The organism is Bradyrhizobium nivariense (assembly GCF_029846695.2).
Lineage (GTDB): Bacteria > Pseudomonadota > Alphaproteobacteria > Rhizobiales > Xanthobacteraceae > Bradyrhizobium.
Genome location: NZ_JARWCR020000004.1, coordinates 1 through 115,343, shown reverse-complemented (window position 1 = coordinate 115,343; position 115,343 = coordinate 1). Strand labels below are relative to the sequence as shown.

At 60.1% G+C, this 115,343-nt stretch carries 79 protein-coding genes and 28 pseudogenes (1 of these 107 running past the window's edge); 35 read left to right on the top strand and 72 right to left on the bottom strand.

Features of this window, described 5'->3' with window-relative positions:
* From QCM77_RS05375 to QCM77_RS05365, 3 genes are all read right to left on the bottom strand, one after another.
* Window positions 1–546, bottom strand: the 5' portion of a protein-coding gene (locus tag QCM77_RS05375) for a carbohydrate ABC transporter permease (protein WP_279682210.1). The gene continues 312 nt to the left of window position 1, outside the view; the window shows 546 of its 858 coding nt (coding positions 1–546); the start codon lies at window positions 544–546; its stop codon lies off the left edge, out of view.
* Between the two features lie 83 nt (window positions 547–629).
* On the bottom strand, window positions 630–1,808 hold the full coding sequence (locus QCM77_RS05370) for an ABC transporter ATP-binding protein (RefSeq protein ID WP_279682209.1): 1,179 nt from the start codon (window positions 1,806–1,808) through the stop codon (window positions 630–632).
* 456 nt (window positions 1,809–2,264) lie between these two features.
* Window positions 2,265–3,536 carry an extracellular solute-binding protein gene (locus tag QCM77_RS05365; RefSeq protein WP_279682207.1) on the bottom strand — a complete coding sequence of 424 codons (1,272 nt, stop codon included), beginning with the start codon at window positions 3,534–3,536 and terminating at the stop codon, window positions 2,265–2,267.
* Between the two features lie 354 nt (window positions 3,537–3,890).
* Between QCM77_RS05365 and QCM77_RS05360 the strand changes: the two genes are divergently transcribed.
* The 8 genes and pseudogenes from QCM77_RS05360 to QCM77_RS05325 all read left to right on the top strand — a co-directional run bounded on the left by QCM77_RS05360 (window position 3,891) and on the right by QCM77_RS05325 (window position 10,434).
* Complete coding sequence (locus tag QCM77_RS05360) at window positions 3,891–5,060, top strand: alpha-D-ribose 1-methylphosphonate 5-triphosphate diphosphatase (protein WP_279682205.1); 1,170 nt, start codon at window positions 3,891–3,893, stop codon at window positions 5,058–5,060.
* A gap of 15 nt (window positions 5,061–5,075) precedes the next feature.
* Window positions 5,076–5,549: a phosphonate C-P lyase system protein PhnG gene (gene phnG, locus QCM77_RS05355; protein WP_279682204.1), complete on the top strand. Its 474-nt coding sequence runs from the start codon at window positions 5,076–5,078 to the stop codon at window positions 5,547–5,549.
* Complete coding sequence (gene phnH / locus QCM77_RS05350) at window positions 5,539–6,135, top strand: phosphonate C-P lyase system protein PhnH (protein WP_279682202.1); 597 nt, start codon at window positions 5,539–5,541, stop codon at window positions 6,133–6,135. The genes phnG and phnH overlap by 11 nt, the downstream gene beginning before the upstream one ends.
* Window positions 6,132–7,325 carry a carbon-phosphorus lyase complex subunit gene (locus QCM77_RS05345; protein WP_279682201.1) on the top strand — a complete coding sequence of 398 codons (1,194 nt, stop codon included), beginning with the start codon at window positions 6,132–6,134 and terminating at the stop codon, window positions 7,323–7,325. The genes phnH and QCM77_RS05345 overlap by 4 nt, the downstream gene beginning before the upstream one ends.
* 49 nt (window positions 7,326–7,374) lie before the next feature.
* Window positions 7,375–8,181 (top strand): alpha-D-ribose 1-methylphosphonate 5-phosphate C-P-lyase PhnJ, encoded by an 807-nt coding sequence (locus QCM77_RS05340; RefSeq protein ID WP_462804297.1) that lies wholly within the window; start codon window positions 7,375–7,377, stop codon window positions 8,179–8,181.
* Window positions 8,178–8,957 (top strand): phosphonate C-P lyase system protein PhnK, encoded by a 780-nt coding sequence (gene phnK, locus QCM77_RS05335; RefSeq protein WP_279682199.1) that lies wholly within the window; start codon window positions 8,178–8,180, stop codon window positions 8,955–8,957. Before QCM77_RS05340 ends, phnK begins: the two co-directional genes overlap by 4 nt.
* A 13-nt stretch (window positions 8,958–8,970) precedes the next feature.
* Window positions 8,971–9,705 carry a phosphonate C-P lyase system protein PhnL gene (gene phnL, locus QCM77_RS05330; protein WP_279682198.1) on the top strand — a complete coding sequence of 245 codons (735 nt, stop codon included), beginning with the start codon at window positions 8,971–8,973 and terminating at the stop codon, window positions 9,703–9,705.
* Between the two features lie 79 nt (window positions 9,706–9,784).
* Window positions 9,785–10,434, top strand: a pseudogene (locus QCM77_RS05325) (DUF1045 domain-containing protein).
* Window positions 10,435–10,570: 136 nt separating this feature from the next.
* On the opposite strand, the pseudogene QCM77_RS05320 reads toward QCM77_RS05325, so the two are convergent.
* Window positions 10,571–11,025 (bottom strand): annotated as a pseudogene (locus QCM77_RS05320) (type IV secretion system protein); the annotation flags it as partial.
* Window positions 11,026–11,074: 49 nt separating this feature from the next.
* A pseudogene (gene trbK-alt, locus QCM77_RS05315) lies at window positions 11,075–11,311 on the bottom strand (putative entry exclusion protein TrbK-alt); the annotation flags it as partial.
* On the opposite strand from trbK-alt, the pseudogene QCM77_RS05310 reads away from it, so the two are divergent.
* Window positions 11,274–11,460, top strand: a pseudogene (locus QCM77_RS05310) (transposase); the annotation flags it as partial. The pseudogenes trbK-alt and QCM77_RS05310 sit on opposite strands and share 38 nt — an antisense overlap.
* Before the next feature lie 301 nt (window positions 11,461–11,761).
* Here the strand turns inward: QCM77_RS05310 and QCM77_RS05305 are convergent.
* The 15 genes and pseudogenes from QCM77_RS05305 to QCM77_RS05235 all read right to left on the bottom strand — a co-directional run bounded on the left by QCM77_RS05305 (window position 11,762) and on the right by QCM77_RS05235 (window position 22,902).
* Complete coding sequence (locus tag QCM77_RS05305; RefSeq protein ID WP_279682194.1) at window positions 11,762–12,136, bottom strand: DUF4189 domain-containing protein; 375 nt, start codon at window positions 12,134–12,136, stop codon at window positions 11,762–11,764.
* Window positions 12,137–12,684: 548 nt separating this feature from the next.
* Window positions 12,685–13,880 (bottom strand): annotated as a pseudogene (locus QCM77_RS05300) (IS701 family transposase); the annotation flags it as partial.
* Between the two features lie 58 nt (window positions 13,881–13,938).
* Window positions 13,939–14,716 (bottom strand): annotated as a pseudogene (locus QCM77_RS05295) (IS5 family transposase).
* A 263-nt stretch (window positions 14,717–14,979) separates the two neighbouring features.
* A pseudogene (locus QCM77_RS05290) lies at window positions 14,980–15,660 on the bottom strand (IS256 family transposase); the annotation flags it as partial.
* A gap of 683 nt (window positions 15,661–16,343) precedes the next feature.
* Entirely contained in the window at window positions 16,344–16,613 is a 270-nt protein-coding gene (locus tag QCM77_RS05285) for a DUF6129 family protein (RefSeq protein WP_347882351.1), read from the bottom strand.
* Window positions 16,614–16,624: 11 nt separating this feature from the next.
* Window positions 16,625–16,984, bottom strand: a complete 360-nt coding sequence (locus QCM77_RS05280; protein ID WP_279682192.1) for a DUF3024 domain-containing protein — start codon at window positions 16,982–16,984, stop codon at window positions 16,625–16,627.
* Window positions 16,981–17,235: a nitrogen fixation protein NifZ gene (locus QCM77_RS05275; protein ID WP_279682191.1), complete on the bottom strand. Its 255-nt coding sequence runs from the start codon at window positions 17,233–17,235 to the stop codon at window positions 16,981–16,983. Before QCM77_RS05275 ends, QCM77_RS05280 begins: the two co-directional genes overlap by 4 nt.
* The gene (locus QCM77_RS05270; protein ID WP_279682190.1) at window positions 17,232–17,552 is read right to left on the bottom strand and encodes a nitrogen fixation protein NifZ; all 321 of its coding nucleotides are present in this window, start codon (window positions 17,550–17,552) and stop codon (window positions 17,232–17,234) included. The genes QCM77_RS05275 and QCM77_RS05270 overlap by 4 nt, the downstream gene beginning before the upstream one ends.
* A gap of 597 nt (window positions 17,553–18,149) precedes the next feature.
* Window positions 18,150–18,335: a hypothetical protein gene (locus tag QCM77_RS05265; protein ID WP_279682188.1), complete on the bottom strand. Its 186-nt coding sequence runs from the start codon at window positions 18,333–18,335 to the stop codon at window positions 18,150–18,152.
* Between the two features lie 324 nt (window positions 18,336–18,659).
* Window positions 18,660–18,884: a 4Fe-4S dicluster domain-containing protein gene (locus QCM77_RS05260; protein ID WP_279682187.1), complete on the bottom strand. Its 225-nt coding sequence runs from the start codon at window positions 18,882–18,884 to the stop codon at window positions 18,660–18,662.
* A 16-nt stretch (window positions 18,885–18,900) separates the two neighbouring features.
* The gene (gene nifB, locus QCM77_RS05255; protein WP_279682373.1) at window positions 18,901–20,454 is read right to left on the bottom strand and encodes a nitrogenase cofactor biosynthesis protein NifB; all 1,554 of its coding nucleotides are present in this window, start codon (window positions 20,452–20,454) and stop codon (window positions 18,901–18,903) included.
* Window positions 20,455–20,844: 390 nt separating this feature from the next.
* Entirely contained in the window at window positions 20,845–21,066 is a 222-nt protein-coding gene (gene nifT, locus QCM77_RS05250; protein ID WP_279682185.1) for a putative nitrogen fixation protein NifT, read from the bottom strand.
* Window positions 21,063–22,256: a cysteine desulfurase NifS gene (gene nifS / locus QCM77_RS05245; protein ID WP_279682183.1), complete on the bottom strand. Its 1,194-nt coding sequence runs from the start codon at window positions 22,254–22,256 to the stop codon at window positions 21,063–21,065. The genes nifT and nifS overlap by 4 nt, the downstream gene beginning before the upstream one ends.
* Before the next feature lie 18 nt (window positions 22,257–22,274).
* Window positions 22,275–22,469, bottom strand: a complete 195-nt coding sequence (locus QCM77_RS05240; RefSeq protein WP_462804292.1) for a hypothetical protein — start codon at window positions 22,467–22,469, stop codon at window positions 22,275–22,277.
* A gap of 115 nt (window positions 22,470–22,584) precedes the next feature.
* Window positions 22,585–22,902, bottom strand: coding sequence for an iron-sulfur cluster assembly accessory protein (locus QCM77_RS05235; RefSeq protein WP_279682179.1), 318 nt, complete (start codon window positions 22,900–22,902; stop codon window positions 22,585–22,587).
* Window positions 22,903–23,219: 317 nt separating this feature from the next.
* On the opposite strand from QCM77_RS05235, the gene QCM77_RS05230 reads away from it, so the two are divergent.
* Window positions 23,220–23,810, top strand: a complete 591-nt coding sequence (locus tag QCM77_RS05230) for a hypothetical protein (protein WP_279682177.1) — start codon at window positions 23,220–23,222, stop codon at window positions 23,808–23,810.
* Between the two features lie 360 nt (window positions 23,811–24,170).
* Window positions 24,171–24,470: pseudogene (locus tag QCM77_RS05225) on the top strand (hypothetical protein).
* A gap of 124 nt (window positions 24,471–24,594) precedes the next feature.
* Here the strand turns inward: QCM77_RS05225 and QCM77_RS05220 are convergent.
* From QCM77_RS05220 to QCM77_RS05145, 16 genes and pseudogenes are all read right to left on the bottom strand, one after another.
* Window positions 24,595–24,756, bottom strand: a complete 162-nt coding sequence (locus QCM77_RS05220) for a hypothetical protein (RefSeq protein ID WP_279682175.1) — start codon at window positions 24,754–24,756, stop codon at window positions 24,595–24,597.
* 275 nt (window positions 24,757–25,031) lie between these two features.
* Window positions 25,032–26,353 (bottom strand): annotated as a pseudogene (locus QCM77_RS05215) (IS1182 family transposase).
* 750 nt (window positions 26,354–27,103) lie between these two features.
* The gene (gene gltB / locus QCM77_RS05210) at window positions 27,104–31,828 is read right to left on the bottom strand and encodes a glutamate synthase large subunit (protein ID WP_279682173.1); all 4,725 of its coding nucleotides are present in this window, start codon (window positions 31,826–31,828) and stop codon (window positions 27,104–27,106) included.
* Window positions 31,829–31,960: 132 nt separating this feature from the next.
* Window positions 31,961–33,079 (bottom strand): TlpA disulfide reductase family protein, encoded by a 1,119-nt coding sequence (locus QCM77_RS05205; RefSeq protein ID WP_279682171.1) that lies wholly within the window; start codon window positions 33,077–33,079, stop codon window positions 31,961–31,963.
* Between the two features lie 693 nt (window positions 33,080–33,772).
* A complete protein-coding gene (locus QCM77_RS05200) occupies window positions 33,773–35,875 on the bottom strand; it encodes a prolyl oligopeptidase family serine peptidase (RefSeq protein WP_279682170.1) in 2,103 nt (700 codons plus the stop codon).
* A 145-nt stretch (window positions 35,876–36,020) separates the two neighbouring features.
* Window positions 36,021–36,305 (bottom strand): ferredoxin III, nif-specific, encoded by a 285-nt coding sequence (gene fdxB, locus QCM77_RS05195; protein ID WP_279682169.1) that lies wholly within the window; start codon window positions 36,303–36,305, stop codon window positions 36,021–36,023.
* Between the two features lie 13 nt (window positions 36,306–36,318).
* On the bottom strand, window positions 36,319–36,519 hold the full coding sequence (locus QCM77_RS05190; RefSeq protein WP_279682167.1) for a CCE_0567 family metalloprotein: 201 nt from the start codon (window positions 36,517–36,519) through the stop codon (window positions 36,319–36,321).
* A gap of 7 nt (window positions 36,520–36,526) precedes the next feature.
* Window positions 36,527–36,997 carry a NifX-associated nitrogen fixation protein gene (locus QCM77_RS05185; RefSeq protein ID WP_279682165.1) on the bottom strand — a complete coding sequence of 157 codons (471 nt, stop codon included), beginning with the start codon at window positions 36,995–36,997 and terminating at the stop codon, window positions 36,527–36,529.
* A 10-nt stretch (window positions 36,998–37,007) separates the two neighbouring features.
* Window positions 37,008–37,403, bottom strand: coding sequence for a nitrogen fixation protein NifX (gene nifX / locus QCM77_RS05180; protein ID WP_279682163.1), 396 nt, complete (start codon window positions 37,401–37,403; stop codon window positions 37,008–37,010).
* Window positions 37,400–38,806: a nitrogenase iron-molybdenum cofactor biosynthesis protein NifN gene (gene nifN / locus QCM77_RS05175; protein WP_279682161.1), complete on the bottom strand. Its 1,407-nt coding sequence runs from the start codon at window positions 38,804–38,806 to the stop codon at window positions 37,400–37,402. The genes nifX and nifN overlap by 4 nt, the downstream gene beginning before the upstream one ends.
* A gap of 9 nt (window positions 38,807–38,815) precedes the next feature.
* Complete coding sequence (gene nifE / locus QCM77_RS05170; protein WP_279682159.1) at window positions 38,816–40,459, bottom strand: nitrogenase iron-molybdenum cofactor biosynthesis protein NifE; 1,644 nt, start codon at window positions 40,457–40,459, stop codon at window positions 38,816–38,818.
* A gap of 116 nt (window positions 40,460–40,575) precedes the next feature.
* Window positions 40,576–42,135: a nitrogenase molybdenum-iron protein subunit beta gene (gene nifK, locus QCM77_RS05165; protein WP_279682372.1), complete on the bottom strand. Its 1,560-nt coding sequence runs from the start codon at window positions 42,133–42,135 to the stop codon at window positions 40,576–40,578.
* An 80-nt stretch (window positions 42,136–42,215) separates the two neighbouring features.
* Window positions 42,216–43,718, bottom strand: a complete 1,503-nt coding sequence (gene nifD, locus QCM77_RS05160) for a nitrogenase molybdenum-iron protein alpha chain (protein ID WP_279682157.1) — start codon at window positions 43,716–43,718, stop codon at window positions 42,216–42,218.
* Between the two features lie 588 nt (window positions 43,719–44,306).
* A complete protein-coding gene (locus QCM77_RS05155; protein WP_279682155.1) occupies window positions 44,307–44,618 on the bottom strand; it encodes a hypothetical protein in 312 nt (103 codons plus the stop codon).
* A 378-nt stretch (window positions 44,619–44,996) separates the two neighbouring features.
* On the bottom strand, window positions 44,997–45,440 hold the full coding sequence (locus QCM77_RS05150; RefSeq protein WP_279682153.1) for a helix-turn-helix domain-containing protein: 444 nt from the start codon (window positions 45,438–45,440) through the stop codon (window positions 44,997–44,999).
* Window positions 45,441–45,749: 309 nt separating this feature from the next.
* Window positions 45,750–46,043: a hypothetical protein gene (locus tag QCM77_RS05145; RefSeq protein ID WP_279682151.1), complete on the bottom strand. Its 294-nt coding sequence runs from the start codon at window positions 46,041–46,043 to the stop codon at window positions 45,750–45,752.
* Between the two features lie 2,019 nt (window positions 46,044–48,062).
* Between QCM77_RS05145 and QCM77_RS05140 the strand changes: the two are divergent.
* Window positions 48,063–49,131 (top strand): annotated as a pseudogene (locus QCM77_RS05140) (cytochrome-c peroxidase).
* Window positions 49,132–49,936: 805 nt separating this feature from the next.
* Here QCM77_RS05140 and QCM77_RS05135 read toward each other — a convergent pair.
* From QCM77_RS05135 to QCM77_RS05125, 3 genes and pseudogenes are all read right to left on the bottom strand, one after another.
* Window positions 49,937–50,079: pseudogene (locus tag QCM77_RS05135) on the bottom strand (hypothetical protein); the annotation flags it as partial.
* Between the two features lie 870 nt (window positions 50,080–50,949).
* Entirely contained in the window at window positions 50,950–51,153 is a 204-nt protein-coding gene (locus tag QCM77_RS05130) for a 4Fe-4S dicluster domain-containing protein (protein WP_279682149.1), read from the bottom strand.
* Between the two features lie 617 nt (window positions 51,154–51,770).
* Window positions 51,771–52,985, bottom strand: a complete 1,215-nt coding sequence (locus QCM77_RS05125) for an EAL domain-containing response regulator (RefSeq protein ID WP_279682147.1) — start codon at window positions 52,983–52,985, stop codon at window positions 51,771–51,773.
* A 1,653-nt stretch (window positions 52,986–54,638) separates the two neighbouring features.
* Between QCM77_RS05125 and QCM77_RS05120 the strand changes: the two genes are divergently transcribed.
* Together QCM77_RS05120 and QCM77_RS05115 are read left to right on the top strand one after the other, a co-directional pair.
* The gene (locus tag QCM77_RS05120; RefSeq protein ID WP_279682145.1) at window positions 54,639–54,827 is read left to right on the top strand and encodes a hypothetical protein; all 189 of its coding nucleotides are present in this window, start codon (window positions 54,639–54,641) and stop codon (window positions 54,825–54,827) included.
* The gene (locus QCM77_RS05115; protein WP_279682143.1) at window positions 54,824–55,282 is read left to right on the top strand and encodes a hypothetical protein; all 459 of its coding nucleotides are present in this window, start codon (window positions 54,824–54,826) and stop codon (window positions 55,280–55,282) included. The genes QCM77_RS05120 and QCM77_RS05115 overlap by 4 nt, the downstream gene beginning before the upstream one ends.
* 117 nt (window positions 55,283–55,399) lie before the next feature.
* On the opposite strand, the gene QCM77_RS05110 is transcribed toward QCM77_RS05115, so the two are convergent.
* Complete coding sequence (locus tag QCM77_RS05110; protein ID WP_462804291.1) at window positions 55,400–55,588, bottom strand: transposase; 189 nt, start codon at window positions 55,586–55,588, stop codon at window positions 55,400–55,402.
* Complete coding sequence (locus tag QCM77_RS05105) at window positions 55,585–56,184, bottom strand: hypothetical protein (protein WP_279682141.1); 600 nt, start codon at window positions 56,182–56,184, stop codon at window positions 55,585–55,587. Before QCM77_RS05105 ends, QCM77_RS05110 begins: the two co-directional genes overlap by 4 nt.
* A gap of 59 nt (window positions 56,185–56,243) precedes the next feature.
* Between QCM77_RS05105 and QCM77_RS05100 the strand changes: the two are divergent.
* Window positions 56,244–56,418 (top strand): annotated as a pseudogene (locus QCM77_RS05100) (6-pyruvoyl trahydropterin synthase family protein); the annotation flags it as partial.
* Between the two features lie 715 nt (window positions 56,419–57,133).
* On the opposite strand, the gene QCM77_RS05095 reads toward QCM77_RS05100, so the two are convergent.
* Entirely contained in the window at window positions 57,134–57,559 is a 426-nt protein-coding gene (locus QCM77_RS05095) for a CBS domain-containing protein (protein WP_279682139.1), read from the bottom strand.
* Between the two features lie 37 nt (window positions 57,560–57,596).
* A pseudogene (locus tag QCM77_RS05090) lies at window positions 57,597–58,426 on the bottom strand (universal stress protein).
* A 203-nt stretch (window positions 58,427–58,629) separates the two neighbouring features.
* Here QCM77_RS05090 and QCM77_RS05085 point away from each other — a divergent pair.
* Both QCM77_RS05085 and QCM77_RS05080 read left to right on the top strand, forming a co-directional pair.
* A pseudogene (locus QCM77_RS05085) lies at window positions 58,630–59,474 on the top strand (PAS domain-containing protein); the annotation flags it as partial.
* A gap of 500 nt (window positions 59,475–59,974) precedes the next feature.
* A complete protein-coding gene (locus QCM77_RS05080) occupies window positions 59,975–60,943 on the top strand; it encodes an IS110 family RNA-guided transposase (protein WP_279682137.1) in 969 nt (322 codons plus the stop codon).
* Between the two features lie 319 nt (window positions 60,944–61,262).
* Here the strand turns inward: QCM77_RS05080 and QCM77_RS05075 are convergent, their stop codons facing one another.
* The 5 genes and pseudogenes from QCM77_RS05075 to QCM77_RS05055 form a co-directional block, all read right to left on the bottom strand.
* Window positions 61,263–63,449, bottom strand: coding sequence for a di-heme-cytochrome C peroxidase (locus QCM77_RS05075; protein WP_279682135.1), 2,187 nt, complete (start codon window positions 63,447–63,449; stop codon window positions 61,263–61,265).
* Window positions 63,450–63,591: 142 nt separating this feature from the next.
* Window positions 63,592–64,965 (bottom strand): hypothetical protein, encoded by a 1,374-nt coding sequence (locus QCM77_RS05070; RefSeq protein WP_279682134.1) that lies wholly within the window; start codon window positions 64,963–64,965, stop codon window positions 63,592–63,594.
* Between the two features lie 99 nt (window positions 64,966–65,064).
* A complete protein-coding gene (locus QCM77_RS05065; RefSeq protein WP_279682132.1) occupies window positions 65,065–68,265 on the bottom strand; it encodes a hypothetical protein in 3,201 nt (1,066 codons plus the stop codon).
* Between the two features lie 664 nt (window positions 68,266–68,929).
* A pseudogene (locus tag QCM77_RS05060) lies at window positions 68,930–69,213 on the bottom strand (EAL domain-containing protein); the annotation flags it as partial.
* A 358-nt stretch (window positions 69,214–69,571) separates the two neighbouring features.
* A pseudogene (locus QCM77_RS05055) lies at window positions 69,572–69,655 on the bottom strand (hypothetical protein); the annotation flags it as partial.
* A gap of 853 nt (window positions 69,656–70,508) precedes the next feature.
* On the opposite strand from QCM77_RS05055, the gene QCM77_RS05050 reads away from it, so the two are divergent.
* Both QCM77_RS05050 and QCM77_RS05045 read left to right on the top strand, forming a co-directional pair.
* On the top strand, window positions 70,509–70,895 hold the full coding sequence (locus QCM77_RS05050; RefSeq protein ID WP_279682130.1) for a MarR family transcriptional regulator: 387 nt from the start codon (window positions 70,509–70,511) through the stop codon (window positions 70,893–70,895).
* A 31-nt stretch (window positions 70,896–70,926) separates the two neighbouring features.
* Window positions 70,927–71,642: pseudogene (locus QCM77_RS05045) on the top strand (IS5 family transposase); the annotation flags it as partial.
* Window positions 71,643–71,908: 266 nt separating this feature from the next.
* Here QCM77_RS05045 and QCM77_RS05040 read toward each other — a convergent pair.
* The 5 genes and pseudogenes from QCM77_RS05040 to QCM77_RS05020 form a co-directional block, all read right to left on the bottom strand.
* Window positions 71,909–72,334 (bottom strand): annotated as a pseudogene (locus QCM77_RS05040) (IS110 family transposase); the annotation flags it as partial.
* A gap of 388 nt (window positions 72,335–72,722) precedes the next feature.
* Window positions 72,723–73,529, bottom strand: a complete 807-nt coding sequence (locus QCM77_RS05035) for a polysaccharide deacetylase family protein (protein ID WP_462804296.1) — start codon at window positions 73,527–73,529, stop codon at window positions 72,723–72,725.
* Window positions 73,530–74,604: 1,075 nt separating this feature from the next.
* Entirely contained in the window at window positions 74,605–75,339 is a 735-nt protein-coding gene (locus tag QCM77_RS05030) for a DUF6088 family protein (RefSeq protein ID WP_279682126.1), read from the bottom strand.
* 336 nt (window positions 75,340–75,675) lie between these two features.
* A complete protein-coding gene (locus QCM77_RS05025) occupies window positions 75,676–76,014 on the bottom strand; it encodes a hypothetical protein (RefSeq protein ID WP_279682124.1) in 339 nt (112 codons plus the stop codon).
* A complete protein-coding gene (locus tag QCM77_RS05020; protein ID WP_279682123.1) occupies window positions 75,999–76,250 on the bottom strand; it encodes a C40 family peptidase in 252 nt (83 codons plus the stop codon). The genes QCM77_RS05025 and QCM77_RS05020 overlap by 16 nt, the downstream gene beginning before the upstream one ends.
* 190 nt (window positions 76,251–76,440) lie before the next feature.
* Between QCM77_RS05020 and QCM77_RS05015 the strand changes: the two genes are divergently transcribed.
* The 8 genes and pseudogenes from QCM77_RS05015 to QCM77_RS04980 all read left to right on the top strand — a co-directional run bounded on the left by QCM77_RS05015 (window position 76,441) and on the right by QCM77_RS04980 (window position 88,188).
* The gene (locus QCM77_RS05015) at window positions 76,441–77,499 is read left to right on the top strand and encodes a radical SAM protein (RefSeq protein ID WP_279682121.1); all 1,059 of its coding nucleotides are present in this window, start codon (window positions 76,441–76,443) and stop codon (window positions 77,497–77,499) included.
* A complete protein-coding gene (locus QCM77_RS05010) occupies window positions 77,490–78,080 on the top strand; it encodes a 3'-5' exonuclease (protein ID WP_279682119.1) in 591 nt (196 codons plus the stop codon). Before QCM77_RS05015 ends, QCM77_RS05010 begins: the two co-directional genes overlap by 10 nt.
* A gap of 11 nt (window positions 78,081–78,091) precedes the next feature.
* Window positions 78,092–78,673 (top strand): AAA family ATPase, encoded by a 582-nt coding sequence (locus tag QCM77_RS05005; RefSeq protein WP_279682117.1) that lies wholly within the window; start codon window positions 78,092–78,094, stop codon window positions 78,671–78,673.
* The gene (locus QCM77_RS05000) at window positions 78,670–79,584 is read left to right on the top strand and encodes an aldo/keto reductase (RefSeq protein WP_279682116.1); all 915 of its coding nucleotides are present in this window, start codon (window positions 78,670–78,672) and stop codon (window positions 79,582–79,584) included. The genes QCM77_RS05005 and QCM77_RS05000 overlap by 4 nt, the downstream gene beginning before the upstream one ends.
* Before the next feature lie 337 nt (window positions 79,585–79,921).
* On the top strand, window positions 79,922–81,442 hold the full coding sequence (locus QCM77_RS04995; RefSeq protein ID WP_279682114.1) for a TIGR02677 family protein: 1,521 nt from the start codon (window positions 79,922–79,924) through the stop codon (window positions 81,440–81,442).
* A pseudogene (locus QCM77_RS04990) lies at window positions 81,439–82,730 on the top strand (TIGR02678 family protein). Before QCM77_RS04995 ends, QCM77_RS04990 begins: the two are co-directional and overlap by 4 nt.
* Window positions 82,727–86,905 (top strand): TIGR02680 family protein, encoded by a 4,179-nt coding sequence (locus QCM77_RS04985; RefSeq protein WP_279682110.1) that lies wholly within the window; start codon window positions 82,727–82,729, stop codon window positions 86,903–86,905. The pseudogene QCM77_RS04990 and the gene QCM77_RS04985 overlap by 4 nt, the downstream one beginning before the upstream one ends.
* Window positions 86,902–88,188 (top strand): TIGR02679 family protein, encoded by a 1,287-nt coding sequence (locus tag QCM77_RS04980; protein ID WP_279682109.1) that lies wholly within the window; start codon window positions 86,902–86,904, stop codon window positions 88,186–88,188. The genes QCM77_RS04985 and QCM77_RS04980 overlap by 4 nt, the downstream gene beginning before the upstream one ends.
* Before the next feature lie 300 nt (window positions 88,189–88,488).
* On the opposite strand, the gene QCM77_RS04975 is transcribed toward QCM77_RS04980, so the two are convergent.
* The 6 genes and pseudogenes from QCM77_RS04975 to QCM77_RS04950 all read right to left on the bottom strand — a co-directional run.
* Window positions 88,489–88,713, bottom strand: coding sequence for a hypothetical protein (locus tag QCM77_RS04975; RefSeq protein WP_462804290.1), 225 nt, complete (start codon window positions 88,711–88,713; stop codon window positions 88,489–88,491).
* Between the two features lie 565 nt (window positions 88,714–89,278).
* Window positions 89,279–90,349: an NtaA/DmoA family FMN-dependent monooxygenase gene (locus QCM77_RS04970; RefSeq protein WP_279682106.1), complete on the bottom strand. Its 1,071-nt coding sequence runs from the start codon at window positions 90,347–90,349 to the stop codon at window positions 89,279–89,281.
* Between the two features lie 23 nt (window positions 90,350–90,372).
* Window positions 90,373–90,495 (bottom strand): hypothetical protein, encoded by a 123-nt coding sequence (locus QCM77_RS04965; RefSeq protein ID WP_279682104.1) that lies wholly within the window; start codon window positions 90,493–90,495, stop codon window positions 90,373–90,375.
* Window positions 90,496–90,659: 164 nt separating this feature from the next.
* Window positions 90,660–90,899, bottom strand: a pseudogene (locus QCM77_RS04960) (OsmC family protein); the annotation flags it as partial.
* Window positions 90,900–91,041: 142 nt separating this feature from the next.
* Window positions 91,042–91,263: a hypothetical protein gene (locus QCM77_RS04955; protein ID WP_279682103.1), complete on the bottom strand. Its 222-nt coding sequence runs from the start codon at window positions 91,261–91,263 to the stop codon at window positions 91,042–91,044.
* A 372-nt stretch (window positions 91,264–91,635) separates the two neighbouring features.
* Window positions 91,636–91,974: pseudogene (locus QCM77_RS04950) on the bottom strand (transposase); the annotation flags it as partial.
* Window positions 91,975–92,086: 112 nt separating this feature from the next.
* Between QCM77_RS04950 and QCM77_RS04945 the strand changes: the two are divergent.
* Window positions 92,087–93,421 carry an IS5 family transposase gene (locus QCM77_RS04945; RefSeq protein ID WP_279682101.1) on the top strand — a complete coding sequence of 445 codons (1,335 nt, stop codon included), beginning with the start codon at window positions 92,087–92,089 and terminating at the stop codon, window positions 93,419–93,421.
* A gap of 21 nt (window positions 93,422–93,442) precedes the next feature.
* Here the strand turns inward: QCM77_RS04945 and QCM77_RS04940 are convergent, their stop codons facing one another.
* A complete protein-coding gene (locus QCM77_RS04940; protein WP_279682100.1) occupies window positions 93,443–94,204 on the bottom strand; it encodes an IS630 family transposase in 762 nt (253 codons plus the stop codon).
* 657 nt (window positions 94,205–94,861) lie between these two features.
* Here QCM77_RS04940 and QCM77_RS04935 point away from each other — a divergent pair.
* The gene (locus QCM77_RS04935) at window positions 94,862–95,551 is read left to right on the top strand and encodes a methyltransferase (protein WP_279682098.1); all 690 of its coding nucleotides are present in this window, start codon (window positions 94,862–94,864) and stop codon (window positions 95,549–95,551) included.
* Window positions 95,552–95,589: 38 nt separating this feature from the next.
* Here QCM77_RS04935 and QCM77_RS04930 read toward each other — a convergent pair.
* Window positions 95,590–95,867, bottom strand: a pseudogene (locus tag QCM77_RS04930) (HU family DNA-binding protein).
* 88 nt (window positions 95,868–95,955) lie between these two features.
* Window positions 95,956–96,225 (bottom strand): hypothetical protein, encoded by a 270-nt coding sequence (locus QCM77_RS04925; RefSeq protein WP_279682097.1) that lies wholly within the window; start codon window positions 96,223–96,225, stop codon window positions 95,956–95,958.
* A 915-nt stretch (window positions 96,226–97,140) separates the two neighbouring features.
* Here QCM77_RS04925 and QCM77_RS04920 point away from each other — a divergent pair.
* Window positions 97,141–97,614, top strand: a complete 474-nt coding sequence (locus tag QCM77_RS04920; RefSeq protein WP_347882349.1) for a recombinase family protein — start codon at window positions 97,141–97,143, stop codon at window positions 97,612–97,614.
* Between the two features lie 364 nt (window positions 97,615–97,978).
* Here the strand turns inward: QCM77_RS04920 and QCM77_RS04915 are convergent, their stop codons facing one another.
* The 3 genes from QCM77_RS04915 to QCM77_RS04905 all read right to left on the bottom strand — a co-directional run bounded on the left by QCM77_RS04915 (window position 97,979) and on the right by QCM77_RS04905 (window position 100,509).
* Window positions 97,979–99,142, bottom strand: coding sequence for a peptidogalycan biosysnthesis protein (locus tag QCM77_RS04915; RefSeq protein ID WP_279682095.1), 1,164 nt, complete (start codon window positions 99,140–99,142; stop codon window positions 97,979–97,981).
* A complete protein-coding gene (locus QCM77_RS04910; RefSeq protein ID WP_279682093.1) occupies window positions 99,139–99,912 on the bottom strand; it encodes a class I SAM-dependent methyltransferase in 774 nt (257 codons plus the stop codon). Before QCM77_RS04910 ends, QCM77_RS04915 begins: the two co-directional genes overlap by 4 nt.
* A 273-nt stretch (window positions 99,913–100,185) precedes the next feature.
* Window positions 100,186–100,509 carry a RedY/HapK family protein gene (locus QCM77_RS04905; protein ID WP_279682091.1) on the bottom strand — a complete coding sequence of 108 codons (324 nt, stop codon included), beginning with the start codon at window positions 100,507–100,509 and terminating at the stop codon, window positions 100,186–100,188.
* A gap of 1,369 nt (window positions 100,510–101,878) precedes the next feature.
* Here QCM77_RS04905 and glmS point away from each other — a divergent pair.
* Together glmS and QCM77_RS04895 are read left to right on the top strand one after the other, a co-directional pair.
* Window positions 101,879–103,627 (top strand): annotated as a pseudogene (glmS, locus tag QCM77_RS04900) (glutamine--fructose-6-phosphate transaminase (isomerizing)).
* A gap of 359 nt (window positions 103,628–103,986) precedes the next feature.
* Entirely contained in the window at window positions 103,987–104,199 is a 213-nt protein-coding gene (locus QCM77_RS04895; protein WP_347882348.1) for a hypothetical protein, read from the top strand.
* Window positions 104,200–104,212: 13 nt separating this feature from the next.
* Here QCM77_RS04895 and QCM77_RS04890 read toward each other — a convergent pair.
* Window positions 104,213–104,642 (bottom strand): annotated as a pseudogene (locus tag QCM77_RS04890) (YbgC/FadM family acyl-CoA thioesterase).
* 579 nt (window positions 104,643–105,221) lie between these two features.
* On the opposite strand from QCM77_RS04890, the gene QCM77_RS04885 reads away from it, so the two are divergent.
* The gene (locus QCM77_RS04885; protein WP_279682089.1) at window positions 105,222–105,866 is read left to right on the top strand and encodes a hypothetical protein; all 645 of its coding nucleotides are present in this window, start codon (window positions 105,222–105,224) and stop codon (window positions 105,864–105,866) included.
* 149 nt (window positions 105,867–106,015) lie between these two features.
* Here QCM77_RS04885 and QCM77_RS04880 read toward each other — a convergent pair whose 3' ends face one another.
* Entirely contained in the window at window positions 106,016–107,548 is a 1,533-nt protein-coding gene (locus tag QCM77_RS04880) for a hypothetical protein (protein WP_279682086.1), read from the bottom strand.
* Window positions 107,549–108,724: 1,176 nt separating this feature from the next.
* On the opposite strand from QCM77_RS04880, the pseudogene QCM77_RS04875 reads away from it, so the two are divergent.
* Window positions 108,725–109,378: pseudogene (locus tag QCM77_RS04875) on the top strand (IS5 family transposase); the annotation flags it as partial.
* Between the two features lie 104 nt (window positions 109,379–109,482).
* Here QCM77_RS04875 and QCM77_RS04870 read toward each other — a convergent pair.
* The 4 genes and pseudogenes from QCM77_RS04870 to trbB all read right to left on the bottom strand — a co-directional run.
* A pseudogene (locus tag QCM77_RS04870) lies at window positions 109,483–110,230 on the bottom strand (conjugal transfer protein TrbE); the annotation flags it as partial.
* Window positions 110,231–110,237: 7 nt separating this feature from the next.
* Entirely contained in the window at window positions 110,238–110,513 is a 276-nt protein-coding gene (locus QCM77_RS04865) for a VirB3 family type IV secretion system protein (RefSeq protein WP_279682085.1), read from the bottom strand.
* Window positions 110,513–110,854 carry a TrbC/VirB2 family type IV secretion system protein gene (locus QCM77_RS04860; RefSeq protein ID WP_279682083.1) on the bottom strand — a complete coding sequence of 114 codons (342 nt, stop codon included), beginning with the start codon at window positions 110,852–110,854 and terminating at the stop codon, window positions 110,513–110,515. The genes QCM77_RS04865 and QCM77_RS04860 overlap by 1 nt, the downstream gene beginning before the upstream one ends.
* Window positions 110,851–111,803 (bottom strand): annotated as a pseudogene (gene trbB, locus QCM77_RS04855) (P-type conjugative transfer ATPase TrbB). The gene QCM77_RS04860 and the pseudogene trbB overlap by 4 nt, the downstream one beginning before the upstream one ends.
* Before the next feature lie 535 nt (window positions 111,804–112,338).
* Between trbB and QCM77_RS04850 the strand changes: the two are divergent.
* Window positions 112,339–112,443, top strand: a pseudogene (locus QCM77_RS04850) (transposase); the annotation flags it as partial.
* 191 nt (window positions 112,444–112,634) lie between these two features.
* Here QCM77_RS04850 and QCM77_RS04845 read toward each other — a convergent pair.
* Window positions 112,635–114,428, bottom strand: coding sequence for an NEL-type E3 ubiquitin ligase domain-containing protein (locus tag QCM77_RS04845; protein ID WP_279682082.1), 1,794 nt, complete (start codon window positions 114,426–114,428; stop codon window positions 112,635–112,637).
* Between the last annotated feature and the right edge of the window lie 915 nt (window positions 114,429–115,343).

The window sequence follows — 115,343 nt, the reverse complement described above, 5'->3', positions numbered from 1 at the left end:
GGCGGCATCGTAGAGGTCGTGGGGGATCGCTTTGAGGCCGGCGAGAAAGAGAACCATAGCAAAGCCGAGGTTCTGCCAGATGCCGATGATTGCAAGCACCGGCAAGGCGGTCACCTCGTCGCGCAACCAGTTGGCTGTGGGCAGCCCCAGCGCAGAGAAAGTCTGGTTGACGAGGCCGATGGTAGGATGGAGCAGCGCCTCCCATGCGATCGCCATCGCAGCCAGCGTCGCCATGAATGGCAGAAAGTGAATGGCGCGGTAAAGAGCGCGCAGCGACCGTCCGCTCTCGATCAGCATTGCGATGGCAAGGCCGAGAATCACGGTGCCGGGCACCACAATCAGGACATAGATGACGGTGTTGAGGAGCGAGGCTCGAAATCCGTCGTCGGCGAATACCTCGCGAAAGTTCGCGATTCCAACGAAGGCGAAGGTGTGCGCGCCAAACTGCCAGTCGGTTAGTGCGATAACGAAGACCGCGATCACAGGTACGAAGAAGAGCAGGACAAGCAGCAGGACCGCCGGCCCCGCGAGGGTGTAGGCAGCCACCCCCTCGGCAAGGCGCTGCCGACGCAAAGGCACCTGAGCGGCGCGCTCTGGCGCGTCCGCGGACTGAGTGCGACCGAGCGCATTCACAGGGCGAACTGCCGGATCGGGATGAGCTTCGGTGTCTCCCCCGACCCGCTGGACCGAAGCCTCTTGCCGTCCTGGCCAAAGACCAGGATGCGGTCGGGATTTACCGACAAATGCAGCGTTTGGCCGAGCGCGATCTGGGGCGCCCGCTCGGCGGCCAGTCGGGCGATAAGCGGATGATCGAGGCCGGCGAGGTCGAGATGGACGAATAGATCGGAACCCATGTGCTCGATGAGCCGGACCGCCCCGGTCAGGGTATTGACGCCGACGCACTCGGAAAGGTGGAAGGCTTCCGAACGGATGCCAAGGGCGAGCGCCGTACCAGGCGGCGCATCGGAGAGGATCTTGAAGCTGGTGCCGAAGGCATCGACCAGGCCCCGCTCGCGCACAATCGCGTCGAGAAGGTTGATCTTGGGGCTTCCGACGAATTCGGCCACGCGGCGGTCGTCGGGGTCGGCATAGATATCTTGGGGTGGAGCGACCTGGATCAACTCGCCATCGAGCATCACTGCGACTCGATCAGATAGCGTCATCGCCTCGGCCTGGTCGTGGGTGACGTAGACGAAGGTGACGCCCAGACGACGATGGAGGTCCTTGATCTCGGCACGCATCTGGACCCGGAGCTTGGCATCCAGATTACTGAGCGGCTCATCCATCAAAAAGACGGCAGGGTGGCGGACCATCGCGCGGCCCACGGCGACGCGCTGGCGTTGTCCGCCGGAGAGCTGGCCGGGCTTTCGGGAAAGCAGATGGCCGATGCCCAGCGCCTTTGCGGTGCGGGCAACTTCTGCGTCGATTTCGGCCGAGACTTGCCGGGCGCCCGGCATGAATCTTCCCAGGATCGGCAGCCTTTGCCAGAACTTCAATCGCCGCATGCGAAGCGGCAGGGCCATGTTGGCGGCTACGGTCATATGGGGATAAAGCGCGTAGGACTGGAACACCATGGCGACATCACGGAGCTTCGGCCGCAAGCCATCAACTAGCCCCTCTCCGATCCTCACGGAGCCGCTGTCCTGCACTTCCAGCCCCGCCAAAATCCTGAGGAGCGTCGACTTACCGCAGCCCGAAGGCCCCAACAGCGTCAGGAACTCTCCATGGTCGATCGCAAGCGAAATACCCCGAAGGACCGGCGTTGGGCCAAAGGATTTGGTGATGTGATGAAGGTGGATGTCACTCATGGGCCACTTTCTGTCCAGACCGGCCCTCATCGTGCCGGGCACCTTGCTAAGGCATTCTGGCGATCGCTACCCGGTCTTGATGAAACTGCACTGACAGAATAGGTACGACCGCGCCATTCATACCCATCCTGGGGGTCGCTTAGCACGTCCAGGCTCAGTCAACGAGCCGCCACACCATATTCAACCGCACTTGGCCATGCGATGCCAAGATGACAAATGTGCACGATTATGCACCCATCTCCGTGATAGCACCTTGCAATCGAGACAGCAGACTGGAAATTCTGCCAACCCTGAACTCAGATAACTGGTCGGCAGCTCGCGAGAATGAATTCCTCTCGTCAGCGTCGAGCGCAGGAGAATTTGCTCTGAGGAAGATTTTGGGAAGCCGCGACGAGCTTCCGAAGAATGATTGATCGCCCTCCGCACCCGTATGGCGCGCCGAAGCAAACAGAATTTTCAACGCTTCGGCAAGAGCTTTTGGACATCGCGGACCATGTCGGCGAGCGCTCCGTCCGGCGTCTGTTTCAGCGTCACGACACTTTGCAGGTGATCTCGAATCACGGCGGTGATGCGGGGCCCGTTGTCACCGGGATAGACGTTCACGCTCTTTATCCGGGCGAGCCCGGCAAGGCCAGCGAGGGCGTTCGGCTTCGATTTGTAATAGTCGCCAAGGTATTTCGGGTCCTTGACCGCAATCGTGTTGACCGGCGTCAATCCGGTCTTCGATACCATCAGCGTTTGCGCCTCCGCGCCGAGAGCGAATTTCAGGTATTCCCACGCCGCTCGCTGTTTCGCTGGATCGCGAGTCATGATCGCCAGTCCGCTGCCACCCGAGGGCACCCTGCCGTCGGCAGCCGAGTGCGGGAACGGACCGGTGCGGATGTCGCGCGTAGATCCAACGTTGGCGGTCAATTGTTCCAGGCGCGAACTGGAGGCGACATAAATGCCGATTTTGCCCGAGGCAAAGGCTTGGCGCGCCTGTTCGGTGGTCATGTCGACCATGCCAGTCTCACCGAAGCGGCGCATCAACTGCAAGGCGGCCTGGCCGGCAGCGCCGTCGAAGGCAATCTTTCCGTCGGGTGTGAACACGTCGCCACCATGGCTATATACAAGCGCGTGGAACGACCAATTGTAACTGTCGGGATAATACTCAAAGAAAATCGGAACAAGTGCAGGGATCGATGTGTGGATGTTGTCGGCGAGCGACAGGATATCGTCCCAAGAAAGATCCAAGTTTGAGAGATTCGGACGCACCTTACGAATGACGTCCATGTTGTAGTAAACGATGCTCGTCGATACGGACTCCGGAAGGGCGATCGTCTTGCCTTTCCATTGCGTCGCGGCGAGCGCCTCTGGCCTAACACCGACCGCGGCAAATAGCGGGTCAGCGGCAAGAAAGCTGTCGAGTGGTACGAGCAGCCCTCGCTCGGCGAGGACCGGCATATCCGGGTAGCAAAGCGAGGCAACGACGTCTGGCAGATCGCCGGTGACCGCCGCCCTCAGGAGTTGCTGCAATAGGGCTGGACAGTCAGCGGCGTTGGCGTCCGTGACGATTCGTATCTCGGGGTTCTGTTGCATGAACCGCTCGACAATCGGCTGGCGGAAGAGGCCGTCGCGGGCCGGAAAGGCGTAGCCCACCCGCAGTGTGACAGGATGGGCATGGGCTGCGCTCACCGCGATGAGCGCGCCAGTGATGGCCGATATTACCGAAGACATCGTTTTCATCATGACAACCTGCCTTGAAGCGGAGACGGATCATGCCGGCGCCGAATAGACGTGCCCGGAAGGGCATGTACTCGACATGCTCCGACTAAGCGCGCCAGATGAAGCTGAATTGACAGAATTGGAATCACATCGCCACTTGTACCTTCGGAAAGAACCATCCAGGCCCTTACTCCTCATTCACGTTGGCGACGAAACTGAAGCGGCCTGGTCGAACGTTTATTGGGACAGCGCCTCTCGATTGAGGACATTGTACAATTCCATCAAAGTAACACGATTTGTCATCGCGCTGTCTCTCACTGCCCTTTGACTGCTGATAGAACTCAAGCGGGTTTAAAAGCAAGAAAGAGGCGTCCTCTGATGGGTCAATCGATCGGTACGCTAAGTCAAGTTCCACAAACTATTCATCAATCCCGCGAGGTTGTCCTGACCAACGCCAAGATCGTGACCCGGTCGACCTGTTTCAAAGGAACGGTCCAGATCGTTGGCGGCGCGATAGCTGATATTTCGACAGGCAATACCACTGCGTGGGGCGCCTTCGACTTTGAAGGCGATCATCTGCTGCCCGGTTTGATTGACGTCCATACCGACCACCTCGAAAAGCAGATTCTCCCGCGCGCCGGCATGACTTGGGACCCCTTGGGTGCGGCGATTGCTCATGACGTTCAGGTCTGCGCGGCTGGGACGACCACTGTGTTCGATTCCGTGATCGTTGGAGCGGTGGGCAACCCGGAGCGACGTCGCCTGCTGCCTCTGATGCTCAAGGGGCTTGGGGAGGCGCGCCGTCACGGCCTGCTTAGGGCTGACCACGCGCTTCACCTGCGCTGCGACGCCCGCGAGCACGACCTCATTGAACTTTTCCTTGAATATGCCGACCAGCCTCAGCTTCGATTCGTGACCATCATGGATGACGGGCCGCGGCGGGACCCGAAGCGCTTCCGCCATCTAGAACGTCGCAAAAATAGGCCGGCGGCGGAGATCGAGGCAGCGATTGCCGCTGTCGCGACCACAGAGGACTGCACGGAAGAAAATCGGCGCCGCCTCGTCGCACACTGTCGCGCGCGCGGTGTACCTTTCGCTAGCCACGATGACACCACTCTTGCCCATATCACGGAAGCGGTCGGATACGGTCTCGTCATTTCCGAATTTCCAATCACTCTGGAGGCGGCGAAAGCCGCCCGCACCGCGGGCATGACGATCATCGTTGGGGGACCGAACCTCGTCGCCGGGCGGTCACATATTGGGAACGTCTCGGTGCGGGAGCTCGCGCAGGACGGCCTCATTGACATCATCTGCTCAGACTACATCCCCGCCAGCATTCTGCGCGGCATTTGGTACTTAGCGAGTCAATCCGGGGGGCTAACGCTTCCTGAGGCCGTTGCACTCGGAAGCCAGCGGCCAGCGGAAACCTTCGGCCTTCTCGATCGCGGCGAAATCGCTGTTGGCAAGCGCGCCGACCTCATCCGCGTAGCCGACCGAGCCGGTCCTGTCGTCCGAGGGGTCTGGACGGCCGGACGTCAAGCGCTGTGAGTTGATCCGAGACACATGAATATCTCAGTGACGCACCATCAATATAGCCGTCAAAACTGGATGACGTTGCTTGCCAAAGCACCGATTGCAGAACTGGACCGGCACTGGGCGGCGATCGCTCGGCCGAAATTCCAGTGGATACGGCGTCCCGAATGTGGTGCGGCGATGCTGCGGGGGGCCGTCGGACGCACCGGCACTGTGTTCAATATCGGCGAGGCGACTGTGACGCGCTGTACGCTCCAGATCGAGACTGGCGAGATTGGCATTGGCTACGTGCTCGGCCGCAACAAGCGCCACGCGGCACTCGCCGCCGTGTTCGATGGATTGATGCAGCGCGACCAAGCTACCGGGACGGGCGAGATCGGCTCGATCATTGCGGGGATTGATCGCTGCGTGCGCCAAGCAGAGCGGGCGATCCGACGCGAGGCCCAACGGAGCAAGGTCGATTTCTTCATGCTGGGCCAGGGAGACATGGCGAATGACGGCTGATCTGATCCCGCCTGCATTCCGCGATCCCGTTCACGATGCGCAGTCAGCTTTCCGCCGACTCCTGACAGCGCTGTCGCGGCCCGGCACACCGGTTTCCTTTCCCGGGCCCGCCCAGCCGCCGCAGCCGATGAGCGGGCCGCTCGCCGCTATCGCGCTGACGCTCCTCGACCCCGATTGTCCGATCTGGCTCGACCCGGCGCTCTCGACGGATTCGGTGCGGCGCTATCTCCATTTCCACACAAACGCACCGCAAGTCAGTGATCCGAGAACCTCGACCTGCGCTCTGATCGGCGATGTTGGCCGGATGCCGGGATTCGGCAGCTTCCATGCGGGGGTGGCCGCCTATCCTGACCGGTCGACGACGCTTCTGCTCCAAGTGCCTTCGCTCGCCGGCGGGCCGGTCGTCCGTCTTTCCGGGCCCGGAATCGAGACGACGACCAGCTTCGCGCCTCGTGGGCTGCCGGACTGGTTTTGGCCGTCCTGGCGCGAGAATGCCGCTCGCTATCCGCTCGGCATCGACATCTTCCTCACTGACGACCTCGCCGTTGTCGGCCTCCCGCGCTCCACCAAAGCCGAGGAACCATGATCACATCGATCAAGGGTGGCGAAGCCGCCATCGCTGCCTCACACCGTCTCCTCGCCAAGCGCCGCCGTGGCAATCCGAACATCGCCGACGTCGGCGTAGACCAGATCCGCGAACAATTATCGCTCGCCGTCGACCGAGTCATGAGCGAGGGGTCGCTCTACGACCCTGACTTGGCGGCGCTGGCGATCAAGCAGTCCGAGGGCGACCTCACCGAGGCGATCTACCTGATGCGCGCTTTCCGGACCACGCTCACCCGGTTCGGCTACGCCGAACCGGTCGACCCCGCGGCGATGGTGGTACGCCGACGCATCGCGACAACCCACAAGGACGTGCCGGGCGGCCAACTCCTCGGGCCGACTTATGACTATACCCACCGGATCCTTGATATCGCTCTTTTGGGAGCAAGCAGCGACGATCTCTCCGATCTCGCCGGCGACGGCGAAAGTAGGTATGAAAAGGAAACCGAAGATGACGCTGCAGAGCCGGGGCACGATTCAGCGGCTCACGCCTTGACAAAGGATTGCGGCGTCCTCGCGCTGGCCGACATCGTCGAGGACGTCCGGCCTGACGGGCAGTCGAAGATTGCCGACATCACCCGCGATCCACTGGTGTTTCCCTCCACACGGGACGAGCGGCTGCAGAGCTTGGCCCGCGGTGACGAGGGCTTCCTGATGGGCCTCTGCTATTCGACGATGCGCGGCTATGGGCGTAACCATCCGTTCGTTGCCGAACTACGCTCCGGTGACGTTGGGATTGTCCTGACCATTCCTGAACTCAACATACCTGTTGGCATTGGGACGATCTGCCTCACCGAATGTCAAACCGTGCATCTGACGACCAGCGACGGTGCGCTGCCGCCTCGTTACACGCGCGGTTACGGCCTCGTCTTTGGCCATAGTGAACGCAAAGCGCTCTCGATGGCCATCCTCGACAGGTCGCTGCGGTCCGCCGAACTGGGCGAGACGGCTACTTACCCGGGACAAGACGACGAATTTGTCCTGTCTCATTGCGATAGCGTGGCGGCATCCGGGTTGGTGCAGCACCTGAAGCTGCCCCACTACGTCGATTTTCAAGCCGAGATGCAGCTGCTCGGCCAGATGCGCGCGGACTATGCGGAACGACATGCAAGCCCCAGTCTAAAACCCACTCCCGGGCCAGATATGATCACGGAGGCACTCGGTGGAGACTGACTTCACATTCGACGACAGCGGCGTCTACAGTTTTGCTTATCTCGACGAGATGACGAAACGAATGATTCGGCGTGCGATCCTGAAGGCGGTGGCCGTGCCGGGCTACCAAGTGCCGTTCGGCAGCCGTGAAATGCCACTTCCTCCCGGGTGGGGCACTGGCGGACTCCAGGTTACCGCGAGCATTCTTGGCCGGGACGATGTGCTAAAGGTAATTGATCAAGGCGCGGACGACACCACCAACGCCGTCTCGATTCGCCGCTTCTTCGCCCATGTCGCCGATGTTGCTACGAGCGAGCGTACTGGGGACGCAACGGTGATTCAGACGCGTCATCGCATTCCTGAGCGGCCGCTTACTGAGGACCAGATCATCGTCTTCCAGGTGCCGCAGCCCGAAGCATTGCGGCGATTCATTCCGCATGAGGCGGTCGCGCGGAAAATCCACGCTTTCGGCCGCTACGGCATTATGTATGTTCGGCTGTATGAAGATATTTCTCGGCTTGGCCACGTTGCGATGTCGGCTGATTATCCGGTTATGGTGAATGGACGCTATCTCGCCTCGCCATCGCCGATCCCGAAATTCGACAATCCGAAGCTTCACCGCAGCCGCGCGCTGGCCCTCTTCGGCGCGGGTCGGGAGCGGCGTATCCATGCCATCCCACCTTTCACCGATGTCAAAAGTCTCGATTTCGTTGACCATCCTTTCACAGTGCAACACTTCGAGGCGTGCTGCTCACTTTGCGGCGCGCAGGACAGCTATCTCGACGAGATCCTCCTCGATGATCGCGGCACCCGGGCCTTTGTTTGCTCGGACACCGCCTATTGCGCCGAGCGGCGCGACGAAAGGACCGCATCATGAACCCGAGGGTAAGGGAAATTCTTCGGGTCAAGCATCTATCCAAAACCTTTGGGCGCGTTCAGGCTTGCAGGGCGGTATCGTTCTCGCTGCGTCAGGGCGAGGTTCTCGGCATTGTCGGAGAGAGCGGCTCGGGCAAGTCGACGCTGCTCCGCTGCCTTGCGGGCTGCATCGAGCCGGATGATGGCAAAGTGCTGATCGCCTCCGATGACCATGTCGTCGATCTTTGGGCGATGGACGAAGCCTCGCGCGAGCAATTCCTGCCGACGACGATTTCACTCATTCATCAGAACCCGCGCGACGGATTGCGCCTTGATATCAGCGCCGGCGGCAATATCGCCGAGCCTCTGATGGCCGCCGGCGGCCGCCACTACGGCTCCTTACGCGCGACGGCACTGGAATGGCTTGGGAAGGTCGATATCGAGGATCGGCGCATCGACGACCTGCCCCAAATCTTCTCCGGCGGCATGCAGCAGCGGCTGCAGATCGCCCGGGGACTCGCTACCCACCCTCGCCTCGTGCTGATGGACGAGCCGACCGGTGGCCTCGATGTCTCGGTCCAGGCAAAGCTCCTTGACCTGCTGCGCAGCCTTGTCCGCGAACTTGGTATCGCCGTCGTTGTCGTCACTCACGATATCGGCGTTGCGCGTCTGCTCGCTGATCGGTTGATGGTGATGCAGTGCGGTCGAGTGATCGAGGAGGGACTCACCGACCAAGTGCTCGATGATCCTCACCACCCATATACGCAACTGCTCGTCTCCTCCATCCTGCAGGTCTAAGGAAAGGCCGGTCATGACCATCCTCCTCAGCGTCGGCGGCCTTTGCAAGACCTTCACGCTCCATACTCAGGGCGGCGCAGAGATCGCCGTTTTCGACGACGTCTCACTCGAGGTCCGCGCAGGAGAGTGCGTCTGCCTACACGGGCCGTCCGGGGCGGGCAAGTCGACGTTGCTGCGCTCGTTGTATGCCAATTACAAGCCGGACGCCGGGCACGTCGTCGTGCAACACGGAGACGACTCCATCGACCTCGTCGACGCCGAGCCTTGGGAAGTGATCGAGGTGCGGCGCCGCACAATCGGCTATGTCAGCCAATTCCTACGCGTCATCCCCCGCGTCGCCACCATTGACATCGTCACCGAGCCAGCGATCGCCATTGGTATTCCAGCAGATGAATCACATGCCAAGGCGGAGGCGCTGCTTGCCCGCCTCAACATCACCAAGCGACTCTGGTCGCTGGCGCCCGCCACCTTCTCGGGGGGCGAACAGCAGCGCGTCAACATCGCACGAGGCTTCATGGTCAACTACCCGGTCCTGCTTCTCGATGAGCCGACAGCCTCGCTCGACGGCGCCAACCGCCAGAGTGTGGTCGAGCTGATCAACGAGGCTAAGGCCCGTGGGGCCGCCATTGTCGGCATTTTCCATGATGAGGAAGTGCGCGAGGCTGTGGCCGACCGCCTGTTCAAAGTGGGCCAGTCGTCCGTTTGTAAGTCTCGGCGCAACGTGACAGCAGTGGAACCTGTCGCATAATGCCCGAACCGTCCTCGCCCCACTAGGCGATCTACTACACACCGGCTCCGGAACACCCGCTGACGGTAACAGCGAGAACGTGGCTTGGGCGCGACGCCTTTGCGGATGCTCGCCCGTGGCGTCGGCTGGACTCGAGGCTGCTACTACGAACCAAATTCGCGGTGCTCTTACCACTGCGCTCCGCCGCTCCGGCTTCCACGCGACGCTCAAGGCGCCGTTCCAGCTGAAGGAGGGGTATTCCGTCGAGGAATTGGTGCGGTCGCTCCGCGTTCGTGACAGCTTGGCCTTCATGCCGATCGGTCCTCCGAAAATCGATCTGCTGGGTGGCGTCTTTGCGCTAATTCCTGTGAACCCGACTTCCACGTTGCAGGGCGTTGCCTCTTGCATCGTCGAAGAGTTCGACTGTTTCGAGCGCCGGCGAGTCCGGACGAGTTTCAACGATGTTTGTGCGGTACGCTTGACGACATCGAGACCACTAATCTTGTGCGATGGGGCTACCCGTACGTTTTCGATCACTTCCGCTTCCACATGACCCTGACCGATTTCGTTCTCGCCGAGAGCCAGCCTGAAGTGCGGCGGGAGTTGGATACGGTCTTCGGGACCTTGCTCTCCGAAGACTATAGCATCAATGCTCTTTCCCTCTTTGTTCAGATACATTCGGGCGCGGACTTTGTCGTCCGGTCGCAATCTACCTTGAGGAGCCGCAGCCTCCTCAAGGAGGCGGTATGAGATCATGACCTCCGCCGGGCGCCGGGGTCGAGCATGGCTGTGCGGCGAGCACGACAGAAGCGCCTGCTCGATCGTCGGCTGGCCACCGCCACAGGTGGTGGTGAACTGCGAGACAGTCCGGTGCCGATGCCGACGGCACCGCCAGAATGAAGAAGGCGATCACGACCAGGAGCCAGGACACCATCAGCACCGCAACTGCAAAGAAGCTGGCGAAGCCCATCATCTGGCTTGCGGTGTCCAGCAGTGGGTGCCGCGCGTCGAGACCGACCTGCGCGAGCCGGCCGGGCCCCAGGAAATCGGCTGTCGAGATGGAGGAGCCGCCGGCCTTCAGGCCAAGGCCGGCGAAGCTATTGAACATGACGCCCGAGAAGGTGTTGAGGGCGAAGAGTCCGATGTAGAGCGTCTTCTTCACCAGCCGCTGGAGGATGCCTTCGTCGGCGCCCCACGCCCAGAACGGCCGGCCAAGGTGATGTCGATGACGATCAGCGTCGAGGCGAGAGAAGTGATCTCGCCTTGGATCAGGCCGAAGCCTGAATCGATATAGGTCGTGAAGGTGTTGAGGAAGGTGTCGATGACGCCGACATTGTGCATCGTTATCTCCCTCCGCAGCGTTCGTCGTCGACGGTGTGGCTGGCGCGGCCTGTTGCGGCACGGGCCGCGCCGGCCTGCCTAACAAGCGCGCGCGGTTCTCGTCCCAGACCGCCTGGCAATGCGGATCTTCGGCATCCTGGGGGGCCAAGCGCGCGGCAGCGGTGCAGCTTGGCGAGAGATCGTCGGGCGTGGAGACAGCAGGAGCGTCGGATCTAGGTTGTGGCGCGGGACTGCGATGGATGGCGGACACCCACTTCCGCCTGCCGCCGGCACACCGCAAGCACATGAAGTCAACCAACATGCTGGAGCGGCTCAACGAGGAGATCAGGCGACGCACCTATGTGGTGCGTATCTTCCCCAATGGCGAGAGCGGTCTACGGCTCGTCCGTGCGTTGACCGTCGAATCGTGAGCCTTGGCTCGACGACCGTGGCTAGCTGAACATGGATCTCTTGAAGGACCACAAGAAGGAGGCCCTACGCCAGGCGGCCTGACAATGCTCGGGCCTATTAAAGGGATGGACGCCACCCCTCTCCGCCGCCGTCGCTCGCCTGCTGCGCTTCTGGGTGAGGCGAGCGACGGCGGCTCGGAGGGGATGGCTCGGCCGGATCCCATGATCGATTTTACTGAACTTGACGCAAAGAAATCTCTTCAGTCGCGGGGTTCGGCTGGATATGTCTGCTGCGAATTTGGGTACGCCTGACCTCCTTCCTTAGGCCCTTGGCTTACTGATGGGCCTTAGTGGCAAACCCTGGCCCGCAGCTTGCAGTCCTCGTCGCCGGTCTCATTGCATCTGGCCACCGCGCCTTGCTGCGATAGCTCCTCTTCAAATTCACCAAATGGGTGGGACCACCACGCACGTCCCAGCGCGCGTCCATTGCCTATGGCAACGGCGGCGCAAGCGTTGTTTTCGTAAGCTTCGATTTGGCAATCCGAGCCGCCGTTGCGGCGACAGTCGAGCAGGGCCCATCGTTTAGCGCCCCTTTGTGATCTACACCCGTGCGAGACACCGACCACGTCATCTGGTTTAGAGTACGCGATGGCCCCGGAGCCGGCGAACGCGGTAGTGTTTGAAATGAACAGCGCGAGGACGCCGATTGTTAGTTTACGCATTCACTTTCTCCATTTGGATTTGAGCATCGCACCGATTGGCGCCTATTGCCCTACGGCGAGATACAGCAAGGGCCGTGCCAGCGCTCCTCGCGCGCACTAAGCGCCTGATTGTGCTTTGAAACAGTTCGCGATACGCAAACGGCGCACGGTGTTTTGAATCTCACAGCTTTGTGCACCGCCGTCAGAAAGCGGACAAGGATCGAGGGGCTGACGCATCCGGACCTTGCCCCACGGACTTGATCCGGGTTGAAGGCAATTCCTTTTTGGCAATGCGCGCGGCACCCTGGGAGACTTGCGGTGGGCTACCGCCAACAGCTGCAAGAGGATTTCACGGTCTCGCCCCGCTTACAGCAAACTAGCATTACAGTTGCTTTTTTGATTTGAAGTGGGCGCGTTGAGCGGCAGCCTGGTGAGCTCTGCGCCAGAAGGACCATGCGATGATGTGTGCGGGTTGAATCCGCTTTCGCGCAAGTCTGATAGCAATGCGACGGATTTCCTGGATTGACCAACGGATCAGTGGTGGGGTGGTGATGCTTTGGCTTTTGCCGGGGGCGCCGTTTCGTTTTTTTGGGCGGTGGCGGATTAGCGCGATGTCGGATCGCGGCCATCATGGCGAAGGCGAGCATCACCAAGGACACATGACGGTGCCAGCCATGCCAGGATCTGCTCTCGTTGTGATCGAGCCCGAACTCGTTTTTCGCGGTTTCAAAGCTGTCCTCGATCGCCCATCGATGGCCTTCGCGACCAGCGTTTCAATGGCTGTTCCCGCTGGGCACCAGGTGGTGAAGAAGGCGAGGTCATCATCGGCGATGCGACGACGGATCAGTAGACCGCGTGTCCACAAACCGTCATTTGTACTGTTGAATGGCTCGGCCTCGAGATCGGCCAATTCGAGATAACACCAATCGTGCAGCCGCGGTCCTTTGGTTCCGGCTCCCGCCGACAGGCGCTTCCAGTCGGATGAGCGCCGCGTCCGGGCGAGGTCTGCAGCCGTACCGGCGACCGGCGGTCGCTTGCCCCAGGATCGAAACACATGAGCGCTGCTGACCCCAAGCACGTAGCCTTTGCCTGCCCGACGTAGTTGCTGCTCGATGTTGCCAACACCGTAGACGGTATCACCGGCAACCCACTTGAATGGTACAGACGCGGCTATCGCGCGCGCGATCATTCGCGTCGCAAGCTTTGGTTTGGTCGCAAAGCCGACATCGGCAGGCACATATGTGGCTTCCAGACGATCTGGATCGTCGGTCCATTCCTTCGGAAGATACAACGCGCGATCGATGAACGCATGGCCATGACGCGAAACGTAGGCAGCGAAGACGCCGATCTGGCAGTTCGTGATCTTCCCTGCCGAACCAGTGTATTGCCGCGCCACTCCGCATGACGCTTTGCCCTGTTTGAGAAAACCGGTCTCGTCGATCACCAGCACCGCATCGTCATCCGCCAAATGCTCGATGACATAGTCGTGCACGATATCGCGCAGCGCATCCGCGTCCCAGTCTCCACGACCCAGAATCGCCTGCTGCCGCCATGGGCCGGGATCGCCAGCCGCCTCCGCGCGCATCCAACCGGTCTTGCGCTGCTCATCTCCGAGCAGACCTTCCAGGAATAGACCTGCATTCGTCGCAACACGCTCTTGCGTGAACAACGGACGTATCCGTTGCTTGATCTCTCGAAGCGACGCCGCCCACAACGCAAGCGTCTCCTCAACCGACGCGGCCCGCGCCCACGACATCCGAATCATGGTTGCCCATGGATTCAGAAGCCCGCAAAAAAGGCAACTGTAATGCTAGGGTACAGACTCAATTGAGCCAATATGCGACGAGAGCGGCGAGCTGAACAGCGGCCAAGAAATTCCGGGCGAGCTTGTCGTATCATGTGGCGATGCAGCGGAAGTCCTTGAGCCGGCAAAAGCAGCGTTCGATGACATTTCGGCCTCCGTAGGCGCGTTCGTTGAAATGATGAATGACGACACGGTTGGATTTATTGGGAATGACGGGCTTGGCGCCGCGACCAGCGATTTCGGCCGAAGGTTGTCGCCGTCGTACCCTTTGTCAGCCAGCAGCGCGCTCATGGGCGGTGCGAGCGCCAGAACATCGGGCGCGGCAGCGATGTCGGCATCCTGACCTGTGGGTCAGGTGCACGACGACCGGTCGGCAGAGCGGATCGCTCAGCGCATGGATTTTTGTCGTACGGCCTCCCCGCGAGCGGCCGATTGCCTGATTGTGCTCCCCCTTTTCCGCCGGAGGCACGCCGATGAGCTTTGATCGAAGTCGAGTCGAGCGATAGCACGACGGCATCTTTGCCAGTTTTGAGCAGTGCTTGAAACATTGCGCACCATCGTTCGCGCTTGGCCCAGCGATTGAAGCGGTTGTAGATCATCGTGTAAGGACGTATTCGCGCGGACAATCACGCCATCGCGCACCCGATTGCAGCATGTGAACAATACCGCTGATGATGCGCCGATCGTCGTCCCGATCCGGCCCCGTCAGTGCCGTCGGCAGATGAGGTTCGATACGAGTCCATTGCCTATCATTCAACCAAAACAACCCCGCGCGCATTGTCTCGCGCCCGAATCAAGAACACGGAGGCAAGAGAATCACGTGGCGCTATTTAGGTTCAGAGCCTAGCAGCGAGAGACAGCTTCGCGCCGAATGACGTCTGCCGGCCGAGCTGATGATCCGCAGGCACGCTCGCGGACACCGCATTTCCGGGTGGTAGATCTATATTCACAGACGCGCCTTTATCAGTCGCTGATTAAAACCATGACAACCGATGAGGTCTGGGCCAAGCGGGCCGGTCTATCGGCAGACCAGTCAGCTCGTTCATGGCGCGAGCTGCCCCTCGGACACGACGAGCTTGACGCCGCGCACACCGCGGCGGGCGAGCTTGCGCAGGAACGCCGTCCAGAACGTCTCGGCCTCGGACGGCCCGATGTCCATGCCGAGAACCTCGCGCCGGCCGTCGCTGTTGACGCCGACCGCGACAATCACCGCGACTGAGACGATGCGGCCATTCTGGCGCACCTTCACGTACGTGGCGTCGATCCACAGATACGGCCAGTGGCCCTCGATCGGACGGGCGAGGAAGGCCTTCACCTTGTCGTCGATCTCGCCGCACAGTCGGCTCACCTTGCTCTTGGAGATGCCGGTCATGCCCATGGCCTGCACCAGATCGTCGACCGAGCGGGTCGAAACGCCCTGCACATAGGCCTCCTGCACCACGGCCGTGAGCGCCTTTTCGGCCATGCGGCGCGGCTCCAGGAAGCCTGGGAAGTAGGAGCCCTTGCGCAGCTTGGGGATGCGCAGCTCGACGGCGCCGGCACGGGTCTCCCAGATCCGGTCGCGGTAACCGTTGCGCTGGGCCAGGCGTTCGGGATTCTTCTCGCCATAGGCCGCCCCGGTCTGGCCTCCCACTTCCAGCTCCATCAGGCGCTGGGCGGCAAAGCCGATCATCTCGCGCAGCAGATCGGCGTCGGGGGTCTTCTCTACCAGCGTGCGCAGGTTCATCATGTCGTCGGTCATCGGTGGTTCCTCGGTTGCGTTGGCGTGTCGCAACCCGATCCTACCGGAGAACTGCCGGTGACCACCGCAAAGCCGCCCGCCCGCTACGGCGCTATTTGTGCGCGCGCGTCCGGGCGGCTTTGCTCTACCGAGCTACACCACCACCGGGGACACGACCAATCAAGCCATAAAGAAGGGACGCTCGATGCGTCTTCGAAAGACAACTCGAGCTTGAATGCTCCGACCTCAGCTCACCAAACATTTCGTACAAAGATACTAGGCGCCAGTATTAAGTGCGCTGGATCAGTCGGGACACTCGCACGCCTCACTTGCGCGCGCGCATCATCAACCGGCCTCCACGGCGAGTGCACGGCGTTACCGCGCGAACGTCTTGTCCTATTTTCCGAAGGAAAGCGCCTTTAAGTGAAAGTTCTCACAAGGGCAAATCTTGCGATACCAGATCCTCGTCGACTGATTGAGCACGGCTCGCCGGTCCTAATTGTTCTGCCGCAGTATTCCTGACCTAATTAGCCACGTTGAGATAGCCGGGCAATTCCGCTGCGGGGAACGATCGCCTGCCCCAGTCTCATGGACCCGACGAACGAGCTTCGTGATATTTCCCGGGCTGGTCACTACCGCATGCGTAAACAACCGGCGAGCCTAGCCGTCCTGGCTGAGTTTGTCACCGGCAGGCGATTACTTGATCATGAGTTGCCAGAGCGCTTGGCAAGCAAAATGCCGGTGGCACGCTGCGGATTATTCGTAATCTGTGCACACTGACCGCTACTGTCGAGCAGATGCAGGTCGAACTGTCCAACGCGGCGGATCGGACTCTGCGTCATGTCAGAGGCCTCGCAACAAATCCAGGCTAGATGTGGAAATTTCTCCCGGAGCGTGAGGCAGGGCTCAGACGCTGTATCGATAGCGGCGAGCGTCTGCTCGATGTTCGTCAATTCGCCTGCTGCGAGCACCATCTCCATAATCCTTATTGCCAGAACAAACGTTCAGGGTCGGCGTTCAGAACCGCTGTCGCCAAGCCAAGCCGTTGATGGGTCGAATGCCACTCCCAGACGCCCTTGCCGTGATCTTTGCGGAACAGCTGCCATGCCGCCCCAGTCTTATCGTGGTGCAACAGCGCGACATCGACGAGGCCTCCCTCCGCATCGATATTGCCTGAGCAGCACCGGCTCTCGACAAGATAGCCGCCAGCAACCGGTGTCACCTTTGGCGAGACATATCGGTAGCGCTCGCGGCTCGTCAGCGCGCGCACGATCCGCCACCGGTCGAGCTCGTTGGGATGCGCAGGCAATCCGGAATGATGTTGTCTGATGATGGCGGCGTTCATTGCGCGATGTCCTGGACGGCGGAGATCTCTGCTTCGAGGCAGCCAACCACCAACTGCTTGCCGAAGTCGACCATATAGATGGGTAGGTTCGCTTCCGTATGGAGACCGACCTGGACGATCTCACCAATGTGTCCGACGCTGACCAGACACTCTTCCGCCGAGGCGTCGGGAAAGGAACCGTCGTTGAGCAGATCGATTGCCGCCTCGACACGTTGGCCTGAGCGGTATTTTGGCAACCTTGGTTCGATCATCTGGGTCCCCCTCCTGACAAGCAAGGCTCCTCGCCTCTGTGGCTTCGCGTGACTAGATCAAGCTCTTTGCGTTTCATGCCGACGCGATAGCCGGATTCGAGGAATTCGACCCCATAGATATAAAATTGTTGCAGGAACGTGCCGATCGAGACGACATAGCCAAGCTCGCCTTTCTTGACGAGAACCTCACCGATCTCCTTGCCCATATAGGTGCCGTCATTGCGGATGCGGCGGTTGGCCCGCACCTTGTCGCCATAATCAAAGAAAGGCGCGTCCGTCAACTCGACGATGTCACTATCACGGGCGATGTTACTCATGCTGCCGTCCCCGTTCCATGCTTCAACCGTACCGTGCCTCGCGAGCGCCGGCGTTACGGACCGCCCTATCATGATCCTCGACCAACTCCGTCGATTCCCGCACCGCGGCGCGGGTTGTGACCACGCATTGGATGAGCCAACGGTCATGACGGTGCGTCAACATCAAGGCCCGCACCCCAAAACGGATGCTTGAGATGGCGATCCGCGAGCCTATGATTGATATTGAGGAAGCCGCCGATGATGCAAGCGAGTCCGTCGTTGACGCAACGAGCTTGAGCCGGCAGCAAGCAGTGCGGTTCCGCGCGAGACGCACAGCCTCCACAATCGACCTGATTGCCCCGGCAACTGAGGGCATCGTGGATGACATCACTCATGGTCCCCCCATCGGCTCGAGCGTGCCTCACAAACCTTGGCGCCAATCTTGTGCGCGGGACCGCAACCGCAGTCTCTCGACAACCGGCGTCCTTCGTCGAGTTGCCCGAGACGCATCTCCAAGTGGGCAACAAGCCTTGAGCGAGAATACGAAGACCCACGCGAGGTACTCTCATAGCAGCCGAATTCGAGCTTGGTGGCACGACCGCGCCGGTCGGCAGCAAATCATGTCCGCATCACGAACGCCTTGGCTTGGCGCAGGTTGATTTGCTGCACCTTCATCGAGGTGATAGGATAACCCTGCCGCCCTGCGATGAAGCTCGGCCGGCTCGACACCGTGCGACCAACACAGGACTCGATGAGGACGCCCTCGTTTCGCTCGGATGACCGACTGAAGAAGACCTCCAGCATGAATGTCGCCTATTCAATGATGGCTGAGGTCACTGGATTGATATCGCGCAAGACGGGTCCGCTCTTGGTGGCCCCATCGGCGAAATCGATCCTCGACGCTCAAGAACGCGACCTTCGGGCCGGCAGGAATAGCTTAACGCGTTGCCCTCGACGTTCGCGTCGCCAGAATATGGTTTGCCAACTGGCGAAAAAGTCGGCGACCAGGGCGAGCCGTCCGCCCGGTTTGGGAGGGCGACAGCCGCGGTCAACGCCTCGTCAAGGCGAGGCATCATCCGCCCGAGTTTCTGAACCGTTCGTGTCGTGGTGACATCCATGTTGTGGTCCTCAAGAGGGCGCCCGATGGCGTGGCAGTGCTGGGTCGAGCACGCATGTGTTGTCAACCGGACAAACCGCCACGCATTGCGGTTCGTCAAAGTAGCCGTCGCACTCGGTGCATTGCTCCGAATCGATCTGGAAAGCGCCGGCTACTTCGGAAATAGCGAGATTTGGGCATTGCGTTTCGCACGCTGAACAGCCCGTGCATTGCCAGGCGATGATCTTGAACGGCATTGTCTGAACCCATCCTTCAGGCGGCGGAAATCAGCGCATTGTGGCGGGCCGGATCGACCCGCTCAACGTGCTTGATCTTCCCCTCATTGACTTTATCGAGATAGAGTTTGAACCAGGCGATCGCCGAGGCATCGATGAACTCGCAGGCGTACTGATCGACGGGCTCGATGCCGGCCTTGATCAATTCGGCCTTCGGGCAAGCGCCGATCTTTGACACGAATACGGCGTGGCAATCCTTGATGGCGCCGATGGCGATTTCGAGCTTGCTGTCCTCGCCATGGCCGCCCTGGCAATAGGGATGGATAGGACGATGACCAACGAATTTCGCGCCTGAAGTCGAGAGCTCGTAGATCTGGAACTCCTTAGCGTGACCGAAGTGCTGGTTGACCAATCCCGAGCCCTTGGTTGCAACCGCCACCAGCACTTTGATTTCGCTGGAAGCGCTGGCGAGCCCCGCAAGTTCCTCCTGCTTGGCCGCAAGCTTTGTGATGCGCGCTTTCTCGACTTTGGCCTGATACTCCTTTCGGGGCTGCTCGTCGTATTTGATGTCCATCGCCACGATCTTTTCCATGGTGAACTCCGAGCCGCGGTCCTCTCCGAGCAGCCCAACGGCGTCGGCCCGGCACTGGCGACAATGACGCATCATGTTCACCTTGCTTTCGCAGCTATTTTGCAACGCTGTCACTTCCTGTGCGGTCGGGCCGCGTTGCCCCCTGAGACCGAACACGGTGCCGTGCTCGGGCGACGATATCAGCGGCATCACGTTATGCAGGAAGGCTCCGCGCGACTTCACAGCCTTGTTCACTTCAACCAGATGCTGATCGTTAATTCCGGGAATCATCACCGAGTTGACTTTGCACAAGATGCCGCGCTCGGTGAGCCTCTCCACGCCCTGGAGCTGCCGATTGCTAAGGATGCTTGCAGCTTCAACGCCGGTGTAGCGCTTATGGCGGTAAAAGATCCAAGGATAGATCTTTGCACCAATTTCGGGATCGATCATGTTGATCGTGATCGTCACGTGGTCGACCTTAAGTCTTGCGATCGTGTCGACATGATCGGCTAGCGCAAGACCGTTCGTCGAGAGGCACAGCTTGATACCTGGCGCGAGCTTGTTCACAAGCTCGAACGTCTTGAATGTCTTGTCTGGATTCGCTAGCGGATCGCCAGGGCCGGCAACGCCGACCACGCTCATCTGAGGGATCGCGGAAGCGACCGCCAGCACCTTCTTGGCGGCCTGCTCCGGCGTCAACTTCTCGCTGACAATGCCGGGGCGCGATTCGTTGGCGCAATCGTATTTACGATTGCAGTAATTGCACTGGATATTGCAGGCGGGTGCGACCGCGACATGCATGCGGGCATAATGGTGGTGCGCCTCCTCGCTGTAGCAGGGATGGTTCTTCACCTTTTCCCAAATCTCATTTGGCAGATTGCCGATGCCAGTCTGAGATCCGCAGCTCGCCTTCCCGCTGCCGCCGATGGTACCGCAGCCCTTGTGCTTAGTGACCGCTTGCATGGTCTCGCTGATTTCGCCGCCGCCGCAGGATACCTGGTGTTGCGCTGAAGTACTCATTTTTCCAATTCTATTCGCAAGCCGAACCATTCCGGCCAGCATCCTCAGACTCGTTTCTGAAAAGCTAAGAGCAACTGGCGTGCCATGCCTGCCACAAATGACTTTTGCGGTTTGCGTCAAGTAGTTAGGTAACGCCCGCTCGAATGTGAATTTTACAACTCATGTTGGAAAGCTGACAGACATTGCGATCACAAGAGCGCTGGCAGCGTTGTTTTGACGACGGGTTGGCTGCTTCACCTATGCCCTTGGCAAAACCAAGGGCGGGTGGCCGGTCACGCCAGGCCCAAGCCAGGGGAATGGTGTCGCGTTCCTCCCAGGTGCCGGACCGCCCCGCCAAGAATAGCTTCCGCATCCGCCGGTTGGCGAGGTTCTGTGGAACCGCAGCATTCATCATTCGGTTGCTTCGCCGCCGCGCTTCTTGGCGTTGATAGTGATTGGTAGGCTGGTGTCACTCGCCATCGCGGGTAGGTCGAGCACCCAGCCGTTCGCGATTCTGATCCAACCGCCCCACAGCGTCTCGTGCTCCCATTCGACGATCGGCTCCTCAAGATCCTTCTTGGGCACGTAAATCGAAAGGCCCGTCTCGGGCGAACGGCGAATCATAACCTTCATGGGAGCTCCGCACGTTGTGAGCTCTCGCCCGCGCGCTCCTGACACGCACGCCACAAGGCTCTCTGTTTGGCAGTGATGTCCGGCATGACTTGCAGGACACGGTCGATCTCATCGGGCGCCGTCTCGCGCGACAGCGAGAAGCGAACCGCACCGCGCAAAAAGGCCGGTGGTACTCCCATCGCGCGCAGGACATGGGATGGCTCCATCGAGCCGGACGCGCAGGCTGAACCGAGTGAGACGGCAATTCCGTTGCGGTTCAGGTGGTGGACCATGGCCTCTGCCTCGAGATGCTCGAAGGCAATGTTAGACGTATTTGGCAAGCGGTTCTCGACATGACCAAGCACGATGCAACAGCCGTGAGCGAGAATGCCTTGCTCCAGCCGGTCGCGAAGGGCGCCAATCTGCATCTGGTCTTGTATGAGGTGTGCCGCAGCGAGTTCCGCCGCCTTGCCGAGCCCAACAATACCCGGAACGTTTTGGGTGCCGGCGCGGCGACGCCGCTCTTGTACGCCGCCGAAGATCAGCGGCCGGAACTTGATGTCCTTGCGCACATAGAGCGCGCCGATCCCCTTCGGACCATGGAGCTTGTGGCCGGAAAGCGACAGCATGTCGATGTCCGTAGCCTTCAGGTCAATCGGAATCCGCCCGACCGCCTGGACTGCGTCGGTGTGAAAGAGCGCGCCGACTGAGCGCGCCATCTTGGCGAGGGACTTCACCGGAAAGATCGTACCGGTCTCATTATTGGCCCACATGACCGAGGCGACTGACGTGCGCCTCGACAATGCGTTGCGATAAGTCTCGATGTCCAGTCGGCCGCTTGCATCGACCGGAATGACATGGGTCTTGATACCTCGTCGGCCCAACTCCTCGGCAAGGGACAGCACGGCCGGATGCTCAACGGCCGTTGTGACGATCTCGTCGCGCCCCTCCTGCACGGCGAGCGCAGACAGGATCGCTGTGTTGTCGGATTCAGTCCCGCCCGAGGTGAAGACGATCTCGTCATCGAATGCCGCGCCAATGAGGGACTGCAGGTTCCGGCGCGCCTGTTTCAATGCGGGCGCAACCTCGCTGCCGAATGCATGCGCGGACGACGCATTGCCGAATTGTGTAGAGAAGAACGGCAGCATCGCCGCAACGACCAACGGATGAGCGCGGGTCGTCGCGTTGTTATCCAGGTAGATCGGCCGCACGGACTGTCCGCTCTGCACTTAATGTCCCACTTTGGCAGCTCCGGGGAGCGGGATCAGGCGCACGAACTCGCCGAGCCGCTCGATCAGACGCGCCTGAATGGCTGCGAGCGTCGTGCCCGCAAGCTTGCATGACATGCAGACGCCGGTCAGCCTGACGATGAGCTCACGATCTCCACGATCACGCCTGAGGCTCGCCCGATTCTCATCGAGCACGGCTCCGACAATTTGCTCGCAATCGGAAGGCTCCGGAATCGGAGGCTGCTTCGTTGGTGCAGTCTTGATGCCCATGTTTCGAAGCCCTTCTATTGCGGATGGTCCGAGGACAGGCTCACCTGCACGATTTGTCGCAGGAGCAGCTCGACTTGGCATGATTGTCGAGCCGGAACCCCGATCCTTCGGGCGACACCACGAAATCGATCGTGGTGCCGTTGAGATGCGCCTGGCTCGCGCTGTCGACGAAGACTTTGATGCCGCCCTGCTCGATCACGGCATCATCGGAGCTCGGCCCATGGGCGAGATCCATCTTGTATGTGAACCCTTCGCAGCCGCCGCCATCGACCATGATCCGCAAACCGCTCGCCGGCTGCACTGTCGTGGAGATTGCGGCCCTCAATGCGTTGATGGCGTTATCCGTTAGGTTGATCATTTCTGACTCGCTTTCAGGTCTTGTCGCAAGGCACGTTTCGCAAATCCCATGCCAGTCGAGATGCAGCTGAAATGAAGGATTTGCAGGCGGCCACTGTTCGATTCGCGACCTGTGTGTCGGGTTTTCGACACCAGGCTTGCCGGCCGCCGCGTCATCCGGCCAAGACCTCGCGACGCTGCCAGCACGTATCCATGCACATAGCGCCAAGCTGCCGCTAACGCCGCAGAGATAGCGTACGGCAAACAACTTGCATGAGCGTAGCGGACGCGTCGCTTTGCGCGACGCGTGCACACCACGCATTGATGAGGAGCCTTTCCATGACGTCGATTGACAACACTGCTCTTGGCCCGTTGGACAAGGAGGGGCGGCTATTGAATGCGGTGCTTAAGAGTGAGACAACGAAGTCGGGGCGATTTGGATTCCGGGGCGACATCGCGCTGAAGTTCCAAGCTCAGCTGGCCGACGAAAAACGACCGCCGGACTATTCCATCGAACAGGTTCTTGCGATCGCGCAGGAAGGCGAGCCGACCATCCCAGTCCTTGCCGGATATCTGCATTCCTTTGCGTATCTGCCTGAAGCCGCAAAGGTGCTGGATGGCAGGCTGAGCGCCAAAGGCAGTTATTTCATCTTCTGCAACAACATCGATCTGCTCGCGAAGTACCGCGTCAAGATAGGCGACATCACCTTCCGCATTCTGCCTTGCGACGAATCAACTGTGTGGAAGGAGATGATGGACCTCGCCGGCGTCGACAAGAATGACATCAAGAAGTTCGGTACGGCCGGTAGGCTCGACTACTTGCTCGACGCGGCCAAGGACATCGGTGGATCATACAGCGAGATCTCATACGAGGACGGTTTGGCCAAAATGGAGCCGGTGAAGAACAGAGGCGAAAACCGCCCGGTCTGAGGCATCGCCTCAGACCCCCTTGCCAGCTCGACGAGTCTGCCGCAGAGAGAGGCACTGCACCCAGAGTGAGTCACTGTACCGCCTCGCCTGGGACTGGCTCTGACACCCTCGTGATGGACTTCTCGGCCTACGTTTGGGAGATCACACGACCGCTCTGCTAAGCGTGTGTTGGTCATGAGTACTGTCGTCAATTACACCGAAGGGCGGCTGGCCGCGAGGATCCGGCTGACTGCGTCCATCGGGATCGGAACATTCCAATGATGATCGGCTCATGATCGCGGTCATATTTCAGAGGGCTGATCGACGGTGTATGGATCAGCTTTGGCGTTGTGCTCCAGGCCTTTGCTGGCCTGAGCGGAGCTGGGATGTCGCGCGAGGAGCGATCACTGTGCTGATGTTCAAGGAAGACCGCAGGCGATCGGCACGCTCGGCGGCTGGGCGATCACCGTGCTGCGGAAAGCCGGCGCCATCCGCGAGTGCGAGGAGCACGGCTGGACGCAGGACCGCGCCGACCCGCATGCGCGCTAACGTGCCTGCGAAATCGCTCGGCAAGATCCGCCGCAAAGAGTGTCGGGGGACGAAGCTGTCGCTGAACTGGTCGAGGTGCTGGACTCGATCGGACTCGATCGGAGATACCTGCCCGGGTGCCCGCCGCTGTAATCCACAGCACGCGCGAGAGGTCGAGCAGGCGGGTGGATTTCTCCTTCAGCCTCGGCTTCGGCCATCCGCGGCGTCCTTAAGGATTGCTCACGAAGGTTGCTGTTTCGATGCGGAGCAGATCGAGCTAGGCAAACGGGATCAAGGCTAGCAAGCACCAGAAGAAATAGAAGGATGCGACCGCTTCGTATGGCGCTATCGAGCCGACCGTGTCGGATGGCAGCTTGGCCGCAGCGCGCTTCATCCTGTAAGCAGTGAAGTCGATGATTGTTGCCGAGGTCTTTGTCATCTGATTCGTCCACTCTCTCTTGAAAGCGTCACGCCTGAGTCCATGGTTGCAGCAGAACTATTCTGCCGGCGTCCATCTTGCGAGAGCACGGCGGCGGCTGCAGCGAGTCGGGTGCCACGCATCAAGGAGTTCGCAAGAAGCGAAGCCATTTGTGGTCGGCCTCGCGCCGCGCGTGGAAGCGGTTGACGCACTTCCTAGGAGCCTGTCCCGGTAATGGACTTGGGATCGAGCGAAGCGAGTTCCGAAGCGGCTTTTTGGGGGAAACAAGTTTCTCCTCAGCGTGCGGCTGCGAGTTTTGCAAGGTTGTGAGCGATGCAGATCATGGCCCATTCGGCTTTGACCTTGTCGAGGCTGCGCAGGAGGAACTGGCGGAAGCCTCTTGCCTGCTTGATCTGGCCGAAGACGGGCTCGACGATCCGTTTTCGCAATCGATAGCGGCTTCGATAGCCTGCGCGCTTGAGCTTTGTGTTCATTCTGGCGATGAGCGTGCCCGGATTTGAGCTTCCTTTTTGTCGTGGCCGCCTTGGTGCCGTGCTTTTGCCGTCCGGTGGCGACGTAGCCCCTCGATCCGGCGTCGGATGAGGGTGCGAAGATTGGCTTGCGAGCAATAGCCTGCATCGGCCGATGCTTCATCCGGGTTCTTCCCGAGATTGGCTTTGATGGCATCGAGCAATGGCGCAAGCTGCGCCTGATCGCTCGGCGAGTTGCGCCACGATGATCTGATGGGTGCCATCGACGGCGGCCTGTGCGTTGTAGCCCTGGATGAAGCCGCTTTTGGTTGGCATCACGCGGCTGTCGGGATCGGTGAAGTTGCGTTGCGCCTTGTCACTCGGCTCTGCCGTGATGAACTTGGACTTGCGTCCCGGCCGGCCCTTGCCGCCGTCGCCGGAGCCATCGTCGTCCGGCTTCGAGGCGGCTTTGGCTTTGGCTTTGGCTTCCAGCGCGGCCTTGGCGGCACGGATTTTCTCGAGCCGCTTCTCCTTGTTGGCCATCCACGCGGGCATCTCGTCGCCAGCTTCGAGGCTCCGAACTGACGATCCTCAGCCTTGTCGGTCTGTGCGGCCTGAGCCAGCCAGTGCTGAACCTCCGCCGCAAGCCTCGGCTCCGCCTCTTTCATCCGGCCATAGCTCATCGCCTTGTTGATCCCGGCATTGGCCTTGATCTTGGTGCCGTCGAGCGCCACATGGCCAAGCTTCACGAGCCCCGCTTCGCGGCACAGCGCAAGAACCTGCCGGAACAAGCCCGAGAGGGCCGCCAAGTGCCGCTTGCGGAACTCGCTGATCGTGCGGAAGTCCGGATGCTGCATCCCCGTTACCGCCGCAAAATCCAGCCGCTCCTCGCAGCCCCGCCCGATCTTGCGCGACGAGTAAATCCACTGGCTGTACGCATAAAGCAGCAGCGCCACCATCATGCCAGGATGATAGGGCGGAAAGCCGCGCTCCTCATTGTAAACATCCATGATCCGCGACAGGTCCAAGCCCGTGCGAACCGTGTCGCGAACAAAGTGGGCCACGTGCCCCGAAGGCACCAAATCCTGGATCGACGGCGGCAGCAGCCAAACCTGATCAACGTCCCAAGGTCGAAATGTCTTGCTCATCCGCCGTTTGAATCACGACGCTCGTTCCTCGTCGAGAAAAATCCGATTACTCAGACAGGCTCCTAGAGCAAAGCGCCGTTTGCCGGCAGTGGTAGCGGATAAGCCCGAATCTTCCCACCGCATACCGAACCTCGCTGACCGTGGTTGGAAGCAGGATAGTCATTGCGCATTCTCGCCTTCATGTCGGCATCACCTGGAATCTCCCCCATGTATCTTCCATTTCCGCGACACGGCTCGCAGTTCAAGTGCGGGGTCGCCAATTGCGATGCTTGTGGCATGTACGGACCACCGGCGCAGAGTGTGACACTGGTGTGCGCCTCCGTGGCAAAAGCGGCGCGCGCTATTCCAAGCGCCTCCGTCGGGATTGCCTACAGTAAGGGACAATTGATCTTGATTGATGCAATCAGCAGGGCAGTGACGATGAAATCATGCGGCTTTTTGCCGATCTTCGATGGACTGCTACTGACCAGGCGACGGCGAGCGTATAGCAGCCCTCACCTGCTGTCCTGCAACCCTCACTGTCATTGCGCTCCAGGCGCCCCGATCCCGTACCTTCCTCAGAACGACGCGTAGCGGACGTCAAAACGATCTCGCGTGATCACGAGGCAGGAACGTCTCAGCCGGGCCTCTCGTGAGGATCTGCTTCGGGGTGCGCTGGCCGGACGCGTGTGGGAGCGGTGTTAGCGCTTTATCATCATCGGGCGCGTGCGGTGTTCGGTATGTCGGTGGTACTGTCTCAGCTTCCGGAGCTCAATCGCGATTCGGCTCGGGGTCCGCGTTAGCAGCCATTTCGCGCAGCGCGCGCCGGTACTCGACCGGCATCACCTTACGGAATTTGGGCAGCCAGTCCTTCCAGTTGGCAAGGATGTCGGCGGCGCGCTTGGAGCCGGTTGCTTTCGCATGGCGCGTGATCAGGACGTGCAGGCGCTCGACATCGGAGTCGAGCAGGTTCTTGAACACGTCGACCCGGCCATGTGCCTCGAGGTCACCGGCGTGGTTATAGGTGCCGTCGTTGATCAGCTCTTCCGACAGCACCGGCTCGAGCTCGACCATCGCCATGTTGCAGAGCTTGTCGAAGTCGCCGCTCTCGTCGAGCACATAGGCGATGCCGCCGGACATGCCGGCCGCGAAGTTGCGCCCGGTCTTGCCGAGCACGACCACGATGCCGCCGGTCATGTATTCGCAGCAATGATCGCCGGCGCCCTCGACCACGGCGACCGCGCCGGAGTTGCGCACGGCAAAGCGCTCGCCGGCGATGCCGCGGAAATAGCACTCGCCATCGGTCGCGCCGTACATCACGGTATTGCCGACGATGATGCTCTCTTCCGGCACGATGGCGCTGTTGACAGGCGGCTTGACGACGATCTTGCCGCCCGAGAGGCCCTTGCCGACATAGTCGTTGGCTTCACCCTCGAGCTCGAAGGTGACGCCATGCGCGAGCCAGGCGCCGAAGGCCTGGCCGGCGGTGCCCTTGAGGCTGACATGGATGGTTTCATGCGGCAGGCCGGCATGGCCGTAGATCTTGGCGACCGTGCCCGACAGCATCGCGCCCGCGGAGCGGTTGGTGCTGTTGATCGTGGCCTCGATCTTCACCGGCGCGCCGCGGTCGAGCGCAGGCGTGGCCTTCTCGATCAGCGTGCGATCGAGCACGGCTTCCAGATGATGGTTCTGGCGCTCGGAGTGATAGATCTTCTGGCCCTTCTCTTCCTTCTGCTTGACGAACAGTTTTGAGAAATCGAGGCCCTTGGCCTTCCAGTGCGCGACCAACCTGGTCTGGTCCAGCAGCTGCACCTGGCCGATCATCTCGTTGAAGCTGCGGAAGCCGAGCGAGGCCATGATCTCGCGGACTTCCTCGGCGACGAAGAAGAAGTAGTTGATCACGTGCTCGGGCTGGCCGGTGAAGCGCTTGCGCAGGACCGGGTCCTGGGTCGCGACGCCGACCGGGCAGGTGTTGAGATGGCACCTGCGCATCATGATGCAGCCGGCCGCGATCAAGGGTGCAGTGGCGAAGCCGAACTCGTCGGCGCCGAGCAGCGCGCCGATCACGACGTCACGGCCGGTGCGGAAACCGCCGTCGACCTGGACCACGATGCGGCTGCGCAGCCGCTCGCGCACCAGCGTCTGGTGAGTCTCGGCGAGGCCGATCTCCCACGGTGAGCCGGCGTGCTTGATCGAGGTCAGCGGCGAAGCGCCGGTGCCGCCCTCGAAGCCCGCGATGGTGACATGGTCGGCGCGCGCCTTGGCGACGCCCGCGGCCACCGTGCCGACGCCGATCTCCGAGACGAGCTTGACCGAGACGTCGCCCGTCGGGTTGACGTTCTTGAGGTCGTAGATGAGCTGCGCCAGATCCTCGATCGAGTAGATGTCGTGGTGCGGCGGCGGCGAGATCAGGCCGACGCCCGGCGTCGAGTGACGAACCTTGGCGATGATCGCGTCGACCTTGTGGCCGGGCAGCTGGCCGCCTTCGCCGGGCTTGGCGCCCTGCGCCATCTTGATCTGCATCATGTCGGAGTTGACGAGATACTCCGTGGTGACGCCGAAACGGCCCGAGGCGACCTGCTTGATCGCGGAGCGCATGCTGTCGCCGTTCGGCAGCGGCTTGAAGCGGTCGGCTTCCTCGCCGCCTTCACCGGTGTTCGACTTACCGCCGATCCGGTTCATGGCGATCGCAAGCGTCGTATGCGCCTCGCGCGAGATCGAGCCGAAGCTCATCGCGCCCGTGGCAAAGCGCCTGACGATGTCCTTGGCCGGCTCGACCTGGTCGAGGGCGACAGGCTTGCGCTTTTCTTCCTCGGCGCTTTTGACCCGGAACAGGCCGCGCAGCGTCAGCAGGCGCTCCGACTGCTCGTTGAGGATCTTGGCGAAGTCGCGATAGTCTTTCAGCGAATTGCCGCGCACGGCGTGCTGAAGCAGCCTCACCGACTTGGCGGTCCAGGCATGGTTTTCGCCGCGGCTGCGATAGGCGTATTCACCGCCGACGTCGAGCGCGGTCTTGTAGACCAGCGCATCACCGAACGCGTCGGCATGGCGGCGCACGGCCTCTTCGGCGATCTCGGCGAGACCGACGCCCTCGACGCGGGTGTGCGTGCCGGCGAAGAATTTTCCGACGAATTCCGCCTTCAGGCCGATGGCGTCAAAGATCTGCGCGCCGCAATAGGACTGGTAGGTCGAGATGCCCATCTTGGACATCACCTTCAGCAGGCCCTTGCCGATCGACTTGATGTAGCGCTTGACGATCTCGTAGTCGTCGAGCGGGCCGGGCAGGCGGTCCTTCATCGCGATGATGGTTTCGAACGCGAGATACGGATTGATCGCTTCCGCGCCGTAGCCCGCGAGACAGGCGAAGTGATGCACTTCGCGCGGCTCGCCGGATTCGACGACGAGACCGACCGAGGTGCGCAGGCCCGTGCGGATCAGATGATGGTGCACGGACGCACAAGCCAGCAGCGACGGGATCGGCACGCGGTCGCTGCCGACCATGCGGTCGGACAGGATGATGATGTTGACGCCCTCACGCACCGCGCTCTCGGCGCGCGCACAGAGCTCGTCCAGCACCTGGTCCATGCCGGCGGCACCGAGGCCGGCGTGGAAGGTGGTGTCCAGCGTGCGCGACTTGAAGTGCGATTCCGCCACGTCAGAGATCGAGCGGATCTTTTCGAGATCCGCATCGGTCAGGATCGGCTGGCGCGCTTCGAGACGCTTGGTGGTGGCGAGGCCCTGCAGGTCGAACAGGTTCGGCCGCGGTCCGATGATCGAGACCAGGCTCATCACCAGCTCCTCGCGGATCGGGTCGATCGGCGGGTTGGTGACCTGCGCAAAGTTCTGCTTGAAGTAGGTGAACAGCGGCTTGGCCTTGGCCGACAGCGCCGAGATCGGCGTGTCGTTGCCCATCGAGCCCGCGGCTTCCTCGCCGGTGGAGGCCATCGGCGTCATCAGGATGGTGATGTCTTCCTGGCTGTAGCCGAACGCCTGCTGGCGATCGAGCAGCGACATGTTGGAGCGCACGCCGGTGGTCGGCACCTTCGGCAGCTCTTCCAGCACGATCTGGGTCCGCTCCAGCCACTCCGTGTAGGGATGGCTCCTGGCGAGCTCGGCCTTGATCTCGTCGTCGGGGATGAGGCGGCCCTGCTCGAGGTCGACCAGCAGCATCTTGCCGGGCTGCAAGCGCCACTTGGTGATGATCTGATCCTCGGGGATCGTCAGCACGCCCATCTCGGACGCCATCACGATGCGGTCGTCCTTGGTGACAAGATAGCGCGCGGGCCGCAGGCCGTTGCGATCGAGCGTGGCACCGATCTGGCGGCCGTCGGTGAAGGCGATCGCGGCGGGGCCGTCCCACGGCTCCATCAAGGCTGCATGATATTCGTAGAAGGCGCGGCGCTTTTCATCCATCAGCGGATTGCCGGCCCACGCCTCCGGAATCATCATCATGACGGCGTGCGGCAGCGAGTAGCCGCCCTGCACCAGGAATTCGAGCGCGTTGTCGAAGCAGGCGGTGTCGCTTTGGCCTTCGTACGAGATCGGCCAGAGCCGGTTGATGTCCTTGCCGTAGAGTTCGGAGCTCACCGAAGCCTGACGTGCCGCCATCCAGTTGGTGTTGCCGCGCAGCGTGTTGATCTCGCCGTTATGCGCGATCATGCGGTAGGGATGCGCCAGCGACCAGGTCGGCAAGGTGTTGGTCGAGAAGCGCTGGTGAACGAGTGCCAGCGCGCTCTCGAAGTCCTCTTCGTGCAGATCGGGATAGTACTTGCCGAGCTGGTCGGCGAGGAACATGCCCTTGTAGATCACCGTGCGGCACGACATCGAGCAGGGGTAGTAACCGGCACGTCTGCGGTCGCGGCGCTGGTAGATCGCCTGCGAGATCGACTTGCGCAGGATGTAGAGCCGGCGTTCGAATTCGTCCTCGGTCTTGGCGGTGCCGTTGCGGCCGATGAACACCTGCATGCAGGCGGGCTCGGTCGGCTTCACGGTGATGCCGAGCGAGGAATTGTCGGTCGGCACGTCGCGCCAGCCGAGCAGCGTCAGGCCCTCTTCCTTGATCTGGTCGGCGATGATGCTCTTGATGACGTTGCGCCAGGCGGTGTCGCGCGGCATGAACAGCGCGCCGATGGCGTATTCGCCCGGATTGGGCAGCGCGAAGCCGAGCTCTTTCGCCTTGCGGCTGAAGAAGGCGTGCGGGATCTGCACCAGAATGCCGGCGCCGTCACCGGCGCGCGGATCGGCGCCGACGGCGCCGCGGTGCTCGAGGTTGCAGAGGATGCTCAGCGCGTCCGCGACGATCTCGTGCGACTTCTTGCCCTTGATGTTGGCGATGAAGCCGACGCCGCAGGAATCCTTTTCCAGGCTCGGATCGTAGAGGCCCACGGCCGGCGGGCGTGAATTGTGTTCCTGAATCGGATCGGTCGTTTTCGAGGCGACCGTCGCCGACAGTTGTTCTGCCACGATGTTTGCCCGCTCGACTTGCGACCCGTTCATGTCCTCGTCCTCTCCATGCGGCAAGCTGCCTCACCGCCATCTTCGGCGCACCTTGGGCGTCCCGCGGCACCCGGTTCTGGGCCACCGCTCGTCCGCTCGCGAGCCGCATTTTCTTAAATTCAGGTCAAGAATTCAGGCCAAGGCGCTCTTCGTCCCCGAGAACGGCTTTGCCTCCTCATCCTTGTACTTGGCCAAGGTCTCAAGCAACAGCCGCAGGTAGTGCGCCTTCTGTTCAGCCCCCATTGGCCCCGGGCCGTCCAGCGACTTCACCGCCGACTCAACTAACTCGACCGCACGATCGTTGTCGCCGCTTTCGTAATAATACTGAGGGACCGCCACATAGGACAGAAACTTGGGGCCGGCCCGGCCTTCTGGAGAGCTCAGCGCGAGGATGTGTTCGGCCAAGTCCTTGCCAATCGCAAAGCGATCAGAATGCGGGACATCAGAGTTTTTCTCCGCTGGATTAGAGAGTTGGCGGATCGCTTGCACCTTCCACAACTCGGATTGTTTTTCGGTCGCATCGCGAGCCAATTGACGCATAACGGGTACCCCCGTCTGCATGTCATGGATTTTGTGCAGGAGCAGATCCGCGTGCACTAGCCGAACGTTGATGTCGTCCGGCATCACTGCGACGCCCTCTCTAGCGGCCGAAAGCGCCGTCGACGAATTCTGCGCCTTCAGCGGCAGTCCAAGTTTGCCCCAGAATGCTCGCATCCGGGCTTTCTCGCGCATTTCAGCTTCTGCTTCAGCGATTCGCCCAGCATCCGCTGCTTTGGCTTCATCGCTGGCGCGCCAGGTGCCATTTACGATTTTTGGAAACACGTCATATAGTTGCATCGGGTGACCGATAAAGGCGACGCGACCGTCACGGTCGATGACGAATGAGGTGGGGATAGTGTTAGAAAAGCTGGGCGCCATCCAAGACTTCTTCATTTTTCCCGCGTAATCGAACGCAATCCGAAAGTTCAGCTTGGCGCCTTTCTTGGTCAACCACGCATCCAAGTTTGTTCGCGCCTCCTCGGCCGTTGAGCCTCGCTCGGAAGCTGCAACTGCAATGACCTCAATTGGGCTATCGTCGTATTTCTCTTGCAGCTGCGCGAGATGGGGCATCTCCGCCGCACATCCGCCGCACCAAGTCGCCCAAAACTCGACAATATACACCGTACCCGGCTTAAAGTTGGTGAGGGGTTCGCCACGTACCCAGCTTTCCACCCTGATCGGAGGAGCTGGCGACTCCATACGAAGAATCACCTTGTTCTCCAAAGCTATGCCCAAACCTTCGCGCGATTGTATGCGCAAGCTCGTTTGTCTCTAAGAAACGCGGCACGAGTTCAATGAACGAGAGAGCGCGTCTGCATGCACTCCGCCCGACACCGTGCTCGATCTGAGCAGCAATGGCCGTGCCAACGCCAGCAACGAACATCACGCACCTGATTCGGTCTAAGATTGCCTCGGCGGCTCAACACGACGTGCGTTTGTAGCTAACGGTCTCGTTCGATGTCAGACATCGGACGGGGGTCGTGCGCTTCGGGCCGCGGGGTTTGTGCCCCGCCCATCATGATGATCGCTCCTGGCGTTTCGATGATCGCTGCCGTAACCGCCGAAATCCTGTCGCCGAATTGAGCGCCTGCGGAACGTACAAAAGGCAATTCGAACTTTAAATCGCGAGCTTTTGTGAGGATACATTCTAAAGGGCAGACAAGACGCAGTCCAGTCACAGTCCTGGAAGATCACGCGCAGCACCGGGCTGAGATACAGCACGCAAGTGAGGTGATAGAGTTGGTGAAGAGAAACGGTCGTTATCAAAGTCCCGGCAAGGCACTAACTCCACCATGCGTTGGTTCAAGCGCGCAGAATCTCGAATCGGTCGTGCGGGAGTTCTGGACGTCGGTCAGATCGCCCTCGCACTGGTCGATATCGTACGAATGTCATTTGGCAATTGCATTAGCTGGCTGACGCCTCCCCCTCATGCCAGCCAATCTTGCTCTTCAGAAATTCAAAGCCCAGCGCTTCGAGACCGGCGCGCTCCTTGTTGTCTTTGCCGCGGCCGTGACCGCCCGCCGCCGGCTCGTAGAAATAAGCCTCATAGCCCATCGCCTGGAGCTTTGCGGCCATTTTGCGCGCATGTCCGGGATGGACGCGGTCATCCCGCCGCCTCGTGGCGATCAGGATTGGCGGATAGGGCTGGCCGGGTTTTGCGTTGTGATAGGCGGAATAGGTCTTCAGCCACTCCCAGTCCTCGGGCTTGTCGGGGTCGCCATACTCCGCGATCCAACTCGCGCCGGCAAGCAGCTTGGTGTAGCGGCGCATGTCGGTCAGCGGGACGGTGCAGAACAGCGCGCCGAAACGCTCCGGGTATCGCGTCAGCATGTTGGTAATGAGGATGCCGCCGTTCGATCCGCCCTTGGCTGCGATCCGTTTCGCTTTCGTGACACCGCGGCGGATGAGATCGGCGGCAACGGCCGCGAAATCGTCATGCGACAGCTTCTTGCCGGCGAGCCGGCCAGCCTCGTGCCATCGCGTGCCGAACTCGCCGCCGCCGCGCAAATTCGCCTGCACAACGGTGCCGCCGCGCTCCAGCCACAGCTTGCCGAGCGACGAACTGTAATATGGTTTCACCGAGCGACCGAGGCCGCCATAGGCGGTCATATAGACCGGCGCATCGCCGGTTTCGCCTGCAGGGCCGGTCTGCACATACGGGATATGCTCGCCATCGATCGAGATCGCCTCATGCTGCGTCACCATCAGGCCATCGGCGGTGAAGGTCTTCGATGCCCGCTTCAACACGACAGGACTTTCGACGCCACGCTCGACCAACAGCAGCGAGGGCGGCGTGAGCGGGTCCTGCACTTCGGCGAGCAGGTCGCCGTTGCTCTCAGACGGATGACAATCGAGCGGCCAGACGTCGACCACGCCGATTTCGGGAAGCCCGCCGAGTATCGCGCGGCTCCAGCCCGTGGCGAATGGCGTGCAGATCTGGAATTGCGGCTTAAGTTCGTCGAGGATCGAGAGCACCAGTCTGCCGGCAGTCCAGAACAAGTCCTGCAATGCGCGCCGCGGTCCGGGCTCGAACAGCAGCGAAAAGTCGCGGCTGCCTGCAAGGAAAGCCGAAAGCGAGATGCCGAGGACGGCATCGGTGGCATAGGTTCGACCTCCGGTCGACCAGGGCTGGCGCAGCTTCATCGCAAACCAGTCGCCATGAGCCTGCATCCAGATGCCCGTCGGAAGCTCGAGCTTCGTGGTGGTGCCGGCGTGATCGCGCAGCCAGATGCGGTGGTTGAAGAAGTCGATCCAATCGATGATCCAGGTACGCGGGACCGCGCCGGTATGGTCCGCGAGGCCCTGGACACGCATGTGATCAGCCGCGGTCTCGAAGATCACTTCTGCCCGATCCACAGGTTCGCCACGACACCACTGGCGAACGGTCCTCGAATATCCGGAGCTCGTTACCATGCCCTCGCCATGGGCGCTGGACAGCAGCAGCGTGTCCGTGTCGAGCCAGTCGACGTCGCCCTTGGCTTCCGGCATCGCAAAGCCATCCGCGACGAAGCTCCTCGTGTCGGCGTCGAATTCCCGCAAGGTGACGGCATCGCTGCCGCCGCGCGACAGGCTTAAGATGTTTCGCGGGCTTCCCGGCAGTGAGCTTGTCGAGCTCAGTAGCCAGTCTTCGCGCTCGCTTGCTGCAAGCTGGTCGATATCCAGCACGATCTCCCACGCCGGATTGGGTCTTCGAAACTCCGCCATTGTTGTCCGCCGCCACAGCCCGCGCGGGTTGGTGGCATCCTTCCAGAGATTGTGAAGATGGCTGCCGCGGCGCCTGACATAGGGGACCCTGTCAGCCCGATCGTAAATCGCGGTCAGCGCATCGCGATCTCGTCCCGCGGCCGGTCCGCCGAACGCCCGCAGCGTTCTGCTATTCTGCCGCTCGACGAAGTTCAACGCCCGTCCGCCTTCGATCTTTTCCAACCATAGATAGGGATCATCATCTGGAGTCGAGGCCGTTGGCCTTTCAATCCGCGACTTCAACGGCACACCTTTTTTGACCATGATTCACTCCAAGCTTAGCATTGACGCGCACTTTCGACAGGGTTCAAGGCTTCGCGCCGTACATGTCGTCGGCGCGATGCCGGATCTCCCGAGCTACCTTTGTCTCTGACAAACCACCCCTGTTCATAGCGAGAGAAGAGTCGGTTCAAGCAGCTGGCGCGTGGGTCTGACAGTTTGTCGGGCAGACCCGGGCGCAGGCGCTGCAGCCGATACAGGCCCCCTCGTCCTTCATCACCATGACCTTCTTTTCGACCTCATCGTCGTCCTCATCGAGATCGATCATCTCGCCGTCCTCGCTCAGGCCCTTCAGCGTCATGACCTCGCGGCCGCAGACCTTGTAGCAGCGGCCGCAGCCGATGCACTTTTTTGGATCGATCCAAACCAGGTAGTCCGGCCTCCAATCGCGGCCGTCGCGGGTCCTGAATGACATGGCTTGAGGTCCGTTATGCTTTGTGTAGCGCCTGGAGATCTTGGCGCTTGCTTTCGAGCTCGCTGAAGGCGTCGTGGCCCTTCTGCGCCACGCTCAGGATCGCGGTCCAGTTGACGGGCAGTTCCTCGGAGAGGTCGTGGAGGTCCATCTTGGCCTGGGTCGCTTTGGCCGACAGCTTCTTTATTTCCGCTTTCAGGCTTTCAACATCGCTCATACTTGCCTCAATAATTCGCCACTTCCGGGAACTCGCGGATCATCTCAACACCACTGTTGACGATTTCGTCGCCTTGGTCGGCTAGATGACACAGATTGTTGAAACCAAAGCGATGCACGTCCCGTAGCTGCTTGCTCACGACAACGAGCCGGCCCCCGATCAGCACGATCCGACCGAACCCTTCATGATGCATCTTCAGCATTGGCGAGATCATCACACCCGTCGCCTTCTCGATCGAGAGCGCAATGGCGTCAAAGAACAACTGCAGTCGCCATATCGTGTCGGGGTCGGGATTGCCAACGATCGGCAGCGCACGGCGCTTGCGCTTGTCCAGAATGTAGGGGTGTAGCAGGTCGAGGTCCTTCTTGCCCTCCCAGGCGCCGTGGGTGTCCTGGGCGCGCCAGATCTTGATGAGCTCTTTGAGAAATGGCCGCTCCGCCGCGGCGGCGGCTGGAGTGATTTCAGACCGATCGGGCATCCTCTTTCCTTCACGCTTCGAAATCCACCGTACGTTCCGGGCTTTTGGTGAGCAGCTTCCGCAGCCAGGGCGGCGGCGACCCCTTCAGCACGGTCTCGAGCTTGACGCAAAGGTCGTCGATGGGCTCTGGTTGCAGCACCTTCATCGGATGGATGTTGCTCGCGACGACTCGCGCAGCACCCGAGCCGCCGATCGCCGCAACATAGAGGATTGCGCAGTCCCTGATCGCCTGGATCTTCGGCGCCAGCTTATCCTCATTGCCGTCTTCTGTGAGGTCACCGCCGAACTGAACCGCCTCAATAAACCGATGCCCGTCCGGGCCGACCTCGTATATCGCGATGTTCTTGGCCCAGCCGAAGTGCGCATCGACGTGCTTCAAGTCCTGAGTGGCGAATGCAACTTTCATCCGTGTTTTTTCTCTTCCTGCTCAACGCAACTGGGGCGGATGGACCTGCAGGTCACCGCAGGTGATGGCCAGGTTTCGGGCGTCGGCCCATGGTTGGTCTCGCGGTCGGTGATGATCAGATTGGCGATATCAAAGATCAGATCACGCGTGCCGCGATAGCCAACGGTCGTGAGGTGCGCAGCGCCAAGGCGATCGAACATCGGAAAGCCCACCCGGAGGAACGGAACTTTGAGGCGCGAAGCGGCCTGGCGACCATGTGAATGCGACATCAAAAGGTCGCAGTCACGTGACCTGGCAAGCTCTTCAAGGTCCTCCAGATCGCCGATCAGGACGTCCTCGGTCCTGACCCGCTGGAGCACCGGTGAGTTCGTCGTCGTCACCGCAGCCGTTACCTGCGCCCCCATCTCGTGAAGGAAGCTGGAGAGATCGAATAACAAGTCCGGCTCGGCGCCGATCGCGAGCTTGCGGCCGCCGATATGGAAATGGGCATCCAGCATGGCGTCTGCCAGCTGTCCACGCTGTCGGCGATATTTCGAGGGCACCGACCGGCCGCTGATCTCGCTCAGAAACGCGATGAATTCGTCACTTGGAATAAGGCCGCAGAGCCGCTCGAACAGACGGAACGGCGTGCCTGTCCGCGCCTGCATGATCTCGGCCGCACGGTGCATTTGCGCGCCGATCGCGATCGTCCAGGCCGCCTGCCCCATCGTCGCGATCTCGTTCATCCCAATGCCGCCGATCGTGGTCGGCGTGAATTCGTCGGGGATGTGGCCATCCAGCGAACCGGCAACGTCCGGCAGGAAGGAGGGCTTGAGCCCAAAATCCTCAAAGATCGTGCGAAGCTCGTCCAGATCGCCGGGCGTGAGGTGGCAGCCAGGTAGCACGTTGACGCGGGAACCATCGCGCGGTCTCGCTGCGTCGACGGGAGCCACGAGCACCTCGATCATCCGCGCCACGGTTTTCCCCCAGCCATCCTGAAAGGCATCCTTGAAATCCGGCGTCGAGACGTAGACAAGGGGAAGCTTTTCGAGCTGCGGATGCTTCTGCCGGATCAACCGGATGAAGGCCTCGACGTCCTCGCCGTTGGTCTCGGTAACGCCAGTCGAATTGATACCAATGATCTCGGGCCCGACGCGATTGTAGATGTTGAGGATCGCCTGTTCGAGATTCTCGAGACCGCCGAGCACGGTGGCAACCTCGTTCATGGCGGTCGTCTGCATCGGCACCGCTTCGTTGAAATGGCGCACGAACAGCGTCAGCCCGAAGGAGGCGCAACCTTGCGGGCCGTGCAAAAGCGGCATCGCGCCGCGCAGGCCCATGAAGGCAAATGAGCCGCCGATCGGCTGGCTCATCTTGAGCGGATTGACCGAACAGGCTTTCTTCGAGGCAGTGACGATCGCCATGTCGTTCTCCTACTCCGCCGCCTGCAGCGCCGGGGGCTGGAGATCGGAAAGAGTGTCCTTACAAGCAAGTCCCCTCGCGGTGGAATTGGTGCACGGCTTGACGGGCTCGACGAGGTTCGAGCCACGCGCCGCAATCGCGCTCTCACCATCGCCGATCTCACTTTTGTTGGAGAAACTTATTGTCTTGACGCCGTTCGTGTTCGCGCCTCGAACTGGATCAACGGCTTGCGCATCCATCTGCGCAACCGTCTTTGCCTGAAGCTTCCAATCGAACTCATCCCAAGGCGCGCCATGGCGGAGCTGATCCCATATCGGATTGTAGAGCGCTTTCTCGATCTCCTCCATGAGCTTGACAATCCCGACATAGCCCATATAGGCGTGGCAGCGCTCCTGGTTGATGTCGAGCCATGGGGTCGCCGCCTTTAGTGCGACGAATTGCGACTTGCCGCCCGAAAGCATGATGTCGGCTTTTGCGTCCTTGAGCATCTTGTAGATCTCGGGCGGTGACATGTCCTCGATCATGTGGGCGTGCTGACCCATTAATTCCTTGATACGTTCCTTGTCCTTCTCGGTCGATTTCTTCACGGACGTGCCGACGATTTCGAGCCCGGCCTCCTGCAAAGCTGCCACCATCGACCAGGATTTCACGCCACCGGTGATGAGAACGACCCTCTTGCCGGCAAAGCGCGGCTTGAAACGTTCGATCGCAGTCCAGGCTTTGGTCTCTTCGCGTACGATCAGGGTTTGCGTTCGTTCCATCAGCTCAGCCGGCGCGCCACGTTCGATTAGCATGCGCGCGATCTGGCGCAGTGAATCGCTGGAATCCTCAACACCGTAGAACGAGCCTTCAAAAAACGGGATGCCGTAGCGCTGCCTCATCTTGCGTGCGACGTTGATCATTGCTTTTGAGCAGACCATCATCGCGGCTTTGGCTCGGTGTGAATAAGCGACTTCGCGGTACTTGCCGTCCCCCGAGATGCACGACAGGATCCGAATTCCGAGCTCATCGAGCAGCGGCTTGACCTGCCAGAGCTCGCCGGACAGGTTGTATTCGCCGATGATGTTGATGTCATACGGAGTGGTGTAATCGGGCTCTCCGGTACCGATGACGTGCTCCAGCAGTGCTTCGCCTGCGAGCTTGTTACCAAGGTTCTTCGACCCCACAAATCCCGGTGCATTGATGGGAATGACCGGCTTGCCGAATTTGGCGGAGGCCGCCTTGCAGACCATATCGATGTCGTCACCGATCATCGCGGGCACGCACGTCTGGTAGACGAAGATGGCCTGTGGGTCGTATTTCTCTGTGATCTCCTTGACTGCCCTGTACAGCCGTTTCTCGCCGCCGAACACGACGTCGGTCTCGCTCATGTCAGTGGTGAAGCTTCTGCGCCACAGATCGGAGCCGGAGGAGGCGGAACCGCGATTGTCCCAGGAATTGCCCTCACAGGCGATTGGACCATGCACAAGATGGGCGACATCGGTGAAGGGTTGCAGTGCGATTTTTGCGCCATCGAAGGCACACCCGCCGGCGGCGCCGCCCGGCTTCAGCTGCTTGGTGCATCCATTCTTGCGCTCGATGTTCGACTTGCTCGCGTTCCTGGCGCAGCCCGGTTCGTTAAAGACGTCCAGTATGGTCGTGGGGAGCGAAGTCATGGTGTCTCTTTCGGGGATGTAAGACGCCGCACAGCCCAAGAGGATGGCCGGCGGATAGCCTGTGATCCCCGCCACAGCGCCGCTGTTCCTGCGGACGATGAGGCGGGGCGCTCGCCTTAGCGTATGATGTCGAAGCTGTAGTCTGTCTTGCCGACCGAGCTGGTTTTTCTATCGATCTCATCAAAGATCTTGTCGAGAATCTTGACCAACACATTCATGCTACCCTGATAGCCCCACACTGGATAACGATGGTGATGATGGCGATCGAAGATGGGAAACCCGATGCGGATTAGCGGTGTTCCAGTGTCACGCTCGAGATATTTGCCGTAGGTGTTACCGATCAGGAAATCGACCGGTTCTGTGAACAGGAGCGAACGCATGTGCCAGAGATCCTTGCCCGGAAAGGCGCGGCAGTTTTTACCGAACGGCGAGCTCGCGAACAGCGCCTGCATTTTCTGCTGCCAGGCCTTACCCCCGTTCGTCGAGAGCACGTGGGTGGGCTCAGCGCCGAGCTCTAACAAGAATGCGGCCACGCCATAGCAGAGGTCGGGATCTCCGTAGATCGCGAACTTCTTGCCGTGAACATGCGCGCTAGAGTCAGCCATTGCGTCTACCAGACGCCCGCGCTCCCGCTCCAGCGCATTTGGAATTGCCTTGTTGGTGATACGCGACAGCGTCATCAGGAAATCGTCCGTGGCGCTGACGCCCAGGGGGTGATTGAAGGCGACGACCTCTTGGTCGTGCCCCTTGACGAAGGCCAACGTCTTCTCCGTACAATATTGCTGCATGGAGATGGTTGCCCTCGCGTGGACTGCGTTCGCGGCATCCTTCAGCGTGGTGCCGCCATCATACATGCGGAACTCGCCGTCGGTGGGGGTGTCGAATACGTCACTGTTATCCGCGAGGATGGTGTAGCCGATCCCCATCAGCTCGAATATGCGCTTTATCTCACGCATGTTGCCGACAGTGTAGCCGTCGAAGCCGCCGATAAAGTTGATCGTGTTGTTCGCCTTGCGCTGGAGTTTTGGCGCCGTGCCGGCTTTGCCGTCCCAAAAATGCTCGAGGATGCCCTTGAGCGTGTTGTCGTAGCCGGTAACGTGGCTGCCGACGAATGCAGGAGTGTGAGCGAATGGTACATCGTAGTCCGCGGGGACTGAACCTTTTTCCTTGGATGTTTTGATGAAGGCGTTGAGGTCGTCGCCGATGACTTCCGCCATGCAGGTCGTCGCGACTGCGATCATCTTCGGCTTGTACATGTTGTAGCTGTTGGCAAGCCCGTCGGTAAGATTGTTGAGCCCGCCGAACACGGCCGCGTCTTCCGTCATGGACGAGGAGACGCACGAGGTCGGCTCCTTGAAGTGCCGTGACAGATGGCTGCGATAATACGCGACGCAGCCCTGTGAGCCGTGGACGAACGGCAGTGTGCGCTCGAACCCGAGCGCGGCGAACACCGCACCTAGCGGCTGGCAAGCCTTCGCCGGATTAACCGTTAGCGCCTCGCGGGCAAAGTTCTTCTCGCGGTATTCGTGTGTCTTGGACCATTCTCTGATACGGTCGACTTCGGCTGGATCATGCGGATTCTCAAATAGCGCCTTCTTATTGGCCAGCATCTGCTGGTATTCGTCTCCCCGGAAAAGCTCAGAGTGGTCGAGTATGTGTTCGGCGTTCTGTGTCATCATGGCACTCTTTAGGTTCTTGTTTTCGTTCTCCTGCCCTTCCCTCCTCTGCGGAAGAAAGGGCCTGGGCGTCGGGGTTCCTATTCCGCCGCCATGAGGCTCGGCCGCGGAGCGTCCTTCCAAGGTGCCGTGGTCTTCCCCCAGATCGGGGAATTGATCGCCATATCCATGTCTCGGGCGAAGATCGCGAAGCCGTCGTAGCCGTGGTAAGGACCCGAGTAGTCCCAGGAATGCATTTGACGGAACGGCACGCCCATTTTCTGGAAGACGTATTTTTCCTTGATACCGGAACCTACGAGGTCTGGCCGGATCTTTTCGACGAAGCGCTCGAATTCGTAGCCGGTGACATCGTCGTAGATCAGTGTGCCATCTTTGACGTAGTGCTGAGCGGTGCGCTGGTAGTCATCGTTATGCCCGAACTCATAGCCGGTGCCGACAACATCCATGCCGAGGTCCTCGTAGGCGCCAATGACATGGCGAGGACGTAAGCCGCCGACGAACAGCATTACGGTCTTGCCTTCGAGCCGCGGCAGGTATTTCGAGGTCACCGCGTCGACAAGCGGCTGATATTTCGCGATGACGCGCTCGGCGCCTTCTTTGATCTTATCATCGAAGAAGCTTGCAATCTTGCGCAACGACTCCGCGATTTTGGACGGGCCGAAGAAGTTGTACTCGCACCAGGGAATCCCGTATTTTTCCTCCATGTGCCGTGAGATGTAGTTCATCGAGCGATAGCAATGCAATATGTTGAGCTTCGCCTTCGGCGTCGCCTCCAATTCAGCAAGAGATCCATCCCCGGACCACTGGGCGATGACGCGCAGGCCCATTTCTTCGAGCAGGATCCGTGACGACCAGGCATCGCCGCCGATGTTGTAGTCGCCGATAATCGCAACATCATATGGCGTCGGCGCAAATTTGGAGCTGGCCTCTGGGGCGCTCTTGTCGAAGATCCAATCTCGAACTGCGTCGTTCGCGATGTGATGGCCGAGCGATTGTGACACGCCACGAAAGCCCTCGCACCGCACAGGCACGATGGTCTTGCCGCCATATTCCTTTGACTTTTCTCTGGAGACCGCCTCGATATCGTCGCCGATCAAACCGATCGGACATTCGGACTGAATGGTGATGCCCCTGTTGAGAGGAAATAGCTCCTGGAGCTCGTCGATCAGTTTGGTGATCTTTTTATCGCCGCCGAACACGATATCCTTTTCCTGGAAATCGGAGGTGAACTGCAACGTCACGAAGGTATCGATGCCGGTCGTGCCGACGTAGTAGTTGCGCCGTGAGCCCCATGAGTATTGACCACAGCCGACCGGACCGTGGCTAATGTGGATCATGTCCTTGATCGGCCCCCAGACCACGCCCTTGGAGCCTGCGTAGGCGCAGCCACGGATGGTCATCACGCCCGGAATGGACTTGATATTCGACTTGACGCCACAATCCGACTTCCCCGCCTCGTGGACACTGAGATGCTTGGCGCGTCTTTTGGCGGTCTTCTCTGGGTAGACCTTCAACACCTCATCGATTAGCTGCTTGTTGCGCGCCTTGATCTCAGCGACACTCTGGGTAGTTGCTCGGCTCATACAAATTTCCTTTCGATTGTCGTCTCAAATCAAGAAGCGACGCTTTTCCGGTAGACCGACGGATCTCCGATCCGGCATTCAGTTGTAAAGCGTGCAACCCCCGTGACCCGTCCTACCGATCGCAACTTCGCGCCCTTCTGGATCATGCGGCAGCGGTCGTTCACGATCTTGTAATTCATCTCGGCTGAGCGCTTGCGAGCGCGGTGTGTGTGACGCTGTTGATTTGTCGACGGGATCGCTGACCAAGACGCGTCTCGGTGAAGTCATGCCTACTCTCCAGCGGGTGGTCATATCGGCTTCTTTACTCACTGCCTGCCATCAGGGGCGTGTCCCTCTGCATGTTGATGCAAAGGGCTAACAGCCGCCTCTTGCGCAGGGGTTTGCAATGAGTGTGCCAGCGCTGGTTGAATACAAAAACCCACGTCTGTAGAGCTAGATAGTTGGCAGGATGCGGATTGTTAGAAACCTGACCTGTCTGCCACCGACAGGCGTATCTGCTAATGGCCTGTCTGAAACAAAACAATCAGTTGCGCTCTCCGGGAAATCGACGCCGCCAAAGATCGGTTATTCGCCGCATTGAAGGTCGAGTTAGGGACGCAGAAAGATATCGCCAAGGAGACATCGCTCACCTTGAAGATCACCGAGCACCGGCATTTCGGGATCGGACTCATCGCTGCCATCGTCGCGCTTTCCACTCTGATGAGCATGTCCGTCGGACTGGTCGGAATGATCCTGCTGGCCGCGGCGTACCTTCTGTCGACCATCACCGCCTTCGAGGTTCGGCATGAATACCCCTGGGTTGGCCATCCTGAACGTCGTCTGTGGCTTCACCGTGCTCGGCTGGCTTGGGTTGTTCGTGTGGGCGCTGATTGGTCTTGGGAAATCCGCATTGGACGCCATGTCACAGCATTCGGCACTCGGCCTGGCGAAGACTCCAGCCGGGGATCCCGCTCTAAAGATATCCGATTACGATCTGCCCTCCGGGTGGAAGATGCCCGTCTTGCAAACCGAGATCTTCTCCTTCGAGAGAAAGCGGGAGTCCGGTGGAATCAGCCGAATCCGTCGAGCTGCCTCGCGCGCGTTCCTCGCTTCTGTAACGACGAGTTGGCTGCACTCAGCCGCCAGTCGGTTCACGACCTGCGCACGACCCCTTTTGGAGCTTCTCGCGCTCCTGCTGGAGCGCTTCGGTCTCTCGGGCGAGCTCCGCGTGCTTGCTCGCCCAGTTGTTCCTGGAAACGCAGGCGGGTCTCCGCGAGGAGAGGGGGGCGAGGGATTCAGTCAGCCGAATGTAATCATTGCAGTTCGAGCACGACAGGGTGGGTTCATGAGCGGTTTTGGGCGCCCGCGTTGGATGTCATGAACCCTCCCCTTTTCGGCAGCTCCTGGCCGGAATAACGTGATCCGGCCCGCTCTGCCACGCTTCCGATGTGGCGTTACCGTTATCTCGACGTCCTGGTGGAACGCCGTCAGCATACGCAGCAGCTTTACCACAGAAACCAGCCTGAACTGCCCCCGGAGCATCCTGGACAGGCTGGGCTGCTTCACGCCCACCAGCCTCGCGGCTTCGGTCTGAGTGATCTCCCGGTCCGCCATCAACCGCTTCAGTTGTACGACGAGTGCTGCCTTGAGTTGGTGCTCCTGCGCGTTCGCCAGGCCGAGATCAGCAAAAATGTTGCTGGAGCCCCGGCTGTGGGCCGGCAGCTTCTTCTTCGTGCTCATCATCGGGCGGCGTCTGTTCCTTGTCGATAGCTTCGGTGTCGCGCAGGCGCTGCCGAAGAGATGCCCCTTCTGCGAGACCAGTTCGTCCCTGATGCTGATCAGCGCCTTAAAGAGCTGCTGAGCGGCTCGGGTGAAGGTTAATTTGCAAGCTCTACAGCGCTCGAGTGCCTTCGGAGTTTTAGCTTAACTTGTTGCGGGTGTGCTCGCCTTAGGACAGCACACAGGCCGGGGAGCACGTATTGTGCGCGGCTAAGAGTATGGACGGTAATTCGTGCGTCCGAGCGCCTGCGGAAATCAGCGTAAGACACGAGTTCACTTCCATAGAAGAGATTCTGGCCAATCTGTGAACTCCAATTCGAAGCTACGTAGGCCAGTGGGTTTGGTCGTGAATTTATGGGTCTTCCCTGAAAGGGCTGCCAATGAGCCAGATGCGAATTTGAATACTGTCGTGCGGGAAGTTGCGACCGCAATGCCTTGCTCGCCTTCCATGATAGAGAAGCCGGTCGCCTCGGAGAGTTGTCCAATTGCAACTCCCTCCAGCGCGCGGTGAAATTCCGGGGAAGCCAAGTATGACCCTTTGTCGGCAGCCCACTCGCTGACCGACACTGCTGTGATCCCCGCGTCGCTCAAGAGACCACCCGCGATCCGGCAGCCATATTGAACGCTGAGAATGACCCGCTCATTCCGAACTCCGACCGGCTCTCGATCGGCGGCAGTGATCGTGCACGCGTACCGCCTTGTGTCCGCAACCGCGCCCGTGCTTGGCCCGAACAACTCGAGAGCGGAACATAATACAAAAGCGAGAACGGGTCTTATCATTCGGCTGCACCTGGTCTGGAATATCGTTCGCCTGCTCTGTACAATCTGACGCTACGGCCGATTCAAGCTTCTTCGATCGCTCTGTCGGATGAAAGCTACTCACGGTGACCGCGGTGTCGCAGAAACGAGGCGATCGGTATCCCCCGGCGACAACCCCTGGATGGGTGCCCGAACGATTCCATTATCCGCGTTCACGGCGCGCACGGGCCAGCACGTCGGTGAACCAAGGCTATGGACCGACGCCTTTCAGCTCGGCAGCGGCCATGAGGGGCGCGACGGCCCGCGGCGCCGGAACGCTACGTCCCTGACGCGGGCGCAGGCGTTCTGCGGGCGGATGCCATTTCCGCGCCAATGCCCCGCGGCACAGGTCCCGAAATTTTCATCACAGTGTCAATGTAAAAGGAAACGTGGTCGCCAGGAGCCGGTCGAAGGCAGACTGCCGCTCAAGCAGACGCTCTTCGAGGATATTGCGCTCGAGATCACTCAGCTCACATTGAAGCCTTCTGCGACAGCGCCAAATGTCATTCCGCACGTATCTGATCTCATTTAAGCGATCGTCAATCGAAGCCATCACGCATACCATATTTAACCTGAACCAGCCATGGACAACTGGTCAATCACGTCGTTCCGGGGAAGACGCCGATGACATGTCACGACTGGCCATCTGTCACGATCTCCTCCCAGCATGTCCTCTTGTATCGCAGTCTTTCAACGCAAGGGCACGAAGTGACGGTTGCTTCTGCAGAAGTTCAGCGGCTTTTGCCATCAGCGCGCAGGACTTCAAAAGCTGCCGCTCGCCCGTCAGTGGGCCGAAGTGGTTTATCTTATTCCAACCAACACCCGGCCTGATCCGGTGTCAGGCCGGCGACTTAAGCTGGTGTCGAATGGGAGTATCCGACTAATCGGATCGTCGTACCGTCAAGCTCAGGGTAACCGCGCCTTTCGGATTGAGAACGGCAATTGTCATGCCAGCGAACCTTAGGTGGAAGGCAAGCCATGTTCAGGCTTGGGGGCTGGTCCCTTACAAAGGAGCGGGATGTCGCGGCGGCGCGCCGGAGTGGCCCGGATATGAGTCAGAGCGGCTTCAGTCGGCAGGGCTCGGCGAAATCGTGAGCGATGTGCACTGCCGGGCCCTCGGCTCAGTGTCTCGTCACACCTGCGTAGATCTTACTGCCGCCGTTCCCGCGTGCGGCCCGCAAGCAGCAGTTCGATCTCATCACAAAACTCTCTGTGCGATGATGTCTAGCCGGGACTGGCGGTTGTCGCTTCTGTGACACTGCATGTAGTCATCAAGCCAAGACATCCGACGTTGTTTGTTCCCCCGGGCTCGCTCTGCAACTAAATCAGCAGCTTGCATGTCAGATCCAACTGGCATGGCGGTTGCTATTGTCCAGCCACACCGTGAGCGCTGAGCGCGACCAGCGGGTAAGACGTATACGATCAACTTCGCCGGAGCGTATTGGCCACCCAATCGCTTGATGGAGCACCGATGCGGCCACCGGACAGCTTACACTTTTGCGGCACACCCGTTGTTGTCAGATCGACCATCACGCCGAAGGTTGAGGCGCTCGTCTGACCTACCAACACGAACGTCGTGATCTAGCTCAAAGCGAACTCGCGAATCAAATAAGGGCCAAACCACCCTCGTGGGCGCATGCCGGCAGCGAGCACCTCGAAATCGCACGTTTGATGCAGCCTCGCTTTCAGAGGATGCGGTGCATACTGCGCCGACCCGTTGAAAGAACGGAGGGTGGCCTCGTTGTCGACTGTTTCCTTGATAACAACCAGAGCTGATGAGGTGCGTTTATGAACAAATCGATCCGGAAGCTTCGGCTTGTGGCCGAAGCATCTGTTTTGGCGATTGGGCTGCTGATGTCGCCAGCAGCTGACGCAAACGATGATCTGCTGAGAACTGCCAAGCAGATCTTCCATCCGATCCCCTCAGTCATTCCTGCGGTAAAGGACAATTCAGTCACACATGAAAAGGTCGAGCTTGGCAAGATGCTGTTCTTCGATCCGCGGCTATCGGCAAGCGAGATCATTAGCTGCAATACGTGCTGCAATCTCGGCACCGGCGGAGTCGATCCCGGTCCGACCTCAGTCGGTCACGTCTGGAAGGTCGGCTTACGTCGGGCCCCCACCGTCTACAACGCGGTGTTCAATGTGGCGCCATTCTGGGACGGACGCGCTGCGGACCTGAAGGCGCAAGCCACCGGCCCTGTGCAGGCAAGTGCCGAAATGAATGCGACTCCGGATCGTGTGCACGACACCTTGAACTCAATGGCCAGCTATGTCGCCTTGGTCAAAAACGTCTTCCCGAACGAAGCGAGACCGGTCCCCTTCGAAAACTATGCGAAGGCAATCGAGGCTAATGAAGCGCCTCTCATTTCACCTGCGGCCCCATTCGATCAGTATCTGGAGGGCAATACACATGCTCTGGATGATCAGCAGAAGTCAGGGTTGGCGCTGTTTATAGAGAACGGATGCTCCGCTTGCCACAAGAGAATCGACGTCGGTGGACAGGCCTACTCCCATTCGGCGTGATAAAAACGCCTGACGCAAGCCTGCTTCCGAGCCGCCGATAAGGGTTGGTTCGCGGTCACCAAAGGCAGTCGGTGACGAATATGTCTTCCGCGCGGCGCCCTTGCGGAACGTCGCGTTGCGAGCCCCCTACTTCCATTCGGGCCAGGTTTGGAGCGTGAAGCAAGCTGTTGCCCTGATGAGTGAAATCCAGCTCGGCGCCAAGCTTAGCGATGAGGAAGAGAACGATATCGTAGCGTTTCTGTATTCGCTGACCGGGCGGGTACCTAAGATCGAGTATCCGACACTAACCACGCGTACGAACACGAGGCCAAAGCCTTCCATAGACAGATAGGATTAACAGCACCGGCCTCATGCTTGGTGTAGCAGATGCCATGCACGTACCCGGGGTCACGCAATGACGTCAAAATGAATGATCCCGTGCCGTCACTCATAGCCAGGCCTATAAAAAAGCGCCCGGCCTACTCGGGAGGCCGGGCGAAAGTCACGCAGGAGCGACGCTGCTTTACGCATCGCACCAGCTTTCGTCGGTAGGGAGGACTACCGGCGATCGATTTACGGCAAGGGCATTCGCCGTCAAACGACGGGAAGCGGATATCGCCTCCGCGCAAAACGCTTGCCTTCCGCTCCTGTGGGACAGTTCAGGACTTGCCCACCACTCGCCCGCGTCCGGTTGGCAAGGCAGTGCCTTGATCGAGCTTTGATCCTTCGCGCAAGCGGCTTGGCGCCCTGAAACTCAAGCGGCCGCTTGCCGTCGCGCAGCAGCATTTGGCATCCCCAAAACACCAGCAACGCTCGATCATCTTCCCGAAGATCGTGCCAAGGCGCCAATCTCCTATGACATTCCGTAAGGGAGGTAAAATAGATTGTTGTGATGGGACGCATCCACGCGATGGATAAATGAAAAGTAGAGCTGTATTTAGCGTCGAGCGTTAATGGCTTCGATCGGCATCGCCGGCAGGCTATCGGCCGTCGGATCGAGAATCGAGCTTGTCGCCGGCTGTATGCGACCGCCTCGGCCAACGCCGGCCGGCATTCCCGTCTCTGGAACTTTGGAAAGCTCGCAAGGACATCGCAAGCCCCCAAAGCGTGTGCATCTCATTCGCAAAAGCGTGGCAAAACGGTTGGCACCATCGTGGCGCAGCCCGCAACTCGCGTGCGGCCACCATATTGACGAGCGCGGGACGCACCCCTCCCACTTTCGAGTTTTCAGCCCGCAGTCGGGATTGATCCAGAGCTGCCGATCAGGTACTCGCTGCCGCGCCAACACAATAAGCTGCTTGGAGGCTCCGCCTGTGAATGCGTTCGCGTTCGATACCCTGTTCGGGTAACCGGACGAGCTCCGCGGCCGGAACGAACCCGGGCCGCTTTCAATATCAGTGTGATCGCGATGGGCCTGGTTTTTCCGTCAGCAGCTTCTCGAACCCGCCCGTCAGGAAGTTGCGATCACCCTCGGCCGGCGTCCGTTTGATCACACCGCCATGAGGCTCCTTAGGAATTGCCAATGCCGGATTACTCTAGAATCGCAGGGATGATCAGGTCGGACAGCTTGGTATTCGGCTGGCCCCGCGACGAGCCATGAGCTCGATCGCCTCCGTGCCGTTGGTCAAGATGATCTCCTCGGTGCGGCAGGTATTCACGTGCTGAACGACTTTGGCGCGCGCCTTCGATGCGTCCGCCGCCGCTTGGCAAGTGGAGCCTGGACGCGGGCGACATGCAGGAACAGGTCCTGACCTCAGGATGCATTCTGAGTTGTGAAACCGGAGTAAGCAGCCAGAGCGCGGGCGGCGGGATCGGGCTATGACCCTACACTCCATGTACTCGTGCACGGTGACCACGGGCAAGCGGAGGTCGAGCTTCTCGTACCTCTTCAGGATCTCCGGAACGATCTCGTCGCGCGAGGAGACCGGCTCTTCGGCTCCGAAGTGACGCAGTTCTAGATATTCTGCAAGCGATCTTGGGATATTCGACGCCCGTCCACCTCGTCTCGGCTCGTCAGGCAGCGACGACAAGCCTCAACGCGGCCACTGGAGCATCGAAGCGGCCTTGTCCTTATCGAGATAAATTTGAGGTGCCCTCGACAGAGCCCCTTCGAGCTCGACTTCGACTACTTCGTTCACGACATCGATGAAGCCTTATGGACGCGGGCTGCTTATGCTGTCTTAGACGGAACACAGGTGTCAGGCACCGGACAGACGGCCGCGCATTGCGGCGTGTCGGAATGGCCCTCGCACTCCGTACACTTTTTGGCATCGATAACGTAAATGTCGCGCTTGAGGCTGATTGCCGCGTTGGGACACTCGAACTCACATGCGCCACAAACGGTGCATTGCGAAGCGACGATCTTGTAAGCCATGCCTTCCGACTCCTTAGGCGAGCGATGCCATTGGCGATCCCCTTCAAATGCCGTGCCAGACACAGACGCGCTCAATGGCAGGCAATTTGCGCAATTGTGTTGTGCTGGGCTGAGACCATGTTGCATCTGCGACAGCAACAGGCCGCTTCAATCTCAAGCTATGAGAGCCCTCGGGCACTACTCCGAGAGCCAGTCGCGACTCGAACGCTGCTAGCTTCCGTCGGTTTGTCCGGCACGGCAGCGCGCGGCCAAGCGACGCTCGATGATTCCGAAACCGGCGGCGCGACGAAAAGCCGCGAGCCGACGCACGTCTACGCAAGATCTCGGCAAACCTCCGGTCACACGCCCTGACTGGAGATTTTGTGCAAGCCTCGCTCATGGCTGCAACGTTACCTCCGCGGATAGACTCGCTGGAGGCTTGCCAAAACGGATTTGTGCTAACAATGAGCTTCGGCGTCGCTTCGGAACGAAATGAAGTCGCGCCGGGAGGAGCGACACTGGCTTTGCAAATTTATCGAGAATTGCAGTCAGCCTCACGCCTGGTGCCGAGTAAGCATGCCGGTGTGGGCAAGCGCTGCTACGCTTTGCTTGACTGTGCTCAGCCACTCCTCATGCAACTATTTTGGCAGAAGTGGAGCAGTGCTGAAAGAGGACTGTGCAAATTGCTTCAGCGGCATGGCCTTTCCGAACAGATGGCCCTGCGCAAGGTCGAAGCCGAGTTCGGTCACAGCGATCAGGTCGTCATGGCTCTCCACACCTTCGGCGACGGTGCGCGCACTGTATTCTTTGGCTAGATCGACGATCTGGCGGCACACCCTTCGCTTCAGGGGCCCATTTCCGCAACCGGAGACGTACTGCCGGTCCACTTTCAATTTCCTGAACGGGAATCTCTTCACCCCCATCAGCTGCGGCCAATTGGCGCCGACATTGTCGATTGCAAGGCCAATGTTGTAAAGGCGAACCTCACGCGCAACCTCGATCAGGAGATCTAGATTCCGGATGGCTTCCTCGCTCTCGATTTCAATCGTCAAGCCGCCGAAAGCGGGGTGCGCCGGCATGCGCTGACACAGATCGCGTACCGCCTGCGGGTCAATCAGGAATGCTGCCGGGAGATTGATGGAGAGATCGATCGACGTTTTCTGCTCCAAAAGATACTGCCAATCCATGATTGCGCGGTCGATCACGAACTGCGACAACTCCCTAAAATGTGGATCGTGAGGCTCCGGGATGAAATAGGCCGGTGGAACAACGCCCCAGGTCGGGTGCCGCATTCGCACAAGCGCCTCGGCGCCGCGGCGGCTGAGGGTACACGCGTCAAACTTCGGCTCATACCAGAGCTCAAGCCATCCAGCGTGTAAGGCTTCTCCGACATGGACCGCGGGACGGGGCGCCGGCTCTCTGGGCAAGAGCATGGCGACCCGATCGCGCAGCGTCTCGGCTGCAAACGGGGTCCTCAGCGGCGGCAGCATAGCAAGTCCATATTCGCGCCCGACCTGCTGCACTGCCGTCATGACGATCGATTCGCGGGCGCCGAATGACAGCACTCTGCCTGCAAACTTTTCGCGTACGAGTATCTCGAGCAATCTTCCAGGCTCGATGCGATCCGAGCCAATGCCGAGCAGGATCAGATCAGGGAGCTCCGTGCAGAGTACGTGCGGCAGCTCGTCAGCAGTCCCGCATTCGCTGATAACAAACCCTATATCCTCCAGCACATCTCGTAGAAAGGCGCGCAGATGCTGCTTGCCGACGGCCACGCACGCTCGCGGCCGCACCTTACGCTGTCCGAAGATTACAGGTTTCCCTCCGACCAATTCGGCCTGCCCATGCTCCATCGCAACCACTCCCGTTCCGTGACGACCCTTTAAACGAGGAGCGAAGGTCCAAACAAGCTGCGCTTGTCGTTATCTTTCGATTCTTCGAGGTAAGCTTAAGATAGTGCACGAGCGTGCAAAATCTTTCGCGATGTTGTTCTGACGATTTTGTCGGGCGCACGCGCATGATACCTCTTCGAGCAACTTTGTCGAGTGACGCACGCGAGCGTGGGGAATCTCATCTTCGGACTGATGCGCCCTATGGCGCGGCGATCATCATGGTGCACGATCTGCTGCATGAAGTAGCTCGTGAGTGACGATCGGCAACCACTCTTACGAATGTTTGATCGGCATGGCCGGCTTGCCCGCGCGCGGATGTGCCGTCTGGTTCATTTATTTTCCAATCGAAGAAAGTCCATCATGAGTTCGCAGCCGATCAAGCCGCGGTCAATTCTGAGAACGGCAGCATCTTGCACTTACCTCACCTCTGTTGCTTATAGCGGTGCGGAGGTCCTATTCACTACCGAGCTTGATAGTTGCTCTCAGTTGAATTTTCTGTATCCTTTTGACGATGGATTTCCTCAAAATGGATTGACGTGACGGGTGTTCGTGTTGGCGCTGAAGCGCAAGGCCCGCCCACGGGGGCACGGCTTCGCGCAGAGGCGCGCCAGGACACGAGAACGCGATCGCAGAAGCGGTCGAAAAGCTACTTTCTGAATTAAGTGGCCCGGACGAGAGTTCAGCCTTGAAGGCGCGAAGCAGGCGGCTCTGCGCCTTATTCGGGATCCCGAAGGGGGCTGCATTTTTGTCATCGAGCAACCCTCAACAGTAATCCGGTAGAGGATTCCGTAATTAGCAATGCGTCGTGCGCTCCGTCCAATACGTTCGTGCAGGTCGCCCCTGCGCAGGACTTGATGCGGGCGATCGTTTCGCCGTTCGGCGTCAGTACGAAGACGTCGCTGCAGATCGATTTTCGTAGGCATACGCCCCCGCCTATCGTAACCGTCTAGGGGCCTTAGCAGAATAGCGAGGAGCCCGATTGAGGTGCGCGTGGCGTGGCCACCTAGGTTCTGCCGGTCATATTGTGCCGCTCTGCCCCTTGTTGGCTTCTCGTCGTTTGCGTTCACATCTGTTTCCTCGCTGATGTCGGCGGGGAACAGGGCGGGACCCCAGGGCCTTAAGTTGGATTTTGCATCTACCGGATCTTGTAGTGGACGCTCCATCGTCTGCATGACACACGCAATGAACGAGCCCGGAGGCTCGTTCTCGTTCGTAATTTCTCGGGTTTGTACGCGCCCCGGCTGCGATCTCTGGTCCGGACGCCAGCAGGATTGGCGTCGCTTGTCATCGGCGCCGACGGAACGAAAGAGGCCGGCATAAGGGAGCCTCGCCGACGCGACCGACTGGCCCCCGACGAGGCCGATCGGACGCGGAAGGCCGTCGCGTACTGCCTGGCTCATTCGAAATGGAAACTCAGGTGCAAGCCCACGAACATCCGGCATCAGATAAAGATACTCGCTATCTCTTGTGCGTTGCCGCCAGCGCCTCCTCGATCTCCGCGCGCATTTCGCGCCGCCTGTCGTCTGGTCACTGACCGCTCGTGGCCTCTGCAGTTGTCGATTCCGATTATCGGCGCGCCGACTGTCGTGCTTCCGTTTCTTCAGCCCGGTGCTCATGCCGCTGTGGCAGATGCGCGGCTGTCACGCCATCATGCGCCATCTCGCGATCGCGCTAATCGATCTGAAGACGGTGGCGGCGATGTCCGACCGGGACATGCTGCTTCTTCCGGGTGTCGGTCACAAGAACCTAGCGCAGATCAGGACGTGGCTCGCGATGGCCATCGAAGAGGAGAAGAGGGGATGATAATAGACCGCGAGCGCCTGCTCAAGTTTCTGAGGCTCACGGAGTCCGATCACGACGGCGAGGCCATCGCCGCCGTGCGCATGGCCAACAAGCTGATACGCTCCGCAGGCAAGACGTGGGAGGATGTCGTGTCCGGCGTCGCGGCTCCGGCGCCCAAGTCCTACGGCTCCCCCGGCCCGACCGATTACCGAACTCCGCCGAGCAAGCGCGGAACGAGGCAGTACGGCAGGGCCGATCCGCGGAGGCCGAAGACCGAGGACAAGAAGATATACGACGACAACATCGGAACCTATCTCAAAGAATTGATCAAGCGCAGACTCGACCCGAGCACCGTCATGTTTCTCGCGTCGCTGTCCGAGTACTACGAGGCGAAGGGCTACCTGACCGAGCCGCAGTACGAGACTGTGATGCGAATGCACGACAGGAAGCGCGGCAAGTCAATCTGGAGGTTGTAGTCAGCGTTTTCTTGGTTCTAATCATATCAGGCGGCGGCGGCGAGTTTGTAGGACCAGGTATGGACGACGGGATGGCGACTGACGTCGTCGATTCCGGCCATGATGCGCTCCTTGAGTTCATAACTTTGATGTAACCCGGATGTGACGCAGGACGGAGCGGGCGAACTTGGAGAAGAAGCCCTCGATAAGGTTGAGCCAGGAGCCGTGCTTGGGCGTGAAGGTAAACTGAAAGCGGCCTGCCGGTCGTGTGTCGAGCCAGGCTCTGCTTTCTCTCGATATGTGGGCGGAATGATTATCGAGGATCAACTTGATCGCGGTCCTGGCCGGATAGGAGCATCGAGGAGATTGAAAAATTCTATGAACTCTCGGCTGCGGTGGCGGTCTTTGACGAGCGCGTGGACCTTCCCGGTGAGCAGGTCAATCCCCGCCAACAGGCTGAGCGTGCCGTGACGTTTGTACTCATGATCGCGCGCGAAGGTCGCATGCACGCCCGGCACTGGCGGCAGACCCGGCGCTGTCGTTGCGATAACCTGGATCCCCGGCTTCTCATCGTAGGAGACGATCGCTACCGACTTGTCCGATTTCTTCGACCGGGCGGCTTTTTTCAGAACCTGGACCTCGCGATAGACATACAGAACCTCCGCCATCTTCTGCTCGAACTCGGCGTCGCGGTTTTCAAGATGGTAGCGCACTTTGTGCGGTTTGATTTCCTCCTGCCCGAGAAGCTTGCACACCGTGCCCTGAACCAGACGGGCGAGACATTCATGTCCGGCCTCTGGTCCGTGCTCGCGGGCATGGCGGGCCAACAGCCGCGTCGTCCACAATTCGTGCGGATAACCATGCTCCTTGGCCTTGTCGCACGCCAGAGACACCAGCCAGGCCTTGGCCGCCGGCGTGATCACCGGCTCCTTGCCCGGTCGCGAGCGCTCGTCGAGTGCCGACAGCGCGCCATCGGCCGCCTAAGAAGCTCGATCGCCATTGCCTGAACGAAGTCCCGGCACTGGAAAATCCGACGGCGGAAAACAGCGCACATCTGGATCTGGGAGCGCACGAAACCGCGCCTTGCGCAACTCTCGCGCGTGAGGGTCTATGAGACGACGGATTGTTGGGCGGAGTATGACGGACACAATCGCTGAATTCAGCACTCAATTGCGGAGATCGCGGTGACGCAGTCTGCAGTCGTCCTCTTTTCGGGCGGTCAGTATTCCACGACTGCGTCGCATCGGCGCCATAGCGCTAGAACATCGCGTTACCAAGATTGTCGGACTGTGATGACAACGCTGTTCGAAAAACGGTCCGATGGGAAGCCAAAAGCAATGGGCTTTGGTCTATTTAGCATCGAACTGACGGATGACGGCGAAACGGCCGCTGGCCGTAAGTAAGTAGAAATCGCGGCGCAACTCATCGGAGGCCTCTTGTTTAGCGAAGGATGAACCCGTCGTCTCAGGACACGCTGTGTTAGGCCGCCTCAGATGGTGCTTCGGAACAATCGGGCCGCGCGACTTCTGCGGCGAACTGTACAGTTTTTCTTGGATGATACGTCATAACGGAATGCAGCCCGGCATCGTAGTGTGACCGCGAACACGAGCGCCCGGCCGCTTTCACCGATGGTCATGGATTTTGAGATAGATGGCTGGCTCATGCGGCTTCTCTTTCGAAAGAAACACAGCGCCAGAAACCACATTCAACCTCGCGGGGACTTGATTGAAATCGAGGTCAGTTAATTTCTGTTAATGTGAAGCAGCCGCTGGTCGGACAGCGATATCAACCGCTCGCGCTCCGCGCAGCGCGCGCGGCAACCCGTTTCCGTGAGATCATGGAGCTCAAGTCAAGGGATTTGCGGACGGCCTGTCAGTCGCGCGCGTTCGCCTTGAGTGCGGCGATGACATCCTCACGGGCGATGATTCCGACCAGCTTCTGGCGGCTGTCGAGCACGATGACGCTCCTGATGCGGTGCTCGACCATGACCTGGAGCACACGCGTCAACTTGGTGTCGGGACTGACATAGATGAATTCAGGTGTCATGACGTCGCCGACCTTGCGGCTCATCAGATCGTGATAGCGCGGCAGCATCTGGCACGGCGTGAAGGCGAAGCACTTCAGAATGTCGAATTTGGTGACGATGCCGACGACCTGCCTGTCATCCTCGACCGGATAGGAGTTGAAATCGTCGCGCTCGAACATCTCGCTGAGTTCGAGCAGGTCGAGATCGCGCTTCACCATCCGTACGTTGCGCGTCATGTAGCCGTCGACGGTCTGCTCAAGAAACTTGTACACGGCGCGTCCTCCTCGATTCATCTCGGTTCGCCGGCCGTCAGTGCGACAGCAACCCGCAGCGAGCGGATTGCGTGACCAGATATTGGGTGACGGCGCCCAGGATCAGCTCGTGGAAGTGCGAATGACCGGCGCCGGCGACGATCAAGCCGGCGCCGATATCGCCGGCAATTTTCTCCAATTGCAGGGCGGCGGTTTCGTGTCCCGCGGCTTCCGGGACGCGCGCGGTCGCGGTACGCCGTGGCGGGCGAGCCAGGCGGCGACATCGCTCACACGGGCCATGACCGCCGATCGATCGTCATCCTGCTCCGGAATCTCGACGACGGCGACGTCCCTCGCCTTGCGCAGCATCGGCAGCGCGTCGGCCATAGCCCGCCGCGCCTCGGGCGTATCCTTCCGCGCCACGAGCACGCTGCGCAGATCGAGCCAGTTGAACCGGTCGGGCACGACCAGAAGCGGCCGGCCGGCCTGCATCACCAGGTCCTTGGGGCTTGCGAGCGAAAAGGCATCGGAAAAGGCCGGGCTGTGCCCGCCGCTGACGACGATATCGGCGCACCGCACCTGCGCCAGGACAAACTGCGTGGGGAAATCCATGGCGCTGCGCCATTGCGCATGTCCGCCGCGCGCCCTCGTCGCGGCGCGGAATTGCGCTTCCAGATCGGTAAGACGTTTCCTGATTGAAGCCTGCTCCCGGTCGATCAGCGCTTGAGCCTCAGCGCCGTCAGCGAAATAGAGCGGCGGAGCGAACTGCGCCGCGGCAACGACCGACGATGGCCGCCTCGAACCGCTCGGCGAGTTCGCCCGCGACCTGAAGGGGCCGTTGTTGGGCTGATCGAGCGCCAGGCTGACTATCACTGTCGCATATGTCATCGGCAGTCTCCGGGCAGCGAGATGCGGTGGAATCTAGCCGCGCCGACGCAAGGCGGAATGAGGTAGATCAAATTTCGTCGTGCCAGCTGGAAGAATTCCGCCAATAAAATCAGACATCCGAACTTGCCTCCGGCCCGGCCTTGGGCGAAATTGCAGCCCTCTTCACGGCACGGAACCCGCCGCAGGAGAATGGGAGCAATAGCTTGTCGCCGAGCCGCGTCACGCATCCGCCGGACGACGGTCGGGGCGAGCATTTTCGGGGCCGAATCGAAGGATTCGGCGTCGGCACCTGGGATCTCGACCTCAACACGCGGGAGCTGGACTGGTCGGAAACCGCCGGTGCCTTGCTCGGCCTCGCGCAGGGCCAGCCGCGGAGCTACGACCTGTTTATGTCTCGCCTCGAGCCCCGGGGGACTTAAGCGCGTGGAGAGCGCAATCAAGCGCGTCTCCGAACACGGCGGCGGCTTCGACATGTCTTTTAGAGTCTCGAACCCCTCCGGCAGCGGGCAGTGGATCCGTGCCCGGGCCGGGCTCATTCGGGACGAGGCCGGCGTCGCCCGTCATCTCAGCGGTATCTTTCTCGACATCGACGAGGAGAAGCAGGTCGAGGAAGCCCTGCGCACGCGCGAGACTCACCTCCGCTCCATCCTCCAGACCATTCCCGATGCCATGATCGGCATCGACGGCCACGGCATCATGCAGCTCTTCAGCACGGCGGCCGAGCACTTGTTTGGCTGGTCGGAGCAAGAGGCGATCGGGCAGAACGTCAGCATGTTGATGCCTGAGCCGGACCGCTCCCGCCATGACAGCTCCATCGCCCGCTACCGCTCCACCAACGATCCGCACATCATCGGCATCGGCCGCATCGTCACCGGCAAGCGCCGCGACAGAACGACCCTTCCAATGCACCTGTCGATCGGCGAGATGCAGACGGGCGGCGAGGCCTTATTTCACCGGTTTCGTCCGCGACCTTACCGAGCATCAGCAAACCCAGGCGCAGCTCCAGCAATTGCAATCCGAGCTCGTCCACGTCTCGCGGCTCAAGGCACCCAGCATTATAGTGGCGTGTGGCGGCGTCGATACTAAAATCGCGAGCGTCGCAAGAATGAACCTCTTCGGCTAGAGCGCTCCGTAGCCCATATCCGGGCCGGTCAGGTCGGACAGAAATGCCAGCTTGTAATTATGAAACATCGCATCGCGTGCAGTCGCGTGGCAGTTCGGTAGTCGTCCCCGCCCAGGCGCTGCCGAACCCCCTGCGGCAATAAGAATGATGCTTCGAAAGCTGGTTTCACATTCCTTCGCGACAATCTGTGATATGCGACGGCGTTTGACCCACCTTGTATTAGCGCGATCGGTTATATTGATCCCGTTCCGTGAGGAATGGCCCAGCCCGGGTGGCCGCCCGAGCTGGGTCGCCGTTCGATCGGATCGGTACCCACCGAAGCCATGAGGGCTGTCTGGCGTAGCAAGATCGCGATCGGCACTTCATCGGGACCCGAATGGTTGAACGAACTTTAGGTTCGCATAACAAGGGAGGGATCGACGAAGATGGCCAAGCATACCACAATCTGTGCCGGGATCGATACCGGCAAGCGGAAGCTTGATGTGGCGATCGATGGCAGCGGCGAGCAGTTGCAGGTGATGCACACGGCGGAAGGCCATGAGGCTTTGCTGACGTGGCTGCGACAGCATCGTGTCAAACGCATCGGCATCGAGGCGAGTGGCGGTTACGAACAGACTATCGTCGCCGAACTGCGACGAAAGGGATTTGTGGTTGTGGTGTTTCAGCCGGCTCAGGTCCGAGCCTATGCCAAATTCCACCTGCAACGGGCCAAGAACGACAAGATCGATGCCGCTCTCATCGCGGCTTGCACGGCAGCGGTGCGGAAGATCCATGCCGCTCCCGATCCTCGATTGCTGCCGTTCGCCGAGCAACTGACTATGATCGACCAGATCGGCGAAGATATCGCGCGCCTCAAAAACAGGATCGAGAGCTGCCGCAATGCGGCGATCAACAGGCTCTGGCAAGAGGATATCGCTCGCCTGGAGCAACGTGAGAGGGGCGCACTCAAGGCTCTGGTCGCCTCGATCCGCAAGCATCCCGATCTTGCCAATAGACTTGCGCTGATCAACAGCGTCGACGGCATCGGGCTGCCGACCGCCGTGGCCATCCTGGTGCGTCTGCCTGAGATCGGCCAGATCACGCGCGAGCAAGCTGTCGCTCTCGCCGGCCTTGCGCCGTATGACGACGACAGCGGCGAGCGCTCAGGCGTTCGGCATATCGAGGGCGGGCGAAAGCGGCTGCGCCGCGCCCTTTATACGGCTTCGCTGGCTGCGTCGTTCCGATGGAACCCGCAGCTCATCAAGCTCTATCAACGGCTGACTGCGGCTGGAAAGGAACACAAGCAGGCGCTCGTTGCCTGTGCCAGAAAGATGCTTATTTTCGCCAATACAGTGGTGGCTCGCGGTACGCCGTGGTGCGGCGAACCGCCGCTAGGATCATTCCCTGCTTCTTAGTTCGACCGGGACGCTTCTTCGTCCCGACCGACGGCTCCTCATGACGTCGTGCGCAGCGTCCGTCAAGGATGGCCGTCGCTCGCCCGAGCCTCACGTGACCCTGCTGCCAGGCCACGCCTTGACGGACGCGAGCACGGCGTCATCATGACAGGTACAGACGATCCGGACGGCGCAAAACACTGCCGCCGTTTAATGGTTGCTCAGGGGAATACACGAGAAGCGACCGAGGGAAGAGCTGCTCGTATGGACGAGATGAGCCAACGGCTTCGACAATTCGAAAGGTCTCGCTTTGACTTTCCACGTGCGGGCAACGAACCTCTCACAGCGTCTTGAGATACTCGACAAGTGCACGCCGCTCGGCGTCGCTCAATTCTGGCCCGATGACACCAGGCGGCAGCTTCGTTAAGTCGGTTTCCTTGCCTTCAAACGAATGTCCACGATTGCCGTTCCCAAGCAGCGACACATTGAATTCCGTCAGACCGGCCGCACAGGCGTCGCTCGCTTGTGTTTTCGTAACAAGCCCGACATTGACTGGATCGAATTCGCGACTGCCAACGCAGAAGGACCTCGGCCGCTCCTTCTGCGGCAACAACATGTGTCTTAGCGTCGGAACGGACCCGTTGTGCAGATACGGAGCTGTCGCCCAAACACCATCCAGCGGGCGCGCCCGATATTGAGGTTCGAGGGCAAGAACATCTTCGTCCTTTCCGTTATGGTTCGCCCGAGCCCCAACGTAGACTCGTTGGTTTTGGCAATTCTTCCTGGGTCCCCAGATCTGCTGCTTGGCTTCTTCCGAGGTGCCGTTCGCAATGATCCATTGGTCAATTGTCTTTCCGACCACGTCCATAAGTGCGAGTACGAAAAGAGGATCTGCCCCTTTGTTCACTGGAAGGCCGCAAGCCCAGGCTTTGTTGAGGTCATCGACTGGACTTAATCCAAGTGACTCGGGCAGGTGAACGCGGCGCGTCGTGAGGACATCGGATTGTTGACGATCGGTACCGATCGCCGTGACCGGCATCTGAACCACATTGAAATAATGCCGCCCCCCTATGTCCACCCAATTCTTCTCGTTCTTGGCGGAGCGATCGGGGTTCTCCGGCTTCCAGAACGAATCCTCCGGCCATCTTTTGTCGAAGGCAGGATCGTTGACCGGGCCTCGGTGGCATTCAAAGCAGTGCGCGCGATAGAGATCGCGGCCACTTTCAACGAGCTTTTCGTCAATGCCCCATGCCGGGTCGCTCCGAAATTTTTCCTGTGCGTCCTTCCACCTGGGCGCTACGAGCCCGGTAAATTTTTTGCCGCTTGCATCGGCCGCCGAAAAGGGATCGGCGCCGCGCAGAAGCTCTTCGAACCGCGCGATGTCGGACAGATGTATCGATGAGGCAAAAAGTGGCCGTCCGGGCGCGGGCGCGGTCATATTGATTTTCGCGCTGACACCGAGCGCCTCGCCTGAATTGCGAACAAGTTCGTTGAGAACGGAGGCGTCATACTGCGCCCAGAGGAAATATGGTGTGTCCCAGATCGGCGGAAAGCTCACGGGCGCATCGTGGCGGGCTAAGTTGCCCTTGAGGAGTGGATCCGCGAGTTCACCGGTCAGGGGATCGAGTAGGTTGCTATAGAAAACCTGGTTCCCGATCCGGTTCAGCGCGTCAAGTCGACCGAAACCTTCATCGAGATCCGCAACTCCCTGTTCCGTCAAAAGGCTATCGCCCTGCGCCTTTTGTTTTTTGATCTTTTGAAGTGCAAGGTCCAGATCGCTTCGAAGCTGCTTTCGATCAACGCCTTGACCTTTGATCTGCTCCAGTCTGCTGGCGAAACGCTCGAACCGCCACGGCAAAATCAGCGTGTAGCCGATAGACAGCCCGACGACTCGTTCAACCTCCCCGAGATTGACCATCGCCGGCCCACCGTCGAACCGAAGGCTGACATTTTTGTACTCCAGATGCCCCGTATGACAGGCGGCGCAGGTCAATCCGATCTGATCTTCGTACGAGCCTCCCGTCGCCGGGTCGACGCCGCCCTTAAGGATGGCAAACCCGACAGGCAAGCCATTTGGATTGTCCGGTAGGTCTGGAGTCCAACCGGGGCTCCCACCGCCCGCATTCGACCCATCTTCGTGATAACCGTATGAGGGCGCGTTACGGGCGAAGTCCTTTGAGCCAGGACTCGGGATAAAGCCAAGGCGGCGCAAGTAGTCGTCGTCCGTCAAGCTCGTGTAAGAGAAGGACAGCTCCGGGCGCTCCAACGCCAGGAACCATTGATAAGGGACAGGTATGGTCGCCGTCCCCTGCGAGGTGTGGTGAAACCAATAACGCTGGCGCGAGCTCCAATTCTGCGGGAGCCAATAGGCGCTTTCGATTTTCGATGGCTCCGGCAAGGTAGCAGGCAGCAGTTGAGCGAGGAGATTTGCGTCGTTCTTGATTTTGAGAGCTGCATCGCGAACCTTCTCAGGCGCGAAATACACCAAGCCGGCCGGCACAATCGCGACGACGACGATTGCGAACAACAGCCCGGCGACATGAGGCCAGCGCCTCACCCAGGAATAACGGCGAGAGCCGAAAGAACGTCTCCCCATAGCAAGTACTCCATCTATCTCTTTCGCGCGTTCAGCCGCGCCGGCGGGCAGCCGGAAACGGCGACAGCGTCTGTTACTTGCTCAGCAATTTTCTATTGATGAAGGCGACCACGTCGGCCGTCTCGGCTGCCGCGCGTCGCGTTATCGTCGCCGCCGCCGGCCCGCCCTGCAAGAACGAGGGGAACCAACCGAAATTGCGAACATTCCAGTTTTCCTTTGGCAAGACCGCTCGGTCCACGCCTGGCACTGCGAAGTTTGGAACTTGCCTGGCGAGTGGCTGCGCCGTCTCGGTGTGACAGCTGACGCAATCGGTATTGAAGAAGTGGCTTTTCTTCGGGTCGGCAATGATATTGACAATTTCGAGTATGCGACTGTTGGGCACGTTGCCATCAATGAACTCGGATGTCGAAACACCCTTGCGATCGGCGGCTGCTAAAGGCGGATTTTGCAATGCCGCGTGACGACAGGTGATCGGACTCTGATTGTTGGTAATCGGCAGGGGGATGACGTGTTTTCCGCCGATGATGCTGAACATCTGCGCTGCGTGTACGCCATCAAGCGTCGGGCCGGGCACGGGTATTAAGCCAGCCTGCGGGACCCTTAACATCGAGACGAAAATCCAGGGCTCGGGCGGCGAGATGCCCATGACAGCCATGGTGTTGAGGCGCTGCGGTGAAAGATGCTTCTCAAGTAGGGCCTTGAGTGTATCACGAAACGCCTTTGCCGATGCCCCAACAAGGCCCGGATGCACATTCAGATCACCAGCAGTCGAGACTTTGACATTGCCAAAATGTCCGGCTGCAAGTTGATCGCGCAAGGTCGCGACGTCACGAATGATTGCCTTGAAGGCTTCATCGTCCGGCTTGAACCGCGGAAACGGCGCACAACCGTTGAGAGGCGGATCCGGGTCGAGGCTAAAGCTAAAGATGAGGTGGCCGGCGGTGTCATGAACTTTGAATCCGTCTGGTCCATTGGTCACCGGCTGAATGATGAGGCGGATTTGCGGTTGTCGGCCAAACTGGGCAATGACATCCGGCGACAATCCCGGCGCGCCCGGGTCGATTCTGATACCGGCAACAAACCAGGCGTCGATCTTTTTCACGGCATCGGGCAGCTGGATGTGGCGTACACCTGAGTCGGGCACTCCCGGACGCTCGGGATTCTCGGCGTTGGCGATAAAGCGTGCAAAGTCTGCGTCGGAAAAAAGTCGCTGCGGAGATCCTGTGGGCCCGGCGAGATCGGATGCCGCGATCAGATTGGCCAGGTCAGCCGACGACTGCGGTGGAGGGAAGAGGATGGACACATCGTTGGGCGAAAGCGGCTTTGCGGCCGTTTGCGCCGGAGCCGCTCCCACCCCCAAAGCCGTGACGAGCACCACCCCCGCCGCAAACAGTCTTGCAAGCCGTCGACGAAACCTTGATCCGCGCATTTCACCCCTTGCCGTCATTGGCAATCCCCCTTTGAGACCAAACGTTCAAACATCAGTCGTCGAAATCTCGACGCAACGTCCACTCAACAAGCAAAACGGACCGGTGGCTCAAGCTTCTCATTCCTCACCGTAGAACTGGCTTTGCAGGGTCTTGATTTTCGTCGGATGCAACGCCTCCTCGATACAGCCGAGGAACATCTCACTCCTTGCATTGACGCGCGCGCCGTCAGCCGGGGCATGTTCCATGTCCGTCTGCAATGCACGCACGGCCGTCCAATCCTTCGCACGATCTTTCAGCAACTCGAACAGTGTCTGATGGTTTTCGTAAGGACGGGTTCGAAAGTGAGCGAACGTCACCTTGGCTGCAATCTTTGCATCCCTTAGCGCGTCGGGAAGCGTTAGCAGATCAAGTCCTTCCAGCTCGTCAAGTTGTTGCGTTTGCCTCTGCGCTTCCTGATATTGTTCGCGCCCGACCAATTGATACATTCCTCGCGGACGAAATAGCCATCCGTCATCCGTTCCGGGCTGGTTTCCGAACGGGTTGCCGTCGTAGCCAAGAACGAAGTTGGCCAACTCCTTGGGATGGTTAAGCAATGAGTTCACGTCGACGGCCGGCCTGTTTGCGGCCACAAGCTTTGCGTTGTTCTTGTCGATGCGATCGTGCCATTTCTGCGGGATTTGAGAAACCGCGCTGTAAGAGAAGTTCTCGCTGCTGCGCGTAAAGTCGGAGCTGTCGTAGGAGACTGATCCCAGAATATAGGCCAGGATGCGGGGATCCGTCTCCTCGACGCGATCCCATTCCTGCAACAAGGCTTTGACCTGCTCGGCCTGAAAATATGCCATATAACTCTTGCGATATGGCGGAACAGGTGAAGGGGCCGGCGAATGGTCCTTGCTCGATTCAGTCAGCTGGTGCGCGTAGGCGGCGACTCTATCCTGATATTTCTCATAACCGCGCTCTTGCAACCAATTGCTCTCATAACAGGCAAGCAATGGCTGCGGCTTGATCTTTGGAGTTGGTCGATATTCCTTGGCTAGCTCGTCGGTGTAGGCAGCCTGTGCGAGTTTGGCGTCTTTGAGCGTTTCAAATGCGGACGCGACCGATCCATTCAGAAGATGAAACAACTTCACTTGCAGGCAATCAGCGTTGCTCTGCCTCTGGCGGGACTGATCGAAGTCGTCCTTCGGCACGCAGTCCCAAAACCGGCCACTGCTCAGTGAGATGATATCTTCGGTCTTCTGGGACAACGTCCATCCGAGCGGAAGGCTATAGAACAAGCCTGTTATGTCGGTTCGGCCGAAGGTTGGAAAACGCTGCACGCTGGGGGTGACTTCCGCGTCCGGCCGACGATCGATGCTGGTTGCATGATTGAGCGCGACATAGGTTCGGGAGCTTCGCGTGCTCAAGAGCGCGCGTACCGGCTCCATGAGCTCACCGAACATGAATGAACCATGATCACCGAATTGCCCGCTCACCAGGGACAGCAGGTAGATCCGGAATTTTGGCGCGTCAGAAGTGCCCTTGATGCTGTTAAGCTTCTCAATCAGGTCGAGCGCGGTCTCGATCCCCGAATTCTCCACATATCCGCCATCCACCAGGCGCGCCTGCGCGTTAGTGGTTATGCAGTCATTTTTCAATGAGACGGTCGCTGCCGGTGTCACCCATGGAAATCGCGCGCTCGTGAATGCGGCTGTGCTGAGCGGAATCCGAAGTGAGTGGCTCTTGACCGTTTGGTCGGCCCCCGTTGCCACGCGTTCGAGTCCCGCGAGAATACACAGGTCCGTGTCATTCGGGTGTAGCGGATCGAAATCGAAGGGAGAGATGACGGCCCGTTTGCCGCTGCCGGCATCTGTCGTGTTGAACAACAGCGCCGGCATGTTGTTGCCGGCTGTCCAATGGGACTGAAAGTCGGCCCTTAGCAGATTGGATTGATCGCCGGTGCCCTTGTGGCTGTCGAGCATTCTGTCGCCGGCGTTTTCCAAAGTATATTCCAGAAAACGCGCGCGATCGAAGGCGGGGATCGCGACCGGAGAAAACATCTGAGTGAAATCGGTAAACAGGAAGCCGGCAACCAAAGGCGACAGAAAATCGGTCGCCAAGACGCTTGCAACGCGCTGCTCCACCGGCCCAGGGGCATCAATATCTTGGACTCGTCCGACACCGGCCAGAAAGTCCGCGATTTTCGGGCATGTCTTTCCGTCGGCGGCATTCGAATCGAGGGACGCATTCTCGGCGTGGAGCGCAGCGGCGAAGATGGCGGAACCGACGCTGCCTCCGGAGACAGCGCTTATCGCAAACAGATGCTGTCGAAATGCCGGACAGAGATCCTGCATTCTCGCAAGAAACCGCGCCGCATTATTCGCAGCATAGATACCTCCTCCTTGAGCCGCGACAATGAAGACGGGATATTCGCCGAGCCTCCTGGCTTCCTCCAGCCGCGGCTTCTGTAAGAGCCACTCACGGAACGCCGCGACCGCAGACATGCGCGCGTCTTTTGGCAGGCTGTTTGCTTCAGCGACGGTGCGCAGTTCGTGGTCGTTGCCTCCCAACAAGGAGGCAAGCAGAAACAAGCCGCCAAAGACAACCGGTATAAATGGAAAGGTAAACTTGATCGTCAGTAGGGCAAAGTGGACGGTGAGACCAACGACGCAAACCGCAAAGAGAGCGATCACGCCGAACGATCCGAAAAATTGTGCGAGCCTATCCGGCAGCAGAATGAATGCTGTTGTCAACAGGACGATGCCGCCGATCGTGAGCGCGAGAAACCTGTAGCGGATGAAGTAGGTATTGTTGGCGCGGCTCGCGAGATCAATCGATCGATCTCTTGATCCCATCCGCCACGTAAATATCACGAAGCAGACGAGCATGATCAGCATGGCGATTGCGAGGATGAGCAGTATGTTACGCTCGAACGCGAGCGCCTGGTCCTGAATGCGGAAGATACTTCCGACTTCCTCGACCTCACCGACCTTTCTCGCTGGGCGCGACGCGAATTGACCTGCCGTCGCGGCGATTATCGGCAGCGCCCCAAGCAAAACGGGCGCAAGTCTTATGTAAAAGGCCAAACGGCCCGTAGCGTGGGCGATTTCTGGCAGGGACGCAGTTGTGAGCTGAAACGCGCCTGCCCAGATCGTTACGGCAATTACGCCTAGGGCGGAGAACTCCTTGACGGTTACCCAACCAATGTCGTCAGCGGCTATCCGATAGAGCTCCTGGATCTGATCTGGCAGATATAGCAATATTGAGATGGCTACCGACAGGACAATCATCCACCGGAGGTTGCGTAACAGGGCAAAGAGCTGTTCGCGCACAGTCATCGCATCATTTCCCTAAGAGGTTTGCGGAGATACTCACGGAGTTAGCAAAGCAGACGCGGATTCCGGACATTCGTGCTGCTGGTACCGAACAGGATCGAGCCCGTGGACATACAGGGGACCTGCAACAAAATAATTATGGCGCGCTCGCGAGAAGAGCGTCGAAATTTATGACTTAACCTACAGTAGCAATCCGGCTTTGTCGACGGTGGATCAAGAGTTTTTCGACGCGGATACCCGAGACTATGACGAACTCGTTGGCTGCATTGCCAGTCCACGCGGCAAGCACACGCCTTTGTGCGTTGCGTACAACATTCCTCGGCCTCCAGTCGATAGATCGTCTTTCGCGCTACTCGCCGTCGGACAGGCGCGGCGCGGTCAACGTACCGTACCTTGAAGTCAAAGTTTCTCAATTTAGTCCGACTAGAGTTTGAATTTATGCGCCTGATTGGCTGACTGCGCAGCTTTTGCGCGCACTCAAGTGTCGATCCTAATCCTTGGTCTGCGCAAGCAATGCGCGATAGGTGAGCTGATAGAAACGACCTCAGCGGATTAAGATGCGCTCCGAGATGGCGCCCATTGGGCACGAGCGACAGTCTCGGGCGGTATCGCGCCCTGATTGGGATCTGCGCAAATCATTACAAACCTGGCGCTGCCGGCCCGAAATTTACGCAGCTCTCGAGGCTCTCGCGCCGAAACGACGCAAGAGCTGCTCTACCTCAGCGGTAGGCTTGGCGCTGCTGAATAAGACTCCTTGCACCTCGTAGCAGCCCTCGACGCGAAGCCAATCGAGCTGCTCGGTAGTCTCCACGCCCTCTTCGGTCACGGTGATGTTGAGGCTACGCCGGAAGCCCGAATCGCGCGCACGATGGCGACGCAGTCGGAACGTTTCGCAAGGTCCTTCACAAAGCAGCGATCGATCTTGATCTTGTCGAATGGAAAGCTGCGCAAACAGTTTTTTGGCCATGGCGGGCATCCTTGCCGCAGGAGCAGGTGGGCATGATGCTGCCATCGGCGTGCTGGGATGGATTGTCAGTGCGGCAGAGGGAATTCCCCACTTGCCTTTTTGCAGAAGCAAGGCGGTTTTGGGTTGGGCGCCCGCAAGGCTGAATTGTCCGGTATCGCGCGGCAACCGCCATGCAGCGTGATCCTCGCGTAAGGTCTGCAGGCGTTTGGCGATCGCCGTCTCGTCAAGCCATTCGACCATGTCGTCAGCACCGCTTCGCAAGGCCTCCAGCCGATCGGGGGGGACGAACTGAACGGCACCCGCGCAGTCCTCGCCGACATGGGAAATAAGGGCAAACACGTTGCGCGCGGACACCTGAAATCTTCGGGCCCACCGTTCGAGCACGCGTTCGTTGTCGGGCAGGAGTCCCCAGAGGAAAGCCTGCACTGCAGAAGGACCGTGCTCTTGGCCGCGAGCGGCATGGACAGCGACAGCGGATAGGCTCCTTCGGCCTGGCGCCAGTCCCTGTCATAGACAAGGTGAGCCGGCCGCGGGCGTTTTTGCGCTGTCGTTTTGTGTCGATGCATGATAAGCGCTGGATAGTCGGACAGCCGACGATCGAAATCCTCTAGCTCGTCGGGCGGCAACACCCGCTCGTGGACGGCAACACACGAGATGCAACGCTGCGATGGCGCTTGAATTCGGCGTTCGAGCGATCGTTTTTGATGAATTCCACCGTATCGATTGTGCGAAGTTGCGATTCTGTTAAGCGCAGAGCTGCCCCACGTTAGAAAGACATTCGAGGCCGTTGCCCGGATCCGACTACGGTCTTCCCGCGTTGGGGCAACCCGTGGCCGGAGCGTAAGTGATGGAGTTCGCGCCGGTGCGCGACACTCCGAATCGAGGGTCTCTTTTTGAACGTGCATCTCGGCGAGCCTCGTATATTTGGCGAAGCCAATTGGTTGGCAAGCAGTAGCCGCCGACATGTAGGCCGGGGGTCTCGCTGGGAGCCACATACTTCGGGCCACTTCTCGGCATTCTCCAATAATCGACGGAAGTAAGCGCGTGAGGCCCAACAAATTGTCCTGTCTTGAACCTTGTCAGCGCGAACGAGCTTTGAGCAGGGTCCTAACATTCGACGGCACCGCATTTGGCTAAGCAAGCAACGCGAGGGGGAAATGGCTCTGCTGAGAGTCAGGAGCTGGTGCGGCGATTAACGTTGGAGATCAGATGCCTGAACGTCTGTCTGGAGGATTTTCTTCACGTCCGAGCCGAGGCACTCGGCATTAGTGGAACACAATTGGCGATCTTGATGGTGGTGATGGACTTAGACAAGGATGGCGGTGCTCCGGCCGGAGTGGTCGCAAAACTGATGAAAGTCGATCCGTCCTTCATCACGCTACATTCGAAGGCGCTGGAGAAAGTCGGATTTGTGCGGCGCAAGACTGGTGTCAGGGATGCTCGGGTCGTCCAGCTCTCGCTAACGGACAAAGCCCGTAAGCGTCTCGCGAACATCGCTGCACAACAGGAAGAACTGGATCAATTTGTTTTCGGTGAGCTTGGCATTGAGGAATCGACGAGACTGTCGAGCCGACTTGCAGGGCTCAGGAAGCGGCTGGAGAGAGCTCGCCTGAAAGCCGAACTGAACACCGGCGCGGCGTCAGCCCGAGGGAGGGGCCGACGTTAGAAGGGAGGCGCTTTGGATCATCAACGGTTGCTTGAATGTGCCGCAGGTGCGTGGGCTGTTGTCCAGTGAGCACTTGTCCGTCGATGGCAGCTGATCGAAGCCTGGGAGCCAGCATGAAGAGCTTCGCGCCGAAGGATGGTGGCGATCCCCCATCTGGCAAGCAATCGGGCAGCGGTCAGGGACGCAATGTCGAGCGCGACTTCCATGGCGAGAAGCGCAAGAACGACACGCATTCTTCGACGGCCGACCCCGACGCCCGCTTGTTTCGCAAAGGCGCTGGCAAGGAGGCCAAGCTCTGCCACATGGGGCATCTGATGATGGAGAACCGCAACGGGCTGATCGTCGATGCGCGCCTCACCGAGGCCAACGGTACGGCGGAGCGAACGACCGCTCTCGAAATGATCAAGGACAACGCCAAGCCGGGGCAGCACCGTGGGCGCCGACGAGAACTATGACACCGCCGACTTTGTCACCGGTTGCCGCGAGCGCTGCTGCACGCCGCATGTCTCGCAGAACGACACCAACCGCCACTCGGCGATCGACGCGCGCAGGACCCGGCATCCCGGCTATCGCATCAGCACGATCAAGCGCAAGCGGATCGAAGAACCATTCCGGTGGATCAAGACGGTCGGCGGTCTGCGCAAGGCCCGGCATCGTGGCCGAGGCCTGGTCGAGTGGTTCTTCGTGCTCACCGCCGCAGCCTACAATCTCGTTCGTATTCCGAAGATGCTGGCAGCAACGGGATGAGCCTGTCTGGAGCGTCAAACATGAGCGAAAACTGCGCGTACAGCGCTCTTTACCACCCATCGATTGGCTCATCCTCGCCCCGCACATCAGGAAAATCGCCCTTCGAGACCCATTTTTCAGCAGCCTGCTCTCATGTTTGCTGTCAAGGGACTCGATCAAGCGGAGCCGCTTCCGGCTGAGCGCCCGGACGCTGGACTTCGAAGGTGCCCACGGTAGGAGGCAGGGCCAAAGACGACGGTTGATCAAGCTCTCATGCGCGGGTTGCCGAGCACACGCATCGCCGTGGCGCGGGCTCTCACCAAGTCGCGCATGGCCTCATGCGCCGCATCCGGAACCCACACGGCTGTCAGCTCGTCGCTCCGGTGCAGCTTGGCCAGCATCGCCGCATCGCGCCGGTCGGTTTTTACCCGATCCCCGGCTTTCGTCGGGATCGGCGAGGGGGCCACCACGATGCAGTTGTGCCCCAGTCCAGTCAGTTGTCGATGCAGGCCGTATCCGCAGGGGCCGGCTTCATAACAAAAACTTACCTGCCGGTCACCCTTGCCAAGCTTCTTCGCCAGCTTGGCGATTTGATCGGCGCGATTAGGGATGATCCCCAAGTTACGAACTTCCCCGCCGCGCATCGCTTCGGCCACTGCAACCGAAATCGTCGCCTTGTGCACATCCAGCCCCACGAAAATGCTATCGTTCATCAGGCCCGCTCCCCATGCTTGAGGCTCGGCGCCGGGACCATCGGGCGCAACCCTCGATAGGAGCTTGCCGCGGGGCGGGCCGCCCGTCACCTCAGAGGGCAAACATAGGGTCTAGTGCTTGCGGACACGCGTCACAGCTTGAGACGGTCGCGGCATTCAGCGGAAGATCGCTTTCTCCATTCCAAAATCAGGAAGTGCTGCACGACGAAGATACCGAGCGGCTATGCGCCCCTGCCACTCCTGCCGGCGCGTAAACGGCAAGGATGAGGCAGACGTCTGAAGTGATCCACGTCACTTTGCGGTTCCTACCTGCCCGAAACGGCTCGGGCCCGATTCCGCCTTCATCATTGCACCGGCTAGCATGAACGACGGCTTAGTTGATTCGGGATTACTCCACTCTGCGCCGTCGTGACATTCGACCATCAATGCCTACGGCATTCATCTGCAGCGGCGCCGTCGGAACGATGTGAACGACGTGATAGCGGTTGTCGTGCAGGTACCGTAGGAAGGCGGGCATCATCGCGGCGGTATGTGCTTTGGCGTCGTGAAACAGAATGATCCCCTTCCCCTCGGCATTGAGCCAGCTGGTGATCAGCTTCAGCTCCTGGTCTGGCGTCATTTCCTCCCAGTCGCTGGCCCACAGGTCCGCTCCGAACACGACGATGCCCCGAGACTGGAGTAGCTCGAGCGTCTGAGGGGTCGAGTCGAAATAGGGGAAGCGGAAGAACGGCGTCGAAGGCGCCATTGTCGATACTCCATGGAGCGCCATTTCGTCGGCGGCAATCCCGCGATCGATGTCCTCTTTCGCCTTCTCGAAGCTGATCTTCGACGCCATCGAATGCGACCAAGTGTGGTGCGCGATGGTGTGGCCTTGCGCGGCCGCGCGCCGCGCGAGCTCGGGAAATTGGGCTGACGACTTGCCGACCAGGAAGAACGTGGCTCGGACGCACTCCTGCGCGAGCGCCGCCAGCACCTTTTCCGTGTACGGCGGCCGGGGCCCGTCGTCGAAGGTCAGCACGACCTCGTGGTCGGCCAAGGGGAGAGTTTGGGGAAAGCTCTTCAGTCCAACCCGCGGATGAGTCTTGGCGTCAACGGCGAGCACGCGCGAGGTCCCGAGTGCGTCCTTGCGCGGACAGTCGGCCGCCTCCGCAGCCGTGATGCCGGCAAGCACCGCCGTCGCGGCGCTCACAAGCAGCAGGGCCCATTCTGCCATCGAGGTCGTCCCCGAACAGGTGTCTGGTTGCGGCCTTGAACAAGTTAGTCTTGCCGTCATGGCTGGCGTTACATCATCATGCCGATGGCTTCAGCCGCCTCGTTTCCATTTCGGACTAGCTGATCCGTCGCGGTGGACCTGCGCTCAGATCGGACTATGTCGCTCCCGAGCGCATCAAATTGTCTGCAGCCAGATCATTTTCTGCTTCGTCCAATTGGAATTGGTTTGGCCGCCGCCATTGCACTTTGCCGCTCTCCACAAACGTCGGCTCGTGTAATGGTCGCGTTCGCCCTGCACAGTACCGATATGGCGATATTGATTCATACAATGGCGCGGCACTGACGCCTGAAGTCCGCGTTCTGATGCCGCTTTTCGATGGATTTCACCAACGACTGTCGGCTTGTGCCGACGGCGCCGGCAATCGACAATTACAGCGACTGACGGGCAATACCGTCAACTTCATGAGGCGACGTTCTTCCTCCAGAGGACAAGATATCGATCGAAACCGCTTAGAAACGGCGGCTTTGCCGCGAAGCCGCCAATGCTGCAGAACGCCTACTGGATGCCGACGCTCAGCAACCTTCACCGCAGCAAGACCATCGGCTCATAATTCCATATGCTCGATGTCGATCGGTTCCTCGTCGTCGGATGCAGCCGCTAAGCGAAGGCAAAGACGAGTAGGCTCGAGCAGAGCAGCGCGAGGCCGGCCGCGGTCAGTGCCAGGAAGCTACCGGAAACAAGGTTATGATTGCGCATGGAAATACCCTCGATTGCACCGCAGAAGAGAGCAGCAACCGCTGCGTTGCGCCGTTTGACCGGTCAGCACCTAAATTGACATTCAAGACCAGCGCATTATTCCTGCTGTTGTTGGGGGGATAAGCATTTTTGCGTCGGGTTTACGGCTCGCTCCGCCGTCTTGCGGCGGAGATAAAGAAACCGCGCATGCGAACCGTAGGAGTGCTCAGCGCTTCCGCGTTGCAGCTCTAACAGACCCGGTCTCCTAGCATTTACCCGCCGATCCGATAGCAGATGGGCCAACTTGGCTTCGGAAGAAAGGTCAACTTTCAGGCGTGGAGAGCTTACGACGTTGACACGCCGATTTAAGCCGCTTGAACACTGCCCATCGACGTGTCGAGCTTGGACATTGATGTCGCTTTCGATCAGCGGGCTTGAGGAACGCCCACATCCAGGTCGGAAGCGCGGTCATGCCGGCGTTGATATCGGCTTTAAGCGGCGGCCCTGGCGACGGGTCGTCGAAGAGCTTGGCAAGCTTTCGTTTAACCCGGTCACTCTCGCCTTCACGGGCCAGGAGATCACGCAACCAGTGAAGTGCCTGGATGATGCGCATGGCCGGCCGTCCGACCCAAAAGAGCTTACTGGCAGCGGTTGGACGGAAGGTAATGGTGATGTTGCCGAGCTTGATCGGCTGTTTGCGCGCGTCGGTATGGACCACGATTTTCGCTGGCACAGCGTCGGTCAGGCCCAGGTCGTTCGCGGCGGTCATGCCGTCGACGAGCATCCGGTTCTGGTCACGCCGCCCGACGGCGTCGATGACGGATCGCGGATCGGGCGGGTTGGGTCTCTGGGTCAGCTTGTTGAAACCGAGCTGGTCGTAGAGCCCGCGGTCAATCCGCCTAAGGTTTTCGGCGTTGGTCAGCCGCTGCAACGTCTTGTCGACGGCGTCTCGCGAAGCGAGGTCGACGAAATCGGTCGGCGTCCAGACCTTGCGTGGGGCATCCGCCCGGATGCCCTCCAGGATTGCGGTCTTGAGATCAGGTGAGTCGTCGCTCATGTCCGAAAAATGTATAACTTTCTCGGACACACCTGACCGAAATATGTATACAAACTTCGGACGCTCCTGCTAACTGGCCAAATTATCCTGATTTCAGTCCGACCCGGCCACGAGCGAGCTAGGTGTTCCCGGCACTTTCTGCCAGCCAGGCCCGGGCCGTCTCGACCCGCATCCGGTGCAAAGCCATCAGGCGCGCATACAGTGAGTTCGAGCTGCCAAACCGTCAAATATCCTGATTCGGCCCGACGGAGGTGACGATCCTCATTGGGATGGGCCAGCAAATAATCGATGATGTCGTTGAGGCTTTGAATGCTGTTCGACCGCCGGCGGGCGGCTTTAAGAGCCGCATTGGTCGCCTCGGTCATCGCCGCCAGGGAACGCTCTGGTTTCCCAGAAGGCGACCTCTTGATCAGAAGCAGGCAGCTCCACGTCGGAAATCTCAACCAGCTGCCCGCTCATCCGCAGGTCTTCGGGGCTGCAATAGTCGGGATTCGGCACAAGGCTGATTCCGGCAAAAGCGTAGGCTTGGGCGGCTAGCCGCGAACAGAACTGCTTGCGGTTTCCGGTACGCCGAATCTTCCGTGCGACAACGGCCATCGCCTCCTTCTTGGAGTATTCGGTGCCGGTGGCAGCTCTGGCGAAATCGGTAACCTTCCGGATCACCTCTTCACCCAACGGCGTTCGATGTCGCAAGACGAAACGACGGCATCGTCTTCCAGGAAAAGCCGTTGCAGGTTGCTGGAATGAACGCCATGCGCCGTTGCGTCGATCAGGGAGGAGTGCTGGACGTAGACCATCGCATGCGAAATCTCGCTCTTGGTCATGCGCCGGACGGCTTTGCTCACCTTGTTCGGACCTGACGTCAGGATGATGTCGCCCGCCTGCAGGCGCTGCGGGTTCAGCTTTTTCATAGGCTCATTCACGTCGTCTGTGCGCCGGCGCGCAGGCCGGAAATGCTTTGAAAAAAAGGCCTTGCGCAGTCACAACCTCTCCGTTAAACGCTTCTCCCCCGCATTTCCCGATAGAATATTCTGCTGGATTCGTCAAACCATGCCAGTCCTTCGAGCAGCCCCAGCCAACCTTCCGGACTCGCTTCGGGACGTGATCGAATACCGAAAATCCGGCCTCAGCCTCAACCATGTCGTCGGCTGCCCGCTCGACTGCGGCTACTGCGTCCGCCATCTTTTCCAGAACTTCGACATGAAGCAGCCGCATCTGGTCGTCAGCGATCGCGAGGCGGTTGACCTCTTGGTCAACCACTGGGCCTTCCGGCCCGATGCGACACCGATCCAGATCTTCAACCGGGCGACCGATCCCTTCCTGCCAGGCGTGAAGGAACATCTCGTTGCAACGCTGGAGCTGCTTGATGACAGGGGGCTCAAGAATTCCGTGCTCGTCATTACCCGATGGAAGATCGAGCCTGACGACATGGAACGGCTGGAGCGGCTGAAGAACCTTCGTCTGACCATCCTCGTCACTTGGTCTGGCATCGAGGACGCGCGAGTGGAGCCCGTGGACAGCGCGCATGCAAAAAATTCGCTGCGCGTCCTTCACGACAATGCATCAAGAACCAAAGCCATTCTATACTGGAGGCCGCTGATCGCCGGGCTGAATGACTCGGACAACCATATCGACCGGGCGTTGGCCTTGTCCGAGTATGCCGATGCGACGGTATTCACCGGTCTCTTTCATCGCGAGGAAATCCGCAAACATCTCCGAGGCGCCGGGGTAGCGGACCTCTATCCGGAGATCGCAAGACGCAAGATCTTGCCGGCGGAGATCGAGCGACGCGTGACGAACGCGTTCGCGGGCAAGCCGCTCTTCCGGAAGACGTCGTGCGGCGTGGCCTACGCCCACGGCATCGCCGATTACAACGGCCATTTCGGAGTGCGCGAGATTTGCGACATCTGTCCGCGGCCGCAGGTCGCTCGCTGCACCCGGACTCACTTAAAACCCGACGTTTCCCGGGTGCAAGAACTGGCGGCGCTTGCGCAACTCAAGACAGATCACATATCGATCGACGACCGTCGAATCGAGCTGAGCGGGAGCACTGAGCAGCAGCGTTACTTTATCCAACACGCGCTTAATTATCAGGTCCACGATCGATCGCACCCGCACCTTCATGGGCGGCACGGACGGGCTGAAGTCGGATGGGAATAGATATCGAGCGGTTCTGGGTCATCGACGGCGAAGGCAGCGGTGGCTCTCCGCCCGAAATCGTCGAGCTGGCGATGCTGCAGGTCGATCGATTGGTTCTGACCGAAAATAAGCGTCATTGGTTCGTTCGACCAGAGCACGGGATCAAACCGGCCGCCACGCGCATTCATGGGCTGACGGACGACGACGTCGTGGGGTCTCCGGACATCGCGGACATCGCCGACGATATCATAACATTGATCGAGGAGGCGCCGATCGTCGGTCACAACGTAAAGATCGAGGTTGATATTTTGACCAGGTCGATCCCCGATTGGAAACCTAGTTCCGCGATCGACACGTTAAAGCTCACGAAGATGCTGAAGCCGGGATTGGCGTCTTACGGGCTCGCTAATCTCGGCACTGAATTCCGACTAGCCGACGAAGCCGCTCATCGTACCGGCGCGAAGCACCATTCGGCGCTTTACGACGCCACACTCACCGCCCTCCTCATGATCCATTTATTGTCGCCGCTGACCACCGACGAACGGCGCAGAGCCATCGTGGAAGCGAACATTCTGGACCCGAAACAGGGATCACTGCTGTGATTTCGCCTCTGGTGAAGATCGCCATTGCCGGCACGCATTCGTCCGGAAAGACCACGTTCCTTGAGCGTCTTAAGCAGGAGCTCGAGGGTGAAGGCTTGAGAATTCACCGCATCGGCGATTTCGCGCGCAGGGCAAAAGATCTCGGCTTCCCGATCTTGAAGAAGCACACCTATGAAAGCACGCTCTGGATTATGGCGGAATGCCTGCGTTGCGAAGCCGAGGCTTCGCTTCAAAGTGATCTTATTCTGGTCGACCGACCAGTCATCGATGCGTTGGGATACCTGCAAGCCGGCTTGGAGCTATCCGGTCGAACACTCGACAGCAGACGGTCGAAAGAACTGATGACGATCGCGACGGCGCATACCCCCGATTACGATGTCCTGATCAGAACGGCGCTGGACAGTAATATCGAGGTCGGTGCGGGACGGGATTTGGACGGCGAGTTTCGCATGGCTGCGGCGACGGCGATCGAACGGCTTGTCAGCCAGATCGAGCCAAACGCTCTAATCCTGACCTCTGCCAATGGGAAAGAACTGGTGCAGCGCGTTGTTGAGATCGTTCGATCTCGACTGACGGCTGTTAGGCCTCAATGAACGAGGCATCTTGCAGTCCCAAGCGTGTCGGTTTGGGATGCATGGCGTTGACCGGGATCTACGGCCATATCGCACGTGATGTTGCCGTCGAGATCATCCGGCAAGCTCTCGATATGGGCGTCACGCATTTCGATACGGCCGAGCTTTACGGTCCCTTCGTCAACGAAGAGCTGCTAGCCGATGCGCTCGGCTCCCATCGCGCCCGAGTCGAGGTCGCCACTAAATTCGGATATCTCCTCGAAGCCGGCAAGATCGTAGGATTGGACTCTAGGCCGCAATCGATTCGTTCAGCCGTAGAAGGGTCGCTGCGCCGATTACGCCGTGATTACATTGACGTCCTGTATCAGCATCGACCCGATCCAAACGTCGCGGTCGAAGAGGTCGTTGGCACGGTGTCGGATCTCGTGAAAGAAGGGAAAGTGCTTGGCCTTGGCTTGTCTGCTACCGACACAGATACGGTGCAGCGAGCGTCCGCGGTGCACCGGATATCTTTCGTTCAAAACGAGTATTCTCTGATCCAGCGTGAGCCGGAAAAAGGGCTCCTCACATATCTGAACGACCAAAGCATCGAATTTGTCTGCTACTCACCTCTCGGGCGTGGGATACTCGGGCGCATTCCCGATGTGAAAACGAAACGCTCGTCAACTGATTATCGCGCGAAGGACCCTCGCTTCGAACCGGGACGCCTGGCTGAAATAAGCCGGGCTCTCGATCCGCTCTGGGACCTAGCGGCCGCTCATTCGGTCGCACCAGCTGCGGTCGCCCTTGCATGGCTGCTGGCGAAGTCTCCTACCATTCGGGTCATTCCGGGCGCCACATCAATAGAGCAATTGAAAACGAACGTCGGCGGAGCCAGAATTGTTCTCTCGTCAGAAGAGATGACCGCGCTCGACAAGCTCAACAAAACCTAACGACATTCGGTTTTCAGTAGCCTCAGGAGCTGCCGGCGATAAACTTTTCCCAGATTAAAACCCAGACTAAGCTGAGATTTAGTCTGGGGCCGGGTCCAGGCCAATCTCAAAGTCGAAGCTATATGAACGAGACGGATAGCGCGCCATTCGGAATACAACTGCGAGCTTATATGCATTTGAAATCACATTATAATTTCGGCCCGTCCATCAGAGGTGTGAGACGCCTTGCTGCGCACGCCAGTGGATGGAACCCGATTTTGCTGTCGCCCAACGGTAAATGTATTACGCTGTCGCGCGGACCGGCAATTTCAGCGGAAGACTTTAGGCAAGAAGCCCCATGCGCGCTGTAAGCAATTCAGCTGAACTTTTCAGGCATGTGAGTGCCGAGAAGTCTGACTTTTATCGCTGCATCATGGACGTCTTTGCCGCAGCCAAACGGCAGTACCGTTTGCAATTGAGGCCTGACGAAGTCCTGGGCGAGGCCCGATGGTCCGGCATGTCGACTCGGATCGAGGACGTCAACGCTGCGCTTGCCCAACTGACCGCCTGGGGCAATCTGGAATCGCATCCTGACACCGCGCGGGTTTCGAGTCTCGGCGATTTCTACCGTGCCCGTTTCCTGTATCGTCTCTCGCACGGCGGCGAGGCTGTCGAAACATCGCTGGCGCTGTTCGTTGCGACGCTGCAACGGCGTGCCGAGCTGCAGACGGTGGCGCTTGAAGACATCGCGAACCGGCTGCAGGCGCTTCGGACATTGGCTGACGCAAGCGAGGCCGATGTCGCGAAGGTTCACGAAACACTACGTGATCTTGTGCGCGTGTTCGAAAGTCTGGCTGACAATGCACAAGCCTTCATGGCCGGCGTTGCCCGCAGCATCGCGCTGCAGCAGGCGGAAGCGACGGCCGTGGCGACTTACAAGCGCCAGTTGATCGACTATCTAGAGCGCTTTATTGGCGATCTGGTGCGCCGCTCCGACACTATAGCAGGCCACATCCTTGCTCTGGAGCCACGTATCGACGCGTTGCTGCAACTGGTCGCTGTACGCGAAGCACGCGATGCCGCGCCCGGTGATGTAACGGATCGCGCCGAGGCACAGGCCTTTTACCGAAATGCCTGGCGCGAGCGCTGGACAGGCCTGCACGGCTGGTTCTTCCGGAGCGGCCATGAGCCTTCGCAAGCCGAGTTGCTGAGGGCAAGAGCAAGATCGGCAATCCCGCAATTGCTCGGCGCGATCGCCACGATCAACGAGCGCCGCAGCGGTCGCAGCGATCGCTCCGCGGATTTTCGCGTCCTCGCTGGCTGGTTTGCGGCCTGCCAGAACGATGGCGACGCTCACCGGCTGGGGCGCGCTGCATTCGCGCTCAATCCGGCGCGGCATTTCGCGCTGAATACCGACGCGGATGCGGATCTGCCGGCCAGCACGCGCTGGGCTGATGCGCCGCCGCTCCAGATTCATCCCCGCCTGCGCGAATATGGCGAGGCTGCGCCGCGCGGCCCGATGGCCCGCATCCGCGACCGCACAGAGGCTCGCGCACGGCTGGCGCTCGAACTCGCCGAAGAGTCGCTGCAGGTCGAAGCCGCGCGCAGACGGCTCGCGACCGGTCAGGCCACGCGGCTTTCCGATCTCGGCCAGCTCGATCAGCATGCCTTTGGCCTTTTTCTCGGGCTGCTCGGCGAAGCGCTGACGGAACAGGCCGGGCCGGACGCCGCCGTGGCGCGGCAGACCGGCGACGGATTGCTGCATATCAGCCTGACACCCCTCGCAGCCGAGAGCCGGACCGAGATCCACACGCCACATGGCGTTTTTTCCGGACGCGATCACCTGATTACGATCACATCGACGCAGGATATCCGATGACCGATCTCGCCGGGGATAGTCGTAGGATCGGCCAGCAACAACGACAGCACCAGCGCGAGGAGTTTCGGAGCGCGGTGCGCGCGCTATTGATGACACCGCTGATGACCCCGGCCCATAACGACTTTGCCGCGGTCCGTCGTCAGGCCGACGCCTTGCGTGGCTGGTTCGCGCGTGAAACCGGCTGGCCGCTGCAGATCGAGCAGGAGGGGGCACGGCTCTACAAGCGGCCGGCGGACCTCTCCGCCAGCATGCGCGGCCTGCCCGGTTACGACCGGCGCCGTTATGTACTGCTTTGCCTGGCCTGTGCCGTGCTCGAACGCGCCGAGCCGCAGATCACGCTGCGGCTGCTCGGCGAGCGGCTTTTGCAATACGCCGCTGAGCCGGCGCTGGCCGCGCTCGGCTTTGCGTTCACGCTGGGCACCCATCACGAGCGGCGCGAATTGGTCGCAGTCTGCCGGACGCTGCTGGAGATCGGCGTTCTGCAGCGCGTGCTCGGCGACGAAGATGCCTTTGTCCACGGCGGAGGCGAGCAGGCCGACGCGCTCTACGACGTACAGCGTCGTACGCTCGCATGCTGGCGGCCGTGCGTGGTCCATCCACATGGCGACCGGACGACGCTCCTGCCTCGCTTGAAGCCCGCCTGCAGGCCTTGGTCAGCGAGCATGTGTCGGACAGCGATGACGGGCGCCGGACCGCGCTCCGCCACCAACTCGCGCGGCGCCTTCTCGATGACCCGGTGATCTATATCGACACGTTGGACGCGGAAGCCCGCGCTTATTTCGTCAACCAGCGCGGCGTGATGTCCGCCCGTCTGTGCGACGCCGCAGGTCTCGTTGCGGAGCACCGCGCCGAGGGGCTGGCGCTGGTGGATGAGGCCGGGGTGCTGACCGATGTGGCCATGCCTGCAGAAGGCACCGATGCTCACGCCACGCTGCTGGTTGCGGAATTCCTCGCCAGTGGGATTCGGCGGCAAAAAATGGAGGATGCCGCGGCAGCATCCCCATCAGCCGGCTACTCGGACCAGGACGTTATCGCCTTCTTGCGCGACGCCAAGGGCCGATATGGCCGATACTGGCGCAAGTCGGCGCGGGAAGCCGGTGCCGAGCGCGAACTTGCACTGATCGCGATTGAGCGATTGGAGAAGCTGCAGCTCGTCGTGAGAAACGCCGACAGGATCCATCCGCTGCCGGCGATCACCCGTTTCGGACTCGGCGAGGCAGAGATTCGTAACCTCCGTGATACGGAACGCATGCCGGCAGCGGCCGCTGGCCAACTCGGTCTCGCATGAACGATCGTCCGGCTTCGTTTACTGCCTTAATGGAGCGCCCGGCGCTTCCGGTCCCGTCACAGCTCCGCTGGCAACCGCTGCGGCTCGGGCTGGTGGAGATGTTCCACTATGACAGCGAAGAATTCTGGTTCCGCGACGGACACCTGTTGCTGCGTGGTAATAACGGCACCGGCAAATCGAAGGTGCTGTCACTGACGCTTCCGTTTCTGCTCGATGCGCAACTCAAGTCTTCCCGCATCGAGCCCGACGGCGACAGCGGCAAGAAGATGTCCTGGAACTTGCTGATGAATAGCTACGACCGACGAACCGGCTATGCCTGGATCGAGTTCGGCCGTCGCGGCGACGATGGCACGCTGCACTACCTCACGCTCGGCGCAGGGCTCTCCGCCGTCGCGGCGCGGCCGCAGGTCGATAGCTGGTTCTTCATCCTGGACGATGCGGACAACGCGGCGCGCATCAATCAGGACCTCTGGCTGATGAGCGAGCAACGGGTGGTCCTGACGCGCGAGCGACTGCGCGATGCGCTCGGTGGCCGTGGCCAGATGTTCGACACCGGGGCCAGCTACCGCCGCGCGGTCGATGAACGCCTGTTTCACCTGGGCGCTAGGCGCTACGACGCGCTGATGGATACGCTGATTCAGCTGCGCCAGCCGCAACTGTCGAAGAAGCCCGATGAAGCGGCGCTGTCCAACGCGCTCACCGAGGCCCTGCCGCCGCTGGCGCCGGAACTGCTCGGCGATGTCGCCGAAGCGCTCGGCCAGCTGGAAGACGATCGCCGTCAGCTCGAGGACTATCGGGCGCTGGCAAAGGCCGTGGGTCGCTTCGATCAGCGCTATCGTATCTATGCGGGAACGCAGAGCCGGCGACAGGCCCGCACGCTGCGCCAGGCGCAGACGGAATTCGACAATGCGAGCCGTTCGCGCGGCGAAGCGCAGGGGCGACTTGAGACGGCCCAGACCGACGAAGCAAATGCGCATCTCGCCCGAGACGCGGCCGAAGTCGCACTCAAACGCGAACGAACCCGCCTTGAAACCCTGCAATCGGGCGCCGGGATGGAAGATGCGAACCGCCTCGAAAGCGCGGAGAGCGATGCAGCCGCCCGCAAGCGGGCATTCGGAATCGCAGCCGATGCGGTCGCCGGGGCGCGGCGACGATTGGACCGTACTATCGAGGAAAAAGAACAGGCAGCGCTGCGCGTGGCGGCGGCCGAACGTCAGATCGCCGACCTGCGCCGGAAATGTATCCCCGATGCCGAGGCCGCTGGGGTTGCGAGCTTCCATGCGGAGCATCCGTTCGCCGCGCTGGACGCTGCGACCCTTGGCGAGTTGACGCCGCCCGCTTTCGAAAGCGCTCGCTCCGGGCTTCGCGCTCTGGTCTCCGACCGGCGCGACCAGATCGCGACGCTACGCCGGCGCGATGCGGAGGTGGCTGCCGCCGAAGCCCTGCATGCGCAGCGCCAGACGAGGCACGATGAAGCGCGGGAAGCTGCCGAAGTCGCAGCGGAACGGCGCGAGCACGCCGATGCCGATGTGGAGCGTGAAGGGCAGGCCTTGGTTCAGTCCTGGCAGAACTGCTTAGACGGTTTGAAGCAATTGCGGATCGGCCCGGATGACGGGTTCGACGCGCTTGCAGTCCTGGCCGAATGGGGCATCGCAATGGACGGCGACAATCCGGCGCGGCAGCGCTTGCAGGTCGCGCAACAGCAGGCCAGCGAGCGTTTGGCGGCCAAGCGCGTGTCGCTGGAGGGCCACCAGCAAGCCCTACAGGCCGAGCGCAAGGCACTCGACGACGAACGCCTTCGCCTCGAAGGTGGCGTCGATACCATGCCGCCGCAGCCTCATACTCGCGCGGACAATGTTCGGAACGGTCGCGACGGCGCCCCGCTCTGGCAATTGGTGGATTTTCGCGCGGCGCTCACCATTTCGCAACGGGCCGGCCTCGAAGCTGCACTCGAAGCCGCTGGCCTGCTCGATGCCTGGCTCTCGCCCGATGGCCGTTTGCAGTCCGGCGATGGCGACGTTCCGCTGTTCGATACGCAGATGCTGGCGCGTCCATCCCAATCGTCGTCGCTCGCCAACTGGTTGCAGGCCGACGTGCCGCCCGACAGCATGGTCCCCACAATCGTCGTCGAGCAACTGTTATCCGGCATTGTCTGTGCCGACGATGATCCCATCGATTGCGAAACCTGGATCGCAGCGGACGGCCGCTTCAGGCTCGGTGCGCTCGCCGGTGCCTGGAGCAAACCGGAAGCCGTCTATATTGGCTATGCGGCCCGCGCCGCCGCCCGCGCGCGGCGGTTGTCCGAGATTTCCGCTCGGCTGGCGCAGCTGGCTGACGCACTTGCAGCCGTGCAAGAGGGAGCCGATCAACTCAGCAAGGATCAGGATCAGGCCGCTGAAGAATGGCGGTTGGCTCCATCGGACGAAGCCCTGCGCAAATCCCATCTGGCGGCGGCTGCCGCTGCACGCGAAGCGGATACCGCCCGCCAGCGGTGGGCCGAAGCCACCGTGCAGCGCGATGCGAGCGAGCAGGATTTGCAGGCGGCGCGGCAGCGGCGCGTTGCCGACGCCACCGACCTGCGCCTGCCTGCATCGCCGGCCGACCTCACGGGCGTCGAGACGGCCCTCAGCAGCTATCAGAATGCCCAGATTGACCTGACGCAGGCGATCCAGGAGGCGCGCCTGGCCCTGCCCAACCTTAAAAAAGAACGTCTGCGCGAAAGCGAGGCACATGACGATCTGACGGCGCAGGAAGAACGCTGCGCGGTCGCCCGGATCGAGGACGAAGAGGCGTCCACTCGGTTCGAGGTGCTGCGCGAAACGATCGGCGCAAAGGTCGAGGAATTACGGCAGCAACTGTTCAAAGCCCGTGATGCCGTCGATGCCAGCGAGACCGGCCTTGGTCGGGCACGCGAGAGTCTGAACAAATCCGGTCAGGCGCGCGCGGTCGCGCAGGAACAAGCCAACAATGCGAACACGCAGTTCGAACGATGCAGCGACGCACGCGCCGAAGCCATTTCGAAGTTCCAGCAGTTCGCGAGCACCGGCCTGCTCGCCGCGGCGCTTCCGCAGCTTGAAGTGCCCGATATGGTCGCTGTCTGGACGATCGATCCTGCCCTCACCCTCGCGCGCCGCGCGGAACAGGCGCTGTCTTCGCTGGACGACAAAGAAGAGACCTGGACGCGCGTGCAAAAGGAAATCAGCCAAGAATTGACGGAGCTGCAAACGACTCTCGGCGCGCTCGGTCACCGTGCGCAGTCCGAGCACAACGACTGGGGATTGATCGCCCACGTCATTTACCAGAACAGGCCCGAACGCCCGGATCGTCTCGCCGCGCAGCTGGTCGAGGAGATCGCCCAGCGCAGCGAGTTGCTCACGGCGCAAGAACGAACCGTGCTGGAGAACCATCTACAGGCCGAAATCGCATCCGAGGTGCAGCGACTGCTGCAGGCGGCGGAAAACCGACGCGACGCCATCAACAAGGAACTGTACAGCCGTCCGACATCAACCGGTGTCCGCTACCGACTGTTATGGCAACCGTTGGGCGAAGAAGAAGGCGCTCCGGTCGGCCTCGATGCGGCGCGAAAACGCTTGCTCAATACCAGCGCAGATCTGTGGTCGGCCGAAGATCGGCGGGTGGTTGGCGCGATGCTGCAGCAACGCATTGCCTTGGAGCGGGAACGCACCGTTTCAGGCGTCGGGACCGAGTCGGGAGGCGCCTTGATCGACCAACTGACGCGCGCGCTGGACTATCGACGCTGGCACCGCTTTCGCGTCGAGCGCTGGCAAGACGGGCACTGGCGCAAGCTTTCGGGCCCGGCCTCCAGCGGCGAACGTGCGCTCGGCCTTACCGTGCCGCTGTTCGCCGCGATCGCCAGTTTCTACAGCCAGGGCAGCTACAAGCTGGCACCACGTCTCATGCTGCTTGATGAAGCATTCGCCGGCATTGATGACGCCGCGCGCGCCCACTGTATGGGGCTGATCCGCGAGTTCGACCTCGACTTCGTGATTACGAGCGAGCGCGAATGGGCATGTTATGCCGAGTTGCCCGGCGTCGCCATCTGTCAATTGCAACGGCGCGAAGGGATCGACGCGGTGTTCGTTTCGCGCTGGACCTGGGATGGCCGCGCCAAGACGCGCGAAAGCGACCCCGATCGCAGATTTGCGTCGAGATGAGTTCGGTGATCGATCCACGGCTGCAGCGCCTGCTCGGCGGCGATCGCTTTGCCTCGCTGCGCAAGCGCCTGCGCCAGCGGTTCGAACGGGCACCGCTGGATACCGCGATCGAAGGCTTTCGCATCGGCCAACTCACCGTGGATGAACACGCTGCACTGGCGTCCTTGCTGGGTCGCCCTGGCCGCTACGCGAATTCCCTACAGGTTGATGTTGGCCTCATCGACACCGCGTTCAGAAATGCTGGCGTCGCCGTTTCGCTGCGTGATGCACTCGAGCAACTCGATGGCCCGATCGCGCATCTCGCCACGAGGCGTTTGGCAATACAAACGATGTGGTCCGATGTGCTGGATCGCTGCACGCACAGCTCATTGATCGAATTGCTCGGAACGTCCGCGGGCATGGGATTGCTCAAGCGGCTCGCGCGGCAGAGCCCAACTGCGGCGCTCAAGATCTGCCGCCGCGTCGAAGCCACGTTGGAGCGTCTGCCGGCGATCGGCATAACGCGTTCGCAATTGGCCGCCGATGCGCTGGGCGATCCCCATGGGCTTGACAGCGGCCAACCGGCGGCCACGTTGGTCCTAACGATCTGGCGTCAGTTGACGACGCGGTCCGATGGCTGTGGTGCTGGCGTTACTGTGGGTGAAAGGGATGAGGATAACGACCTAGAGCAGGCCGGTGTGGAAAGCCACCGCGACGTCTGGGCGAAAGCAGGAGTGCTTGTTAACGAGTTGGCACGTCCGGTGTTATTTCTAAACCTGCCCATACGTAGCGCTGAGCGCCACGGTTGGTCACCAGGAGAGCCGGCCTATGCTTCGCTTCGTTCGCTTTTGCGCGCCCCGTTGTCCTGGGACGTGACCGGTCGCACGATTTATGTTTGCGAAAATCCTAATCTTGTCGCCATCGCTGCGGATCACTGGGGCGCCGGCTGCGCACCGCTCGTCTGCACGGACGGCATGCCTGCTGCCGCGCAGCGATGCCTGTTATCGCAACTGGCCAAAGCACGAGCGCAGCTTCGCTATCACGGCGATTTCGATTGGCCAGGCGTAAGAATCGGCAACCACGTGATGCGCGAGCACGGCGCGCAACCTTGGCGTTTTAATGCAAGCGACTATGAGGTCGCCGCCGAAGGCGTATCAGATATGGGACAGCCCCTAACAGGAAAGGCTGTCCATGCGATGTGGGACGACGCATTGATGGCAGCGATGCAGCGCCATTGTCTGTCGATTGCTGAAGAAGCCCTTGCGGCTTCACTGTTGAAAGACCTAGGCCCGAACGACAACTAGTTCAGCGTTTCCTTGGTTCGAATCATATGAGGCGGCGTCGGCGAGTTTGAAGGACCAGGTATGAATGACAGGATGGCGATTGACGTCGTCGATGCCAGCCATGATGCGCACCTTGAGTTCGTGTTTTGAGGCCACCCGGATATGCCGCAGGACTGAACGGGCGAACTTGGAGAAGAACCGCTCGATGAGATTGAGCCACGAGCCGTGCTTGGGGGTGAAGGTGAGTTCGAAGCGTCCAACCGGTCGTGGCGAGCCAGGTTCTTGTTTCTCTCGATATGTGCGCGGAATGATTGTCGAGAATCAATTTGATCGCAGGGTTCGGCGGATAGGCGGCATTGACAGCCTGAGGAACTCGATGAACTCTCGACTGCGGTGGCGGTCCTTGACAAGGGCGTGGACCTTGCCAATCAGCAGATCAATCCCACCCAACAAGCTGAGCGTGCCATGGCGCTTGTATTCATGATCGCACGCAAAGGTGGCGTGGACGCCAGGCTTGGGCGGCAAATCCGGCGTCGCGGTTTTCAAGGTAGTAGCTCACCTTGTGCGACTTGATTTCCTCTTGGCGGAGGATCTTGCACACCGTTCCCTGGACCAAATTAGCCGAACACCCATGCCCTGCCGCCGGCCCCTGTTCGCGCGCATGGCGCGCCAAGAGCCGCGTCGTCCACAACTCATGCGGATAGCCATTGCCTTGTCACACGCCAGCGACACCAGTCAGGCTAACGGACATCCAAACCGAGACATCGACCTGCTTCTGCCCTGGGCCTACCGCGCTCAAGCCCTCAAAGCCGTGGCCTGAGAACGCCGCTTACACTACAAGGCCATCGTTCGATAGGTTCAAATCGGGGAGGCGCAACACCCGATTATAGCGATTGATTGAACAAGAGATTCCTAAGCTTGTTGAATGAATGAACACCGACCGGGCCACTGATTGAGAGTCTGCGCGCTGAACACTATCAATGACTTACTGGTTGTGCCCCGGGGTTTTTCAGGCCGTAAATGGACATTCGTCGCACGATCACAACGGTGTGCTGCATATCATGGGAGTGTCTGAAACTGAAGAACATTGCGTCGGGGCCAGCGCCGACCATCAGCCCGCCGGCCGGGGCAAGCCGAGAGAATCGCGCAAGTTCGAGCCGTCGTACTCAGTGCGGAACAGCCCTCGATGTTGCAGCTCTGGCACGAGGCCGTGGACCAGCTCCTCCAAGCCGCCTGGAAGATATGGGACCTGCAACATGAAGCCATCGCAGGCGCCCGCCTCGAACCACTCCTGCATGCGATCCGCCACCGCTCCGGGCGTGCCGGTAAATCCACTGGTGGTTCTCCCCGCGCCGTAGCGCTGTCCCAGCTCGGCAAGGCTCACGCCCGAGCGGCGCGTCAGCTCGGCGACCTCGCGGTAGTGCCCTTCGACGCCGGGAACGTCGAGGTTCTCAGGCAGGACCTGATCCTGCGGGAAGCGCGAGAGGTCGACGCCGAGATGATCGGACAATGTCGAGAGGCCAGACTCTGGATACGACAATGCCTGGAGCTCGTGCTGCAGCGCCTTGGCCTGCTTCTCCGTGTTGGCGATCACCGGCACTATGCCAGGCAGCACCTTGATCGTGTCCGGGTCACGGCCGAAACGGACCGCGCGGGCGCGCAGGTCGTTGCGGAATTCGACGGCGACGTCGATCGGGCCGGGTGTCACGAAGATGATCTCGGCCCATCGCGCTGCGAAATCGCGGCCGCGATCGGAGGTGCCGGCCTGGATGAAGACCGGGCGCCCTTGCGGCGGTCGGCTGACATTGAGGGGGCCTCGCACATTGAACCATTTGCCGGAATGGTCGATCCGGTGCACCCGCGCAGGGTCGGCGAACAGCGGCGTCTGGCGATCCCGGACCAGCGCACCATTCTCCCAGGAATTCCACAGCTTGGTCACGACCTCGAGAAATTCGTCGGCGCGCTCGTAGCGCCCCTCGCGCGAGAGCTGCTCGGTCAGGCCGAAATTGCGCGCCTCGGCCTCCTGGAACGAGGTGACGATGTTCCAGGTGGCGCGGCCGCCGCTGAGGTGGTCGAGCGTCGCGAGCGCCCGGGCCAGCACATAGGGCTGGGCGTAGGTTGTCGAAATGGTCGCCCCGAGACCGAGATGCTTGGTCGCACCCGCGATGATCGAGAGCACCACCAGCGGATCGAGCCGTAGCGAAGCTAACTGTCCAGGCTGCCGCCCAGCGTGTCCGGGATCGCGAGGCTGTCCGCGATGAAGAGAAGATCGAAGCGCCCCTGCTCCAACAGCCGGCCGATATTCTGGTAGTAGGCGGCAGACAGCAAGTCGCCATCCGCTTCCGGATGCCGCCAGCCCGCATGGCTACCGGAGACCGGGCCTGCAGAGACAAAGGCGGCTTGTCAGGCATTGGTCCGCTCACAGTCCAGGAGATTTCGACGGGCCCGCCACGCTTGAGCGTGTTGTAGATCGGGCAGTTCGCGGTGAAGCCGGCAACAAGCGTCTCAGCCTCGCCCGCCGTCACGCCGGACAGGCGCACAGCGATGCGAATCCATTCGTACTTCGTCGGATCGGTGGCGTGGCGCCGGAACGAGACGTCGGACCCGGCCTCGCGCAGAACGATTCCCAATTCTTTCGCCGTCTTCTGGATCAGCCCGAGCGAGCAGCTGCCGAGCGACGACAGCAGCAATTCACCGGCGTTGATCGCCTCGCCGGGGCCGCCGACCGCCACACGCTGGTCCGAGATGAAATGGTTCGTTCCTGCGCTGAGTAGGTAGCGGCCGAACGGGCCGATGGTGGCAGAGGTGATCAACACCTCTCGCCGGCTTGAGCGTTCATGATGCTTTTCTGTGTTGTTGGCCAGCCGTCGCTGCTTATGCACCGAGCTCCAGCGCGACGGCCTTCTTTGCTGCGTCGAATTGCGCTCCAAGCAGGAACGATAGAACGTCGACCTTGTTCGGCAGAACGCTCAGCGCGTGGAAACTGTCGGCGAGATCCTGGGTCGATACCGCGGCCGCTTCGTCGATCGGACGCAGCGGACTGCTTATCGACTGGGTTGATCGTGTTGAATCGGTCCATGGCCAGTCTGCTGGCATCGTTCCTTCATTCTCTTCGTCTACTCATGTTAGCTTTCCAAAACCTGACGTGACCGAGCGGAAGGGGAGAATGAATGATGGCCGGCAGATGCCTTCTCCAAGGCCGCTGCAGTGTCGAGTCGTGCCGACAAAGAAGGTGCCGGATGACAAGAGAGTGTCTTCAACTGAAGAGTTGGACTGCAATGCCTGATGTGCTGTTGCGCTAATGATCGCGATCGTAGATCTTGAGATCCCGGTCGCGGTGATCACTTCGCTATGGTCGCGACGACCGGTATGGTCGGCGACTTTTCGATTGGTCGGAGGTCGGTACGGGGGTGACGTATCGCTCGCTCCTTCATCAACTAGTTCAGCGTTTTCTTGGTTGGAATCGTATCAGGCGGCGTCGGCGAGTTTGTAGGACCAGGTGTGGATGACCGGATGGCGATTGACGTCGTCGATGCCGGCCATGATGCGCTCTTTGAGTTCGTGTTTTGAGGCCACCCGGATATGGCGCAGGACTGAACGGGCGAACTTGGAGAAGAACCCCTCGATGAGATTGAGCCACGAGCCGTGCTTGGGGGTGAAGGTGAGTTCGAAGCGTCCAACCGGCCGAGTGGCGAGCCAGGTTCTGGTTTCTCTCGATATGTGCGCGGAATGATTGTCGAGAATTAGTCGTCCGTGAAGAATTCGGAAGTGATTGATCCGTCGCTGTGATTTGACGTGAGCAAGTATTCGATTTTGCAAGAAAACCGTGGGTAGGTCTGGGTTTTCTGGCGTTTTGGGATTCCGGATTTGGCGGCTTCGTGATTCCTTTGACGGCGAGATTCGCTGTTGGGGAGAGCCCATGAGCCAGCCGCGCGACAATCGTCAGGACGATCTGTTTCGTCCATCTCTGGAAAAGATCATCAACCTTCGCCATCCGCTGGTGCGTCTGGCGGCGGAGATCGATTGGGACTTCCTGGCGGGACGCTTCAGTTCGGTGTGTCGCCTCGGCCCGGGGCAGCCACCGTTGCCGACACGATTGGTAGCCGGACTGTTCATCCTCAAGCACATGCACAATCTCTCTGACGAGGCGCTGTGCGACAGGTGGGTCGAGAACCCGTATTTCCAGTATTTCTGCGGCGAGGTGGTGTTCCGGCACGACCTGCCGTTCGATCGCTCGTCGCTGACCCGCTGGCGCCAGCGGCTGGGAGAGGAGCAGATCGCCGCGCTGTTGCAAGAAAGCCTCTCGGTGGCACATCGAACGGGGGCGATCGAGACCAAAGATCTCGAGCGGGTCATTGTGGACACCACCATCCAGGAAAAGGCGATCGCGCATCCGAGCGATGCGCGGCTCATGCACCGGGCGATCGAGAAGCTGGTCGATTTGGCCAAACGCGAGTGCGTCGAACTGCGCCAAAGCTATCTGCGCGTGGCCAAGCGCGCCGCCATCATGGTGGGGCGCTACACGCACGCCCACCAGTTCAAGCGTGCCCGGCGAGAACTCAAATTCCTGCGCACCCGGCTTGGCCGCGTCATCCGTGACATCAGACGCAAGATCGAGGGCGACCCTGCGCTTGAGGATCGCTTTGGTCCGCTGCTCGATCTCGCCCACCGGGTTCGCCATCAAGAGCCGCGTCAGCGCGGCCCCAAGGTCTACTCGTTGCACGCCCCCGAGGTCGAGTGCGTCGGCAAAGGCAAGGCCCGGGCACCTTACGAGTTTGGCTGCAAAGTCTCGATTGCCACACCTGCCACAGCACCCAAAGGCGGGCAGTTCGTGCTGCATGCCAAGGCCCTGCACGGCAATCCTTATGACGGCCACACGCTCGGCCCCGTCATCGCCGATCTGGAAAAGCTCACAGGTGTCGCAGCCCGCCGCATCCACGGCGACAAGGGCTATCGCGGCCACAACTATCCCGACCGGTTCAAGGTCTGGATCAGCGGCCAGGTTCGCCGTGTCACCAAAGCCATCCGCCGCGAGATGCGGCGTCGCGCCGCCGTCGAGCCTGTGATCGGCCATCTCAAGGACGACCACCGGATGCGCCGCAACCATCTCAAGGGTCGTGACGGCGACCGCATCAACGCCGTGCTCGCCGCCGCCGGCTACAACTTCAGCCTGCTCCGCCACTGGTTCAAGGAACTTTTACGCGTCCTGTTGCGGATTCTCTGCCGCCGCCTATCGCATCCACACCTTGCCTAAAACGGCGCTCAGAAACGTTCTTCACGAACGACGAATTAATTTGATCGCAGTGTTCGGCGGATAGGCGGCATCGACAAGCCTGAGGAACTCGATGAACTCTCGGCTGCGGTGGCGGTCTTTGACAAGGGCGTGGACCTTGCCAGTCAGCAGATCAATCCCAGCCAACAGGCTGAGCGTGCCATGGCGCTTGTATTCATGATCGCGCGCAAAGGTGGCGTGGCCGCCAGGCTTGGGCGGCAAACCCGGCGCCGTCGTTGCGATGGCCTGGATTCCCGGCTTCTCATCGCAGGAGACGATCGTCACCGGCTTTGCCCGTCGCTTTCCCTTGGCAGAGGCTTTCTTCAGGACTTGGACCTCACCATAAACGCACAGGACCTCCGCCATCTTCTGTTCGAACTCGGCGTCGCGATTTTCAAGGTAGTAGCTCACCTTGTGCGGCTTGATTTCCTCTTGGCCGAGGATCTTGCACACCGTTCCCTGGACCAAATTAGCCAAACACGCGTGCCCTGCCGCCGGCCCCTGTTCGCGCGCATGGCGCGCCAAGAGCCGCGTCCACAACTCATGCGGATAGCCATGGTCTTTGGCCTTGTCACACGCCAGCGACACCAGCCAGGCTTTGGCCTCAGGCGTGATCGTCGGCTCCTTGCCCGGTCGCGGACGATCATCGAGGGCCACCAGCGGGCCATCGGCCAGTGCTCGCTCGACACAGCGCTGCACCGTCTGATGATGGACCCCAAGTCTTTGGCCCACCGCGCAGAACGAAGGATTTTCCCGATACGCCAACACATCTGGGCCCGCGATACCCGGCTCGCCAGCTCAGTTCTCGACCGCGAAAGAGCCGCCAAGGTCGACAGCTCTTCATCACTCATTGCCAATTCGACCGCTCGCCGCCATCCTGCCATGATACAGCTCCTCGTTTCGCCGACCGCAAACGAGGAATCCGCCAACAACCCGTCCGTTCCACCAATTCAACCCGCTCTACGACGCAGGTTTCATGGAATCGGTCGTTTAGATGTCCATTTCGGCGGCATCAGAACCGTGAATGAGCGCACGCTTGTGTGTTCCTGGCCAGCTTTCGTAACGTGAATTTTCAATGCAGCTCGCAATTTCTGCTTTCTGGTCGACTGCCGCGAGGATAGTCGCGAACGTGTACCAAATCGCTTATACGTGTTCGGTTTCTGACACGGGTGCCGACACGCTGGCGCGGCAGAACAGCTCAAGGCTTACCGGCAGCCGCTCTTTCAGGAAAATCAGCAGCCGAGCGCGTTCTGAATGCTGATGGCACGGACGTTGCTATTGAGAGGCAACGATAGCTTGTGAAGGACGATGGCATTCAGACACGAAGACATACCATGCTCCCATTCCCATAGACTTCATGCCCTGTACAGAGCACCGAGCGTGCGGCAGCTGCCGAGCCCGCTACAAATTTGGAGAGTTGAAATGACCGCCCCCCTAGCCATATCGGCGCGGCGCCAAACGACCGATGTGGACGCAATGATCGCTGATCTGCGGTCATGCGAACATCCGCACGATGTGGAAGTGTGCGGTATGCTCTTGCACATTCTCCCTGGCGTGCTGTCACCACGCCTAAGTCACGCTCCCGATGTCTTGATATCGAAGTGGCACATCGAATCTGGAGCAACAGTGCTAGATCTGGGATGCGGATCAGGTGTGTTGGGGCTGGCAGCACTCCGCGCTGGAGCAGAACGCCTAGTGGCTCTCGATATTAATCCGCAAGCCGTTCTCACCACAAAGCTAAACATCGAGCAGTTAGGTTATTCCGAGCGCGCAGAAGCGCGCCACAGTGACATCTATTCTGCGCTGCAGCCTAAGGAAAAATTCGACCTTATTCTTTTTGCTGCCCCGTATTGGAACCGAAAAGCAAAGGACGACCTGGAGCGCTCTTGCTTTGACGAAGATCATAGAGTCATGGCCTCAGCTCTAGGGGGAGCACGTGTCTGGCTCAATGCGAATGGCAGAATGTATGTCGTCTTTTCTGATCAGGGAGATATTGGGCGCGTTGTGAACTTGATTGATGACAGTAAGCTGCGCGTTAGAAATATGCATATTTTCCGACCATCGATTCATGGAGGGCACATCCGGATCATCTGGGAGCTCACGGTTCGGTGAAGCCTACCAACAAGAGCCCCGGCCTTGCGCCCCTCCCTTTAGCCGTTCAGCGCATCCTTGATGGGCCTTGGCCGGGGCGAACGTCAGCTTCCGCCGCCGCGATCTTGATCGTCGCGCCAGTCGAGGGATTGCGGCCTTCGCGCTCCGGGGTGTGCTTCACCTTGAACTTGCCGAAGCCCGGCACATTGGTTTCAGCATCGCTCGCCGCTGCATCGGCGATAGACTTGAAGACACCGTCCACGATGGCCTTGGCTTGCGCCTTTGGCAGATTGTACGCCTTGGCGATCTCGTCGGCGATTTCGGCTGCGGTGGTCATGGTGTGACGTTCCTCGGGGGTGTCGGTTGCAATCGGCTGCGCGCAGCCTCGGCGCCCTCAGCATAGAGGAGCGCGCATCGCAGCCACGTCAAGACGCGGCTTGGCCGCTTGCGCGAATTATCCCAAAAATTCGACTTAGGTCGGCAGCTTTCGCGAATGGGCGCTGCCGCAGGACGGGCAGGAGGTACTCCGTGAACTCCTTGTAGGAGCCGAGGATCGTCCAGTTGATCAAACTGATGCCGTCGATCCCCGTCTCTCGCCAGCGCAGGCGTTCGTCCGCGATTTGCTCCGGCGTTCCGACGAAGCGGGGCGCTCGACGACGAGCCGGCCGACCGTCGGCTCGCGCTTGCGGAGCCATTCGATAGTCCAAGCAGAAATTGACGCAGCAGGCTGCATATTCATTGGCCAACCCAAGATGCCTGGAGTGGCCGACTTTTCGGACTCAGGGTAACGCCGCGTGTTTGCGAAGATGTCTTCCCCGTTCTACGTAATCCGACATACTCGAGGAGTTGCGCTTTCTGGAGAGCGCCAATGTACCGGCGCGCAGTTTTCAGACTTACCTCCCATTGCGCTACGATTTCCTTGGCTCCGCACCGACCTCCTTCCGCCACACGGGTCAGGAACCAGCGTTGTCGTTCGCTGAGCTCGATTTGATCAGGGACATTCATAGGGACACGTTTAGGGACTCGTTCAGAGTCATTTTTTTGCGCACCTGTTGACGCCTCCTGCCAGCGGCTTCGCCAGCGACATAGGCCTTCCGAGCTGTGGCGAGCGAGAAGCGATCAACCGGATCGGATAGCGGGTTTGCCGCAGGGCTTTCGATCAAGCCAAGAACGAAAGCCCTGATGATTGGCGACGAAACTACAAGACGCAGGAAATACACCGTATCCGGCCATGCTGTGCCGAGAGCCAGTGCTTGACAGTTCTTTCGCTCGCGTCGGTCTGGCGCATGAGTTGTTTAATCACACGATGGCTATCACCGTGCTCCTTGCGCAATAGGTCAGCCATGGTCCGTGCAAAGGGTTCACGCCCACCGAGGACGCCCGTCCATATGGGTATTCCTGCCCTTTTTCAGCAACATCTTCCGTTTCCTCCGCGGTTAGATTCTTACAGTGCTGAATGGCTGCAGAGGCCCGTTATGTGCTGCGGCGGTAGGTCGCCCGGACCCGCAGTCGGAAATCAGGAAGCGCGAGATGTGACGAGCCGGACATTCTACAACGATGATCGGTCGGAGCAGCCGGAACCTCCTATTCGGGCTGCTGAATACGTCCGCATGTCGACGGACCATCAAAGTATTCGACAGAAAACCATTCGATGCGATCAGGCAATACACCGAAGCCCGTGGGATCAAGATCGTTCGAATTATGTTGACGCTGGAAAAAGTGGCCTAAAGATCGAGGAGCGTGATGCGCTGAGGCAGCTCATCGAGGATGTGCAATCCGGCAATTCCGATTTCACGTTGGTTTTCGTCTATGACGTCAGCCGCTGGGGCCGATTTCATGATGCCGACGAAAGCGGCTACTACGAATATATCTGCCGGCGCGCGGGGATTGCCGTCGAATATTGCGCGGAGCAGTTCGACAACGATGGCAGTCCGATCTCGACCATCGCCAAAGGCATCAAGCGCGCGATGGCCGGCGAATATAGCCGCGAGCTTTCGACCAAGGTATTCGCGGGCCAGGGCCGTCCGATCGAAAAGGTTACCGCCAGGGAGGCCCTGCGGGCCTCGGCCTACGGCGGACTCTGATTGACGAGCACCACGCGATCAAAGGAGTTCTTGAACGCGGCGAGCATAAGAGCATCCAGACCGACCGCGTGATCCTGCCCCCCGGTCCCGCGGAAGAAGTCGTTCTAGTCCGCAATATCTATCAGGCTTTCGTCCATGAAGGTCGCAGCGAGGGCGAGATTGCGGCCGATCTCAATGAATAGGGCATCCCAACCGACCTTAGACGCCCGTGGACCAGGGGCACGGTCTCATCAGCTTCTGATCAATGAGAAATATGCCGGCGACAACAGAACCAGCGCAGCATCCCCTACTCCAAGTCCCGCCACCGCGTCGAGGGGTATCGCACCTAAGGTCTCCGCGGGTCTTGGCCCGATCTCGCAGTTACTTAATCCGGAGGATCTTGATGAGCCTCGACTAATTCCCAATCGCGGCTCAGATGGCCGGGGAATTGATCCTGATATTGCCTGAGCACACACCGATTGTGCCGCTCGATCTCAGAGCGGCTGATGTGCTGTTCACTAACACATTTGACGACGATCGCTTGCGGCTCGATCTTTGCCCCGCGGTTCACCTTCGCGCGCAGCGCAGAGGTAGAAAGCCGCAATGTCTTGAGGCCGCGCGCCGCAGCATAATCGAGAGGCGCATAATAGCACAATACGAAGTATCTGTAATCGTTGAGATCGAGATTGTAGTCTGCCCCGAAGTAGCGCAAGTGAAGTGCCGTTCCGAAGCGATAGAAAACGGCCATACCGGTTATCTCGTTGTTTCGCTTGGAAATTGCTACGGCACCAAAATGCGAGACACCCGCCTTCCTCTGCCCGGCGAGGATCCGTTCCATCCAGTCACGATCATCGGCATTGCCGTACCTAGACCTGTTCTGGGTTATGAAATCAGCGGCTATTAGGTCATCGAGTTCATGGGCTGGTAGCCATTGGATCTTGCCTCCCGTTCGCCGGAATGCCGAGATTTCGGACTTACTTTGATTACGATCATGCGCGGACGAGCGCGCCATCATCCCGGGGAGCCCTGTGTCCGGCACTTCCAGTGACGCTTCGGCAGAATGCAAAACGACTGCCCCCCCTATGACCCCAGCAAATTCCACTGCCGCCTGGTAGGGCATGTACGGCATTACAAAGCCTGCGTATCGCCGTTCCTGAGCATAGTGTAGAGCGCTGCGTCCTAACGCTGTCAAAGCCTCACGCCTTCGCCCGCCCTGGACGCAGGGAATCTCGTTGTGGGTGTTGCGCCGTCCCCCCAGCCAGAGAAAGGTTTGTTGCCAAGGGCCAGGAATACCCCCCATGCAATCTGGTAGGAAGAACATCCCAGCTGATTGGCTTCCCTCCCAAAGCGTACACGCAGCCACGAGTCCGGCCGACCCGTGGACCGCGAGCACGTCTGTTGTACCGAATGAATGTTCGAGAGCTCGTAGCCATCGGTAGCTGTTGTAGAAATTGTTATCACTGACCAGCGCATCCCAGTCATGCTCGTTTAGGCCGCATAGAGCGTGCGGAACGCCCGACAACTCGGTCCTGAACGGGAGAAACGTCATGGGTTTCGCTCCGCATGTCCACGGGCGAATACACCTTCAATGATGATCGCGTGCGGGCTTTGGAGATATGCATGCAGCTCTTTGGGGAGCTGTTCTATATGGGAGTATGCTGGAGCACCCAATTCCCTCCATTTCAACGACCGGAACCCGGCTTGTCCTAATGCCCTTTCCAAAGAAGGAGCGGGCCAATGCCATGCGAATACGCCGCCCTGTTCTCCGTTTTTGCAGAACTCGATCCTGATGCGTCGACCTTCTAAATACGGGTTCTCAGGATCGTCGACAACGAGCCTGAACCCACAGGCTTCGTAGTGATTTGAGTGTGGGTTGTAAGACGGATGAGTCGATAGCGATACCAAGCGCCCGCCGGGACGCAACAGTCCGGCCATTTCGCCGCACATGCTGTCCAGCTCAGTCTTGTTGGCAGCATAGGGAAGCACATAGGATGCAAGTACCACGTCGAATTGGGCTGTCATACTGGCAGAGAGATGGGCGATGAAGGAGAGATCGGACGCCTCTTTCTCTGCCCGACGCCGCGCGTAGTTCAGCATGCCCGGCGCCGGATCATATCCTACAACGCAGCGCGCTCCGCGTTGCTTAAGCATTCGCGAAATTGCCCCCGTGCCGCACCCGAAATCGAGGATTGATAGGCCATCAACGTCGCCGATCGCCTCTAGTACACTCGGCACTTCGATGTATTTTCGAATGGGCCACTGAGCCATGTTCTCGTGCAGACTTGCAAATTCATCGAATTGAGCAGCATTGTCGGACATGAGAGCGCCGGTTCCTCCATTTGCAATACCCAATGTCGCCGCGAACCCAGCGTGTTGGGGTGACGGGGCAGTTCGGGACTTAATCAGCGGGCAAGGGTCTTGCTGCACATGAATGCCAGACCGCAAATCGCCAACAGCCTTCGAAATCTGCCCGCAATAGTGAAGGGCACCATGCACTCTCGCTCGCGTGAACTCATGTGGAATTTCTGCTCCGGCGTTCGGGGAAGAACCGCCGACCAACGCCACTTTTGCTGTGAGCCGTGACCTCGAGCCTCATGGCTCGATCCGTTTCGACCAGACCGACACCGTCTTGGATCTGTCGAGATACTTCTCGTAGAGTTCCTCAAGCATTTCCTTGCCGACCACAGCCAGCTCAGCTTGATAGGCAGCGCGATCGGTCACCTCAATACGCTCGATATAATCCCACGGTCCGCCTGATAGGCCAGAGCCGGTTTCGGTGATGCGGTGCGTGCAATAGCTGACAATAGTCTTCAATTTGCTCGCGACGATATAGTCGACCTCGCGCTCAAAACGCTCATAGTCGGCTCCGCTGACACCCGGCTTCAATGCGGCAAATACAAATCGGACAACAGCCATTTTGGATCCTTCTCGTATCATGGCGAAGCAAATTCAAGCGGCCAGCTCTGCAGCAAGATCGTAAGCGACGGATCGCCTCAGTGCGCTTCCAGCGCGCTCCTTTAGCGCTGGTCACCTGGGCCGATGGACATCGACTCCGCGAAAACGGGCGCGCAAAACGTGCGGAACGCCTCGTCTCCGAAGGGAGGAACTTGATGGGTTTGCCCCTGATATCGTGAGTGACAAGTGGGCACACGCGCGACGATGATCGACTGCAGCCTTTGAAGCACAGCGCATGTCCTGAGCGTCGCTGCCGCTCTCTAGAGGTGATGAGGACCAAGTCCTGCACAGCACGAATGATAGAAGTCCCTTCGACGCACCCGACGGGATTTCAATTGGCGCAATCTCACTCAACCGTGCTGTGTCGATGGCATTTATTTGAATCAATCGAGCAAGCGCCATGTGAAGCTCCGGGCTGGGCTGTCTGCGAGACCGCCATATTCGAAATGGTTTTCCACCGGAAGTTAGCAAACTGCGTGCCACAAACGCCTTATGCGAGCTTGCTTGGAAGCGGACAAAACAACTCCTTCGCGACGCATGGGCGGACTACTTGTGCCGACTTGTCGAATTTCGCACCTTATACGTCGTGATTCAGACAGGGCTGAATATGACAACGCGGTGGCCACGTGGCGGCGACTGCAGCTCTTGAGATCGAGGGGGCAAGATATGGTCCTTGATAGGCTCCTCGAAGTTCGAATTTTCCAGCGCAGTATAAGATGAAAGCGCAAAACGCTTCGCGAAACGCTCCAGGCGCGGCGTACCGCTTGAACGCATCGTACGAAGATGAGGATCGTCTACGTCGAGAGGCGCCTGTAATGACGGCGAAGAGATCGTCGAGCAGCAAGACGGCAAGAGCCTGCTCTGGGGTCCAGTCGGCGGGGGTGAGGAAGGGCAAACCGCGTTGGAGGCTCGAGGGCAGCAGAGGTTTTAGGCTTATGACTGGACAGCCTTTTGGGGATTTTACTGTGACGTGGCGCTTAGTGCGGATTTCGGCGCGTTCGCGATGCAAACCGTCCTCCTCAGTGCACGGCAAGCACCGGACGATCGGCGGGGAGCCAAGCGCTGTTTCAATTCTTTCCTGCTGGGTGCGGAATGATCGACTAGCGTGGCGAGATCCGCCGAAGAGCGTGTAGGGCACCGGATACGCGTCGCATAGCCAAGAGCTCCTTTTCGAAAGCGGAGCATTGTAAAGTCGCTCGCTATTCGCATGCAAATTGCTGCTTTGGGTCACGCAAATAAATGGAAGGCCTCATTGAGCTGGCAACGCCTTTAGCTTGCCGCCTACAATTGGAAAGACATCGTGATTCAATGGTAGCTGCGGGGCATATTAATCTGCAAGTGCGGAATTGTCGGCATTTTGGGACGCCGGCCGGTCTCGAAGCAATTGGTCCTTTCGGCGGCTATGACTCCGGAGGCGTTGCAACGCTGGAAGGTCCTCATCTCCATCGGCGGCGCGCCGCGGGCAAGTTGGAAGCCCTAGAGAGCCGATTGCGCGCAGTGCCGCTCTGGGGGCATTCCGGAAATGGGGCTTACCCGCTGGGCCACCCACGGAAAGCCGACTGAGAATAACGCTCATCCGCATGCGACTGACAATGTGACGGTCGTCCATAATGGCATTATTGAAACTTTTCTTGCGCTGCGCGCCGAGCTGCAACAGCAGGGTGCCCAATTCGTTTGAAGGGCTGTTCGCCTCAGGACGCGGTGAAGGCTTCGCTGCCTAGATTGCGCGGCGCGTTCGCGCTGATCTTTCCTTTCAAATATTGATCGGCTTCCGCAATGGCTCACCACTTACGATCGGCCATGGCAACGGCGAAATGTATCTGGCGTCGGATGAGATTGCACTTGCGCCTTTCACGGAGACCATTACCTAGAGGACGGCAACTGGACCGTTCTGACCCGCAAATCCCTTGTAATCTATGGCATGCAAGGCATGGTAACCCATCGCGAGGTACTGAAATGTAGCACGTCGTCGGTGCTCATTCACAAAGCGAATTATCGCCATTTCATGGTGAAGGAAATCCACGAACAGCCGGAAGCCGTCGGACATACGCTGGCACGCTATGTTGAGGTGGCGGCCCAGCGCGTCGCATTGCCTCAGAAGCTCCCATTTGACTTCCATGACCTTGGCCGAATCTTGATCACTGGTTGCGGCACCGCAAGCTATGCCGGCCACGTCGCCAAATATTGGTTCGAGCGGCTGGCCCGGGTCCCAGTCGAGGTCGATGTTGCCTCCGAATTCCGCTACCGCGAACCACCTCTGCGCGAGCGCGATCTCGCCATCCTCATTTCCCAGTCCGGCGAGACGGCCGACACACTCGCTGCGCTGCGCTGCGCCAAGTCGCAGGGACTGCACACGCTCTCCGTGGTCAACGTGCCGACCTCGATGATTGCGCGTGAGAGCGAGACCGTGCTCCAGACCCTGGCCGGGCCGGCAATCGGCGTCCCGTCGACCAAGGCCTTCTCGTGCCAACTGACAGTGCTCGCGGCTCTTGCGATCACCGCCGGGAGATCGCGCGGTGAATTGTCCCGCGCCGACGAGGCCAGACTCGTGCAGGAGTTGGTCGAAGTTCCTCGGCTGATTGCAGCAGCGCTTGCGACCGAGCCGCAAATCGATAATCTCGCGCGCGAGATCGCCAAGTCGCGTGGCGCACTCTGTATCGGCCGCGGCAGCTCCTTTCCGCTGGCGCTGGAAGGCGCGCTGAAGCTGAAAGAAATCGCCTATGTCCACGCCGAAGGCTATGCTGCGGGTGAGCTCAAGCATGGCCCGCTTGCGCTGGTCGTCCATGGCATGCCTGTAGTCGTGATCGCCCCTCGCGACCTATTGTTCGAAAAGGTGGTCTCAAACATGCAAGAAGTTGCAGCAAGAGGCGGCAATATCATCCTAATAACCGATGCAAAGGGGGCCGAGGCGGCCACTGTGGACTTGCTCGCGACCGTCGTACTGCCTGACATGGCGACAAACTTTACTCCGATAGTTTATGACATTCCGATGCAGCTTTTGGCGTATCACACCGGATTGATGATGGGCACAGACGCCGACCAGCCGCGCAATCTTGCTAAATCGGTCACTGTCGAATAGGCGGGCCTGGATATTCCGCGAGTCCAACGCTCAACACGAAAATATCGGTGCGCTCCTCGCCGGGCGGCTGGGTAACAACGCTAAGTTGCGGCTTGGGGCGGAGAAGCTGCGATCAACCTGCTCTGATGTCCAAGAGGCATCCGTTTTATACGCGGAGCAGGATGCTTGAACTGCGTCTGCAAACGGTATCTGCCCAAAGCGACCTGACCGGGTGCCGTCACCGGATGCGTACCATGAGCCAGACTGGCTCTCTCCGAACGCATTGGCCTATCCGCTACAGCCTGCGTAAGACGAGGAAGACTCGATAGCGCAAGCAGTCACTCTAAGCGGTGTTCCTAAACAACCATCCAGCGAGCGTTGTGGCCGCCACGGCCCCAATCAATTGCGCGATGATGAAGGGAACAACGCTACTCGGCGCGATACCGGTGAAGGTGTCGGACAGCGATCGTGCGATCGTCACTCCGGGATTGGCGAACGAAGTGGATGTCGTGAACCAGAACACTGGTTTGACGATATCGCAACAGAAGGCTAACGGATTGCTTTCATTGGGTCGCTGGACGGCTAAAGCCTGAATAAGGAGCAGATTTATCTATGCCCTTCCATAGCAAGCCGAAGCGCCTTCGGGATGCGCTGCGCTTTTCCGCCTGAAATAGACGCTACGCGTACACGCGCCGTTACTAAGAGAGCGTCTCCGCGCCTGCATTCCTGCAGCAAGGCAATCGACGCGCCTCTCACCTCTAGCGGGAGCGTGACGACGTCAAGCACGTCGTCCAAGACCGCCGGCTTTAAAAAATCGATTGTCATAGGTAAAGCCGGGCGCTTCGTTCCGCGCTTCTCCGAGCAGCGCTTGCTGATCGGTTCCGAGCAGGCGCAAGTAGTTCGTTCTGCCGCGGTCCATGAAGCGCAAAAAATTCGCGTGATAAACAATCTGGCCGGAGTCAGTATCTTCAAAATAGACGCGGACCTGCATCTGATGACGTCCATCGCGAATTTCTCCGTTAAGAGAGGCTGTCACCTGCGGTTCCCCTTGTTACGTCCGGGAACCAAGTGTCTTGCACAGAGGCGCTTTTCTGAGCAAGCGCCAAAACCTCTGAGCTTGTCTCCTGCAGCTGGAAAACTCCAGCGCCGCGCGGCGTGAATGCGCCATGCACTGCGCCGGGGATCAATAGCGCCGCCAGGCGCTGCTGTCCGCCGCCCCCCGACCTCGATGTCAAGCGATCTTGACGACCGACAAGGAGCGCAATGTCTGGAAGGGTGATCCAACTACGGCTTGGAATGTTGCCGAGCAAGTTCAAATCCCGGAGGCGTAACACCCGATCTCTGCGAAATGCGCGAAAGGCGACCGTTTCCGGGTCGCCTACGCCTATATCGCACGAATCGGTGGTCGCGGGGACTCGCAGCCGACACCGGCATGATGGACGACCATCTGAAATCGAGAGTTCGTTACGAACAAAACGGCAGCACAACCATCCCACTTATGCCTTTTAGATCACGCTCGATTACCTCTTAGCACGTTGAAACATAATGATGGGGGATCGAAGCCCGTTTTGGACCCAAACACAGACCCCTACTACCCGTCAGCCTTTCCTCGACTATGTCGAGCAACGCTACCTCGCGCGCGTCCGCGCTCAGAACGTCCGTAACTTCGGCACGGTGCTCGCAAAAATCTCTTCTCAAGGGCGAGCCAGTGCAATGGGAACCTCTCCATCGCAAGATCATCCCCTCGCTGGTCGCGGTGCGCGACCGCGCCGCCCCCGCCTGGCCGGACGTTTCCCCGGCAATCGTCACGCTGATGGACAATCTCGAGCCGGCAAACCGGCCTCGCGCCATCGCCTTCATCGCCGCTTTTCCGGATTTCTGGCCACGGCTGCAGGAGCCGACACGCACGGCCCTGCAGGAGATCATCGATAATGCCGACCCTGCGGTTCTCGCCGACTATCGTATCCTGGCAGGCGTGACCGTCCCGCAATTCCGAGCTGTGCTGTTGCCTCTCATCGCCGGCCTCAATCGGGAGCACTTGGCCGCCGCAATCGCCTCCCAGCCGCTCGCCGAACTGTGGCCCCGAGCGGTCGAAGAGTATCAAGGCTCGGGTAGCTGGCGTGATCCGAGACCAACTTCAACGACCTCATCACGCCGTTCGCCGGTCGCCTCAGCAGCCAACAGCTTGACCAACTCCTCGATGCCGTCATCGACAACGGACAGAACTGGGATGCAGCCGAGACGGATACGCTCCTGCTAGGGGGGCTCCGCAACGCGACGCCCGCTGATCGGCCGACCCCTGACGCTCGTAATCGTTTCTACCAACACGTTTGTCGCACGCGTCGTCGCTCCTGATTCGCAGGCACCAGCGTGCCCGCTGTCAGGCAGAAACTCCACTCGTCGACCTGTTCAAACTTGCGGAGGCGGCTCTCTCAAACCGAGACCACGTTCAGCCGCAGGTGCAATCTTGCTTCTGTCAAACAAAACCACCTCGTACGAGCTTCCATTTTCCGTCTTCACTCCATCCAAGCCATATTTCTGCGCCATGGTAGCCCATGCGCCTAGTTCGTCATGTTCCACCTGATCACACCGCTCGTCCATGACCGCTAGTTTGAGGGGCTTTTGCGCCTCGATAACAAAGTACTTTCCAGAACAACCCGCATAGCCGCGTGCCGCGTTCACATCATTTTCTGAGGTCATCCAAATTGCTTCGCCCGTATGCCCGCTTTGCCCCGAGCCGCCCCACACGCCATCCCTATTAGCGTGGTTGAACTTTGTCCCCGCAGGAAGTTCTTCCATCTTCTTCCTCTCCCAACCAACTAAGGCTGCCTGACGTATGTCGTCAGCAACCGGCGGACTGAGTTGCAACTCGCTCAGCTGGCCGTTCCTAAGGTCCGAAATAAGGGGAGCATGGTTGTCCTCGACATGCAGGATCTGGAGCCCAGGCGGGGGGGGGGTCTCCGGCAGGCTGGTCCCCTGATTGGCGGCAACATCCAGGCGCCGGAGCCCGGGCGGGAGGCTGGGCAGGCGGGTCAACCAATTTAATCCGGCATAAAGTTCCTTGAGACCGGTCGGAAGGAACTCCGGCAGGTAGGTCAGCTGATTGTTGGAGACGTCTAGGCGCTGGAGCCCCGCCGGGAAGGCGGGGGGCACGACCGTCAGCGATGCAAGGTTTAGCTGCGCAGCGGTCGCGGCCATCTCCAAAGTTCTCATTCTTAGTACCGCGTCTAGTCGATTCTCGCTTTGGCTCAGCCCCTCTTCTGCAGCCCAGGCCTCAAGAACCTGGTCCTGCGGCAATCCGCCAGGAGCCGGAGCCTCGCGGTTCATCGAGTCGGGCGTAATGTGATCACCCTGTTGTTGTGACGTGTCAGACATCGCGGAGTCCGCGCCGTGGGTGACTGGTCGATGATTATCGTCACGCAACTCGGACGATATGATCGGGGGCGACGGCGCAGGTGAAGATGCGCCGGAAGACGATGGCTCGGCTTGTCCGGCCTGTTCCCGCGGCGTTGCGTCGATGGGCAATGACTCGGGATCACTGCCGCCCGGACTCGCGCCAGTGCTCCGCGTGGCGTTTTCGGCCTGCCACATCGGTTCGCGCAAATGTGTTCCCACAGCTAACAGTGCTCCAATCCAAAATGGCGCACCCAACTCGCGAGGTATGACGTCAGAGATTTCGGCAACGAGTTGCCGAGCGACCGCACGTTGTGTCACTCGATCGATCGCGTCAATGAAATTGAGCGATGACGGCGGCTGCCCCTCAGCAGAGGCCCTCTCGGCAAAACGATCGCGCCAAATTGCCGCGGGCCTATCGGGCTGAGCAAGACGAGCCGATGCAGAAACAAAGGCGACGTCGAGGGCCTCAAAGACAGCGGAGATGGCTGGCCAACAGAGATCGAAGTCCCTTCCTTGGTCGACATGACGCAATGATTGTTGTGCCATGAATTCAAGAAGTATTGCGAGGAGCTGGCTCCCGCAGCTCGCGGGGTCAGCAGGGCATCGTGCGAGACAAACCGGAAGGCTTCAGCCACGAGGTTTTGCGGCTTCACGGCCGTAGGCATACGCTGTGTTGCCGTTGGACAGAACCGCGGCTCGGTAGGCATCGATCTTGTGGGGTGATGAGCTTCCAATCTGCCCAAAAGCGACTATGCTACTGTGCGCTGCGACGCAGAACGTCGCAAGCGCCGCTGTCACGCTGGGCAAGAGACGCGTCAGCTGGCTTGCCGGCACGTTCGGAGTTCGCCATCGAGCGGGCGAACAGATTGTGTCGGCCGCTCACCGCGAAACCCTCTGCAATAGGCCTCCTGATTGCCTCTCGCGCGCCAGGTGTGGAGGCCCGCTCTTGCACCTGCGACCAGTCCATCTGACCGCGGCATGTACCGCCATCGATGCATCGCAGACCTCCTGTCGATGTTGCGGTTCGCCAGAACGCACACGCACCGCTTCCTGAGCGAGGCGACCAGCAAAGGTCTCCATCGCGCCCAGCGTTCCGTTCGCGAACAATAGCGCCGGCGGTCCAGCTCCGCCAGCGGGAGCGGCCGCCAGAGAGCTGTTGATGTTCGGCCTGCGCGTCCGCGTCAGATCGCTGCGCTGCGCCGTCCTGGGGCGGCTCTACCTGCACCCCAGCATCATATGGTGCGGAACACGCGTCTTCAGACGACTACGTACCCACACTGACAATTTCGTGCACCATCGACATCTCTTCAGATGTGCCTTCGTACGCTCGTCGTTGGTCATCAGTCAGCGTAGGCGGCCCGCTGGGGTTATCTCGTTCCTAGACGCGCACAGGTGTTGGATCGCCTGTGCACTGGCGCGGACTCCCGACCGCCGCTGCGTGGTTCACCACATTCGAAATGCTTGTCATCGCGCCCCCTTCACCCGTCCCGCCAGGTGCTGGCCTGCAGTGCCAACGCATTAAGCAATGGCGCGAACGTTGGCGGGCCGATCTGCGCAAACTCGAACTTCAGGCCTAAGACTAGATGTTGACTCGAGGGATTGACGAAGAACAGCAGCGCGCCAAGCAGGAAATTCTCTAGCAGGTTGCTGAAAAGTCGTTTTGCAAGCCGGTTCGAGTGTGATTCTGTGCATAGGCTTCATTCCTTTGATTTGAGGAACGCGATGCGCGGTGAAGATCAGCGATCGGAAGGCTTTTTCAGCTACGTCCGTTTGGACACACGCATCCCGGCCGATCATCCGCTGCGCGCAATCCGGGCGCTGGCCAACCAGGCGCTGAGCGGACTGTCGCGCAAGTTCGATAGGCTCTACGCGCGCGACGGCCGGCCATCGATCCCACCGGAGCGGCTGTTGCGGGCGCTGCTGCTGCAGGCATTCTACACGGTGCGCTCGGAGCGGCAATTGATGGAGCAACTCGACTACAATCTGTTGTTCCGCTGGTTCGTCGGGCTCTCGGCGGATGATCGGGTGTGGGATGCGACGGTGTTCTGCAAGAACCGGGATCGGCTGCTCGCCGGCGACATCGCGGCCAAGTTCTTTGACAGCGTGCTGAACCTGCCTCAGGTCCGCACATTGCTCTCCAGTGAGCACTTCTCGGTAGACGGCACCCTGATCGAGGCCTGGGCCAGCATTAAGAGCTTCGTGCCGAAGGACGATCCGCCGTCGGGGAAAGATCAGGGTGGCGGCGGACGCAACGCAGAGCGCGATTTCCATGGCGAGAAGCGCAGGAATGACACGCATTCTTCGACCACCGACCCTGACGCCCGCTTGTTCCGCAAAGGCGCCGGCAAGGAGGCCAAGCTGTGCCACATGGGGCATCTGAGCGCTGCGGGGATCACGGTACCAGCTTGCACGACGTAAGGAGAGACCTTGGCCTCGAGTCGATCCGGACTGACCGTACGCTTGTCGGTCGACGCGTTGAGGAAGGGGAAGGCAAGCCGGTTCAGCTCGTCGAGGATGCCGGGATGGGTCGCGGTCGGAAAACCGACCACGCTGAGCGTGCGAAGTTGGTGGCTGCCGAGGCGCGGCTCGAGGCCGCCGGCGAGCGGCTCGTCCGCGAGCAGCACATCGAGATGCATCGGCGTCTCCGGGACACGGACGCGCTGTTGCCGGGTCGAGATGGTCGAATGCAGGTAAGTGAGCGTGTCGCCGTCATCGAGCCACGCACCTCGGGCATGAACCCTTCGACCAGTTGCAGGACGCGGTTGGTCCGATCGACGAAGCCGCGCAGCAGCTCGTAGGGATCGACGCCGTTCTGCGCACGACCCTCATAGAGCCAGCCCTCAATGCGCGAGGCGTCCTCGGCCGGCGGCAGCCAGACGAACGTCAGGAAGTAGCGGCGCTCGAAATGCGCGCCGGCCTCCTCAAAAGCATCCCGCCGCTCCAGATCGACCAGCGCCGATGCGGGATCGGGAAAGGCGCTGTTCTGCGCTGAGCTTCGACGAAGATCGCCCAGCCCGAGCCGAGACGGCGCAGGGCGTTGTTGAGGCGGGCCGTCACGCCAACCAGCTCCGCAGGCGTGGCGCTGTCGAGATCTGGACCACGGAAGCGCGCCGTCCGCTGGAATAATCCGTCCTTGTTGAGGACCACGTCTCGTTCGACCAACGCAGCCCAGGGCAGGAAGTCGGGAAGGCTGGTCGGCCGATTGCGATATTCGGCGAGGTTCAGCATGGAAGCCTCATGTTGCGAGATAGGACGGATAGCGGAGGTGACGGCGAACGACGTCCACGAACTGAGGATCGCGCTTGGCCGCCCAGACGGCCGCGACGTGGCCCACGGCCCAGATCAGTGCGCCGGGAATCCAGAGCCGCAGTCCGAGCGCGATGGCAGCCGCCAACGTGCCGTCGGCGATCGCCACCGCGCGCGGCGCGCCGCCCATCAGGATGGGCTCGGTGAGCGCGCGGTGGACCAGCGCGAAGAAGCCCGGCACCTCTGGATCGACAATCGCCGCCATCAGACCAAGGCTCCGCCGGAGAAGCTGAAGAAGGTCAGAAAAAAGCTCGACGCGGCGAAGGCGATGGACAGTCCGAAGACAATCTGGATCAGCCTGCGGAAGCCGCCCGAGGTATCGCCGAAAGCGAGCGTCAGGCCGGTCACGGTGATGATGATGACCGACATGATCTTGCCGACCGGACCTTGCACCGACTCCAGGATCTGATTGAGCGGCGTCTCCCGCGGCATCGAGGAGCCGGAGGCGTAGGCCGCGGGCGCGACAGCGATGGAGATGAAGGCTATCGCCGCGAGTTTGGTGAATTGGCGGCGAACGCGACGGATCGCGGGAGGGAACTGGATCATGATGGGTCCTTGGGAAACGAGGATTGGCCGCCCGCCCCGGCGGACTGGACGCGGTAATCGCCGGTGGCGGGATCGAGGCCGGCGACGAGAGCAAGTTCGGCGAGGCGGCGTTCGCTGCCGCGGCCGCGCAGCACCGCGACGACATCAATCGTCTCGGCGATCAGCGCCTTGGGCACGGTGAGGACAGCTTCCTGGATGAGCTGTTCGAGGCGGCGGAGTGCGCCCAGCGCCGTGCCCGCGTGAATCGTTCCAATCCCACCCGGGTGGCCCGTGCCCCAGGCTTTGAGTAGCTCAAGGGCTTCGCTGCCCCGCACCTCGCCGACTGGAATGCGGTCGGGGCGCAACCGCAGGGAGGACCGAACCAGATCGGACAGGGACGCGACGCCGTCCTTGGTGCGCAGCGCGACCAGATTCGGCGCGCGGCACTGCAACTCGCGCGTATCCTCGATCAGCACCACACGATCGGTGGTGCCGGCGATCTCGGACAGCAACGCGTTTGTGAGGGTGGTCTTGCCGGTCGAGGTGCCACCGGCGACCAGGATGCTCTTCCGCGCGGCGACGGCCTCGCGCAGCATCGCCGCCTGGCCGGCGGTGATGGTGCCGGCGGCGACGTAATCGTCGAGTGTGAACACCGCGACGGCGGGCTTGCGGATCGCAAAGGCCGGCGCCGCAACGACGGGCGGGAGAAGTCCCTCGAACCTCTTCCCCGTCTCGGGAAGCTCGGCCGAGACGCGCGGCTTCTCGGCATGGACCTCGGCGCCGACATGGTGCGCGACCAGGCGCACGATCCGCTCGCCGTCGGCCGCGGACATCGTCCGTCCGCTATCTTCTAGACCACCCGACAGCCGGTCGATCCAGAGCCGACCATCGGGGTTGAGCATCACCTCGACGATGGACGGGTCTTCGAGGAAGGGGTCGCTATCGCAGGGCCAAGCGCGGTGCGCAGCATGCGCGCGCCACGCGAGAACGCTTCCGAATGGAGTGAGGTGCTCGCCACGATCGTCCCCCATCGAACGCCAATCGCAACAAGCGATCGGCGACGGGCATGGATAGAAAAGGCAGGAAATGGGTTCGTTCAACAAGTATTCAGCTGTCGTAGTGAGTCAGCGTAGAGCAGCGAAAAAGTACTTGCTGCATAGCAGGCTGCTGACCGCCCCTGATGACAGACTCGTCATAGAGACATGTGCGACCGTGAATTTGCCCAGGCTTTGAAAGACTGATCGGCAGACTTCTTGAGTGCGAATCTGTCATGTCACCGCGCGCGGCGCGTTCAATCGATCCCGCAATACGTTGCGCGCGCGAAGGCACTGAAGATCGTCTATTTTTCATTATTTAGCGGCGGAGTTCTTCGTTCATTCGCCGCCGGTGACGCGTCGTCCCCGACTGCCGAGATTTCCGTGCAAATCGACGAACTCCCGTTAGTCTTGAATGGGATCAATATCCCTGGCTCGCGAACCTTCTCGAGCGTTCACGCCAAGTCCTCCAACGTCCACTGCGTCGTGCCGGGCGGCGGCCTCTCGCCCGATAGCGCGCGCTGGATCGCCAGCCGACCAAACTTCTTCCTGGCCGCCAAACCGCTCGCCCGGCTAACATTTACCATCCCGGCGTGTACGGCGCTTGCGCGCCCGATAATGGAAGAGTTGAGTTTCGGGCTCTTGCAGACCTTCGCTATCAACGTAATTCATTGCTCTCCTATCTGATTGCTTCCCCGAGAAAAGCGACGGTGCCATTCGCCATCGGTCCGAATGAAGGACCGCGTTGTGAAGCAGCAAACGCCGCTTCACAGACCAAGGCCGCGTTTGTTGAGCACCGTGTCCCTCAGAGCACCCTTGATCTCGCGAGCGATGTCCTTGCTGACCTGGGGACCGAACTCCCGCTCGGCATCCGCAACGACATCGGCTTCAGCGCCGATCAGTCCGGCTTCAACGAGTTTTTGCTTCAGTCGGCCCGGGAACTCCTCCTCCAAGGCATCGGCGAGCTGTTTCTCCATCGTGGCATGGTGTTCGGGTTCAATGCGGAGCACCACATCGTCCCAAGGTTTCCAGTCCGTCGCCAAATAATCGGCGAACCCCGTCGCCTCCTTGCTCCGCACAGACGTCTCAGCCCTGTTAATGTCATCCTCGGTGACGTAAGAGACGTTGAAGTAGTTCATGTCCGGGGCGATGTGCTGCAGCCCCAGCCGCTCGCGCAGCTTGGCCTGATAGGCAAGGTAGACCTCGATTTCGTCGACGTCGTTGATGGTGTCGTCCGTGAGGAGCGATTGGACCTTCTCGCGCGCGATCCCCCCCAGTGCGTCCAAGCGGAACATGACACGGCCTAGATCAACGAGGGCCGCGACCCCCTCGTTATTGTCATAGAGCCCGCTCTCGACGTTGGCGATCAGGCCTGCTGTTTGCATGCCGTTCCAGGTCAAAGTTCTGCGATCCTCGCAGCTCTCGTTGGCGTCAAGAGCAAGCTGGAAGTACTGCGCGCGCAATTGCGGGTTGGCCGCCGCCTGCCGCAGATCATTGACCACCGCCTGCTGGAATCCTTCGTTCCCAGAGTTCACGGTAGCCCGCAGCCCGTTGAGGAAGTCTGCGTATTCCTGGGCGCCGGGTTCTTCCGCAAAGCTCTGCCACTTGGCCACCACCTCCGGATCGCCCTCCTTCGGATCCCGGTTGAGCCAGTCCGCTACCGTCTCTGGAAGAAACTGCGCAGCGGAGTCTTCCTCCGACTGACCTTCGTCCGTTTCGGACAATTCACTTCCTTCGTTGGGCAGAAAGAAGACCCTCGGGCCGGCATACCCATCGGTACTTTGGATTGTGTCCAGGTTCGTCAGCACCTGCTCGGGCAGCGGATTGCCAGACAGAATTATCTCGGCATTAGCACCCAACTGCGTCAGCAAGCCCGTGGGTAGGCTGGTTAGCTGGTTTTGGCTAAGGTCTAGCCCTTCGAGCAGGGCCGGGAGGGTCTCGGGCAGACGCGTCAACTGGTTTTCACTAACGTCAAGTATTTCGAGCCTGGCCGGGAGGGTCTCGGGCAGGCTCGTCAATTGGTTGTGGCCGACGTTGAGACCCCCGAGCGCGGCCGGGAGGGTCTCAGGCAGGCTGGTGAGCCGATTGTGGTACACGTCCAGCAAGGCGAGCTCGGCCGGAAGCGCGGGCAAGCTGGTCAGCTGATTCCCCCTAACATTGAGCGAAACGAGCGCGTCAGGGAGAGTCTCGGGCAGACTGGTCAGCCGGTTGAAGGACGCGTCGAGCAAGTAGAGCCCGGCCGGAAGTGGAGGCAGGCTGGTGAGGCGCAACATTCCAAGATCCAGCTCGCCCTGATTCCAAGCATTCACTCGCCTTACAGCCTCTTGCCGATCCTCGAGCGGGTTCCGCCCCTCTTCGGCAGCCCACTCCTCCAGCATCTGGTCGTGCCCCCCCTCCGCAGGAGCAGAATCCCCGAGGGATGCCGGATCGTCAGCGGCGAGCACCGCGTGGGTCAAGACTCCAACCCACTGCGCCTCCTCACCTTCCCGTCCCTCGCGTTCGGAAGATTCGGGAGTGCTGCCGTCACCGCGCTGAGCCTGCCCTGCGTCGAAGGGATCCATTTCCTACTCCATGTCGGACTGAGCAAATCAAGGCGACCTCTCAGCCCAATCGAATGGGTGCAGCAACTAAGACATTCAGCTTTCGACAAGCTGACGAGCGTTGAACTATGTTGAGAGAACAGTCAGAGTGCCTTGCGGCATTCTCAGTCGTCGAAGCGACACGGAACAGATCTCCTGGGGTAAACTCAGCCGCCTTCCGCGCGCTGTCGCCGAATCTACGCTTCGCATCCTTGAAGGATATGGACTTCGCGGTACGTTGCCCGCTTGTCCGATGCTTGCGCCTTGTATTCGGTTTTTGTCCATCGACTCACGCGTTTGCTCGATGCTACCTTCAGACACCGCCGCGCAGCGGTAGCCCTTGCACTTTGCTAGTGACCTTGCCCCAAGTTTTGTCCAATTCTGGGTTCGGTCCGGCTGTTCGGTTTGCCCGGTTGGGCAGGGGTAGCGACGGGAGCTGGCGCGGAGCTCTCGGCATAACGCAGCGCCAGATCCCGGCGCGGATGGCAGGGGAAGGCGAACTCCGACGGCGTCCTCCATCCGAGCTGCGAGTGTGGTCGTGCGTCGTTGTACAACGAGGTTTGAGAACGCCCACAGGACCGTTCTTCGCGAAGTTCTTTATCGATATCATCCTTGGTTCGGTTGCCGAGTTTGCGTTCATGGGGCCGTCGACAAGGCTGGCGATGTCGCCTTCCGCTGCACGAGGCTCGTCATCGAACTGATGGCGCATGACCTCCTGCTCCAGCGCGTTCAGCGTGTTATCGACGAGGCAAAGCTGGCTCGCCTGCATGGCTAAAGCGGAATGGGGTTAGGTTGAATCGATTTGGGATTCCCAAATCAGCTTGTTTCTGATTCACCATGCTGGCTGGGCGGAGGCCAGCATGGATGGGCAAGCCTTATTCTCTGGATCTTCGCAAG

Bases quoted from the DNA above. Each gene is read 5' to 3' on its own strand.
- QCM77_RS05370 (WP_279682209.1), bottom strand. From the start codon at position 1,808: ATGAGTGACATCCACCTTCATCACATCACCAAATCCTTTGGCCCAACG.
- QCM77_RS05365 (WP_279682207.1), bottom strand. From the start codon at position 3,536: ATGATGAAAACGATGTCTTCGGTAATATCGGCCATCACTGGCGCGCTC.
- QCM77_RS05360 (WP_279682205.1), top strand. From the start codon at position 3,891: ATGGGTCAATCGATCGGTACGCTAAGTCAAGTTCCACAAACTATTCAT.
- phnG (WP_279682204.1), top strand. From the start codon at position 5,076: ATGAATATCTCAGTGACGCACCATCAATATAGCCGTCAAAACTGGATG.
- phnH (WP_279682202.1), top strand. From the start codon at position 5,539: ATGACGGCTGATCTGATCCCGCCTGCATTCCGCGATCCCGTTCACGAT.
- QCM77_RS05345 (WP_279682201.1), top strand. From the start codon at position 6,132: ATGATCACATCGATCAAGGGTGGCGAAGCCGCCATCGCTGCCTCACAC.
- QCM77_RS05340 (WP_462804297.1), top strand. From the start codon at position 7,375: ATGACGAAACGAATGATTCGGCGTGCGATCCTGAAGGCGGTGGCCGTG.
- phnK (WP_279682199.1), top strand. From the start codon at position 8,178: ATGAACCCGAGGGTAAGGGAAATTCTTCGGGTCAAGCATCTATCCAAA.
- phnL (WP_279682198.1), top strand. From the start codon at position 8,971: ATGACCATCCTCCTCAGCGTCGGCGGCCTTTGCAAGACCTTCACGCTC.
- QCM77_RS05305 (WP_279682194.1), bottom strand. From the start codon at position 12,136: ATGCGTAAACTAACAATCGGCGTCCTCGCGCTGTTCATTTCAAACACT.
- QCM77_RS05285 (WP_347882351.1), bottom strand. From the start codon at position 16,613: ATGGTGCTCGCAGCAGGCGAATTGACGAACATCGAGCAGACGCTCGCC.
- QCM77_RS05280 (WP_279682192.1), bottom strand. From the start codon at position 16,984: ATGAACGCCGCCATCATCAGACAACATCATTCCGGATTGCCTGCGCAT.
- QCM77_RS05275 (WP_279682191.1), bottom strand. From the start codon at position 17,235: ATGATCGAACCAAGGTTGCCAAAATACCGCTCAGGCCAACGTGTCGAG.
- QCM77_RS05270 (WP_279682190.1), bottom strand. From the start codon at position 17,552: ATGAGTAACATCGCCCGTGATAGTGACATCGTCGAGTTGACGGACGCG.
- QCM77_RS05265 (WP_279682188.1), bottom strand. From the start codon at position 18,335: ATGCTGGAGGTCTTCTTCAGTCGGTCATCCGAGCGAAACGAGGGCGTC.
- QCM77_RS05260 (WP_279682187.1), bottom strand. From the start codon at position 18,884: ATGCCGTTCAAGATCATCGCCTGGCAATGCACGGGCTGTTCAGCGTGC.
- nifB (WP_279682373.1), bottom strand. From the start codon at position 20,454: ATGAGTACTTCAGCGCAACACCAGGTATCCTGCGGCGGCGGCGAAATC.
- nifT (WP_279682185.1), bottom strand. From the start codon at position 21,066: ATGAAGGTTATGATTCGCCGTTCGCCCGAGACGGGCCTTTCGATTTAC.
- QCM77_RS05235 (WP_279682179.1), bottom strand. From the start codon at position 22,902: ATGATCAACCTAACGGATAACGCCATCAACGCATTGAGGGCCGCAATC.
- QCM77_RS05230 (WP_279682177.1), top strand. From the start codon at position 23,220: ATGACGTCGATTGACAACACTGCTCTTGGCCCGTTGGACAAGGAGGGG.
- QCM77_RS05220 (WP_279682175.1), bottom strand. From the start codon at position 24,756: ATGACAAAGACCTCGGCAACAATCATCGACTTCACTGCTTACAGGATG.
- gltB (WP_279682173.1), bottom strand. From the start codon at position 31,828: ATGAACGGGTCGCAAGTCGAGCGGGCAAACATCGTGGCAGAACAACTG.
- QCM77_RS05200 (WP_279682170.1), bottom strand. From the start codon at position 35,875: ATGGTCAAAAAAGGTGTGCCGTTGAAGTCGCGGATTGAAAGGCCAACG.
- fdxB (WP_279682169.1), bottom strand. From the start codon at position 36,305: ATGTCATTCAGGACCCGCGACGGCCGCGATTGGAGGCCGGACTACCTG.
- QCM77_RS05190 (WP_279682167.1), bottom strand. From the start codon at position 36,519: ATGAGCGATGTTGAAAGCCTGAAAGCGGAAATAAAGAAGCTGTCGGCC.
- QCM77_RS05185 (WP_279682165.1), bottom strand. From the start codon at position 36,997: ATGCCCGATCGGTCTGAAATCACTCCAGCCGCCGCCGCGGCGGAGCGG.
- nifX (WP_279682163.1), bottom strand. From the start codon at position 37,403: ATGAAAGTTGCATTCGCCACTCAGGACTTGAAGCACGTCGATGCGCAC.
- nifN (WP_279682161.1), bottom strand. From the start codon at position 38,806: ATGGCGATCGTCACTGCCTCGAAGAAAGCCTGTTCGGTCAATCCGCTC.
- nifE (WP_279682159.1), bottom strand. From the start codon at position 40,459: ATGACTTCGCTCCCCACGACCATACTGGACGTCTTTAACGAACCGGGC.
- nifK (WP_279682372.1), bottom strand. From the start codon at position 42,135: ATGACACAGAACGCCGAACACATACTCGACCACTCTGAGCTTTTCCGG.
- nifD (WP_279682157.1), bottom strand. From the start codon at position 43,718: ATGAGCCGAGCAACTACCCAGAGTGTCGCTGAGATCAAGGCGCGCAAC.
- QCM77_RS05155 (WP_279682155.1), bottom strand. From the start codon at position 44,618: ATGGCGTCCAATGCGGATTTCCCAAGACCAATCAGCGCCCACACGAAC.
- QCM77_RS05150 (WP_279682153.1), bottom strand. From the start codon at position 45,440: ATGATGAGCACGAAGAAGAAGCTGCCGGCCCACAGCCGGGGCTCCAGC.
- QCM77_RS05130 (WP_279682149.1), bottom strand. From the start codon at position 51,153: ATGGCTTACAAGATCGTCGCTTCGCAATGCACCGTTTGTGGCGCATGT.
- QCM77_RS05125 (WP_279682147.1), bottom strand. From the start codon at position 52,985: ATGGAGCATGGGCAGGCCGAATTGGTCGGAGGGAAACCTGTAATCTTC.
- QCM77_RS05120 (WP_279682145.1), top strand. From the start codon at position 54,639: ATGCCGCTGTGGCAGATGCGCGGCTGTCACGCCATCATGCGCCATCTC.
- QCM77_RS05115 (WP_279682143.1), top strand. From the start codon at position 54,824: ATGATAATAGACCGCGAGCGCCTGCTCAAGTTTCTGAGGCTCACGGAG.
- QCM77_RS05080 (WP_279682137.1), top strand. From the start codon at position 59,975: ATGGCCAAGCATACCACAATCTGTGCCGGGATCGATACCGGCAAGCGG.
- QCM77_RS05070 (WP_279682134.1), bottom strand. From the start codon at position 64,965: ATGACGGCAAGGGGTGAAATGCGCGGATCAAGGTTTCGTCGACGGCTT.
- QCM77_RS05065 (WP_279682132.1), bottom strand. From the start codon at position 68,265: ATGACTGTGCGCGAACAGCTCTTTGCCCTGTTACGCAACCTCCGGTGG.
- QCM77_RS05030 (WP_279682126.1), bottom strand. From the start codon at position 75,339: ATGAGCGACGACTCACCTGATCTCAAGACCGCAATCCTGGAGGGCATC.
- QCM77_RS05020 (WP_279682123.1), bottom strand. From the start codon at position 76,250: ATGAAAAAGCTGAACCCGCAGCGCCTGCAGGCGGGCGACATCATCCTG.
- QCM77_RS05010 (WP_279682119.1), top strand. From the start codon at position 77,490: ATGGGAATAGATATCGAGCGGTTCTGGGTCATCGACGGCGAAGGCAGC.
- QCM77_RS05000 (WP_279682116.1), top strand. From the start codon at position 78,670: ATGAACGAGGCATCTTGCAGTCCCAAGCGTGTCGGTTTGGGATGCATG.
- QCM77_RS04995 (WP_279682114.1), top strand. From the start codon at position 79,922: ATGCGCGCTGTAAGCAATTCAGCTGAACTTTTCAGGCATGTGAGTGCC.
- QCM77_RS04985 (WP_279682110.1), top strand. From the start codon at position 82,727: ATGAACGATCGTCCGGCTTCGTTTACTGCCTTAATGGAGCGCCCGGCG.
- QCM77_RS04980 (WP_279682109.1), top strand. From the start codon at position 86,902: ATGAGTTCGGTGATCGATCCACGGCTGCAGCGCCTGCTCGGCGGCGAT.
- QCM77_RS04955 (WP_279682103.1), bottom strand. From the start codon at position 91,263: ATGCCAGCAGACTGGCCATGGACCGATTCAACACGATCAACCCAGTCG.
- QCM77_RS04945 (WP_279682101.1), top strand. From the start codon at position 92,087: ATGAGCCAGCCGCGCGACAATCGTCAGGACGATCTGTTTCGTCCATCT.
- QCM77_RS04935 (WP_279682098.1), top strand. From the start codon at position 94,862: ATGACCGCCCCCCTAGCCATATCGGCGCGGCGCCAAACGACCGATGTG.
- QCM77_RS04925 (WP_279682097.1), bottom strand. From the start codon at position 96,225: ATGGCTCCGCAAGCGCGAGCCGACGGTCGGCCGGCTCGTCGTCGAGCG.
- QCM77_RS04920 (WP_347882349.1), top strand. From the start codon at position 97,141: ATGTCGACGGACCATCAAAGTATTCGACAGAAAACCATTCGATGCGAT.
- QCM77_RS04915 (WP_279682095.1), bottom strand. From the start codon at position 99,142: ATGACGTTTCTCCCGTTCAGGACCGAGTTGTCGGGCGTTCCGCACGCT.
- QCM77_RS04910 (WP_279682093.1), bottom strand. From the start codon at position 99,912: ATGTCCGACAATGCTGCTCAATTCGATGAATTTGCAAGTCTGCACGAG.
- QCM77_RS04905 (WP_279682091.1), bottom strand. From the start codon at position 100,509: ATGGCTGTTGTCCGATTTGTATTTGCCGCATTGAAGCCGGGTGTCAGC.
- QCM77_RS04885 (WP_279682089.1), top strand. From the start codon at position 105,222: ATGTCGAGCAACGCTACCTCGCGCGCGTCCGCGCTCAGAACGTCCGTA.
- QCM77_RS04880 (WP_279682086.1), bottom strand. From the start codon at position 107,548: ATGGCACAACAATCATTGCGTCATGTCGACCAAGGAAGGGACTTCGAT.
- QCM77_RS04865 (WP_279682085.1), bottom strand. From the start codon at position 110,513: ATGGCGGCGATTGTCGATCCAGAGGTGCCGGGCTTCTTCGCGCTGGTC.
- QCM77_RS04860 (WP_279682083.1), bottom strand. From the start codon at position 110,854: ATGATCCAGTTCCCTCCCGCGATCCGTCGCGTTCGCCGCCAATTCACC.
- QCM77_RS04845 (WP_279682082.1), bottom strand. From the start codon at position 114,428: ATGGATCCCTTCGACGCAGGGCAGGCTCAGCGCGGTGACGGCAGCACT.